We start from the raw sequence: 109,284 nt of genomic DNA, 5'->3' as shown, positions 1-109,284 counted from the left end.
GGTCGTTTCGTTGTCCTCGGTTTGGTCGGCTTGATCGGCGCCGGCGTCTTCGTCGGTTTCGTTCCCGTCTTCGGTCTCCTGGGTGTCTTCCTCGGTTTCGTCGGTCCCGTCTTCCTCGTCGCCGCCGTCGAACAGCCCGCTGATGAAGTCGCCGATCTGACTCAGGATCCCGCCGTCCTCGACCTCGAGGTCGTCGATGGTCATTCGCTCGACGTCCATCGTCTCGATGGTGAGTTCCTCGACGGTGAGTTCGTCCGCGTTCTCGTCGATTAACTGTTGGCCGCCGTCCGTTTCGTCGGTTTGACCCGTCTCCTCGTCGTCTCCGCCTTCAGGGTCATCCTCGGTCTCGTTCGTATCGGCGGCGCCGCCTTCGTCCAGTTCGAGTTCCTCGATCGAGACGTTCTGGAACTCGAGTTCTTCGATCTCGATGTTCGAGAACGTCACGTCCTGGGCGGTCTCGTTGCCATCCGTTTCGTTGCCGTCCTCGGTGGCGTTTTCGTCGTCATCGGCGGTCTCGTTCTGGGTCTCCTGATCGATCTCTTCCTGAAGATCCTCGGACTGGACCTCGAACTCCTCGACGTTGAGTTCCTCGATGGTGACGTTCTCGACCGTCACATCCTCGAGTTCGAGTGTCCCGACCTGTACGTTCTCGAGTGTCGCGCTCGTGCTCATGTCTCCGGCGTCGTCCGTCGTGTCCGTGGCCGCGCCGGCGAGGGCAGGCCCCGACAGCGCAACCGCGAGTACGACGAACAGGACGCCGAGTTTCTGTGGTCGTGAAACCATGCGCTGGGGGCTACAGCCGTCTCCCGGCTAAAACGAGCCGACCGTTTCGGGATTAGCTCACGGATTCGAAGCGACCTCTCGGAGAAACCGCAAGTTGGAATCGCGGCGCGGATTCTAATCAGCCGTTCATACTCTCCGGTCCGCCGACGGTCCCCGTTCCCGGCACGGAGCCGGAACTCGTCCGGAATCGGGGTTGTGCTTGCGTTGGCCGCCGTCTTATCGAAACAGCCGTGGAACGAGATTTTACTGCTGTTTACGGTTCTCGCCGACGCCTCGCTCGAGGGTTCGACGAGCGATAGACAGGTCCGCTGTTCGGTCTCGAGCGGTACCAGGGTCGGCACGAAAAGAAACTCGTTGTGAACCGCTCGATGCGGTCTTCGCTCGGTTCGACGTCGAACGGGCGCCGGTAGGTGTGATCAGTTCAGGGCGCCGATCGACGGCTGGTCGTCCTCTTCGTCGTCGGTATCGTCGGTGTCGTCGTCCGTCTCCTCGTCTCCGAGGTCGTCTAGGCCGTCTGCTTCGCCGATAGTGAACGACTCGGCGGTCGCGTCGCCGATGTCGATCGACGTCGCGGAGACCTCGGAGATGGTCTCCCCGTCGTCGCTCTCCTCGTCAGTTTCGTCGGATCCGTCGTCGACGCTGTCGTCCATCCCGTCGTCGGACTCGTTGTCCTCCTCGAGGGCGTCGGCTTCGTCCTCGACGACGCCGTTCTCTTCGTCCTCGGCCTCGAGTTCGTCGTCGTCCTCGGCGTCGACCGACTCGACGGTCATCGAATCGATCGTGACCTCCTCGACGTCGAACTGCTCGATGGTGAGTTCCTCGAGGCGTTCCTCTCCAGTGTCGCTCTCGTTGTCTTCGTTCTCCTCGGTCTCGTCGTCTTCGGGTGCGTCCTCGGTATCGAGTTCGTTCCCGGCTTCTTCGTCGCTCTCGTTGTCTTCGTTCTCCTCGGTTTCGTCGCTCGTCTCGTTGGTGTCTTCGGCCTCGTCGCTCCCGTCGTCTTCGACGGTCAACTCGTCGATCGTCAACTGATCGACGTCCATGGACTCGATGGTAAGGTCCTCGATGGTGACCTCATCGGCGTCCTCATCGATCAACTCGAGTTCGTCGTCGGTCCCGGATTCGTTTTCGTCGTTTTCGTCGACGCCGTTTTCGTTGTCGTCCATCCCGTTGGCGTCATCGTCTTCAGCCATCTCGTCTTCAGCCATCTCGTCGTCCGTCTCGTTCTCCTCGAGTTCGAGTTCCTCGAGGGTCACGTCCTCGAGTTCGAGGTGCTCGATCTCGATGTCGGAGAGGGAGACCTGCGTGTCGTCGGTGTCGTTGTCGCTCTCGCTGTCGTCGGACTCGCCGTCCGCAACCCCGTCACCGTCGTCGACGAGTTTCTGAAGTTCGTCCTCGTCGGCGTCGAGTTCTTCGACGTTTAGCTCCTCGATCGTCGCGTTCTCGACGGTGACGTTGTCGAGTTCCAGTGTGTCTACCTGTACGCCTTCGAGCGTCGCGCCCATGTCTCCGGAGTCGTCGGGTGTGGACGTCGCACCTGCCAGGGCCGGTCCCGACAGGGCAATCATCATCGCGATCACGACGACTCCGAGTGTCTGTGGTCGTGAAACCATGCAGGCCGACCTACCGGCAGTCCCGGAGTAAAGCGGAGCGACTGTTACGGGATTATCCCAGGGACAACTTCCGAGAGAACGGCGGCGAGAAACGGTAATACCGGCTTCACGCCGTCGGATACCGACACACTCATTGGGTTCGATAGAACGGGGGTCCCTCGAGCGGAATTTCCCTTCTGCTTGCGTTCGCTGCCGGGTATCCCCCTTACGGAGAACGGAATCCTTACCGCCATGGTCGGTAATACACGGTCGATGCGCGAGTGCTTCGAACTCAGGGACGTCGACGCCGGCGGCCGGATCGGCGAACTCACCGTCCCGCGAGCCGACGTCACGGTCGAAACCCCGGCCCTCCTGCCGGTGATCAACCCCAATCTGGACACGATCAGTCCCCGCCGACTCGCCGAGGAGTTCGGCGCGGAGATCCTCATCACCAACTCCTACATCATCCACGGCACGGAGGATGTCCGCGAGCAAGCCCTCGAGGAGGGGCTCCACGACATGCTCGATTTCCCGGGCGCGATCATGACCGACTCCGGCTCCTTCCAGCTCTCGGAGTACGGCGACATCGACGTCACGACCGAGGAGATCCTCGAGTTCCAGCGCGAGATCGGCTCCGACATCGGGACGCCCGTCGACATCCCGACGCCGCCGGACGTCTCCCGCGAACGCGCGGCGGAGGAACTCGAGACGACCCAGGAGCGGCTCGAGGTCGCCGAAGGGGTCGACACCGGCGACATGCTCGTCTCCGCGCCGGTCCAGGGGTCGACGTACCCCGACCTACGCGAGGAGGCGGGTCGCCACGCCGACGCCACGGATCTGGACGTCTTCCCCGTCGGCGCGGTCGTCCCGCTGATGAACGACTACCGGTACGACGACATGGTCGACGTCGTCGCCGCCTCGAAACGCGGGCTTGGCGCGGACGCGCCAGTCCACCTGTTCGGCGCCGGCCACCCCATGATGTTCGCGCTCGGGGTCGCGATGGGCTGTGACCTGTTCGACTCCGCGGCCTACGCCCTCTACGCGCGCGACGACCGCTATCTCACCGTCCGCGGCACCCGACAGCTCGAGGACCTCGACTATTTCCCCTGTTCCTGTCCCGTCTGTGCCGAGCACTCGCCCGACGACCTCCTCGCGCTGTCCGACCGGGAGCGCGAGGAGGAACTGGCCGCCCACAATCTCCACGTCACCTTCGAGGAGATCCGCCGGATCAAACAGGCGATCCGTGCGGGGAACCTCCTCGAGTTGGTCGAACAGCGCGCCCGCGCCCACCCGGCGATGCTCGACGGCTACCGGGCGCTGCTCGACCACGCGGCCCAGCTCGAGTCGTCCGATCCCGTCTCGAAGGGCTCGTTCTTCTACACGTCCCACGAGAGCGCACGCCGCCCCGAAGTGCTGCGCCACCACGAGCGCCTCGAGCGGCTCGCAGTACCGGACTCGCTGTTCCTCACGGAGGGCGAGCCGGCACGCGGCGACGAGTTCGAGGCGTCCTGGCGCGTCGAGCCTCCCTTCGGGCCGTTCCCCCGGGCGCTCTCGAAGAGCTACCCGCTGACGGCCGAAGTACCGGAGCGGACCGACCGCGCGGCCCTCGAGGCCGCCGCGGAAGGCGTCGCCCGCCTCGTCGCGGCAAACCCCGAGACCGAGGTGACGCTCGGCCACCGTGGCTGGCCCGCGGACGTGCTCGAGGCCGTGCCGGAGGACGTCGATCTGGTCGACCTAACCGTCGAGGGCGACTGACGCCGGGCTCGCCGAACCACAACAGCAAAGGGGCGAGCGTCCCCGGTTCGGGACATGCTCGGGGTAGCGTCGCTCGCGCTCGGCGGGGTCGTGCTGGTGTTGTTCGCCGCGTGGATCGCCGGCCGACTCCGCGGCCGAGTGTCGGGTTCGGCGGATCGCCGGGAGTCCTACGAGCGCCACCGCGAGGCCCAGGGGCGGGAGCCGCCGGTCGACCTCGGCGACGTCGAACGCGTCGCCGTCGAGGAGTTCACCGAACACCACTCCGGCGAACGACAGGCCGTCGCGAAGGTCGAGGGGTTCGTCGTCTTCGTCGAGGACCTCCCCCGGGGACTCGAGGTCGGCGACGTGATCGAGATCGAGATCCTCTCGTTCAACCGCGGACACACGTCCGCGACCGCGCGATATCGCAGCCGAGCGTAGCTTTCGTTTTCACCCCGAGATCGAGACGAACGTCGCCCCGATCACCACGAGAACTGCCGCGGCGACCACCCGCAAGCTGACCCGCTCGAGGTGACTCGGGAGCAACAGTACGGAGAGGACGACGACTAACAGTGGCGTCAGCTGGAGGAACGGCATGACGATCACGACGGGCGCGACCTCGAGGGCGGCGAAGTACGCGAGGAAGCCGACGGTCGTGGCGACGCCGGCCCCGACGTACCACCTCACTTCCGGGCCGGAGCGGCGCACGCGCCGGACCGACTCGCCGACCCCGAGATAGCCGACGAAGCCGACGGTCGCGGTCCCGGCCATGACGACGATCCCGGGCAGTACCGCGGTGCCGTCGGCCAGCCCGATCGAGACGAAGATCGGTTCGATCCCGATCGAGACGGCCGCCACGAGCGGCAGGAGAAGCGTCGCACCGACCTCCCGAAGCGACCGGTCCGGCCCCGTCGACGCGGCGGTGTCCCAGGAGACGACGGCCAGGCCGGCGACGATCAGGACGATGCCGGTGAGGTGGACGCCGGTCAGCCGCTCCCCGAGGAAGACCACGGCGAAGACCGTCGCGAAGAAGACGTTCGAGGCGACGATCGGCGAGGTCAGGTTCGCGCCGATCGCTTTAATGCTCCGGAACATCGCCACTCGAGCGACGAACATTCCTGCGACGCCGGCCGCGGCAAACGAGAGCGCGGAGACGGGGGTGTACAGGTCGACGTAGGGCGGCGGGTACAGCACCAAAAGCGGCGGGACGAGCAGCGCGACGTTACATAGCAGGACGACCAACACGGCGTCGATCACGTCGCCGTCCTCGGTCCCCAGGCGAACGCAGAGGAACTGGCCCGCGAAGCCGACGGCACCGACGGTCGCGAGCGCGATCCCCAGCGCCGATTCGGAGAGGCCGACCTCGAGGCCCGCCAACGCGGGCGTCGTCGGGATCGACGCCAGGGGACGGGGGTGTAGCATGGTCCCCGGTTTCGATGCTGGGGAAATAACCGCTCCGGAACCGGCACTGAGCCGACACCGAACCGCTCCCACACCGGGTTCACACCGGCCCGGCGACGGCCGACCGACAGCCTCTTTCGCTCGCCACCACCCATATCTGGTATGACCGAGCACTTCGAAGTACACGAGCGCGACGGGGCCGCCCGCGTCGGCGAGTTGCGACTCGCCGACTCCCGGACGACCCCCGCGCTCGTCGACGACCTCCTCGAGGATGCGGGCTCGCTCTGGTCGAGCGACCGCGACGTCCCCGAGGGTGACGAGTCGACACTCACCGTCCTCCCCCACCGGGCGTTCCCCGGCGGCACCGCCGAGGAGGTCCAGGAGTCGTTCGCGGTCGACTATCCCGACGTCGACTACCCGAGCGTCGCCGTCGTCTCGAGCGATCACGTCGAGGCGCAGGGAACGGACGCCTACGCCGTCTCGGACGTGCAGTCCGCGATCGGCCACGGCGCGGCGCTGGTCGAGGCCGTCGTGAACGTCCGCGAGTCGATTCCGGCCGACACAGCCCTCCTGTTCTCGGGCGTCGCGACGCCCCGGAACGTCGCGCTGCTGGCGTACGCGGGGGTCGACTGCTTCGACGCGACCGCGGCCGTCGTCAAGGGAACGGAGGGCCGCTATCTCACGACCGACGAAGCGTACTTCCTCGAGGACCTCGACGAGTTGCCCTGCTCCTGTCCCGCCTGCCAGCAGCCCCGCGAGGAGTTCACCCGCGAGGACTGCGCCGAGCACAACCGCCACGCCCTCGAGTCCGAACTGACGATCGTCCGCCGACGGATCCGCGACGGCCGCCTTCGGGACTACCTCGAGGGGCAGGCCCGCCACGACCAGTGGCTCACCGCCGCCATGCGCGAACTCGACGACCAGTGGGGCTACCTCGAGGAACGGACGCCGATCCTCCGGGACGCACAGATCTCGGCGGCGACCGAGGACACCATGCGGCGCGTCGAGATCCAGCGGTTCGCCGACCGCGTGACGACGCGATATCGTAACCGGTTCTCGAACCCGCTCGTGCTCGTCCCCTGTTCGGCGACGAAACCCTACAGCGAGTCCCAGAGCCACCGCCAGTTCCACGACGTCATCCAGTGGCGCGCCCACCTCGTCTCGATGACCAGCCCCATCGGCGTCGTTCCACAGGAACTCGAGACGACCTACCCGGCCCAGCACTACGACACCGTCGTCACCGGCCGCTGGTCCGAAGACGAGAAGGAGTTCGTCGGCGAGGTGCTGCGTCGCTACCTCGAGCGCAACGCCGACACCTACCCGTACGTCGTCGCACACGTCCCCGACGAGGGGTACCGCGACATCGTCGAGCGGGTCGAGGAGTCGTGGGAGGGTGACGACGACCTCGACGTCACCTACACCGTCCCCGAGGGCGGCCACCCCACCGACGACGAATCCCTCTCGAACCTGGGCGATGCGCTGTCGGGCGAGTTGAAGTACTCCAAGCGCGAGCGCGAACACAACACCGTCCGCGCCATCGCGGACTACCTGCTCGGCGACGGCGCGGGCGACGACCTCTTCGAGGAAATTCGGACGACCAGCCGCTACCCCAAGATCCAGGTTCGCGACCGCGAGGAGACGCAACTGGCGACGATGGTGCCCCAGTACGGAACGCTCTCCTTTACGCTCGAGGGGGCGAAACGCTGGGTCGACAGCGACGCGCCGGTCAAGCGGGTCGAAATCGACGGCTTCGTGCCCCACGGCAGCGTCCTCGCGCCGGGGGTCGTCGACGCCGACGAAGACATTCGGGTGGGCGACGAGGTCGTCGTCGAAGGACCGAACGCCTTCGCCGTGGGCCGTGCCGAAATGTTCGGCCGCGAGATGGCCGAGAGCACGCGCGGGGTCGCCTGCCAGGTCCGTCACGTCGAGGAGAAGTAGTCGCGTTACGGGCCCGAACACTCCTTGAGCAGGTGTTCGCGGTACGTCGCCGACGGCACCTCCTCGCCACAGATCGCACACTCACGGCGCTCGGCTCGCCGTTCTGCCGCTGGATCGTCGGTCGGTTCTCCGTCCCGCTCGATGTCGGCCTCGCCGTTCCCTTCGCGGCTCGATTCCGTTTTTCCACCGTGCTCGTCCTCGAGCACACGCCCGTTTTCGGTCTCGTCCTCGCTCACGGTCGGTGTTCGCCCTCGCGGCCCGTCGTCGTTTCGACCGACGGCCGGACGAGGAGAGCTAGACTTTTCGTCCGGCAGAACTGAGACATCGGCCACGTTGAACGAGGGCTCGGGGTCGAACCCGTCGAATCCCCGTCGCCGTCTCGAGACGCCGCCAGTCGCGGGATCCGACCGGTCCGGAACCGCGATATACCGGCGCATCGCGTATTCGTTTTATCTCCTCGCGAAGCCTATATTACTCGATGAATTCGATTACACCTGACACTGACGTCGACGCTTCGAACGGCTACTCCGTCTCGCGCGGATGGCGGACGCTCGCGATCGCGGGCGGGGTCGTCGCGCTCCTCGGTCTCGTCGCCATGGCCTTGCCGCTCGCGACCGGGATCTCGCTGGCGGTCGGACTCGGCGCGCTCCTGGTCGTCAGCGGCGTGGTTCACGGCGGCCACGCCGTCACCGCTCGAGGGTGGCGCGGTTCGCTCTGGCAGATCGCGCTCGCCGTCGTCTCGGTCGTCGCCGGGATCGTCGTACTCGCGAACCCGATCGTCGGACTCACGAGCCTAACGCTCCTGCTGGTCGCGTACCTGCTGGTCGACGGCGTCGCGGAACTGTGGATGGCGATGCGGTTGCGCGACCAACCCGGACGGCTCTCGATCGCAGCCAGCGGAGGACTCTCGCTCGTCCTCGCCGGCCTCCTCTGGGCCGGCTTCCCGGCGGACGCGGCGTGGGCGATCGGTCTCCTCGTGGGCGTCGCTCTCTTCGCGACCGGCGTCTCGATGAGTGCCGTGGCGGTTTCGGGCCGCCGTACCGACGAATCGACCCCGCCCGCGGGTGAACCGCGCGGCGCGTAGGCTGTTTTTTAGCGATTCGAGTCGTCCCTCTTTTCTCGAGCGACCGCTCCGGGTCGAACGACTGTTCCGTCGAGTCCCGACCGGCCGCCGTGGACCGCTCGAGTCGACCTCGCGCCCGTCCGCGGCTGGACCGCGATCGACGCGCCCGCTGATGGCGAAAGCCGAGGTCGGTAGCCGGTCGGAGACGGTCACTCCTCGCCGAGAACCGAATCGAAGAACTTCCGCTCGGCCGTCCGGAGGTGCTGGTTGAACGTCGCGGGCGAGATACCGAGGCGTTCGGCGATATCCTCGCCGGTACTCTCGCGCGGCCAGTCGAAGTACCCCGCGAAGTAGGCCGTCTCGAGGGCGGCCCGCTGTTTTTCCGTGAGGTCACCCTCGAGAACGGTCGTCGGATTCGATTCCGAGTGGTCGCCCCGTTCAGTGGTCCGCTGGGCGAGGTAGGTGGCATCGGGGCGCTGGTCCTTGATGAGTTCGATCAACTGGCGGGTGTCCCGGCCGCGGGGGAGTTCGACGATGAACCGGAACTCCCCGTCCTCGATGGTGGCGGACTTGATGCGTCCGCCGTAGGTCGCGATGGTGTCGAAAAGCTCGACGGCGGCCGGCGAGAGCAGTTCGAACTCGAACTCGTCGCGCCTGACCGAGAGGAATCGGACGTCCTCGATCCCGTTCGTCTCCTCGACGGCCTCCTGGAACCGCTCCTCGGAAACGCCCTCGGCCGATCCGTAGGCCAGCAGCGTATCGTCACCGTGGACGAGCTGTTCGAACTCGACCCGACACGACTCCGTCGCCGAGAGCTCGACCACCTCCTCGGCCATCCCTTTGATTCGGAACTCGAGTTCGATGACGGCGTCGCTGACGAGCGCGTCGCGGCGTTCGATGGCCGTGATCGCGTGGGCGACGACGTCCCCGATCCGCGAAAGGATCGTCGTGACCGGACTCGTGAAGGCGCGACGCGACGCCGAGTAGACCAGTAACACGCCATAGACGAGGTCCTCGTGGATGATCGGAATCCCGGCGACGGAGCGGAACCCCCGTTTGCGGGCTTCCGCTCGCCAGGGTTCGAATTCGGGGTCGGTCTCGACGTCGTTGCACACCTGTACTTCCCCGGTACGGATCGCCTGCCCCGCCGGTCCCTTGCCGACGTCCGCCCCGTCGTCGGTGCTCATCTCGACGGACTCGAGGTAGCCGTCCTCCTCGCCGGCCGCCGCCTTCGGAACGATGTTGTCGCTCCCGGGGTTGACCGCCCCCATCCACGCGAAGTGGTAGGCGTCGTCCGCGACGAGCCGGTCACAGACCTCCTGTTCGAGTTCCGCCCGGGTCTCGGTCGTGATCACCGCGTGGGTGATGTCGTGACCGATCCGATTGAGACGGTTGAGCGTCTCGAGTTGCTCGCGCTGGCGGCGGCGTTCGCGCTCCTGGAGCGCCCGTTCGATCGCGTGGTGAATCGTTCGCACCAGGAGTTCGCTCGTTACTTCGTCTTTCACGAGGAAGTCCTGGGCACCGCGCTGGATCGCCTGGACGCCGACTCCCTGATCCCGGACTCCAGTCAACACCACGATCGGCGTCGTGTCGGCCTCGTCGTCGACGGTATCGAGCGTCTCGAGACCGCTGCTGTCCGGCAGGTTGAGGTCGAGCAACACCACGTCGACCGTCTCGTTCTCGAGGGACTCGAGGCCGTCCTCGAGCCGGCTTTCGCGGGTGATGTCGGGTTTCGTTCCGGAGGTCTCGGTCGGATCGATCCGCTGTGTGAGTTCCTCCGTGTCCCGGAGCATCTCCTCGATGAGCCGCGCGTCGCCGGGGTTGTCCTCGATAAGGAGGATCTCGAGGGTATCGTCGCGTCCCTGGGGGTCCTCCCGTTCTCGAACGTGGTCGTCTTCGTCTCGGTCTCGGTCTCGGTCTTGGTCGTCCGTCGCTGTACCTCGATTGCGTTCGATCGGTGTATCGGGTTCGCTCATGATTCCTCGACCTCCGAAGGCAGATGGACGACCGTGAACCAGAACTCCTCGAAGGCACGGATCGTCTCGATGAACTCGTCAGGATCGACCGGCTTCGTCAGGTAAGCGTTGGCATGGAGTTCGTACGAGCGGACGATGTCCTCTTCCGCCCGGGAACTCGTCAACACGATCACCGGGATCGTACGAAGCTCCGGATCGTCCTTGAGCTCCGTCAGAACCTCTTCTCCGCTCGCCCGCGGCAGATTGAGATCGAGCAACACGAGATCCGGCCGCGGCGCGTCCTCGTACTCGCCGCGTTGCTCGAGGAACTCGAGGGCTTCGGCACCGTCGGAGACGACGTAGAGATCGCTCTCGATCCGGGCCGCTTCGAACGCCTCCCGGGTCAGCCGGACGTCTCCGGGGTTGTCCTCGACCAACAGGATCCGTGCCGGCTCGGGACCACTCGAGTACATCTCTGTCATCCTATCTAGTCTCGTCCGTCGTTGACTCTCGGGTCCCGGTTCCGTTACGCCTTCCGCTTTCACTCTCGCGACCGCGGCCGCGTGTTCGTCCCCGGTTTCGCTCGTGTTGGCGGCCGGCACGCCTCTCGGGTGCCACGTCACCCGCTCTCCCTGCCGACTCGGTCATCGACCGCGCCGTCTCGCCGGAGCGGGACTCCGCCGTGGCGGGCAACCGAACGGTAAACGTCGACCCCTCGCCGGGTTCGGAGTCGACCCAGATGTCGCCGTCGTGGCGTTCGACGATGCGCTGACAGAGTGCGAGTCCGATCCCGGTTCCCGAGTACTCGTCGACGGTGTGGAGCCGATCGAACACCCGGAAGATCCGCTCCGCGTCGTCGGGATCGATTCCGATCCCCTCGTCCCGAACCGAGATTTTCCACGCGTCGCCGTCCCGTTTGGATTCGGATTCTGGCTCGAGTTCGGCGAACACGGTTACCTCCGGGGGCCCGTCGTCGTCGTAGGTGAGCGCGTTGTCGATCAAGTTCTGGAACAGCTGCCGGAGCTGGTCGGGATCGCCGTAGACCGTCGGCAGCGACTCGACCGTGACGTCAGCCCCCGTCTCCGCGATTCGCACCTCGAGGTCGGCGAGTACGTCCTCGAGGACGGCGTCGACGTCGACCGGCTCGAACGGATCTCCTTGTGTGTCGACCCGGGAGTACGCGAGGAGGCCGTCGATCATCTCCTGCATCCGTTCGGCACCGTCCACGGCGAACTCGATAAACTCTCTGCCGTCCTCGTCGAGTTCGTCCGCGTACCGCCGTTCGACCAGCGTCAGGTAGCTCGAGACCATCCGCAGCGGTTCCTGAAGGTCGTGGGAGGCAGCGTAGGCGAACTGTTCGAGCCGTTCGTTCGACTCCTCGAGATCCGCGACCAGCGACTCGAGCTGGCGCTGTCTGTTCCGCCGTGCGGTGATGTCACGGCCGATCCCCGTCAGGACCTGCTCGCCGTCGGGGTTTTCGAGGGCGCTCGCGGCGAACTCGTAGGGGATTCGCTCGCCGGATTTCGTCACGAGTTCCGCTTCGACGCGCGTGTGGCCAGTCTCGAAGACCTCGTCGATCGCGGTCGTGATCGTCTCCCTGTCCTCGCCCTCGAAGAGCTCCATCGCGTTCATCGCGTCGATTTCGGCGTCCGTATAGCCGGTCACCGTCGGCAGGCTCTCGTTCCAGCGACGGAAACTTCCGTTCTCGTCGAGCACGTAGAACACGTCGTCGATCGCGTCCAGCACGTCGTCGGTGTACTGCTTGAACTGCTCGAGACGCCGTTCCCGATCCCGGAGTTTGCGCTCGGTTTCCTTGCGCTCGGTCACGTCCTGGGACATGCCCATCGCCGCGACGACCTCCCCCTTCGCGTCCCGAACCGGCGTGAAGTGGAACTGGTAGGTCCTGCCGTCTATCACCTCCTCGAAGGACGCGCGCTGCCCCTCGAGGGCGGCCTCGTAGTTGGGAACGACCACGTCCGCGATGGCCGGGGGGAGTGCCCGCTCGAGGGGCTCCTCTTCGAGTTCCCGCCCTTCGATGTCCGCGCTCCCTTCCAGCGTCCCGCCGAAGGTGACGTACCGGAGGTCGCGATCGACCAGCGCGACGGCCCCGTTCGGGAAGTTCTCGATCAACGTCCGGTACCGGCGTTCGCTCTCCTCGAGCTGGCGCTGTCTGCGCCGGCGCTCGAGTTCGTGGCTGACCCACTGCGAGGCGAGTTCGACGAACGAGCGTTCGGCGGGCGTGAACGGGTCCGATCGCGGCGCTTCGCTCTCGAAACAGAGCGTACCGAAGAGCTCGTCGTCGACGGTGATCCGACTGCCGACGTAGGAGTCGACGCCCCACGTTTCGTAGGTGTCCGCGTCGATCGGTCCTTCGGTGCCACCGGCCCCATCCGGGCCGGTCGGATCGTCCGCGAACGCGAGCAGCCCGTCGCCCTCGACCGTCCGCTGGCAGTACGTGTCCGACAGCGGCATCTCCGTCCCGGGCTGGAGGCGGTCGTCCTCGCTTACTGCGTGGGTGACCTCGAACCGGTCCCCCTCCTCGTCGGCCATCGCCAGGTAGCCGACCTCGAGGCCGAGCCGGTTCCGGCCCAGTTCGAGCAACTCCCGGAGCTTCTCGTCGAAGGAGCGCTCGCTGTCGGCGGTGATCTCGTAGAGCCGTTGCAGCGTCCGGTTGTTCTCGCGCAACTCCTGTTGGGTCTTCTTGCGCTCGGTGACGTCGCGGAAGTACACAGAGAGACCGCTCTCGGAGGGGTAGGCGTGGACCTCGAACCAGGTCGACAGCGGCGGGAAGTACTCCTCGAAGGACGTCGATTCCTGCTCGGCCATCGCGCGTCGGTACTCCCGTTCGAACGTGGAGTCGACGGCCGCCGGGAACGCCTCCCAGAGGTTCCTGCCGATCAATCCCTCTCCGTCGGGATCGATCAACTCCCGGGCGCGATCGTTGACGTACGTGAACCGCCACTCCTCGTCGAGCCCGAAGAAGGCGTCCGTGATCCGCTCGAAGGTAGTCTCGAGTTCGCTCTCGAGGCGCCGCTCGTCGGTGACGTCCTCGAAGGCAGAGACGACGGCGGTGATCCCATCGTCGTCACGTTCGGAGACCGGGACGGCGTTCTCGATGATCCAGACCCGTTCTCCGTCGGGCCGTCGGATGCCGAACTCCGCGTCGTACACCGGTTCCCCCGTCTCGAGCACCCGGCTGAACGGCAATCGTTCGCTCGACAGGGGCTGCCCGTCGGTGTCGACGGTGTCCCACCGTGGGTCACCGTGCCCCATCGTGGTGAATTCGTCCCGGTCCCGGCCGGTGATTTCTTCGGCTCGTTCGTTCACGCGCAGGATGTCCCCGTCGGGATCGGCGACGATGACGCCGACCGGGCTGGCCGTCATGAGCTGGTCGGCGAGGGCGGCCGGATCGGTCCCCTCCGCTCCGGGTTCGCTCACCTCGTCGGATTTCAGTTCCGGCTTCAGTTCCGATTCCACGTTCGGCTCGGAGCCGGCGTCGGAAGCCTCTCCGTCTTCCGCTCGTGGGCGATTCGATCCGTCGTAAGTATCGATCGCCGATCCAAGCAGGTCGGCGACGTTTCGCAGGAAGTCTCGGTCCTCCTCGTCGAGGGGCCGGGTATCGCTCGAGAACGCTCCAAGCACGCCCCAGGGGTCATGATCGTCCTCGTTCGAGCCGCCGAAGACTGGGACTGTCGTTGCGCTCGCGATTCCGTGGCGCTCGAGCAGGTTCGCCCGGGCGACCCGGTCTTCGGCGGTGATATCGTCGACGGCGACCCCATCGCCAGTCTCGGCCGTATGTCCGACGACTCCGCCGTTTCCGTCGACCGGAACCGTCGCGGAGCCGAGGGCGCCTGTCTCCCAGCCGACGCCATGACGGAGGGTCGCGACTCGGTTCGTTCGTCCCTCCTGCTTTCCCGGTTCGTGAACGACGAAGAGACCGCAGTACTCGACCGGAAGCACGTCCCGAACGGCGTCGACGGTCTCGGAGCACAGCGACTCGAGATCGGTCGACTCGAGTGCCAGTTGCCCTAACTCCGTGAGAACGTTTCGCTGACCGCCCCGACGGTCGCCGGTCGAGTCTTCGCCCGGGTCGGAGACATCCATTCTTCGACTGCTATCCACAAGTCGATTCTCGAGTATAAATGTAGTGCTCGAATCACCAGTTTTCACTTCTTTCATACGTTCCTGACAGTGTTCGCGCCGAACACGCTACCGTCGAGATCGAGCGTCCCCCGGGGTCGTTCGGAAGACGCGGCCCGGACCGGGGTCAGGGTAACTCGTCGGCGTCGACCCCGGAGTCGGATCCACCCTCCGAGTCGGTGTCGATGGTAGCGTCCTCGTCGACCACCCGGTACGTCCGGCCGCGGCGCTTCCCGACTGCCTCGATCAGGTCGTAGTGGACCATCTTCGTCAGGTAGTTGCGAAGCGTTCGCTCGGTCTTCGGGTCGTCGACCCGTCGCTCGTACTCCGCGTAGAGGTCGCCCGGCTCGATCTCGCCCTCCGCTGCGATGACGTCGTACAGCACTCGTTGATCCTCGATCAGTCCCTGAATCGTCTTGCGCCTGATCGCCGTCCTGGCATCGGGAATCGCCGTCCTGACGGTCTCGGCGTCGATCGACCCCTGGCCACGCCGTTCGGCTCTGTGGGCGGCCGAGCGGAGGATCCCGATTCCCACTCGTGCGTCCCCCGAGGCCGCGTCGGCGATCCGCCGGAGCTGGTCGGCGGTGACTGCGTCGGGCTCGAGGGCCTCGTCCGCGCGGTTCGAGAGGATCGCGGCGAGTTCGTCGGTCCCGTAGCGATCGAGCCGTACTCGGGTTCCGGCCCGGAGTCTGGATCGGACACGGTCGTCGAATCCGGCGAACAGTTCCTCCTCGCGGTTGGCGATCAGCACGACCGAGACGTGGGGCAGCCGGTGGAGGTCGTACAGCGCAGCCGTCTCCTCGAGTTGGTCGACCTCGTCGAGGACAACGACGATGGGGTTGTCGTCCGCGTCGGCGAGTTTCCCGAACAGTTCGTCCTTCGGGGTCGATCGGTGGACGTCGATCGCCCGCCCGATCTCCGAGAGGACGCCGTAGAGGACGCGAAACCTGGTGTACTCCTGCCAGCAGTTGACGTAGGCGACACGCACGTCGGGTTCCTGTTCGCGCAACTGGGCAAGCGTGTACCGGGCGATGCAGGTCTTCCCGACGCCCGTCGGGCCGAAGAGGAAGGCGGGTTCCGGCCGCCGATCGTACAACAGCGGCTCCAGGGTTTCCGAGAGGAGGTTCACCTCGTCGTGGCGATGAACCACCTCGCTGGGGACGAAGTCCTCGCGCAGGACGCGGTCGTCGACGATCACAGCGGTCCGGTTGTACGTCGACCGTAGTAAACGATGGCGTCCCGTTTCCGAAACTTCCGAAAGTTCCGAACCCCTTTACGCGCCGCGAGCCCACTCGAGGGCTGCCTCGAGATCGTCGAAGCTCTCGACTTCGGCACCGTCGATATCCATTCGGGATTTGACCGCCATCGCCGTGATCCCGTCGGACACGAACCCGACCCTCTCGACCCCCGTGTACGCTCCGTTTGCGGACCACTCTTCGCCCATGTATTCCTGCGTTTCCTTCGGCAGGCTCGTCTCGTCACCGAAGACCGCGACCGTCGCTTCGATGTCCGACTGCTTCCCCCGCTCTCGGTAGTGTTGGCTCGCCGCCTCGAGCGTTTCGTCCGCAAAGCCTTGCCAGCCGTTCATAAACCAGATCCCGACACCGTCCCGGTTCTCGAACTCCCATTCGTATCGGTCCGGGTCCGGTATCTCGTTCCTCTGTGATGTCATCGGCTACCAGTCCCGCCCGTCATCGTATAAGTACTCTTGCCAACACAGGAGGGGGTTGTGGTGGCGCAACCTCGACTCGTCGGCGGTGTATCGACTGTCATTGACGAGTTCGGTCTCCCTGGAGTCGACGCTGCCTGTAGTGAACGGTTTCTATATCGCTATATGGGATTTATGACTCTGTCTTCGTGAGTCGAGATCCGTTACCGTCGGGTCGAAACCCCCACGAAGCGGATCGCCTACGTCCGGAACACAGCGGGCGGATCCACAGAGCAGTGCCGACCAGACGTGTCAACGGCACACCCCCACGTCTCGAGTGGTCCCAGCGCTTCTCCGGAGCCGCTGCACGGTCGCCCGATTCAGGCCGGTCGGTCCCTTCGAACGAGTGTGCGCTCAGAATTGATTCCACCCGGCTTCGTGAACCGTCTCGACGTCGAACCTCGAGGGGTTCGGCTCGCTTTTTCTCTAGGATCTGCTCCGGTCGTGAGGGATCCGCTCGTCGGCCGGGTACTGTCCTCCTGGGCTGTCGAGGGGTTCCCAGGCTGGATCGGTGCGACCGTCGTCGACCGTCCGGCGGAACTGTGCTCGAGCGTCCTTCGTTCAGTCCCGCGTGGAGCCTGCTGTCGACTCCAGGTCTCGCCCCGGGGGGACACAGTCGGACTGTGTACCGGACTCGGGCCACTGACGCTCGTAGTAGTTCCTTTCGTGCGCGGGCGACAGCCGGTCCGAACCGAACCACTGCGGTTCGTACCGGTTTCCGGGAAGGAACTCGAGCGCCGCAGAATCCACGCTCCGGAGGGCAGCTACTGAAGTGTTGCTCTCGAGACGGCATGGCCTCCGTTCTGCCCGCCGGTCGTCGATCCCCGATCGGCCTGCCCGGGGTGATTCCAGCGCGTCGTCACGGACTCCTCGTTGCTGGTCACCCGATTTCACAGCGGTCGAGGGATCGGTGTGTAACTTCGGGCAGTCGATCCGTACTGGAATACTCCGGTGGCCATCCCCCCGAATCGACTCCACGTTAGCAAATAAATTCCATATCGCGATACGAAATTACGGGGGTGGTGTCGCGTCGTGCCGGACGTGACGGGGGCTCTCGATCGAGTCGACGATGACGAGAGGTGGCGTCGTCCGTCTCAACTACGATAGAATTGATTATTTATTGGTGGTGGTGGTTTCTGATTAGAATTATTATTGGTTTTTTGGGTCAGAAATACGATTCCTTCAACCAGATGGCCAGAATATTGATGCGTTCTTGCTCGAGTCTGGTTAACGGACCGTTATGAATAGTGTGGACATGCACCGATCGAGAACGACGGGTCCGGGATCGATCGAACGATGACCGACTGCTGGAATCGTCGTGGATACCTCGGTGCGGTCGGCGGAACTGCGCTCTCGGTTTCGGCCGGGTGTCTCACGACCGACGCGGACGATCGAGCGGAGAGTCGCCCACGGCTTTCGGATCGCACTCTCCGGTACGGAATCGTGTTGCCGCTGTCGGGCGAACTCGAGCAAGCTGGACAAGCGCTGTTGAACGGGGTGACGCTGCCCGCTGCGGAACTGGATGCCGCATCCGCGGACATCGACCTCGAGCACGAGGTCGCCGACTCGGAGACGTCGCCGGTGAGCGCGGTCGACGCTGCGGGGGCATTGATCGACGATGGCGTGCCCGCGATCGTTGGCGCAGCGGCCTCGGACGTAACGCTACAGATGATCCAGCGGGCAACGATCCCGTCGGACGTCGTCTCCTGTTCGCCCGCGAGTACGACGCCGACGCTGTCGATCGTGAACGATCGGGGCTACTCGTTTCGGACGGCACCGGTCGACTCGTTGCAGGCGGTGATCGCTGCTCGACTCGCCGTCGCCGAACACGGGGCGAACACCGCGGCGACGCTCTACACGTCGGGGGATTACGGCCGACAGCTCTCGGGCGCGTTTTCGGCCTCGTTCGACGGCGAGATTCAGCGTCAGGTGTCGTTCGCCTCCGGGGATGGCGGCTACGGCGATCCGCTGGAAACGGCGCTTGCCGACGATCCGGACGTACTCTTCCTGATCAGCTATCCCGAAAGCGGGGTACCGCTGCTCGAGGAGTACTACGCCGACCACGCGGGCGACGAGACGCTGTTCGTCAGCGACGGGTTACAAAACGAGGCGGTCATCGAGGGGGTCGAGGATCGGATCGATGCGTACGGAACCGCGCCGACCTCGAGCGGACCCGGACAGGCGGAGTTCCGGTCGCTGTACCGCGAGGAGTACGACGCCGATCCGGGACTGTTCGCCGCGAACTGTTATGACGCCGCGGCGGCAGTTCTGTTGGCGAACGCCGCGGCCGGCGAGAACGACGGGCCGGCGATCGCCGACCGGATGCGGGAGGTAACGGCCGGTGAGGGAACGGAGATTCTCCCCGGCGACCTCGCCGACGGGATCGAACGTGCGGCTGCCGGTGAACCGGTCCACTACCGCGGTGCGGCCGGCGAGATCGAGTTCGACGAGAACGGAGACGGTGGCTCGGTCGAGTACGAGTACTTCACCTTCGCCGACGAGGCGATCGAGGTGCTGGACGAGTTGACGCCGACGGAGGTGTCACCATGACTCCCGAGACGGACGACGGCACCGACGAGACGGTCGCCCAGCAGACGGCGAACTCGGCCGGTGGCGGGGTCGTCCGGCGGCTGGTGCCCGACTTCGTCCGACGAAGCTACCGGGCGAAGTTCGTCATCACGATTCTCGCAGTGTTGATCGTCATCTCGCTGGTTGGTGGGATCGGCTACGTTCAGGCCGAACGGACGGTCGAGACCGACGCGGAGCAGCAACTGACGGCGACGGTCGACATGCACGCGGACTCGATCGACGAGTGGATGATCTCGATGGAGTCGCATACGCGGTCGCTCTCGTCACATCCCGCGCTTGCGGGAACCGACGCCGAAACGGCAGAGGCTCACGTCGTCCAGGAACAGGCGAAGCTTCCCGTCGACGTCCGGGCGGTTCACGTCGTCGATACGAACGACGGACAGGTCCTGACGAGTACGAACGGCGAGTTACGCGGGGCGTCGGTCGACTCCCTCGACGAGCCCTGGACGGAAATCGAACCCGGGGTCGATTTGACCGCGGCGAACGACGTCTGGCACTCGCCGACGGCGTACGCCGACGAGACAGTCGAGGACCAGGTCATCTCGTTTGCCAGCCCGGTCGAGGGCGACGAGGCACGGATCGCGGTCGTCGTCGGAACGATCGAATACCGGGTCGACGGTCTTCGACAGTTACACGACGACCAGGAGACGATGATCGTCGACACTGACGGCGAGACCGTCCTCGCGAGCGACGAACTCCGCGGCGAACTCGATCCGGACGTCGTCGCGGACCTGGGTAATACCCGCGACGGGACCGCATTCGAGCGCGACGACGATTCCGACGTCGTCGCGGGCTACGCCGCGACCGCGAACAACGACTGGGTCGCGGTAACGACCGTGCCAGCCGAGCAGGCGTTCGCGGCGAGCAACGCCGTCGGCTGGACCCTGCTCTCGGTGATCGGTACGGGGCTCGTTGCCCTGCTGGCGGCCGGCTTCGTGCTCGCTCGCCAGACCGTTACCCCCCTCGAGGATCTCCGAAACCGGGCGCGACGGATGGAAGACGGCGACCGAAACGTCGATCTCGAGAGCGACCGGATCGACGAAGTCGGCAGGCTCTACCGGGCGTTCGACGAGATGCGGTCTTCGCTCGACGCCCAGATCACCGCCGCCGAGGAGGCCAAAGAAGAAGCCGAGACGTCCCAGCGGGAGGCCGAACAGGCCCAGACCGAGGCCGAAACCGCCCGTGAGGAGGCCGAAGCCGAGCGCGAGCGGATCGCTTCGGTGATGGACGAACTCCAGCGGGTGGCCGACCAGTACGGCGACACGATGCGCGCCGCCGCCGACGGTGATCTCACCGTTCGTGCGACCGTCGACACCGACAACGAGCAGATGCGCGAGATCGGCGAGGAGTTCAACGCGATGCTCGCGGAACTCGAGGACGCCGTCGGCGAGGTCAAGCGGTTCGCGACCGACGTTGCTGCCGCGAGCGAGCAGGTCACGGCCTCGAGCGAGGAAGTAAAGACGGCGAGCGAGCAGGTCTCGGAGTCGGTCCAGGAGATCTCCGACGTTGCCGAGCGCCAGAGCGAGCGCCTCGGCACGATCCAGACGGAAATGTCCGGGCTCTCGGCGAGTACCGAGGAGATCGCCTCGACCGCAAGCGAGGTCGCACGCGTCGCGGAACGGACTGTCGATTCGAGCGATCGCGGACGTGAGGCGGCCCAGGACGCGATCGACGAGATGAGCGAAGTCGAGGCCGAAGCCGAACGAGCGGTCGAGACGATCCAGTCACTCGAGACGGAGGTCGAACGGATCGACGAACTGGTCGATGCGATTTCGGACGTCGCCGACCAGACGAGTTTGCTCGCGCTCAACGCATCGATCGAAGCCGCAGGGGCGGGGACCGAAGGCGACGGCTTCGCCGTCGTCGCCGACGAGGTCAAATCGCTCTCGGCCGACGCCAAGGAGGCGGCGACGGAGATCGAAGAACGGATCGAGACGATCCGCGAGCGGACCGACGAATCCGTCGACGTCGTCGAGACGACCAGCGACAGGGTCCGACAGGGGACCGAGGCCGTCGAACCCGCCGTCGAGGCCCTCGAGGAGATCACGACCTACGCCGAGGAGACCAGCGACGGCGTCCAGGAGATTTCCGCGGCGACGGACGACCAGGCCGACTCCGCCGAGGAGGTCGTGACTGCCGTCGACGACGTCGCGGCCTCGAGCGAGGAGTCGGCGGCCGAGGCCGGGAACGTCTCCGCAGCGGCCGAAGAACAGACTGCGTCGCTAACCGAGGTGTCCGAAAGCGTCGGCGGGCTCGCAGACCAGGCTGCGGCCCTCTCGGACCGCCTCAAGCGATTCGAGACGGACCGCGAATCGACCGGGACGGAGGGGACGGCACAGGAGCGGCCGGCGGTCGATTCCTCCCGGTAGATCGAAGTCGGGAACCGATCGTCGCCGTCCCAATCCCGGTTTCGCCGTCGACTCGGTGTTCTCCGACAGTTACTGTATCGTCTTACTCTCCAGGAGCGACCGGACGACACGTTCGCCGCCGCCGACGGACTGGTGTTGGCGCCACGGCCGGAGTCGTAGCCGTAGTTTCTTCCCCCTTCGAGACGTAGGTCCGGTATGGACGAACTTTCACTCGGCGTACCCAAACCGGTACTCGATCGACTGCCGGAAGACGACGACACCGCCGCGGCCGACATGCAGGAGGCCGTCGCTGGCTGGGAACAACGTCTGAACCGCGCTATCGAGGAGGCCGAGGACGACCGCGAGGCGGCCGCACGGATTCTCGAGGCCGTCGACCGGTTCGAGGAGCGATACGAGACCTACGACGAACTGGTGCCGGAACTGCGTGCGTGGGGGCAGTCACCGATCTACGCGATCGCGTGGCGAACGCTGTACGCCGACGTGATCGCCCAGCTCTACGAACACGAGGAGTTGGCGGAGCACCTCGAACGGGAACGGAACATGCGACTCGTCGACGACGGAATCCGCCTGCAAGATCTCTGATCTCTAGTCCGCGAGCGACTCGACCAACCGCGCCAGCGTCTCGAGGTCGTACTGGCCCGGCGCGGTCGCGTTTTCGGGGTCGACGGGCGCGTAGCCGATTCTGGAGCCGTACACCGGCGCGACTGCGCGGGTGTGGCTTCCGGCCTCGCCCATCGCCATCGTCGCGACCGTCCTCCCGTCGGCGGTCAGCCGGTGGGTCGCCGACAGCACGGCGAGCGCGTCGCTTCGATCGTGTGCGGTGACGGCGAGTTTGCCGACGTCCCCGTGTTCGCAAGCCTCCGTGAGGGTCTCGACCATCGCCGCTTCGTCGGGGGTTCCGTCGAAGTCGTGGGCGGAGGCGACGACCGAAACCGCCGGTTCGCGCGCTCCGATCGTCTCGAGGAGGTCGTCGGCGTCGCCCTCTCTGATCGCCGCGAGTAGGCGGCTCGCCTCGGCCAGCGCCTCGAGACGGTCGTCCTCGGGTTCGGTCGCCTCACCGCCCTCCCAGTCGGCCCGGTTGGTCGCCAGGATCGGCAGATCGCCGTCGTAAGCCTCGAGCGCGGCCAGCGGGTCGTCCGCGAGGTCCATCCGGAACTCGATGGCGTCGGCGTGTTCGCGGGCGGCAGGCTCCTCCGTGAGGTCGGCAGTCGAGGCGGTCAGGACGAACGAGTCGAACTCCATACTGTCGACGTGACCGAGCGGGAGAAAAACGGTGTCGTTCCGGCGACCGTCGCGACCGTTAGGCCAGACCGAGGGTCTCCTCTGCCTCGAGGAGTTCGTGGTAGCGGTTCCGGATCGTGACCTCGGAGATGTCGGCGACGTCGGAGACGGCGGCCTGAGTCGTCTTCTCGTTGGTCAGCAGTGCGGCGGCGTAGACCGCGGCGGCGGCGAGTCCGACCGGCGACTTGCCGCTGTGGACGCCCTTCTCCTTGGCGTTCTGCAGGAGCGCGCGGGCGCGGTGTTCGGCCTCGTCCGAGAGGTCGAGTCCGGAGGCGAACCGGGGGACGTAGCTCTCGGGATCGGCCGGCTGGACCTCGAGACCGAGTTCGCGGACGACGTAGCGGTACGTGCGGGCGATCTCGTTTTTCTCGACGCGGGAGACGTCGGCGATCTCGTCGAGCGAGCGAGGGACGCCGGCCTGACGGGCGGCGGCGTAGACACAGGAGGTGGAGACGCCCTCGATGGAGCGGCCCGGCAGCAGATCCTCGTCGAGCGCACGGCGGTAGATGACGGAGGCGGTCTCGCGGACGTTGTTCGGGAGCCCCAGGGCGGAGGCCATGCGATCGATCTCGCCGAGTGCCTGCTTCAGGTTCCGTTCCTTGGAGTCGCGAGTACGGAACCGCTCGTTCCACTTGCGCAGGCGCTGCATCTTCTCGCGCTGGCGCGATCCCAGTGAGTTCCCGTAGGCGTCCTTGTTTCGCCAGTCGATGTTCGTCGAGAGCCCCTTGTCGTGCATCGTGTTCGTCGTGGGCGCACCCACGCGGGACTTCTCGTTCTTCTCGGCGGCGTCGAACGCGCGCCACTCGGGGCCGCGGTCGACGGAGTCTTCCTCGACGACGAGGCCACAGTCCTCACAGACGGTTTCGCCGTGTTCGTCGTCGACGACGAGGTTGCCTGCACACTCGGGACAGACCAGGTCGGTGTCTTCGCTCTCGGTCTCGCTCGTCTCTTCGGTCGTTTCGTGTTCGTTACGCCGTACTCTCGTGTTCGATTGTGCGTTGGTCATACGATGGCGAGTGCTGTCCGGACGAACGGATCGCAAAAGCCCGGACGGATTCGTTACCTACTCCGTTCAGAGACTCGAGGTATAACGGTTTCGGAATCGTGGTCCGACAACACTCGAAAGGCGGTAATTCGTCCGTTCTGGCATGATCTATCAAAACATTCAAGCAGGGGAACCGGGCGGCCGGAAAACGGTGTCTCCAAATCGCCCCCGTTCGAATCGCCGGGATACGTATGCACGTCGCAGTCGGGAGCACGAACCCGGTCAAGGTCGAGGCGGTCGAGCGCACCCTCGAGCGGTACGATCCGTCGGTCGAATCGGTCGCGGTCGACTCGGGCGTCCCGGAGCAGCCGTGGTCCATCGAGGAAACCGTCACCGGCGCGGAGAACCGCGCTCGAGCATCGCTGACGGAGACCGACGCCGATTACGGAATCGGACTCGAGGGCGGTGTCGCCCGCCTCGAGGGGGTTCCCGGCCTCTCGCTGATCATGTGGGCCGCCGTGACCGACGGCCGACGGACCGAACGCGGGGCCGGACCGACGTTGCGGCTTCCGGACGAAGTCGCGGACCGACTCGAGAACGGCGCCGAACTCGGCCCGGTGATGGACGACCTCCTCGGGACCGACGGCGTCGCCGAGTCTCAGGGGGCGGCAGGCGCCCTCACCGAGGGTCTGACGGATCGCACGCGAGCGCTGAGCGAGGCTGTGGCCTGCGCCTTCGGTCCGTTCCGGTCGGGCTACTACGACTAATCGGCCCGATACAAGCCGGCCTTGGGCCGTGAAACGGTTCGTCGTCCTGACTGTCGGCCGATCGTGTGCGTTAACCGGCCGTACCAACACGAGCTTTCGGTCGGAGTATTCCGCTATTACTCGGAGCAAAAACCGCAAGACAGCGGCCGGTTAACTGCACGTACCAAACCCCCTAAGGGCGTTCCCGGCATCCGTACGAATATGAGCAGTGCAATGGCCCCCGACCTCACGTCCAAACAACAGCGCATTCTCCAGTACCTCCGGGAGAACGCCGCGACGAAAACCTACTTCAAATCCCGACTCATCGGGCAGGAGCTCGGAATGACGGCCAAGGAGGTCGGCTCGAACATCACCGCGCTGCAGGAAGGCGACTACGACATCGAGATCGAAAAGTGGGGCTACTCCTCGAGCACCACCTGGAAAGTAAACGCCTAGAGCGACGCCGCCGCTCGTCCCCGTTTCCGTCGTCTCTGTTACTACGCTCGCCGCTCGAGTGACGCCACGAGCGGCCCCGACGTGTCCCCGGTCGAGTCTGCTGCCGTGGCTAGCCGATCGTCCGTACGCGCTCGAAAACAGCCCGTAAGCTGATCTTACGTCCGCGAGCGCTGGTCGCAAACGAGTGCTCAGTGCCCGTCGTACTCGAGGAACCGGTCCGCGTTCTCGGCGAGACGCGTCGCCCGGTCGCCGAAGGAATCGGCGTACCGGACGACCAGCAACAGGACAGTTTCGGGGCGCTCGACGGCGTAACCGTCCTCCCGGGAGAGCAGGCCTGCCTCCTCGAGTTCCCCGGCGTACTTGCTAACCGTCGGGGAGGAGACGTCGAGGGCGTCCGCGAGGGCGCCCGCCGACGCTTCGGGGTTCGAAAGGAGTTCGATCAGCATTCCCCGGGGCGTGTCCCGACGGAGGTATCCAAGCGCCCGCTTCTCGAACTCGTCGAAGCGATCGGCGGGGACGAACCGCTTGTAGTCGCCGTCGCTGTATCGCTCGACGGTGCCGTTCTCCTCGAGGCGACGCAGGTGGTGTTGGGTCTCGCCGGTTCCCAGCTGGAGGTCGTCACGGACCTTCGAGAAGTGCGCACCGGGGGTCGTCGAGAGGTAGCCGGCGATCGCGTCGCGGGCGTCGCTGTCGCCCGCGTCGTCGGCGGCCGCACGCTCGGCGAGTCCGGCGGCTCCGGCACCCGCCATCGAAGCGCTCGCTCCGAGGGCAGCGAACCGGCGGAGGGTCGCTCGCTTGTCGTCGTCGACCCCGTCGGGCGGTGTCATGTCGGTCTACCGTCCGCAAGGGGATCCGCCGTAAAACAGGTTTCGCTCCCCTTCGGTCACCGAAAGCTGAAAGTCACGGCTTTCGAGGGGACGCTGGTGCGGGCGGTCGATCAACGATCACGATCAGCATCGGCGGGTCGAAAACGAATCCGGTTCCCCGGGGATGGCACGGATCGGGCCTCTCGAGAACGAGACGGCAGTTCGAGGTTCGAGGTTCGAGGTTCGAGGTTCGAGGTTCGAAACGGCGTCTCGAAGTCCTTAGTCGTCCTGGGACTCCTCGGTGGTCGGATCGGCTCCCTGGAAGTCCTGGTCCATCTCCTCGATCACTTCCTCGGGGTCGGTGATCTTCGACGGATCTTCGCCCTGCTTGATCGCCTGGGCTTCCTGCTCCATCGCTTCGACGTCCATCTCGGCTTCCTGATCGATCTCGCCGATGATCTCGGCGATGTCGTCCAGGCCGATCAGTTCGCGGGTCTCCTCGTCGAAATCGCGACTCTCGAGTTGCTCGCCGTTCTCCTTGACGTCGCTCCCCGAGAGGTGCTTGCCGTAGCGCCCGACCATCGACGTGAGTTCCTGGGGCATGACGAAGGTCGTGGACTCGCTCTGACCGATCCCCTCGAGGGTCTCCATTCCCTTGTCGATGATCGCGCGTTCGCCCATCGATTCCGCGGAGCGAGCGCGCAGGACGGTCGAGATGGCGTCACCCTGCGCTTCCAGAATCTGGCTTTGCTTTTCACCCTGGGCGCGGATGATCTCGGACTGCTTGTCACCCTCGGCCTTCTCGACGGCACTGCGGCGTTCACCCTGTGCCTCGAGGATCATCGCGCGACGCTTACGCTCTGCGGAGGTCTGTTGCTCCATCGCGCGCTGGACGTCCTTCGAGGGGTTGACCTCGCGGACCTCGACGCTTTCCACTCGAATGCCCCACTCGTCGGTGGGTTCGTCGAGTTCCTGGCGGATCTTGGCGTTGATCTCCTGGCGCTTGTTGAGCGTGTCGTCCAGTTCCATGTCGCCCAGCACGGCACGCAGCGTGGTCTGGGCGAGGTTGGAGACGGCCTTCTTGTAGTCGTCGACCTCGAGGAACGCCTTCTTGGCGTCCATCACCTTGATGTAGACGACCGCGTCGGCCGTCACGGGCGAGTTGTCCCGCGTGATCGCTTCCTGCCGGGGGACATCGAGCGTCTGTGTCCGCATGTCGAATCGGTAGGTGTTCGACACGAACGGCGGGACGAAGTTGATACCGGGCTCGAGCAGTTTGCGGTACTCACCGAAAACGGTCAGCGCACGCTTCTCGTAGGCGTCGACGATCTCGATCGCACTCAACAGGGCGGCGATCACGACCACGAGTACGAGGGCACCGACGAACAGCAGCGCACCGCCGGTTTGCATGGGGAGTGGTACGACCATGTTCCGCTCTTACGGCGGTGAGGGGAAAAACGTTCCCTTATTTCGTCGACATATGAGGGAGAGTGACGGGCGAGGGCAACGGGGTAGCGTCGGTCCCGCGGCGCTCAACTCGAGTTCTCGGTTTCGAACTCCGAGGCGCGATCGGGGTCCCGTTCTCGCTCCCGGGTCGACTCTCGACTCCGCTCTCGTGTCTGGACGTCGCCGTCCCCCGAATCCGCGTTCTCTTCGTCGGCTCGTGCGAGCGCACGGTCGATCTCGTCTTCGCCGATCGCACCCAGGGATTCGACCGTGAGCACGTTCCCGCCGCCCGGATCCAGCACGATGATCTCTTCGCCCTCCTCGATCGTTCCGCTGGTAGTCCGTGCGCTGTAATACGGTGCGAAACCGCCCTCGTCGAGTTTCACTTCGCCGCCGCGGTTCGTGATCCGTTCGGTGGCGTAACCGGTCGCACCCGCAAGCGAGTCCGAGTCGGACGTCTGGGCGGTCCCCTTCCCGCCGTAGAAGTCGAACTCGTTGTAGACGTACGCGGCGACGGCGCCGAACCCGAGCGTCAGCGCCGCCAGGACGAACAGGCTCACCGTCCCCGGGAGCGCCATGCCGATCAGTCCGGCGCCGACAAGTGCGACCCCGATCACGATGAGATGTGCGCCGGGCGAGAGGGCCTCGAGCACCATCAGTACGAGCCCCACCGACAAGAGCAAGAGCGGCACGTTCCCCAGGAAGGCCTCGAGCATACTCCATGGTAAGGGCTCTGCCCGATTAAAGGTTTACCGAGGGATGGAGATCGAATTTAGGGCCGCTCGCGGTTACTCGCGGTCCGAGCCGTCCGAGCCGTCCGAGCCGTCAGTACCGTCGGTACCGTTCGTGATCGTCGTATGCGCGCCGATCAGCGCCCCCGCGAGATCCAGGTCCTCGATGTGGGTCCCCTCGTCGATGATCGATCGCCGGATGTCCCCGCTACGAACCGTCGCGTCCGGAAAGACCACCGCGTGATCGAGCCGGGTGTCCTCGAGGGTGACGTTCTCCATCACGTGGACGTTGTCGCCGATCGTCGCGCCCTCGACGGTCGCGGAGTCGGCGACCAGCGAGTCACCGTCTAAGTGCCAGGCGACGGCGTCGAGATAGCTCTCGGGGGTCCCGATGTCGTACCACGCGCCCTCGAACGTGTAGGCGTAGGTCGGCTCGCGGTTCTGGAGCCACTGGACGAACCAGCCGGGTTCGTCGGGGTTGTTCCCCTCCTCGAGATACGTCGGTAGCAGGGACAGCGAGTTCCGTGGGAACGCGTAGCAGGCGATCGAGACCAGCGTACTCTTCGGATCGTCGGGTTTCTCCTGGAAGTCGACGACGCGGTCGCCCTCGAGGTCGACCAGCCCGTAGGATTTGGCCTTCTCGCGGGAGCCGACGTCGTAGGCCGCGAGCGTCGGGGCCTCGTGCTCTTCGAAGTAGTCGAGGAACTCCGACACGTCGAAGCTGATCAGGTTGTCCCCGGCGATCACGAGGAGGTCGTCGTCGACCCCCTCTCGGTCGATCAACTGGGCGAGCGCGCCGACGACGCCGAACTTCTCGTCCTCGTCGGTCGTCTCCTCGACCGAGAGCCGAGGTTTCTCGAACTCGCTGTCTGCCAGGTGAGCCTCGAAGTCGGCGGCGAACCGCTCGTTCGTACTGACGTAGACCTCGTCGATCCGCTCGTCAGCCTCGAGTTCCGCGAAGATACGATCGACGACCGTCGAATCGCCGATCGGGAGGAACATCTTCGGCCGATGTTTCGTGATCGGCCACATCCGGGTCGCGTATCCGCCCGCAAGGACGACGGCCTTCATGACGTCGCGTTCGATGGGGCGATGTAAGTCACTTACCCTTTCGACGGTTTCCCTCGAATCGCCGGACGAGCGGGCGATCCGTCGGCGATCGAGCCGTCCCGCAACCGACAGTATAAGTGCTAGACTGACCTTCGCTGTCACATGCGCGAGGCCGACCGAACGACCAGGCAACGACTCGCCGACGCCTTACGCGCCGAGCCGTCGACCCCGAGCGAACTCGCGGCCCAGTTCGACCTGACGCCCCACGCGGTGATCGGGCACGTCGAACACGTCTCCCAGTCCGTCGATGGCGACGAGCAACTGCTCGTCGCGCCGCCGACCTGTCGGGACTGCGAGTTCGACGACTTCGACGACCTCGTGAACCTCCCCTCCCGGTGTCCGTCCTGCAAGAGCGAATCGGTCGCGGAGCCGACGTTCACGATCGAGTGACAGTGGCGCGGACGGCCGCCTCGAGGTGTCGCTCCCGCCCTCGCCGTCGCGACCGAGCGATCCGTCGACCCACAGGTCAACCGTCCCGACAGTCGCCGGTGGCAATAAACTCGGGTCGTTCCGACACCCATATTTACCGGGCAACCGTGAAATCGGTACGAACCCTCGAGTCGAACGGGGCGCGGTGGCCTTCTCGCGGCCGCTCTCGCCGATGTCGGCCGTCGCGTGTCCGAGGGCGAGACGGGAAAGGAAAACTACGAATGACTGCTACGTCTAACTCCGAGTTCGACTGTGCCGAATTCGCACTGGCGCTGCTCGAGTGGCTCGACGACCGTTCGGACGACGAGGTCCCCGCCGAAGCCGGGACCGTCGACGACGCCCTCGAGTTGCTCGCCAGCGAACGGCGGCGGCTGTTCCTCCAGGTTATGCGGACCTACGGTGAGGCGATCACGCTCCCCGACGCGGCCGAGGAAGTCGCGGTGCGGGAGACCGGCGACGCCGTCCGCGAGCTATCGGCCGAACGCGTCGCCGACGTCTACATCTCGCTGTACCACGATCACCTCCCGCGGCTGGTCGACGCCGGGCTACTCGACTACGACCAGGAACGGGACCTCGTTTCGCCGGCGCGGCTCTAAGATCAGAACTCGACGTTCGACCGCGACGCCAGGTCGAATTCCTCGTTCTCGTCCTCGATCGGTCCCCTGCCGACGTAGGCGTAGTCGTCGTCGGTCAGGTAGACGTCGCCCTCGGAGACGGTCACCTCGAGTTCCGCCAGCGTCGCGCCCTCGCAGGGGCCGTAGGTGCAGTAGCCGGAGTCGGCCTCGAAGTACGCGCCGTGGTTCTCGCAGACGATCTCGCCGTTTCGCATCGCCGCACCCGACCCCTTGTCGAGTTTGATGTGGGTGAAGTGCTGGCAGTAGTTGAGCCAGCAGGAGACGGACGGGTGTTCGCGCGTGCGTCGGTTCCCGTCTCCGCCGTCTCGGTCTTGCGCTGCCGTCGCATCCGTTCCGTCCCGGACGAGGATGGCCTCCTGCCGGTCGTCGCTGTCGCCGTCACCGTCGCTACCTTCGGGTTCGACCCGAAAGACCAGCGTCGACTCGGCGGGAACCTCCTCGAGCGGGGCGATCCGTGCCTCGGCTTCCATCGCCGCTCCGTTTCGGGTGGCTCGAGGTGAACGTTTCGGCTCGTGGCGCCGGCGACCTGCCGCGTCAGTCGAGCGTCTGACGGAGTTTTAACACCGCGACTGCGCAACGGAGCGTATGAACTCCCTGCTCGTCTACGGGTCGTACGGCTACACCGGGCGGCTGATCGCCTCGGCGGCCGTCTCGCGGGGGTGGTCGCCGATCGTCGCGGGGCGCGATCGGCACCGGGTTCGCGACCAGGCGGAAACCCTGGGGCTGGAGTGGCGGGCGTTTTCGCTGGACGACAGTCGTGAGCGCGTCGTCGCCGCCCTCGAGGACGTCGACGCCGTTCTCAACTGCGCGGGTCCGTTCGTCGACACCGCCGAACCGGTGGTCGAGGCCTGCCTCGAGACCGGAACGGACTACCTCGACGTTACCGGCGAGTTCTCCGTGTTCGAACGGCTCCGCCAGCGGGACCACCTCGCTCGCGAGGCCGGCGTCACGCTGCTACCCGGCGTCGGGTTCGACGTCGTCCCCTCCGACTGTCTGGCGGCCCACCTCGCCGAGCGACTGCCGACTGCCGACCGGGTCGCGCTCGGGATCAAAAGCGGGAGTTCGCTCTCGCGGGGGACCGCCCGGACGGCTCTCGAGGGCCTGGGCGAGGGCGGCGTGATCCGCCGGAACGGTCGCCTCCTGCAAGTGCCGGCGGCGTATCGAACGCGCGAGATCGATTTCGGCAACGGGCCCGAACACGCGGTCACGATTCCGTTCGGCGACGTCGTCACCGCGGCCCACGGCACGAACCTGGACTCGGTCGAGGTCTACCTCGCCGCGCCGCCCTGGACGTCGCGGGCGCTGTCGGCCCTGGATTCGATGGGCCCGCTCTGTGACACCGGCCCCGTCGAACGACTCCTCGAGCGGGCGGTCGACGCCGCGTTCGACGGGCCCGACGAGCGCGAACTCGCGACCGACCGGGGGGTCGTCTGGGGCGAGGTCGAGGACGACGCCGGACGGCGGGCCCGGGCCCGACTCGAGACACCGAACCCGTACGCGCTGACCGTCGAGACGGCGCTGGCGGCGAGCAAGCGCGTCCTCGAGTCCGCGGACTGGGGCGTCGACTCCGGCTTTCGGACCCCTGCCACGGCCTTCGGGAGCGACTTCGTCCTCGAGTTCGAGGGTACCAGCCTCGAGACCCTCGAGGACCCGGACCTCGAGCGAGGGTGTCACGAGGAGTCGGAACCGGCACCCTCCCGCGTCGCGTCCGACGGCTGAGGTCAGTCCTCGCCCGGCGTGCTCCCGCGCTCGTCCATCATCGACTGGGTGCGCTCGATCCAGCCGCCGCGGTAGAAGCCGACGACGACGTAGATCGTCGCCCACAGGTAGTAAACGACGATCGAGGCGTAGACGGCCGGGAGGCCGTAGCCGAGCCGGATCCCGAAGACGTACGAGACGCCGACCATCCCGAAGAACATGCCGGTGATCCTGCCGATAAAGGGCGTCGTCGTGTCGCTCCCGCTCGTGAGCGCGCCGGCCAGGACGACGTAGAGCACGGTCACGGGGGCAGCGACGGCGTAGGCCGCCGCGAAGGCGGCCGCGTACCCCCGCGTGGCCGGGTCGTCGGTGAAGAAGGAGACGAACCACTCGGCCCCGACGAAGAGGACCGCCCCGAGTGAGCCGACGGTCGCGACTCCAAGCGCCGCGGCCGCCCAGCCGTTGTACCGCGCCCCCGCCGGGTCGCCCTCGCCGAGGGTCTGCCCGACGACGATGCTCGTTCCCGTCCGGTAGCCCCGCGAGAGCGGGCCGGTGAGTTGCTGGTAGACGCGACGGCCGATCTGGTAGGCGGCGTTGACCTCCGTCCCGAAGAACAGCAGGATGGAGTTGAACGGGAACTCGAGGACGGTCGTCACCAGCCCCTCGACGATCCGCGGGGCGCTGATCGCGAGCAGCTGGCGGGTGATGGTCCACTCGGTCGGCCGGACGAAGCCGGCGGGGGTCCAGGCCCCGTAGATGGCGGCGGACAGCGCCACCGCGGAGAAGACGTTGCCGACGGCGGTCGCGATGCCGACGCCGACGATCTCGAGGGTCGGCGCGGGACCGAGTCCGAGCCCGAGGACGACCGTCCCGACGATGTTGAGGGCGTTCGAGACGCCGTTGACGTACATCGGCGTGCGCGTGTCGCCGGCCCCCTGGATCGACCGCGCGGCCACGAGCGCGATGTGGCGCGCGGGCGTCGTCGCGAAGATGATCGCCAGGTAGAGCCCGCCCATGCGGGCGACCTCGGATTCGGCGCCGAGGACGGCGATGGCCCACCGCCCGAGACCGTAGCCGAACAGCACGAACGGGATTCCGGCGACCGCGCCCAGCAGTATCGCCTGCGTGATCGCCTCGTCCCTGTTTGCCGTCGCATCCGCGCCGGTGTCCTGGCTCGAGAGCGCGATGACGCCGCTGCCGAGCCCGAGGCCGATCCGCAGCGGCAGGCGGGCATAGAGGTCCGCGAGCCCGACGGCCGCGACGGCTGCGGGCGAGAACAGGCCGGTGACGGCGACGTCGGTCGTCCGCATCAGCGTCCGGAGGAACTGCTCGACCATGACGGGCCAGGAGAGGTCGAGCACGCGCCGCCAGACGCCGAGCAGCCGTCGTCGTCCTCCCGATAGCACGCCGAACACTCGCGTCCTCCGCCGCTTGAACCTATTGAAGGCGGCATTCGAGAACACCCCGGGTGCGGCTCCCGAACCGAGCCGCCGTCACCGAGGCTCGAGTCCGACGCCCTCCGCCAGGAGTTCGTGAGAGCGGAGCGCGTCGTCGTGGTCGCCGACGACGTGCTGAATCATCACCTCGTCGACGCCGACGCGATCCGCGAGTTGCTCGAGCAGGCCGGCGAGCGTCTCGGGGCTTCCGGAAATCGCCCGCGGCCACTCGCCCGACTCGAGCGTGGCGGGCGTCGGTTCGGGGACGCCGCCCAGTTCGTCGATGGCTTCCTCGACCGACGGCGTCGTCCCGACGACGCCACGTTGCATTCGCTCGAACGACGCTTCGGCGACCGCACGCTGACGCGCCGCCTCCTCGTCGGTCCCGGCGCAGACGGCGTTCACCGCGACCATGCCCTCCGGTTCGTCGATACCGCCGGCAAGCTCCGACGCTCGGAATTCCTCGCGGTACGTCTCGAAGGACTGGACGGCGAGGTGCGGGCGGATGAACGCCGCGAAACAGTAGCGCAGGCCGAGTTGGCCCGCGATCGCCGCACTCGAGGGGCTCGAGCCGAGCACCCACGGAACGGGCGGTTCCGCGTCCGACCGCGGAATCTCGAGGTCGTCGTAGGCGTGTCCATCCGGAAAGTCGTCGTAGAGGTGGTTGACGACGGCTTCGATCTTCTCGGCGTGATCCTCGTCCGGGTTTTGTACGCGACGGGACGTTCCGAGGGCGCGGTCCGCGGCGGGCGAGCCGTTCGCCCGCCCGAGGCCCGCGTCGACCCGACCCGGCGCGAGCGCGTCCAGCGCGCCGAACGCCTCCGCGACCTTGAACGGACTGTAGTGGTTGAGCAACACCGCGCCCGATCCGAGCCGGATCGAGTCCGTTTCGGCGGCGAGGTGTCCGAGCAACACTTCGGGCGTCGTTCCCGCGATGGTATCCGCCATCCCGTGGTGTTCAGCGACCCAGAACCGCGTGAAGCCGAGTCGTTCGGCCTGTCGTGCGGCCTCGACGGTGTTTTCGTACGCGTCGGTCGCGGTCCCGTCGTCGGGAACCGGAGAGAGATCGACTGCAGAGAGTTTCATACGTCCACTCGGAAACTGCGAAAAATAACGGTTGGGCTAGCGGTAACAGGACTGCTCGACGTGCTCATCGTACAGTCTCGAGAGACGAGCCGTAACCGGCCCGGTCCCGACCTCACGGCCGTCTATCCGCTCGATCGGGCGCAGTTCCCAGGTCCGGTTCGTCAGGAACGCCTCGTCGGCCTCGAGAACGTCCTCGAGTTCGTAGGCTCCCGTGCGAGTCGAACTCCCGGCGTCCGCTGCGAGTTCGAGGACGATCTCTCGAGTGATACCGGGAAGGACTGGACCGTCCGTCGAGGGCGTGTGCAAAACGCCGTCCCGGACGAAAAACAGGTTGCTCGTCGCGCCCTCGGCGACGCAGTCGTCGGCGTCGAACAGGAGGGCTTCGTCGGCGTCCGCCGAGAGTTCCGTTCTCGCGAGGATACCGTTCAGGTAGTTGTGCGTCTTCGCGCTCGAGGGCAAGGCTGCGTCGGGAATTTTGCGCGTGGTGACCGTCTCGACCGTCGCCGGCCCCTCCCAGACGGACTCGCCCGCGAGTCCACCACGCGGGAGCGGCTTGACGTAGATCACGACCGTGGGATCGACCTCGAGTTGGGGCGTCAGCTTGCCGGGCTGGACGCCACGCGTGATCGAGAGTCGGACGTAGGCGTCGGCGAGATCGTTGGCCGCGAGCGTCTCGTCGATCCGGCTGCGGAGGTCGTCGGCCGAGAGGCCGTGCTCGAGAGACAGCGTCTCGCAAGTGGCCTCGAGGCGGTTGGCGTGACGCTTCCACTCGAATATCTCGCCGCCGTAGGCCCGAAGCGTCTCGAAGGCGGCGTCACCGTAGCGAAACCCCCGATCGTCGACACTGACGCTCGCCTCGCTCGCCGGGACGAGGTCGCCGTCGACGTGATAGAGTCGGTCGTCGGTCATGGACTCTCCTCGTTCGTCTCGCTCATCTCGCTCGCCTCGCTCGCCGCGAACCGGCAGAAGTTCTCGATCATTCGCTTGCCGACGCGAAGCGAGATGCCGTCCCCGCTGGCGGCGTCGTCGTGGCCGCGCGTGAGGATGCTCTCGGGATGGAACTGGACGCCGACGTGGGGCCGCTCGCGGTGGCGAACGGCCATCAGGACGCCGCGATCGTCGGTCGTCCGGGCCGTCTCCTCGAGGACGTTCGGCAGGTCGTCGCGCTCGACGGCCAGCGAGTGGTAGCGCCCGACCTGGAACGTCTCGGGCAGGCCGTCGAAGATTCCCTCGCCGTCGTGGCTGACGGTCGACGGTTTCCCGTGGACGACGTCGGGGGCGTGGACGACGGGCGATCCGTTGGCCGCACACAGCGCCTGATGACCGAGACAGACGCCGAGGATGGGGTACTCGGTCTCCTCGAACAGCGGGATCGAGATGCCCGCCTCCTGTGGCGTTCCGGGGCCGGGCGAGACGACGATACCCGTGGGATCGAGATCCCGGAGGTCCGCGAGGTCGATCGCATCGTTTCGCCGGACGACCACCTCGTCGGCGACCTCTCCGACGTACTGGACGAGGTTGTAGGCGAACGAGTCGTAGTTGTCGATCACCAGCAACCTTTTGCTGCGGTCACTCGCTGGCGCTCGTTCCCTGGCAAACCGTTGATGAAACCCTTTCCTCCCTCCCGGTGGTCGGTCGTCGGGCCGTTCGCTCGTTTCCACTCGCTCACGGGTGCTATCGGTGTCCGTCATCGTACTTCACCTCCATCGCTCTCGAGGGCCATTCGGGCCCGTTCGCCCAGTGCCTCGTCGACCGCGTTGATGAGCGCGCGGGCCTTGTCGAGCGTCTCGTCGTACTCACGGTAGGGATCGGAGTCGTGGACGATCCCCGCGCCGACCCGGAGGTGGTACTCGTCGCCGTGGCGGACGAGCGTCCGGATCGTGATGTTCAGCGTCGCCCGGCCGTCGAAGCCGAAGATCCCGACGCTGCCGGTGTATGGGCCCCGACGCGTCGCCTCGAGTTCGTCGATTATCTCCATCGTCCGGGGCTTCGGCGCGCCGGTGATCGTCCCGCCGGGGAAGACCGCGGCGACGGCCTCGGCCAGTCCCACGTCCGGCCGGAGCCGACCGGTCACGTTCGAGACCAGGTGCATCACCTCCGAGTAGCGGTCGATCCGCCGGTACTCCTCGACCGTCACGGAGCCGTACGTACAGACCTTTCCGAGGTCGTTTCGCTCTAAGTCGACCAGCATCGCGTGTTCGGCGCGTTCCTTCTCGTCGGAGCGGAGGTCTGCCTCGAGTTCGGCGTCCTCCCCTGGCGTTTCCCCGCGGGGGCGGGTGCCGGCGATGGGTTCGGTGCGGACGAACTCCCCGCCCCGCTCCCGCGGACGCCGTCCGCTCACGGCTTCGCCGCTCTCTCGTCCTCTGTGCCTCGCACCGCTCGAGTACGAACGGTCCGGGACGGGCGACACCTCGCGCTCGAGCAGGAGTTCCGGGCTCGCGCTCACCAGGTCGGCCGCGCGAAATTCGAGCAAACAGGAGTAGGGCGCGGGATTGACCCGCCGGAGGGCGTCGTAGGCCGCGACGGGGTGAACCGCCGCAGGTGCGGTCAGCCGCTGGGAGACGTTCGCCTGGAAGGTGTCGCCGTCGCGGACGTACGCCTTGACTTTCCGGACGCGGTCGGTGAATGCCTCGCGCCCGCAGTCGCTCTCGAAGGTCGCCTCGTCGGTCTCGACCGGTGGCTCGCCGACGTCCGGGTCGCCCTCCCGGACGGCTCGAGCGAGCTCGAGCGCCCGCTCGCGACCCCGTTCGTACGCCCGACGGAGTTCCTCGTCGTTGGCGGAATCCGGTTCCGGAACGCGGGGACAGGCCGTTACACGGAGCGTGACTCCTTCGTCCTGGTCCTCTCCATCACGCTCGCCCTCGCTCTCGCCCTCGTCCTCGTCCTCGCCTCCGACCGGCGCTTCCCATGCTGCCAGCCGATCGTAGACGCCGACCTCGAGTCGCGGCAGGCCGCGGTCGTCGACCGCCGAATCCGGCGAGTCGAGATCCTCGATTTCCCGGGCGACGTCGTAGGAGAGCCAGCCGACGGCCCCACAGGGGTAGGGAACGTCGCAGTCACCGCGGACGAGTCGATCGCCCGCGAGCAGCCCCTCGAGTGCGGCGAGCGTCGGCGAGTTCGCGTCCGCCGAGGTGTCCCGCCCGACTGCGTCGGGACCGACAGTCAGCCGGTCGATCGGATCGACGCCGAAGTACCCCCAGCCGGGCTGGCCGCCCGTCGTCTCGAGGAACGCGCCGCCGTCGCCGTCGGCACCGTCGCGCGCCCGCCGATAGGCGAGGAACGGGTCCTCGACGCCGACCCGGACTTCGACGGGGACCCGGACGCGGACGGGCCCGTCGGCGGTACTCTCGTCGTCACGAACCGCTGCTCGAAACTCCTCGAGGGACGTGACGACGCGCGGATCGCTCATACGGTCCGGAACGAAACGGGTGACTAATCGTCTTTCGGTCTGCGGAGTTTCCGGGCAGGATCAGGCTACTCGAGCGGTTCGGGACTGGGGACTTTCGAAGCCGGAGTCAGGAAACGGGGACGAAACGGGGACGGAAATCGAGACGAAAAACTCGGGATCAGCGCACTTCGGCCCGGTCGATCCAGCCCTGGATGCGCTTCTCGGAGATGTCGGTCTGCTCGGCGAGGGCGGCCGCGTCGGCGTCGGCGAGGTCGGGGACGGTCTCGACGCCGGCGTCGGCGAGTCGGTCGGCGTAGGCCGGGCCGATCCCCTTGATCTCGTCGACGGGTTCGCCCGTCTCGCTCTCTGGGGCTTCCTCGTCTGGGGTCTTCTCCTCCACCGGGGCGGCGTCCGCTTCGGTCGGTCCGGTGGCTTCGGCGGGTTCGGCGGCCGCCTCGGGTTCGTCGGTCGGTTCGGTCATCGAGCCGGTCGAACTCGAGGCGGTGGTACCGGCCGCGGCGGGTTCGGGCTCGTCCGTGGTTTCAGTCTCGGTTTCGGGTTCAGTTTCGGTTTCGGGTTCGGGTTCGACCTCTTCGACCGCGGCCTCGGTCTCGGTCTCGTCGGCATCGGGTTCCGCCGCGTCCTCGTCTTCGTCCTCGTCTTCCGCTTTCGCTTCTGCCTCGGCTTCGGTTGCTTCGGCCTCTTCGATGGAGACAGCAGTTTCGTCCTCGGACTCGGCCGGCTCGTCCGCGCCGTCGATTTCTTCGGGCTCGCTCGAGGTCGCGCTCGCGGGCGGCTCCGCGGGGGTCGTTCCGTTCCTGCTCGATTCCGGCCCCGACCGCTCCCGCTCGACCGTGACCCCGACGTCACGGCCGTTCTGGGGCTCCGAACTCGAGTCGTCGAGTCCCAACAACGACTTCAGCTTTTCGAGGATTGCCATTATCACGATATAGTTGGTTTCATCACTTAAATTCCTCTGATGCGTCAACCGAAACGACCTGTTGGACCGGCGACTCGAGGTCCGATAGCCGAAATGGCGTCCGGCCGTCGGAGACGGGAGCTCCGGGTCAGAGCCGGGCGCGGAGCGCCTCGTCCATCGTCGATACCGGCGCGTCCCGCCCGGTCCACAGCTCGAACGCCTCGACGCCCTGATAGAGCAACATCCGGGCCCCGTCGACGGTCGTCGCGCCGGCCGCCGCCGCGTCCGAGAGCAGCCGGGTCTCGAGTGGGCGATACACGGCGTCAAGCACCGCGAGGCCGCCGTGGAGCGCTTCGGCGGGAACCGGCGTCGCGTCCTCCTCCATCCCGACGCTGGTGGCGTTGACGAGGATCTCCGCGTCGGCGAGCAGGTCCTCGAGGGTCTCGAGCCCGTGGCCGGTCGCTCCCGGGACCTCGTCCGCGAGGTCGTGTGCCTTCGCCTCGGTACGGTTGGCGATCGAGACCGTCGCCCCGGCGTCCGCCAGGCCGAACGAGATCGCTCGGCCGGCCCCGCCTGCGCCCACGACGACGGCGCGCGCGCCGTCGACGGTCACGTCCCGCTCGCGCAGCGCGCGGAGCGCGCCCGCGGCGTCCGTGTTGTGGCCCGTCGGCCGGTCGCCCGAGAAGTCGATCGTGTTGACCGCACCGATCCGGTTCGCCAGTTCGTCGGCGGCCACCAGGTCGGACGCGAGGGCGTCTTCCTTGAACGGGATCGTCACGTTCAGTCCCGCGATCCCCAGCGCCGCCGCTCCCTCGAGTGCGGTCTCGAGGTCGTCGGGTGCCGGTTCGAACGTGACGTAGCGAGCGTCGATCTCGAGGGCGTCGTAGGCCACCTCGTGCATCGGCGGTGACAGCGAATGGCCGACGGGGTTGCCGACCAGTCCGAACACGTCCATGACTACGAGTCGAGGCCGGGGGAGTATAAATCGGTCAGGATCGGTCGTCGCGTTCGGGTTCGGGCGCGGGCTCGCCGTCCGGGCGGTCCTCGTGGTCCCCACGGTCGGGTTCGGGTTCGGGTTCGGGTTCTCGCTCCGAGTCGCCGTCTTCCTCGATCGTCTCGTCCCCTCGAGCGTTCGACCCGTCCTCCCCCTCCCGGCTTCCGGTCGGTTGGCCCTCCACGCCCACGCTCTCGTCCGTGTCGCTCGAGACGGTCACGAACTCGTAGGTGGCGATCTCGGTCGCCTCGCAGACGCGGCACCGATCGACCGGCTCGTCGAACTTCGCCCCGCAGTGTCGACACTCCCGGAGCACGCCGTCGTCCGAGTCGTCGGACCGTTGCAGGAATCTCGGGAGGAGGTCTCCGAGCGCCATATCGGTCACCCGTTCACTCCCCTGGTCGGTGCCGGTTCTGCAGTCGGTCGTCCACTGTTGCGCCTGCTATCGATGGTTCTGGCATGATCGATCACCGCCTCTCGATACCGCTCGTCCGGGAGTCGTTCTCCCCGGAACCGTCGAACCCGCGCAGGGTCGGTTCGTCGCTCTCGTTGGGCGAGAACACCGTCACGACGTCGTTCGGTTGGATCTCGGTGTCGCCGTGGGGCGTGATGACGGCGTCGTCGCGTTCGATCGCGACGACGAGCGTGTCGTCGTCGACGATGTCGTTCTCGGCGGCCTCCTCGAGGGTTCGGCCCGCGATCGGGGCGTCCTCCTGGACGGTCACCTCGACGACCTCGGCCCCGCCGGTGAGGCTGATGTAGTCGGCCAGGGGCTCCCGACGACGGCCGTCCGCGGGGCCGTACGGCGCGTACGGGAAGTCGTGTTCGTTCTGGAGGAGGAACTCGTCCTCGATCTCGACCCCCAGGCGCTCGAGTTCGCGGCCGACGCGTCGCAGGTCCGTGGTGTCGGTGCCGACGGCGAGAACGTGCAGGTTTATCTGGCCGCCCATCAGCTCGCGTACATTGATGATGCCCGGTATCGTCCCGATCTTCCGGGCGACACCTTCCACCTCTCCGAAGGGAGCGTGACACATGAACAGATTCATCAGCGAGCCGTCGGCGTGTTCGAAGTCGACGGTCGCATGGTAACCCTCGATGATGCCGTGGTCCTCGAGTTGTGCGATCCGGTTGCGGATCGTCGCCCCGGAGACGCTGACCTCCTCCGCGATCGCCGGTGCCGACGTGTTCCTGGCGTCGGCCATCAGCGCGTGGATGATCCGGCGGTCGATTTCGTCGAGCCGATAACTACTCCCGTTGCCGTCGCCCATAGGGCCCGTTGTGTGATTGCGGAATATATACCCCGTGCATTTTTCTCCCGCGTAATCATCACCGTGAATATTTTCGCATCGAAAGAATCCGGCGAAGTTATCGGTCGCCGTTAGACGTCTGCAGAACCGACCAGGGGCCGTCTCGAGCATGCTACGCACTCGAGTGTGATCGGTCAAGCGGCCGTTGACCGCGGGCTTACCCCTGGTCGGTTGCGGTCGGACCCTCGGGAACGACACGACGATGCGGGGTGGCGAGCACGGGCGAGCACGGCGGGGGATGGCTGGGACATCCGTGCACGGATTTTATGTTCGGGACCGGGGTACAGAGAGTATGTTACGGCGGGGACCGTGCTCCCGATGGTCGTCAGATGGCCGTTCTCGAGCGCGAGGGCGAACACACGAACGAACAGGGATGGGGTCGAGATCGATCCACGAGTCGCCCTTTGACCGACCGACGCGAAATCGCACGACTATTCGCTGACCCATGCATATCGTTATCATCGGAGCCGGCGAAGTCGGCCGGGAGATCGCCGCCAATCTTCAGGCGGCCCACGACGTCGTCGTGGTCGACAGCGACCCGGCCGTCATCGAGGACCTGACCTACTCGCAGGACGTGCTCGCGATCAGGGGTGACGGTACCGAAATCGGGACGCTCCGACAGGCCGACGTCGAGCGTGCGGACCTCGTCATCGCCTGTACGGACGACGACGAGGCCAACATCGTCGTCTGTGGTGCGACCAGGACACTCAGCGACGCGTTCACGATCTGTCGGGTCCGCCGACGGAGTCTGCTCGAGACCTGGGAGGGCTCGCAGGGAGCGTTCGGCGTCGATTTCATGGTGTGTACCGACCTCCTGACGGCCCAGACGATCTACCAGATATCGGGGTTGCCGGCGGCCCAGGACGTCGATATGTTCGCGGGCGGGCTCGTTCGCATGGGCGAGTTCGAGATCGGCCCGGAGAGCCCGGTCGCCGGCCGAACCGTCGAGGAGGCCGACCGGTACGACTCGCTGACCTTCGCCGTGGTCTTCCGGGGCGAAGACATGATCATCGCGACCGGCGAGACGGAGATACGGGCCGAGGACCGGGTCGTCGTCCTCGGGAGTCCCGATTCCGTTCGCTCGTTCGCCGACGACATCGTTACCCCCGACAGGGACGAAACCGAGGAGGTCGTCATCGTGGGTGGCAGCGAGGTCGGGTTCCAGGTCGCCCGCGAGTTCGAGGAGAACGGCTATCGGCCGCGACTGATCGAACAGGACCGCGACCGCGCCCGCGAGATCGCCGAGGCGCTGCCCAGAACGGTGGTTATGGAGAACGACGCGACCGACACGGAGTTTCTCGAGCGCGAACACGTCGACGAGGCCGACCTCGTGGTTGCCACGCTCGACAGCGACGAAAAGAACCTGCTCGTCTCGTTGCTGGCCGACCGCATCGGCGTCGAGCGGACGGTGGCGGTCATCGAAAACACCGAGTACGTCGACCTCTTCGAGACCGTCGGCGTCGACGTCGCGGTCAACCCTCGCGAGGAAACCGCCGAGGAGATCGTCCGCTTTACCCGCGCCGACCACACCGAGAAAGTCGCCATGCTCGAGCACGATCGGGCCGAAGTAATCGAGATCGAGATCAGCGAGGACAGCCCGCTCGCCGGCCGCGAGATCGCCGACGCGACGGCGGACTTCCCGGACGGGATCGTCATCGGAGCCATCTCCCGGCAGGGCGACCTCATCACGCCCCGCGGCGAGACGGTCGTTCGCCCGGACGATCACGTCGTCCTTTTCGTCGACGCGGTCGTCCTCGACGACGTGATCGACCTCGTTTGACGCGACGCGTCTCGTCTCGTCTCGTTTCGGATCCCTTTTGAATCGTTCTCGAATACCTCCGCTATGCTCTCCGGAGTCGGACTCTTCGTCGTTCTCCTGCTCGCCGGCGTCGTCGCCCTCTATGCGGGCGCGGAACTGCTCGTGGCCGGGGCCGGACGGCTCGCGCTCGGGATCGGCCTCCGTGCGGCGACCGTCGGAGTCACGGTGATCGCGTTCGCGACGACCGCCCCGGAACTGTTCGTCTCGGTGATCGGCGCGCTCGAGGTCTCGACCGATATCGGCCTGGGTGCGATCCTCGGGTCGAACGTCGCGAACATCGGACTCGTGCTCGGGATCTCGGCGCTCATCAAGCCACTCTCGGTCGGCGAGACCGTCATGCGCCGCCACGTGCCGTTCATGGTGCTCGCCGCCATCCTGCTTGTGGTCGTCGGCGCGAACGGGGAGATCAACCGCCTCGAGGGGGCGGTGTTCCTGCTCGTGCTGGCGGCGTTTACCGCGTACCTGCTGTACTACACGAACGCCGATCCGGCTCCGGAACTCGACGACCCGGGTGCCGGCGACGGGATCGCGGTCAAAGACGTCGCGCTCGTCCTCGCCGGGCTGGTCGCGCTCGTGCTCGGCTCGCGATGGCTCGTCTCGGGCGGGACCGGACTGCTGTCGGCGCTTGGCTTCTCGGACCTGTTCATCGGGCTGACGGTACTGGCGCTTGGGACGTCGCTGCCGGAACTGGCCGCGTCGGTCGTCGGGGCCGTTCGCGGACAGACGGAGTTCGCCATCGGCAACGTCGTCGGTTCGAACATCTACAACGTCCTCGCGGTCCTGGGAATCGTCGCAGTGATCACGCCGATCGATATCGCGCCGAGTACAATCCGCTTCGAACTACCGGTGCTCGTCGCGTTTACGATCTTGCTCGTGGGGATGATGGGATACGGCCGCCGGCTCACGCGACTCGACGGGGCCGGACTCGTGGCCGGCTACGTGGCGTTCGTCTACTTCCTCCTGCCCTGATCGGTCGGCTCACAGTGGGAGCGGCGTCGTTCCCTCGTCTCCAGTCTCCATTCCGTCGTCGCAGTGTTTCTCGGCCAGGCGATCGAGTCGCGGTCCGAGGTGTTCGCGCAACAGCGACACCAGCGGGTCGTCCCCGCCGGTCCCGGTGATCGCCATCGTCCGCGGCCCGCCGGTCGCGTCTACCCCCCGATCCGCGACCGACACCAGCATGGCGCGTTCGCGGTCGGCGAACACCAGCCGTCCGTGGCCGACCCGGTCGGTCGGGAAGTTCAACCAGTCGAGCCGTGGCTCGCAGACGATCGCCCCTGGGACCGCCGCGCGAACCGTCTCGCGGACCTGTTCCGAGCGGGAGCCGACGTAGACGTCGACCCCGCGGTCGACGGCCGCGCGCCACCGCTCGAGGTATCGCCCGCGGAGCATTCCGTCGTCGGGTACCGTCACGACGAGTTCTTCGGTCGCGTCGTCGGCGAGTTCGTAGCCGTGTTCGACGACGTTTTCGGCCCCCTGTATCGTCCAGCAGGGCGTCGAACGGTCGTCGGAGGCAACGCGCCCGCGATCCCCGCTCGCGTCTCGCCGTCGCTCGCGCTCCCCCCGTGCGTCGAGGAGCCCGAGCCGATCGGGTATCGCGCCGAGCGGGCTCTCGGCGACCCAGTCGGCGCGCCACAGCTCGGCGTCGGTCGCGATCGCGACCGTCCCGTCCGCGCGGTCGTACTCGACGAGGTCGTGTTCGCCCAGCGCGGGCAGGTCGGCATGGACGAGATCGGTCGCGATCGACGAGCACTCGTCGCTCGAGACGTCGACGAGCCGACGGTCCCCCTCCCGGGCCGCGACCATCGCCGCGAGATCCTGGACCGGAACGGCCCCGCGTCGGGTCGCAAGGACCTCACAGATCGTCCGGCGGCGCGGCGGGGCGAGCACCTTGAGTGCCCCGTCGAGCCGGTCGCTCTCGAGCGATCCGTCGCCACCGAGAAGCGTGCGGATCCAGGGTGTCTCGAACAGCGGGTGATCCGTCCGCGACAGGGTTCTCTCCCCGCTGCCGGACCCCCGGGCGACGACGCCGGCGTCGGCGAGCATGGGCGCGTGGACGTGGATGAGCGACACCCGAACGCGGGAACACTGCTCGTTGGCGACGATCTGCTGGCCCCGCTCGCGGGCCGCGATCTCCGTCGCGAGCGTCGACAGCGCGACCCCGTCGGCTTCGTGGTCGAGAAGGATCTCGAGGAGCCGCCGACGGCGGGCGTCGGCGAGGATCTCGAAGGCGGTGGTCGTCGGGCTGTCGGGTTCGGGGGGCGAACTCATTGGACGATACAGCCGACGAATGCGGGTAAGGAGTGTACCAGCGTTGTCTGGTACGAAGGGGTAATATTTGGCCGTGTTCCCACGGATCGGCCGCTTCGGGGGCTAGGGCGACGGTATTCGATTCGAAACGGCTGTCGGGCCCGGATGGGTGGTCGAGGTTAGGGTCAGGGTCAGGGACAGAATCAGGGGCTCCCCTCGAGGTACACCGTCAATAGCTTCTCGAGGGCGACCCGGAGGTGCTGGTGGAATGTCTGTCGGGCGATCCCGAGCTGGTCCGCGAGGTCGCCCGCGTCGCTACGGCGTCGCGGCCACTCGAAGTAGCCGCCGTAGTAGGCGGCCTCGAGGGCGGTCCGCTGTCGGTCAGTCAGGAGTTCCTCGACCTCGCGCCGGAAGTCGCCGCGGGTCCGGACCGGCTGGTCGACGGTGTGTTTCGAGACCAGGGTCGCGTCTGGGTAGATCGCAGTCACTGCATCGACGAGTTCGCGGACGTTCGCATCGGGGCTGACCTGAACGAGGTCGGTCGAGACGCCGTGATCGACGACTTTCGAGCGGATCCGGCCGCCGTACTCCGCGAAGAGGCCGGCGATCGGCTCTTCGGCGACGACGAACTCCCAGTGGCTCTCCGTCCCGTCGATGTCGATCCGCCGGACGTCCCGGATAGAGGGGTGGTCCGTCGCTGCCTCGCGGAGCCGCTCCGGATCGGCGTCGGCGGCGGTGACGTAGTAGACGAACACCTCGTCGGTCAGCGGGAGGACGTGATCGAGCGTGAGCCGACAGTCCGCCCGCTCGGAGAGATCGACGCAGACGTCCCCCCGGTCCGTCGACTCGAACTCGAGTTCGACGACGGCGTCCATGTAGAGGAGTCGCCGGAGCGTCATCGCGTCGATCGCGTGGCCGACGGTGGCGCCGAACTCCTCGAGCACGCCGAGTTCGCGATCGGAGAACGGCGTCGGTTCGACGGCCGCGACCAGGAGGACGCCGAGCTCGCGGTCGCTCGCGACGAGCGGGACTACCGCGACCGCGCCGTAGCCGCGTTCGCGGGCGTCGGTACGCCAGGCCTCGATCTCGCTCTCGGCGATGGACGCGTACCCGTAGCCGCGACGGTCCTCGAGCGGCGACCCGCCGGCTGCGTCGGCGGGCGGCGCGACGAACGAGGCCACGAGGTCCTCCAGGTCGATCGACGCTGTCCCCGTCGCGACGCCGGCGCTGCGGCGGCCTCGAGGCTCGGCAGTTCGCGGACCGACCCCGTCCGGCTGATCGCGGCGAACCGGACGGGGTCGGCCGCCGCAAACCGTTCGACGACGGCGGCCTCGATCTCCTCGCGGCTCTCGGCGTCGACGATCTCTTCGTCGACCGCGCGAAAGACCGCGTTCAGTTCCTCGAGCCGCTCGAGTTCCTGCTCGCGAGCCGTCCGGTCGCTGACGTCGCGGCCGACGCCGGTGAAGCCGAGCACCCTCCCCTCGTCGTCGGTGATCCGGGCGCTGTTGAACTCGTAGGGGATCCGCTCGCCGGCGTTCGTCAGCAGGTCGGCCTCCGCGGTGACGTGTTCCGCCTCCTCGAGGACGCGTTCGATCGCCGCGTCGATCCGTTCCCGGTCCTCCGGGGCGACGAACTCGAGGGGGTCCATCTCGGCCAGTTCCGCCTCGGAGTAGCCCGTCACCTCCGGAACGCGGTCGTTCCATCGGATGTAATCCCGGGTCGCGTCGAACGCGTAGACGATGTCCGGCTGGGCCGCGAAGACGCTCTCGAGGAACGCTTGCTCCTCCCGTAGCTCCCGCTCGCGAGCGTTCCGCTCGCTGACGTCCCGACCGACGCCGGTACAACCGAGTACGGTACCCTGGTCGTCGGTGATCCGGGCGCTGTTGAACTCGTAGGGGATCCGCTCGCCGTCGTCCGTCAGGAGGTGTCCCTCCGCTGTAACCCGGTCGCCCTCCTCGAGGACGCGTTCGATCGCCGCCCTGATCCGCATCCGGTCGCCGGGCGCGACGAACGTCACTGGCTCCGCTCCGGACAGTTCGTCGGCGTCGTAGCCGGTGACGTCCTCGAAGCGGTCGTTCCAGTCCCTGAGTTGCCCGTCTACGTCGCAGGCGTAGAGGATGTCTGGCTGGGCGTCGAGTACGCTCTCGGTGAAGGCCTTCTCGGCGCGCAGTTCCTGCTGGCGTTCGTGGTCGTCGGTTCGGTCGTGGACGAACCAGCCGTACCCCAGTATCCCACCGTTCTCTGGGGGATCTTCCCCTCCGTTTCCGTCGCCCTCGTCGGCCTCGTTATCGGGCTTCTCTTTCTCGTCCTCGTCTTCGTCACCTTCGTCACCCTCGTTCGCCTCGCTTCCGTCTTCGCCCTCGAGCGCGTCGACTCCGAAATCGCCGTCCCCGATCGGGACGAGCACTTCCCTGGCCCAGAACCGGCCCCCGTCGCTCCGGATGCGCCAGCCGACGTCTTCGGCTCGCCCCTCCGTCCGCGCGCGCTCGAGGAGCCGTTCCGGTTGGCGCGCCTCCCGGTCCCCGTCGGGGAACAGGACCCGATAGTGGGTGCCGACGATCTCGTCCTCGTCGTACCCCGTGATCCGTCCCGCGGCCTCGTTCCAGGTAGCGACGCGGCCGCCGGCGTCGAGCAACGCGGCCGCGTAGTCGTCGACGACTGTGGTTACGTCGCGAACGTCGATCGTTACGTCTGTTAGCGCGCCGTTCCCCTCACCAACGTGCCCCCCTTCGTCGGGCGGGTCGCCTCGGTCCGTGTCGGTCATTCGGTCTGGTTTCGTGCCCATTGTTGACTACACACACTCACGAAAAGGCGTGGGTGGCTTTCGCAACGTGAAGGGGGCGGTGTCGACGGAAGCGGGCGACTTAACGGGGCCCGGCCCCCGACGACGAGTATGAGCGAGCTGGCGATCGTCGAGAGCCGCGCCGACCGCGCGTCGGTTCACATCTGCGACCACCTGCGGGACCTCGCGGACTGGGAGGTCCGTGAGGACGAGACCCGGCCCGATGCCCAGGGCGGCGGCGACTACTACCGCGCCGAAGGGGCCGAACTGCGTTCGTTCGAGGAGTTTCACCTCGAGCTCGAACGCCCCGTCGAGGCCTTCGACTGCGACCCCGATCTGCTCGTCTTCGCCTCGCGTCACTCGGGGGACACGGGGCCGCTGTTGACCGGCCACTTCACCGGGAACTTCGGCCCGGCCGAGTTCGGCGGCGAGGACCGCGCGGTCGCCGCGGCAGCGCCGAACGCACTCGCCCGCCTGCTCGAGGCGTTCGACGAGCACGCCCCCGATGGGTACGAGGTCGGCATGGAGTGTACTCATCACGGGCCGACCGACGTGGGCTGTCCCTCGCTGTTCGCCGAACTGGGCAGCGACGACGAGCAGTGGGACGACCCAGCGGGAGCCGCGGCCGTCGCCCGCGCGATCCTCGAGTTGCGCGGCGTCTCGCCCCACCGTGCGGAAGGGGTCGTCGGCTTCGGCGGCAACCACTACGTCCCCCGGTTCGAGCGGATCGTCAGGGAGACGCCGTGGGCCGTCGGTCACGTCGCCTCCGAGTGGGCCCTCGAGACCCTGGGCCATCCGGACACGGACGCCAACCGCGACGTCCTCGCGGCCGCCTTCGAAGCCAGCGACGCCGACCTGGCGCTGATCGACGGCGAGTGGCCCGTCCTCGAGGAGACGATCGCGGACCTGGGCTACCGCATCGTCAGCGAGACCTGGCTCCGCGAGGTCGAGGACCGGCCGCTCGAGGTGGTCGACGCGGTCGAATCGCGACTGGGGCCGGTCGACGATGGGGTCCGGTTCGGGAAGCAGGTCACCGAGTCGGTCGCCGTCGTCGACCTGCCCGGCGACCTCGTCGACGCCGCGGAAGGGATCGATCCCGACCGGGTGCGGGAGGCCGTCGCCGCCCACGCCGTCGCCTTCGCGACCGAAAACGGCGGGAGTCGCGTGGGATCCCGGGTCGCCGTTCCGGCCGACGACGCGGGCGACGGCGAGAACCGCCGCGACGCGATCGTCGAGGAACTGGCCACGATCCTCGAGGCGAAGTACGACAGCGTCGAGATCACCGACGAGGCCGTCGTCGCCGAGCGGACCTCCTTCGACCCGGAACTGGCTGCCGAGGCCGGCGTCCCGGAGGGGCCGAAGTTCGGCGCGCTCGCGAACGGCGAGGCGGTCACCGTCGACGGCGAACGTATCACTCCCGAAACCGTTCGGAGCCGCCAGACCGATCGGTTCCGGATCGAATAGATAACAGGAGTAACAGTAATACCGGCTTACCGCATTACGAGCGGTTTCACCAGGATATCTAGCCGTGGACAGGTAACGAGATAGTAAATTGTCTGACGGACGTCCGACGTGTAGGGGAAAGGTAATTATGCTCCATACTTTAGAAGGTCCCAAGAATGGACTCACTCATCGACGACGCCATCGACGAGGCCGAGGAGGGGGAGGGCGGACAGGCCGATCCCCCTGCCGACGCATCGCAGGAGGGCGACTCGTCGTCGGCCGACGAGAGCCAGGGTCGGGAGACCGGAACGATGACCGACGACGAACTCCAGGACGTTCTCGAGGACCTCCAGACTGACATCACGGTCGTCGGCTGCGGCGGCGCCGGCGGGAACACGATCAACCGGATGCACGAGGAGGGCATTCACGGCGCGAAACTCGTCGCCGCCAACACCGACGTTCAGCACCTCGTGGAGATCGAGGCCGACACCAAGATCCTGATGGGCGAGGAGAAGACCGGCGGCCGCGGCGCCGGGTCCCTGCCACAGGTCGGCGAGGAGGCCGCCCTCGAGAGCCAGGGCGACATCTACGACGCCATCGACGGCTCCGACATGGTCTTCGTCACGGCCGGACTCGGCGGCGGCACCGGGACCGGGTCCGCGCCCGTCGTCGCGAAGGCTGCCCGCGAGGCCGGCGCGCTGACGATCGCGATCGTCACGACGCCTTTCACCGCCGAGGGTGAGGTCCGCCGTACCAACGCCGAAGCCGGCCTCGAGCGGCTGCGCGACGTCTCCGACACCGTGATCGTCGTGCCCAACGACCGCCTGCTGGACTCGGTCGGCAAACTGCCCGTCCGCCAGGCGTTCAAGGTCAGCGACGAGGTCCTGATGCGCTCGGTGAAGGGCATCACCGAACTCATCACGAAGCCGGGGCTCGTGAACCTCGACTTCGCCGACGTCCGCACCGTCATGGAACGGGGCGGCGTCGCCATGATCGGGCTGGGCGAGGCCGACTCCGAGGCCAAGGCCGAGGACTCCGTGAAGACCGCCCTCCGATCGCCGCTGCTCGACGTCGACATCTCCGGCGCGAACTCCGCGCTGGTCAACGTCACCGGCGGCAACGACATGTCCATCGAGGAGGCCGAAGGCGTCGTCGAGGAGATCTACGACCGGATCGACCCCGATGCGCGTATCATCTGGGGGACCTCGATCGACGAAACCCTCGAGGGCAGCATGCGCACGATGATCGTCGTCACGGGCGTCCAGTCGCCCCAGATCTACGGCCAGCCCGACGGGGAGTCGGTCCAGCCGGAGATGGGAGGCGCCGGCGCCGCGGGTGCCGGCGGCGCTGGCACCGACGACATCGACTTCGTCGACTGATTCTCCACGCGACGGCCCCGTCCTCGAGCCGTCGTTCGCGACTCGTTACCGACGATTGGCGTCATCTATCCCCCTCGAGTCCGACCGCTCAGCGACGGATTCCCGGGTCGCCGCGGGAGCGACGTCGATCTTTCCCGCGAGATAGTCGAGACTGCCGACCAACAGGACCGTACCGATCGGCAACAGCCACGGCAACGTCGCCAGGAGCGCGCCGCTCACCTGAAGGCCGAGCGCGAGGGCGATCGCGGGCGCACAACAGACCGACCCCGAGAGCAGGGCGGGGACGGCCGCTGCGAGGCCGGCGCCGGCACCTTTCTTCGCTCCGCCGGCGCTCCTGTCGATCCCGCAGGCCGCCGGCCGAACGACCGCGAGGGAGGCGAGCGCGAGGTTGAGCCCCACCAGCCCCGAAAGCGCCGCGCCGATCGCGACGTCGATCGGCGAGACCAGCACCGTCCCGTAGCCGAACTCGAGCAGCGCGACCGGCTCGAAGGAGATCGGGCCGCGACGCTCGAGCGCGCGGGCGAGCGGGTCGTCGACGAGCAGCCAGCCGGTGCCGGCGTCGGCCCGGATCGCCAGCAGGTCGGTCACCCACAGGTACGCCAGCAGGTAGCCGGCCCCGACGACGGCCGCGACGGCGCGGGCGTCCCGACGGGCCAGAGCGAACCGGCAGGCGTCGACGGTCGTCCCCGCCCGCGAGCGGAGGTCAGTCATGCGTGTGGACGCTCGTCGACGGATAGAACCCTGCCCAGGCGAACCACATCGCGTCGTAGGCGTAGACCGACTCGAGCGGGAGGTCGGCGGGATCCCGTCGTTCGCCGTTCGGATCGATAACGGCCCCGGCGTCGGCGTCGTAGCCGTACTCCGTCGCGTCTTCGACGCGGTAGAGGTGGCCGACGTCGAACGTCGGATCGTAGGTCGCGAGGTAGTCGTCGCGCCCATCGCCGCCGATCCCGTAGACGCCCTCCTCCCGGAGGGCCTCGAGCGAGATCGCCAGCGGGCCGTCGTCGGACCGACTGCAGAGGAACGGCCGTTTGGGCGGGTAGCGGTCGTCGGCGGTCAGCGGGGCGAACGTCCAGTCAGTGTCCTCGGCGTAGTAGCCGCTCGGCGGATTGTACGCGCCGTAGGGATCGTTCCCGTAATCGCGGATGTAGTCCTGGTCGCTCGCGAGCACGACCGAGTCGGGGTAGGCCTCGGTCCAGCGTTCCCACGTCGTCCAGCGGACGGGAAACTCGACGAGCGAGGCAGCCTCGAGCGGCCCTTCCATCGCCGTCGCGAGCATCTGGGGCCAGTAGCTCTCCCCGTCCCGATCGTACATGACGAGGTTGCTGTTGAGCAGGTGGCCGGAGACGCCGAACTCGACGTCGCCGCGCTCGAACCCCATCGCGGTCCCGGTCAACGGACAGTACGTGACGGCGACCGGCTCCCCGCCGATCTCGTCGTTGACGATCTCGTGGTGGACGAGGACCGACTGGGGATAGGCCTTCGCCTCGCCGTTCCTGACGACGCCGAAGACGGGGTCGTCGGGGAGCCGATCGACGCTCTCGTCGACCGGTTCGAACGCGGGGTCGTCGATCGACGGAATCCCGTCGCGGGGGACGACTTCCCTGACCGTCGCCTCGCGCAGCGCCTCGAGGGAGTACTCGACGGGTAACTGCTCGTCCGCCGTCGGAACCGAGGACGCCTCGAGCGCGGCCTCGTCCGGCGAGGCGGTCATCCCGTCAGGGGCGGCCTCGGCCCCGCCTTCGCCCTCGTCGTATGGGCCCGACCGGCCGGGGCCGGAGCCGCCGAGACAGCCGGCGAGGCCGACCGCCGCGAGCGCGAGGACGCTTCGCCGCGAACGTCGTGTCATACGTGCCCGTATGGCACCGGCGGTCAACGCGGTGTCGTGGCCGTGTACGGGCGATGCACGACCGGCGAGCGGTCGCTCGAGGGAGGTCGCGACGAACGAAAAGAACCAATCGGACGGATTGCTGTACCGATTTCCCGGCGAAACCGCCGCCCGGGTCGCGGTCGTGCCGGAACTGATGGACTGGAACCCGTCCCATACTACCGGACAGAAGTCAATACGAAGTCGGTCGCGAGTTCGCGGCCGTTCCGATGTGGAACGGCCGCACATCTGCGACCGGCTTTATACAGTTCTGTCCGGCAGTATCAGTCGTCGGCCGCGGCGTGGCCCTCCGCGCCCTCGGCGTCGATCTCGCTCTCGATGCTCGGCGGGTACTTCCCGCGGTCGAGTTTCAGGTCGGACTGGGGCCGGGCCATACAGGTCAGCGCGTACTCCTCGGCCTCCTCCTCGGTCAGACCGCGGGCCGCGGGCTGGGTCACCTCTCCCTCGACGATCTCGGCCGAACAGGCCAGACACATCCCGACTCGGCAGGAGTACTCCTGTGCGATCCCCTCCTCGAGGCACCTGCTGAGGATCGTCTCCTTGTCCGAACAGGTGATCGTCTCACCCGTCCCGACGAACTCGACGGTGTATTCGGTCATGACCGTCGGTACGGCCGACCCCACTAAAATTCTTTATTACGAATCTGTTGCTGGGTAGACGACGAAACGATGGTCAGCGAACCGGTTCGGTTGTTTACTCATGCTCACTGACCACTAGTAAACATTGAACGACGCTATACCCGTTCCACGAACTTTAATTATGAACGTTAGTAACTCGCCAGCGGATGAACATCAATCGGAAACACGTCGCGGTCGTCGCAGTCGCGCTCCTGTTGGTGTTTGGGGGGAGCGCGCTGGCGTACTGGGGACAGACGACAGGCGGCGACGTCGACGTGCAACAGGTCGACGTCGAGACAGCAGATGGTGGAACGATAGATGGCTACCTCTACGTACCCGACGGGGTCACTGCGGACGATCCGGCACCGGGCGTCCTCGCGATCCACGGCTACATCAACTCGAAGGAGACTCAATCGAGTTTCGCGATCGAGTACGCCCGTGCGGGCCACGTCGTCCTGGCGATCGATCAACCGGGCCACGGCTACTCCGACCCGCCGGCTCACGCCCACGGCTGGGGCGGTCCGCCGGCGCTCGAGTACCTCGCCAACCACGAACTGGTCGACGAGGAGAACATCGGCCTCGAGGGCCACTCGATGGGCGGCTGGGCGGCGGTGTCGGCCGCCGCGGAGCATCCGGACAGCTACGAGTCCGTCGCGCTCGTCGGCTCCGCGACGGGAACCGCCGGTGCACCCGAGGGTGACGAGACGTTCCCGCGGAACCTCGGCGTCGTGTTCACCGAGTACGACGAGTTCCACTGGCTGATGTGGGAGAGCGAGACCGCGCCGACGACGCCGGAAAGCGAGAAGCTCCAGTCGGTCTTCGGCACGGACGAAGCCGTCGAGGAAGGCCAGGTCTACGGGGCTATCGACGACGGGACGGCACGATACCTCTCGATGCCGGCCACGACCCATCCCGGCGCACATCACTCTCCGACGGCCGTCGCGGAGACCGTCGACTGGACGGTCGAGACGCTCGAAGGAAACGAGGATCCCGACGGTCAGCTCTGGTACTGGAAGGAACTCGGTACGGCGCTCGCGTTGCTCGGCGGCGTACTGTTCCTGTTCCCCGCGGTCGAGGCGCTCTCGCGAACCGGCCCGCTCGAGGGAGCGACCCGGACGCTCCCGGAACCGATCGCCGAACGGAACCGCGGCTGGTACGTCGCGGCCGTTCTCACGGCACTCGTTCCGGTCGTCCTCTACTATCCGGCGATGCTCCTGGGCAGCGAGGCGGTACCGGTGACGGCCGTGACGCCACAGAGCGAGACGAACGGGATCGTTTTGTGGGCGCTCGCGAACGTCGTCGTCATCGCCGCCCTGTTCGGACTGTGGCACCGCGGCAGCGGCCGTTCGCTGACCGACGAGCGCTACGGACTCGATGTCGGTGAGGGCCTCGGGACGATCGGTCGGTCGCTCGCGATCGCCGCCGGTGCCGTCGGCGGGCTCTACGTCCTGCTGTGGGTCGTCGACGCGGTGTTCATGACCGACTTCCGTGTCTGGGTGTTCGGCGTGAAGCTCATGTCCGATCTCCACGTGCGGATCTTCCTCACGTACCTGCCCGCCCTGTTTGCGTTCTTCGTCGCGCTCGAGGTGCTGCTCCACGGTCGCCTGCGGACCGCCGAGACGACCGACTCGCTCCCGTGGGCCATGGCGACCAACGCCCTTGCGCTCACGGGCGGGTTCGTCGTTCTGCTCGTGATCCAGTACGGCGTCCTGTTCGCGACGGGTGCGCTCGCCGTCCCGATCACCGCGTTGCAGACGATCATCGCCTTCCAGTTCGTGGCGTTGCTGCCGGTCGTCGCAGTGGTGTCGACGTACTGTTTCCACCGGACCGGACGGAGCTGGACCGGTGCGTTCCTGAACGCCCTCCTGGTCACGTGGGTGATCGTCGCCTCGCAGGCGATTCACTACCCCTTCTAGGGTCGATCACCGAATCACGTCGGAACGGTTCGTCGGATTCCGACGGGCAAGCGCGGACACATCGACCATAAAACGTTTTCTTGCCGGGATATCAAGGCTGTTGGTATGAGTACGCAGGATCAGTCGGCCGCCGATACGGCGACACGGACGCACTCCCCGGACGTCGTCGTCGTCGGCGCCGGCACAGCAGGGTGTTACGCCGCAGCGACGGTCGCACGGGAAGGGTACGACGTAGTGATCCTCGAGCGCAAAAGCGAGGAGGAGGCGGGCCACATCGCCTGCGGGGACGCCCTGAAGGGCGCGAGTGACTTCCCCGAGTCGATCCCCAAGTCGAAACTCGAGCCCGCGATCACCAACACGGAGGTCGACCACGGCCGCTTCGAGATCCCCCAGGAGGACACCGTCCTCGAGATTCCGGTTCCCGGCGAACTCGCGGTCATCGACCGCTGGGAGTACGGCAAGCGCATCATCGAGGGCGCGCGTGAAGCGGGCGCGGAACTGCATTACGACACTGTCGTCCAGACGGTCGTCCAGGAGGGCGAAACGGGTCGGGTCACCGGCGTCGAAGGGATACACGCCGGCGAACCGGTCAGCTACGAGGCCGACGTCGTCATCGACGCCGCGGGCTCGCTGTCGGTCCTGCAGGACGAGGTCGACTTCTCGGCGTCGACGTTCGACACCAACGTCGACTACACCCACTTCTGTTCGGCCTACCGCGAGATCGTCCGCGTCGACGAGCCCGTCGAGTGGTCCGACGCCCTCGTGTTCAAGCCGACCGAGCGTGCGGCCGGCTACCTCTGGTACTTCCCGCGGACCGAGACCGAGATCAACGCCGGGCTGGGCTTCCAGATGACCGAAGAGCCCATGAAACTCGTCGACGACCTCAAGCGGGACCTCGAGACTCGCGAGGAGTTCGACGGGGCCGACGTCGAGGACAAACTCGGCGCTGCCCTCCCGACGCGCCGCCCGTACGACTCGGCGGTCCACCCCGGCTACATGGCCGTCGGCGACGCCGCTGGCCACGTCAACCCCACCACCGGCGGGGGCATCGCCGGCGCGGCCTACGCCGGCAAGTACGCCGCCGAACAGGCGATCGAGGGCCTCGAGACCGGCGACTTCAGCGAGGAGACGTTCTGGGAGTACAACGAGCTCGTGATGGATCACTTCGGGGCCCGCTACGCCGCCCTGGACGTCTACAACATCCTCTCGACGGCCGTCGACGTCGACGACCTGATGGGGCTGCTCGCGGCGATGCCGGGCGACAAGCTCGCCGAGGCGCTCTATTCGGGTAGTACGGACATCGGCATGAAGCTCAAACTCGAGGCCCTGCTCAAGAGCCGCGGCCACTGGGGAACGATCTGGAACCTCTATCAAACGAAACGCCGCGCCGACGACCTGCTTGCCCACTACGAGGACTACCCCTCGAGCCCGGACGAACTCGAGGCCTGGCAGGAACGCCGCGACGAACTGATGGACGCGGTCTACGAGACGACCGGCGCGGATCCGAAGTACTGAAACCAAACTGTTGCGCTGTCTTTCGTACCTCGCAGGATCGGAGATTCCGCTTGGCTTTGCCAGAAAACTACTCCTCTCCGTTCCAGGCGGTCATAGAGCGCCTTCCACATCAGTCGTCGGCCCGCTCGCTCACCGACTCACGGCCTCCGGTCGTTCGTCTTCCCGCGGCGCTACGCACCGCGCTTTCGTTCGCTCGCGGTCGTTATCGGGCAACTACCTGCCTTTCCCCGAGTTGCGGCGACCGTCCATCCTGGCTCCGATTTTCGAATTCATGGAATACATGGAAAGTCGTGTTCAGCCATCAGGAATCCGGATGGATCAGATGCGATCCCGAAGCCGTTCGACGCGCTTCTCGGTCGGCGGATGCGTCCCGAAGATCCGACGCGCGACGAACCGCCGGGTCCGGTCGAAAAACCGGTGTTCATCCCACGGTGGTGGGACGATCGCGAACGCCGCCGTCGAGCGAGGGTGGCGAAAGTCACTCGAGGGACTCGTCTCGAGGTCGCGATCCAGCGTCTCGAGGGCGCTCGCGAGTGCCGCGGGGTCGCCAGTGATCGCGACGGCCCCACGGTCGGCGACGTACTCTCGATAGCGGCTGACGACTGCGACGGACCAGCGGACGATTCCGACGACGAACCCAGCTAGCAGTGCCACGAACGGGTGATAGTCGTAGCGTTCGAGGATCGCAGTCGCGGAGGCTGCGGGCATCGACAACGCAGTCACCACGGCCGCGTCCCGATTCGTGACGTGGGCGAGTTCGTGTGCGAGGACGGCATCCAGTTCCCGGTCGTCGACGGCCTCGAGCAGCCCCCGCGAGACGACGAGCGTCGAACTCTCCGGCCGGTAGCCGACGGTCGCCGCGGTCGGCGTCGCTGTGACTCCGAGGCGGACGGTCGGCGAGGGCAGGTCAGCCTGTCTGGCGAGTCGATCGACGCGCCCCTGGACGGCTGCCCGACGTCGTTCGACCTCCTCATCGGGCCGTTCGAGGACGCGAACGGACTCCGATACGTCGCGAAGCGCGGCAGCGTCGTCGGTCCACTCACGATGGACGAGCCAGACGAGATGCGCGAGCGCACCGAGGACGCCGACGGTGGCCGCCGCGTACAACGGATCGATCATCGACCGCCACGCGATCCGTTCTGCGAGGCCGAATCCGACGAACGTCCCGACGACCAGCCCGCCGAGCAGGGCAAGGGTTCGTGGCCAGTTCGCGAGTACCCTCGCGGACAGCAGCGATTCGCCGACGGCTTCGACGGTGTCGGCCATCCCGTCGTGTGACAGTCGATCCGACAGCGTCCGTGCAGGGTAGAGCCGCCGGACGACCACTGCGAGGAGGTACCAGCAGACGAACAGCCCGGTCAATAGCACCGAGAGGACGAACAGCAACGAGAGAAACTCCTCGAGGGACGCCAGCACGATCAACGCGAGCAATGCCACGGTGACGACTTCGAACGCAAGGACGACGAACTGCCCAAGCGCGACGAGGGTCGCGGCGACCGCCAGCCGAAGCCAGAGTCCCAGTTGAAGTCGCGTCGGACGGATCACGAGGGTGCCACCTCGAGTACGAACACCGCCAGCGAAGGGCGGGAGACCATCGACGTGGGGGAGGGAAGACGCACTCTCGAATGTTCGTTTCGACAGGATTTCCAAGAAGATTACGAGTCCCGACTCGTGTTGTCAGGGTCGCTCTTCGGCGACCCGCTCGATCGCTCCCGCGAGCGTCTCCACGCCGTGACCGATGCTCTCCTCGTCGACGTCGAACGTCGCGGTGTGGTGGCCGCCGGGGTGATCCGTCCCGACGCCGACGTAACATGCCTTCCCGCCGTTTTGCTGGACCTCACGCATCAGGAACGTGGCGTCCTCGCTGCCGCCGAGTTCGTCGCGCTCGAGGATACGCTCGACGCCCTCGACGTCGCCGGCGGCGTCCGCGACGAGCGTCGCGAGTGCCTCGTCGCTCGTGGCGCTCGGGGCCTGCGCGCCGAGTTCGACCTCGACCTCGCAGTCGTGCATCTCCGCGGCCGACCTGATCACGCGTTCGGCGTTGTCGGCCATGTACTCCATCAGTTCGGTCGTCTCGCCGCGGACCTCAGCGAGGATCCGCGCGGACTCGGGGATCACGTTGGCCGCGCTCCCGCCCTCGACCCTGCCCGCGTTGATCCGCGTCGGGCCGTCGCTGTTGCGCGGGATCGCATAGAGGTTCTGGACCGCCGTCGCCATCGCCTGAACGGCGTTGCGCCCCTGCTCGGGGTGGCCGCCCGCGTGGGCCGGCTCCCCGGAGAACTCGGCCTCGAGGTGCGAGACGGCGAGGAAGCCGTCGATGGCGGCGACGATTTCGCCGGTCGGGTGGTCGAGCCCGATGTGGGCCGCCAGCAGGTAGTCGACGTCCGCGATGTGTTCGCTCTTGGCCATCGACTTGCCGCCGCCGATGACCTCCTCGGCGGGCTGGAAGAACACCTTCAGCGTGCCCTCGAAGTCGCTGTCGACGATCTCCTCGAGGACGCCGACGCCGATCGTCGCGTGCGCGTCGTGGCCGCAGGCGTGCATCGCGCCTTCGTGTTCCGAGCGGAAGCCCTCGGCCGCGGGCGCGTGGTCGGCGTCCTCGCTCTCGGCGCGGGGGAGGCCGTCGATGTCCACCCGGAGGCCGACTGTCGGGCCGTCTCCCTTCTCGAGCACCGCGACCGCGCCCGTGTAGCCGCCCTCGAGGGACTCGAGGACGCCTTCGTCGACGCCCGTCTCCCGTGCGCGCTCGAGGGCGTGGGTGAGTTCGGCGTCGTCGGGGACGGCCAGGCGGTGATCGGTCGCGATGGCGTCGGGGCCGACGTGGAGTTCGGCGAGGTCGTCGCCGAACCGCGACTCGAGTTCCTCGACGATGCGTGCGGTCGTGTAGAACTCGCGCCAGGCGGGTTCGGGTCGACGGTGCAAGTCGCGGCGAAGTTCGACCAGGTCGTCCGCGGTCATATCCCCTACTGGGCAGCGGCGCCAAAAAGTGCTATCGAAGGCGGAACCTCGGTCGGGTCCGTCGCAGGCGTCGGAGTGCGGGACCGTCCGGCGTCGCGTTTCGCGGCAGTCCTCGAGACTGCGAACGCGGAGGGCAGCGTTTATGTCCCTGTGTGCCGGTCCGAGAATCGATGGCTCCCGAGCGTGAACGCGGCACCGGCACCGACTCCGACTCCGACTCCGACTCAGAGTACGGGTTCGAGCCCGGGTGCGGGAGCGAAAGCGAGCGACCGAACGTCCATCGAGCGTTCGATGCGCTCGCCGACGAATACGACCGCAAGGGCGACGAGAAACCCGCGAACGCTCACCTCGAGCGGCCGGCGACCCGCTCGTTGGTCCCCGACGTGGACGGCGCTCGCGTCCTCGATGCCGGCTGCGGGGCCGGACACCTCACGCGCGAACTCGTCGACCGCGGCGCGGCCGTTGTCGGCCTCGACGCCAGCGCGGAGATGCTCGCGTACGCCCGGGAGCGGGTCCCCGAAGCGGTCCTCTGTCGGGCCGACCTCGGACGTGAACTTCCGTTTGCGGAGGGCTCGTTCGACGGGGTCGTCAGCTCCCTGGCGTTCCACTACGTTCGGGACTGGGGACGCCTGTTTCGGAACCTCCGGCGCATCCTCGAGCCCGGCGGCTGGCTCGTCTTTTCGATGCAGCATCCCCACGCCGACTTCGAGGAGTACGACGACACGGAGAACTACCACGACGTGGAACGGGTGTCGGCCGTCTGGGACTCGTTCGGAACGGCGGTAGCAGTGCCCGCGTATCGTCGCCCGCTCTCGGCGGTCTTCTCGCCCGCGCTCGAGACCGGGTTTCGACTGGAGCGACTCGTCGAGCCGACGCCGACGGAAGCCTACCGTCGGAAAAGCCCTGAGCGCTACGAGTACGAACGGACACACCCGAACTTCCTCTGTCTGCGGTTCAGCCGTCCCGAATCGGAGTCCACGGACGGATGAGGAGTCGCACCCACGTCGGTTCAGTTCCCGCGGCCGGCGCCGTGGATCTGTTCGACTTCGGCCTCGATGTGGACGGAGTCCGGGAAGTCCTGTTCGGCGATGTTGCGCGCGAGGTTGTCGTGGCCGTGAATCTCGAGTTCACGGGTGAAGACCGTGTAGTTCCAGGAGGTAAAGTGCCGATCGTCGTCGGCGTGGAGCCGGCAGTGCTGTGGGACCGAGATGTCCGTCGGAGGATGGGAGTGTGGCCCTTTCAGTTCCGCACCTTTCCGTTCGGCGGTCGTTTTGATGTCGTCGACGATACCCTCGAGCGCGGCTCGGTCGCCGCTTTGCAGCGTGAGGCGGGTGACGAAGGTCATGGCTGTGGCTGAGTTACGACACAGTCGACGGCCAGCGCGTAAAAACTTGCTGAGATGGGGCGGTCGGGACTCGAGTTTCGGGACTCGAGACCAACGCCTCCGGGCGTGGAATCGAACGCACGTCACGTGCCGCCGGCGTCGGACCGACGATCCGGGACCGTCCTCGCTCGCGGGTGTTCGTTTAACGAACAGTCCGATATTCTCTTAACGTCGCGCCTAGTACTTCGGTTAATGGCAGTCGAAGCTACGAGCGCAGGCGCGATCCTCTTCCGCGACACGCGGGGCCGGCGCGAGTATCTTCTACTCAAGAGCCGCCCAGGCGACTGGGAGTTTCCCAAGGGCGGTGTCGAAGGAGATGAAGAGCTACAGCAGACGGCGATCCGCGAAGTAAAGGAAGAGGCAGGTATCGAACAGTTCCGGCTCCTCGACGGGTTTCGCGAGGATTACGACTACGTCTTCGAGGCGAACGGCAAGACGATCCACAAGACCGTTCACCTCTTCATTGCGAAGTCGTTCGAGGCCAGCGCGGAACTGTCCAACGAACATCGCGACCTGCAGTGGCGCGACTACGAACAGGCCGTAAACACCGTCACGCAGGACGGTCCACGCGAGATCCTCGAGCAGGCCCACGAGTTCCTCGACGAGCGGGAGGACGAGGAGGACGAAGAGTAGGAGCGCGAAGCGAGTCACCCCGACGATTTCTCGTTCCGTCGAGCACACGACGGCCGCTCTCGAGGCCTAGGTTCGGTTCGATGCGAGCCGAACCCCACAGTCCCGACCCCGCCGATATCGTTTCCCTCCGCTCGACCGGTATCCGGGGCCCGGCCTCGGTCGCCGGTTCGATCGGGCAGGTTTTTCCCCATCCGCGAGTACGGCCCGGCGTGGACGATTCGGACGCGTACAGCACCGAGTTCGGCTTCGAGTTGCGAACCTGCCGGTGGGCCGAGCGCGAGTGGCCGCCCGGAGCCGACGACGATACCCCGGTGATCGTCGCCCGCCAGCTGGGCACCGAGCGGCGGCGCTGGGACACCATCGTCCTCGAGTGCGACCCCGACGCCCTCCGGAAGCGCGCCAGGTTCGGCCGGAAGCGCCTCGATAGCGATCTCCTCCACGCCGTGCGGAACGCGCCGGCGGAGTGGACATACTACCGCGATGCCCTCCCCCATCCCGGCTACCCGTGGCGGTACGTCCGCGAGGCGATCCACCGTGCGGACGACCGAGGGATCCTCGAGACGCGCAAGGACGGCAACCGCATCCAGGTCCGGCGCAAGTGGCCCTATCCCGACTGGTGCGAGCGGATCGTCGCCGTCGAGAACAAACCCGACCTCGATCGGTCGGCGGCCCGGCGACTCCGCCCGCAACTCGAGTTCGACGTGGCGATGGCGCTGGCCGACGAGGTCTGGGTCGCGACCCAACGGACGGGCGAACGGGTCGAGCCGATTCTGCTCGAGGACCTGCCGGTCGAGGCGGGCGTCCTCGCGTTCGACCCGGATACGCTGTCGGCCGACGTGGCCTGGCACCCCCGAACGCTGGCGGTCGAGAAGCCCGGAACGCGGATCCTCGAGCGGCCGAACGCCGCCGGCGAGCGGGACGGTTCCGCGGCCCGGTTCGAGTACGCCGATCCCGAGTGGAAGCGCGAGCGGCGACTCGCGATCGCCGAACGGGCCTACGAACGGGGCTGGCGCTCGTTCGTCGACACGATGCGGCCGGACTGCCGACAGTTCCGGCTTCGGGAGGTCGACGGCCAGTTGCTCCCCTACTGCGACGCGAAAGACCGGCAGCCGACCGCCGCCGAGTGTTCGGGTTCCTGTTCGTCGTACGAACCGGAGCCGCCCACGTGGCGGACGAAGGGGTGGCCGATCGAGGGCGGTCCCGGAAAACGGTTCAAAGCGTTGCTCGCGGATCGCCGTCGCCGACGGCGGCCGGGACTCGAGACCGAGGAGTAGGGCCGTTCGCTATCGACCGATTTTCGATCCTGACCGCCGTCAGCTGACGATCCCGGGAACGTCCTCGAGGGGTGCGTACCGGGTCGTCCCGTCGCGGGCCTCGAGTTCGACCTCGCCGGTCTCCCGGTAGTGGTTCCCGAGGATCGCTTTTTCGGGGATTCCGAGCAGGTCGCTCTCGGCGAACCGTTCGCCGATCGTCCGGTCGGGGTCGTCGAACAGCAGCGTTTCGGCCGTCCCGCAGCGCTCGTGAAGGCGGTCGGCCGCCTCGCGCAGGTCCGCGTCGCCGTACTCGAGGGGGATCACGGCGAGGCGATAGGGAGCGATTTCGGGAGTGGCGACGTCCCCGTCCTCGAGCGCCGCGGACGAGTCGGGCCAGCGACAGCCGTTCTCGTCGGCGTACTGCTCGAGGAGGGCGTGGAGGAGCCGTTCGACGCCGATGCCGTAGCTCCCCATGAGGACGTGGCGCTGCCCGCCGCCGGCGGTGTCGATCGTCAACTCCATGGGCTCGGCGTAGCGCGTCCCGAGTTGGAAGAGGTGGCCGACCTCGATTCCTTCGCCGGCCGCGAGCCGGCCGCCACACTCGGGGCAGTCGTCGCCGGCCACGAGGTCGGCGCGGGGCGACTCGTCGGTCACGCCGAACCGACAGCCCGCCGCGGTACAGTGTCGGATCTCGACCGTCCCCGCGCCGGTCTCGGTCAGCGCGACGAACTCCTCGGAGTTCGTCCCGCCCATGACGCTGTTGTCGGCCGCCGCGACGACGAACTCGAGGCCGAGCGACTCGAAGACCCGGACGTAGGCGTCTCGGACCCGCTCGTAGCACTCCCGGAGGGAGTCCTCGGTCGCGTGGAAGCTGTAGGCGTCTTTCATCGTGAACTCCTTCGTCCGCAGGAGGCCGTTGCGGGCGTGGTCGTCGCGGTGTTTCCGCTCGATCTGGTACACCAGCAGGGGCAGGTCGTCGTAGGAACGGACGACACCGTCGACGAGGTGGACCGCACCCTCCTCGTGGGAGGGGGCCAGACAGAGGCGCTTGCCGTCGCGGTTCTCGAGCGTGAACATCTCGCCCTCGAAGCTCTCCCAGCGACCGCTTCGCTGCCAGATGCCGGCGTCGTTCAGCGAGGGGAGGCTGATCCGTCGGCCGCCCGCGGCGTCCATCTCGCGCTCGAGCAGGGCGACGAGGTTCTCCCGGACGCGCTGGCCGGTGGGCGTGAAGCCGTAGAGCCCGCTGCCGAACTGTCGGACGAGGCCGGCCCGTGCTGTGAGTGCGACGGTCTCGTTCTCGTGGCCGTTGGTCTCCCGGCTGGTGAAAAGCAGCGACTCGCTACGCCGCACTGCGATCACCTCCGTCGACGTGGCCATCGGCATCGATCCGTATGTGTCCAGTCTCCGTGCGATCGTCGCGGTCGTCGTCTACGCGGTTGCCGTCGCCGTAGCGTCGGCTACGACACGTCGCGGACAGCGTTCGGACGACGCGAAGAGAAGCAGTACGACTCTCGGTACTATCGCGGAACCCAGCCGCGAGCCACACCGGACCCGCGGTTGCCAGGTCGCGTTCGTCGGAACATGCGACTGAACCGTTGGCCACCTAATATAAATAAATTTTGAAGACTATCGGCGGAGACAAATTACTCAAAACTAAGATAAGTGAAAAAACACGTATTCGCTCGATACACTGATGGATCGATCTTGGCTCCACTTCGGACTGCTCGTGCTCGGCCTCTCGGCGCTCTTGCTTGCGATCTTCGCTGGGTTCACCGCCGTCGCACACGAGGTCACCCACGAGCGCTCGGCCGCGGACCTCGAGTCCGTCTCGGATTCGGTCGACCGGTACGGCGTCGTCGAGTACGACGAGTTGACCGCCGACGAGCGGCGGATGGTGGACGACCTGCGAGGCGAGCGCGACCGGTACGTCATCCAAGATGGCGACCAGCAGGCGACGAGGATCGGCGACGGCTACGTCGTCTCCCAGGGGGACGACTACCACGTGATCGAGCGCAACAGGACGGTCCAGTGGACGAGCACGGGCGGGCTAGCTGCGACCGCACTGGCGGTCGTCGGCGTGGCGCTGGTCGTCGAGGCGATTCGCCGCCATCACTTCCCGAACCGCGGGCCGTTCGGGTGATCGCTGTCTCCGGCCGGAGCCGCCGATCACTCGGAAACGTCGACCTCGAGGTCCTCGCGCTCGACTGCCAGCCGGAACGTGGGGACGGTGCGGTACTCGACCTCGACGACGTCCTTGCGCCGGAGGCTCTGCAGTCCGGAGCGGACGGCTTCGGCCTCGAGGTCGTCGCCGTAGTCGTAGGCGTCCCGCAAGGAATGCAGCACCGAGACGACGCTCTCGGAGCGTTCCTCCGGGCCCGCCAGCACGTCGACGATCCGGGCCTGGAGCTCCGGGACGCGGATCCGCGAGGGTGCGCCCTCGCTATCGGGGTCGGTCTCGATGCCGGGTTCGACGTCGACGAGGTCGGCGGCCTCCGCCGTCGCGCGGATCAGGCTGTTGTCGTCGCGAAAGTAGTAGTCGCCGAGTTCGTTCTCGAGGTACTGGTGGACCTCGCTGCCGCTTTCCATCCCCCACCGGTCCTGGAGTTCGGAGTTTTTCGTCGGCTGTAGTTCCACCACGTCGGCGAGCCGCTCGGTGGCCTCGTCCGAAAGCGTCATCGTCGAAGGGTATGGGGATCCGGTACTTTTGCGTTGCGTCCCGTCGGTCGCTCCAGTCCGTTCTTCCGACCGCCCGACTCGCCACCCGGAGTCGAGACCCTCAGTCGCCGCCGACGACCGGCACCGGTGCCGTCGTCTCGAGCGTCTCCTCGACCTGGGTGTAGACGAGGATCGCGCCCAGCGTCGCGAGGGCGGTCCCGAAGACGAACGGGACCGCGAAGCCGTACTGTACCAGCGCGCCCGACGAGAGCGGTCCGAGGGCGATCCCGAACCCGAACGCCATGGTGAGCACGGAGAGTTTCGAGCCGGACTCGCCCTTCCCGGCGAGGTCGCCGGCCAGCGCCAGCGACGGCGCGAACACCATCGCGCCCGCGATCCCCTGGAGGAGTCGCGCGACGAACATCGTCTCGGAGGTCGTCACGAACCCCTGGACGAGGGTCGCGGGGATCAACAGCATCATCCCGCCGACGATGAACGGCCGTCGCCCGTAGTGGTCGCAGGCGCGGCCGATCGGCGTCTGCAGGAGGATCTGGGCGACGACGAACGCCGCGAACTGCAGGCCGAACCAGGTCGCGCCCTGCTCGAGGCGGGCGTTGATCTGGGGCTGGATCGTCGCGAACAGCGCGATTGCGGTCGCCATGAACAGCGAGGCGACGCCGAGCGTGAAGATCGGATCGAGCAGGTTCGATCCCGACCGGTCGAAAACGTCGATCGAGAGGTCCGCACCGGCGTTCGCCTCCGTCGACTCCGGATCCGTGATCAGGACGGTCACCATCAGATAGCTGAGCGCGGCCGCGACGGTGGCGACGTAGAACGCGGCGTCGTAGCCGGTAATCGTCGTCCCGGCCAACGCGTAGGGGCCGAGGTTAACGACCGTCCCGGCGGCGACCGGGCCGGCCCCGAACCCGATCAGCCGAAAGGTGTTGTAGACGCCCATGTTCCCGCCGCGTTCGTCCGTCGTCGCGAGTTCGTTGACCAGCGCGACCGACGCGGGGATGATGAAGGCGACGCTGACGCCCTGCAGCCCCCGGATGACGACCAGTTCGACGTAGGACCGCGCGAAGACGTAGGTGAGGTTCGTGACGGCGAGCCCACCCAGTCCGATCAGGATGAACAGCTTCCGGCGGCCGTAGCGATCCGAGAGCCGCCCCGTCAGCGGCTGGAAGGTGCTGTTGAGAAAACCGAACAGCGAGAGGATGATCCCGATGATCATCGACTCCCCCAGGCCGAAGGTCGCGCCGCCGACGATATCGCTGCCGACGTACAGCGGGATGACGACGATCAAAAACGAGTTCCCGATTCCGTCGGCCATCCGCGCGAACGCGAGCGCGAGCACTCGCCGGTCGACGGCGAACGGCGCGAGGAGTTTCTCGAGGAGAGTCCGTACTGGCACTCGTCGTTACCCACGGTCGGCGACGCCGTTATAGTTTCGAATCGAAAGTACTTGCGAACGGACTGTCGTCCCATTCGGGACAGTCCGTCCGATCGCAAACGAGTTACAAGCCCCCCGATGCCGTAGCCGGGGGTATGGGTCGCGAAGTGAAACTCGGCCGAGTGGAATCGACGCTCGAGGAACTCGACTACCCGGCGACGAGGGCGGAGGCCGCGACGGAACTCGAGGACGTGACGGTCCTGCTGGCCGACGGGGAACGGAACCTCGGTTCGCTTATCGAGGACATCGGGAACGACCGGTTCGAGTCGGCCGAGGACCTCGAGGCGGAGTTGCACAACGTCCTTCCACGGGAGGCGGTCGGTGAGCCGTATCAGTCGGAGGGTGAGGGATAGCCGACGCCGTCGGCAGGGACTGAGAGACGACGGCGCGGGGAGTCGGTAAACGCGTCCCTTAAGTCGCTCGACCGACGTAGCCCGGACAACGATGGAATTCTGCGACGAATGCGGTTCGATGATGAAAGCCGACGACGGGCTCTGGAAGTGCGGCAGTTGCGGTTACACGGAGCCCAAAGGCGACGCCGATCAGTACGTCGTCACGGACAGCCAGGAAGCCAGCGAGATCATCGAGTCCTCCGGGGAGACCTCGCTGCCCGAAACCGACGCCCACTGCCCCGAGTGTGGCCACGACCGCGCGTACTGGTACATGAAACAGATCCGCGCGGCCGACGAGTCCGAGACCCGCTTCTTCATCTGCTCCGAGTGCGAGCACAAGTGGCGCGAGGACGACAACTAGAACCGAAATTTTGCTCTGCAGTCTGTCGCGCTGACGGCAGCATAGCTGCCGTACAGCGCGACGTCCCTCGGCAAAATTTCGATCAAAAGCACTCCTCCCTCCGTTCCGAGCGCACAGCGCTCTCCACATCGGTCGTCGGCCCGCGAGCAGCCGTCGGCTGCTCGCGGTCGGTTACGGGACGATGGCCTGCCCTTCCCCGAGTCGCGGACGCCTCGCAGTGCTCGGCGTCCGCTTCCGGCCGTATCGTCATAGATTTGCACTGGCCAGCCGCGTCGCTGTCGCTACTCTTCTCGGACATCGATAACGGAGAGGGAAGGAGAGTTACTCGTTGCGCGCTATCGTCAGATACCCCGTGTGACCCACGGGTGCCGTCGACGGCCTCGAGCCGCGGTCGTCGAACTGCATCTCGCGCTGGATCGTCTCGCGGGTGCGGACGTTCGCGAGATCGGCCTCCCGCGCAGCCTCGACGACCTCGCGTGTCGACTCGATGAACGGGCTGTAGACCGCGACGAAGCCGCCCTCGACCAGCAGGTCGGGTGCGTGGGCCACGACGTCGGCCGCGTCGCCCGTATCGAGCGTGAGGACGTCGAACGACGAGGGCTCGAGGGCCTCGAGTTCCTCGCGGAGGTCGCCGGTCCGGACGTCGACTTCCTCGGCGATGCCGCCCAGTTCCATGTTCTCACGGGCGACGTCGGCGAACTCCGGGTCCCGCTCGTAGGTGACGACCTCGGCCCCTGCACGGGCCATCGAGGCCGCGAGGACGCCCGTCCCGGTGCCGGCATCGAGCACGCAGTCACCCCGGGAGATCCCGGTCTCGCCGATCACCAGTCCGACGTCGCGGGGCACCATCGGCGCGCCCGTGCGCTCGAAGTGGTGGAACAGGTCCGGGCCGCGCAGCCGTCGGACCTGGAACTCCTCGTCGAGGTGAGTTTCGAGCGTCTGGCCGGGTTCGACGTCTTCGGGGACCTCGAGGACGCCGAGGTCGGTGCCCATCTCCTCGCCGGGCTGGACGAGGAACTCGCGGTCGCCGCGGACGAGCAGGACGGGGTTGCGGTCCTCTTCGTCGCCGTGGTCGTTGCCGCTCCCGCCATCGCTTCCGATATCCGTGTCCGTATCGGGCTCGTTTCCGGTCACGTCGGCTACTCGAGGTCCTCGACGGCTGCGGCGAGGTCGCCGTCGTTGGCGTCCAGGGCCTCGCGGGCCTCGTCCTCGCTCACGCCGGCGCGGGTGGCGACGAGGTCGACGTCCTCGTCGGGGATGGCCGAGCCGTCGTCGGTCCCGGCGTCGTCGGCGCTGCCGGCACTCCCGGCCTCGACCTCTTCGGGCGAGCCGATGATCTGGTAGGTCTCCTGGCCGCGGGCGTCCATCTTCGTGACCTCGGCGTCGTCGAAGACGAGGTCGTACTCGCCCGTGCGGATGATGACCTCCTCGGCGTCGATGTCCTCGACGTCGATCCCCATCTGTTCCATCATCTGTTCCATCTTGCGCGGATTGAGTCCGCCGCCGCCTCCTCCGAACATACCCGACACGTCGCCACCCGCGACCTTTTACTTTGTCGTTCCACCCGCAGCGAGCGGCCACCTGGACGTCGCCGTCGCTCGAGCAACAGCGTCGAACGCATCGGTCCCCAGCCCGGCCCCGTTACTCTCCAAAATGGTTCGACGCGATCGGGGGCCGTCGTCAGTCGTCGGCCGGTGCGCCCTCGCGGACGTTGACCGCCATCCCCGTCTCGAAATCCGCGATCGCGTCCGCGTCCAGTTCGGCGCGGCCGACCGCGAGCAGTTCGCCGCGCTCGTGGACGACCAGCACCTCGTCACCCGGGCGGATCTCCGACCCCGCCTCGAGGACGAACTTCGCGAAGACGTTCTTTTCCTCGCGGACGAACGGTTCGCTCTCGTCGTCGACGACGACGCGGTACGAGGGGTGCTCGAGCGCGGCCGCGAGTCGGCGACCGCCCTCGAGGCCGAGCGTGAACCGTCCGTCGGTGCCAAACGAGGCGATCCGGCCGTTTTCGGCGTGGATCTGTTGCGGTCGGCCCGAAGAGGTTCGTTTGATCGTCAGCGACTCCGACTCCGCGGGCGGGAACATCGCCTCCCCCGCACCCGCGCCGAACTGGTAGTCGGCGATCGTCCGGAGCGTCGACGGTCCCGCCGACCCGTCTGCTGGCTCGCTCATGGCCCCGAGTTCGACCCTCGACGGAGAAAACCCTTCGCTTGCCGTCGGACGCTTGCCGGACCGAAAGGGAAACGAGACGAAAAGAACCGCTTCATTTCGCCCGGACGAATCAGGAACGTTATATAGATCGACCCGCTATTCAGGCGTGAATGGATCTGACGCAGGTCGCGCTCGGCACGGGGCTGCTCGCGGTGAGCACCCTGACGTTCGTCGGGCCGGCGGCGCTCGAGTCACACGTCGTCTACGCCCTGACCGCGATCGCCCTCGTGGTGGGTGCCGGAGCGCTACTCGTGAATCTGGCGCGGGAAGCGACGGTGGCCGGCTCGAGGTAGCGGCAGGCGACCACGACAGGCGAGAGGGGCGCCGACTCGGACGTTCTCGACTGACTGTTCGTATTCGTACTCGTACTCGCACCCGTACTCGTACTTGTATTCGCGTCTCTCTCGAGGCTCGCCACCGATCACCGAGGGCCGATCAGAGCAGGAACGTCTCGTGGCGCTCGCCCAGATCGAGGAAGGCGTCGGCCTCCGCGATCAGTTCCTCGGCGGTCGAGGACTCGAAGGCCATCACTTCGACGCGGACGCCCTCGTGGCGCAGGTGCGAGCAGAGCCGCGAGAAGTCCCCGTCGCCCGTACAGAGGACGACCGTATCGACGTGGTTCGCGAGGGTCACTGCGTCGAGGCTCATCCCCACGTCCCAGTCGGCCTTCTTCGACCCGTCCGAGAACGTCTTGATGTCCTTGATCTTCGTCTCGAAGCCGATGTCGACCAGCGCGTCGAAGAAACTCTCCTCCTCGGGCGCGTCGGCGCGGATGACGTACGCGATCGCGCGGGTCAGCTGTCGGTCCTGGACGGCCTTCTCGAGCAGCGCAGAGTAATCGATGTTCCTGCTGTGAAGGCTCTGTGCGGTGTGATAGAGGTTTTGCGCGTCGACGAGCACGGCGACGCGCTGGTCCGGATGGATTTCGGTCACAGCTAGGAGTGTGACGTGGTACCGTAAAAATCGCGTCGATCGTGACGGTTTCTGTGATCGTGGCCCGGGCGTGACCACGACCGCAACGAGCGGCGAGAAGGACGACCGGAGACGGACCGGGGCCGAATCGAACCCGGTTAGCTCCGGAGCTTCTCGATGCGCTTTTCGGTCGGCGGGTGGGTCGCGAACAGGGTCTGGAACAGTCCGCGCTCGGAATTGAAGATACAGAGCGCGGCCGTGCTGTCGTCGATGGTCGATTCGCGGTTCTCGGCTCCCTTCGAGATTTTCTCGAGCGCTCGAGCGAGCGGATCGCCGCTGCCGATGTACTGTCGGGCGTCGTCGTCGGCGACGTACTCGCGGTACCGCGAGATGGCCATCACCAGCACCGTGACGAGCATCTGGGCGAACATCGAGAGGATCCAGCCGACGATGAAGCCGCCGGGGTTGTCGTCACCGGCGAACACGTAGACGAAGTACACGGCGTAGCCGACCATCATCCCGATGGAACTGCCCACCGTCATCATCAGCACGTCCCGGTTCTTGATGTGGGCCAGTTCGTGAGCGATGACGCCCTCGAGTTCGTCGCGGTCGAGCAGGCGGATGAGTTCCTCGCTGACGACGACGACGCCGTTGCCCTTGCGGCCGGTCGCGAAGGCGTTGGGGACGCCCATCCCCTGGACCATCAGTTTGGGCTTGTCGATGCCCATGTCACGGCTCAGCGACTCCGTCATCCGGTGGATATCGGCGTACTGCCCCTCTTCGGGCATCTCTTCGGCCTTTCTGGTTGCGGCCCAGGTGCCGATCTTGTACTGGATGAACGGGAAAGTGATCAGAAGCAAGAGGACGATCGGCCAGGCACCCGTACCGAGCATCGTCAGCCCGACGAGCCCGACGAACAGGTACAGCGCCGCCAGGATCGAGCCGACGACGAACATCCGTACTTTCAGTCCGAAGTCTGTCATAGGCGTTCGTAAGCAATCACGATGTATAAGCTTCGCGGGATATACCGCCCGACGGCTCGGCGTGATGTCCCGGTCGATCCGCGCCCCGTTCCGGCAGCACCTGTCATGGATCGGTCCCGTTCCGGCAGTGAACTGTCGTCCCGGGCCGACCGTCTCGAGGCCAAAACAGCAGGTAACGTAATCCATAAGTCCGTTCCGCTCGCGCTAACGCGTATGCTACGCTCCGCTCGAGTCGCCGGTCACGCTGCCGGAAGCGGAGCGTGCGCGATTGCCGTTCCTTTTGCTAAACCTGTCAAAAAACGTTCCTGAAGGGTGCTCGAGGCGAGCGTAGCGACCTCGTCTCGGGCGCAGTTCGGGTGCGGACCGGATCGAACCGATCGACTACTGACCGACAGCCACGACACACTGGATCATGACACACGACATCGACCTTTCGGGCGTCTTCCCGGCAATGTGTACGCCCTTCGACGAGAACGAGCGCATCGACTTCGAAACCCTTCGCGAGGACGCACGGCGACTCGAGGCCGCGGGCGTCGACGGGTTAGTCCCCGTCGGCTCCACGGGGGAGTCGGCGACGCTGTCCCACGACGAACACGTCGAGGTCGTCGAGGCGGTCGTCGACGCCGTCGACGACGTCCCCGTCATCGCGGGATCGGGTTCGAACAACACCCGAGAGGCACTGGAACTCTCCGAGCGATCGGCCGAGGTCGGCGCGGACGGCCTGTTGCTGATCTCGCCGTACTACAACAAGCCCGAACAGCGCGGCCTGATCGAACACTACGAGACGATTGCCGACGCCATCGACCTACCACAGATCGTCTACAACGTCCCCTCGCGGACGGGCCGCTCCATCGAACCCGACACGGCGGTCGAACTCGCCGCCCACGAGAACATCGCGGGCTACAAGGCCGCGAGCGGCGACCTCGGCCAGATCGGCGAAATCGCCGAGCGGACCCGCGACGAGGAGTTCGCGGTGCTGTCGGGCGACGACGCGCTCACGCTGCCGACGATCTCGGTCGGCGGCACCGGGACCATCAGCGTCGCGGCAAACGTCGAACCCGAACGCACCTGCGCGATGGTCGGCGCGGCGCTCGAGGGCGACTACGCCCGCGCCCGCGACCTCCACCACGAACTCGGCCCGCTGTTCCGTGCGCTGTTCGTCGAGACCAACCCGATCCCGGTCAAAGAGGCCATGGAGATCCGCGGCTACGGGCCCGCACGACTGCGCTCGCCGCTCTCGCGGCTCTCCGAGGAGTACCGTTCGGATCTCGAGGCGGTGCTCGCCGACCTCGAGGGAGGCGAAGCGGAGTCGACCGCGGTCGCGGACGGCGGCCGGGAGGCCGATCGATGACCGTCGCGGTCGGGGTCACCGGCGCGACCGGCCGGATGGGCCGGGAGGTCGTCGCTGCCGTCCGAGAGCGCGAGGACTGTGAGGTCGCGTTCGCGGTCAACCGCGAACCCGACGGGACGACCGTCGAGGGGGTCGCGGTCGAACCGGCCGTGGAGTTCGACGCCCTGCTCGGCGAGCACGAGCCCGACGCTGTCGTCGACTTTACGGGGCCGGACTCCGCGCTCGAGTACACCCACGCCTGTATCGAGGCCGACGCGGAGGTCGCCTTCGTGACGGGAACGACGGGGTTCGACGACGCGGCGCTCGCCGACCTCGAGGCCGCGAGCGAGTCGATCCCGCTCCTGCACGCGCCGAACTTCGCCCGCGGGGTCCAGGCGCTGGTCAACGTCGTCGGGCAGGCGGTACGGAACCTGCCCGGCTACGACGTGGAACTCGTCGAGACCCACCACAACGGCAAGCGCGACGCCCCCAGCGGCACGGCGAACCGGCTCCTCGAGGAAATCGAGGCGCACGGCGACTTTACGGGGAGGAACCACGGCCGCGAGGGCGAGGAGCCACGCGAGGAAGGCGAGATCGGCGTCCACGCCCTGCGTGCGGGCGACGTCACGGGCGAACACGAGGTGATCCTCGCGGGCAACGACGAGGAGGTACGGCTGACCCACCGCGCCGAGGATCGCGGCGTCTTCGCCGCGGGCGCGGTCGACGCGGCAGTCTGGATCGCAGGACGAAAGGCGGGACGGTACGACTTTGCGGACGTGATCGACGAATGAGTGCACTCGAGAACGAAATCGCAGACCTGTGGACACGGTACAACAACGGAGACGTCACGGCGGAAACGGCCGACGAGGACGTCTCCGCTACCCTCGAGGCGTTCCTCGAGGCCCTCGAGGCCGGCGAGGTCCGCGCCGCCGAGAAACGCGACAGCGCCGAGCAGAGGTCTGCTGGCTCCCGGACATCGTCCGGGAACGGCGAGTGGGAGGTAAACGAGTGGGTCAAGCAGGGCATCCTGCTGAACTTCGGCCTGCGGGAGAACCGGGCCTACGAGTACGGCGGCGTCGACCACTACGACGTCCTGCCGCTGCGCGAGACGGGCGACCTCGGCGACCGCGGCACCCGGAACACGCCCGACGGGACGACGATCCGCCGGGGCGCGTACCTCGGCTCGGACTGTATCATGATGAGTCCGAGTTTCGTCAACATCGGCGCGTACGTCGGCGACGGAACGCTCGTCGACTCCTGCGATACCGTCGGATCGTGCGCCCAGATCGGCGAGAACGTCAAACTCGGCGCGAACACACTCATCGGTGGAGTACTGGAGCCGGTCGAGAGTGCCCCCGTGATCGTCGAGGACGGCGTCTCCCTGGGCGCGGGCTGTCGCGTCACCAGCGGGTTCGTCGTCGGGGAGAACAGCGTCGTCGGCGAGAATACCCTCCTCACGCCCCGCATTCCGGTGTACGACCTCGTCGAGGAGGAGGTGCTGTACGGGGAACTGCCGCCGGAACGGCGCGCGTTCACCCGGTTCGTCGAGTCCTCGGTCAGCGACCACGACCTCTTCGACGGCGGCGCGTACAAGCCCGCAGTGGTGGCGACGGACCTCGAGACCGAGACGCTCGAGGCGACCGAACGGGAGGACGCGCTTCGGGAGTAACGCGCTCGGTACTCTTCACGGCTCGCGATCGAACTCCTGCCGCTGCCCCCCCCGATCAGGTAGGCGAGTGAGAGAGCGACGACGGCCCTGGCTCCGGCCGGAAGGGGTGAGTCCGCGCCCGCTCGAGTCCCAGCGCGCTCGGACGTCTGCCAGTGCCGTACGGAAACCGGCTCGAGCCGATGCTGATGCCCTAGTACCCGCTGCCCACGTCGAAACACCGGCCGCAGTACGTGTCGTCGTCCGTCGCCGAGTCGGGAACCCTTCGGGTGGTTTCCCGGATCCGAGCCGGAGAAACGTGTCTGAGCGCGCCGCAGGCCGTGGACTGCCTGTTCGATCGAGCAGGTTTGTGGATCGTTTGCGTCGATTCGTTGAGAACGACTCGCATACTACTGGCACCCGGGCGATCGGTATAATAGTCGTCCGTGATAGTGCTACGACGCCGTCGGAGACAGTCTCTCGCGGCGGTACGACGGACGCCACGAACGCCGATCGGTGGCGATCGGCACAGTCTCGATCGTCGAGACGAGTCGACGACGGTCATCTTTGCAATAGCAGCCGGACGAAGTGTGGATACGAGCCCTCTTCCGTCCAACACGCCAATGTCGCGTATGCAGCTCCCATCGATCGGGCTCGGGACCATGGGAATCGAAGACCCCGAGACGATCGCGACCGCCCTCGAGGTCGGCTACAGACACCTCGATACCGCACAGATCTACGGGAACGAAGCCGTCGTCGGCGACGGCCTCGCCCGGAGCGACGTTTCGCGCCGGAAGGTCCAGGTCGCGACGAAGGTCTGGGCCGACAGCCTCGAGCCGGACGCCGTCCGTCGAACGACCGAGGAGAGCCTCGAGCGACTGGGCCTCGAGTCGGTCGATCTGCTGTACGTCCACCGGCCGATCGAGACCTACGACCCGGAGCGGACGCTGCCCGCGTTCGACGCCCTCTCCGAGGCAGGGGTCGTCGACGGAATCGGACTGAGTAACTTCTCCCGCGAGGAACTCGAGACCGCCCGTGCGGTTCTCGACGCGCCGATCGCGGCTCACCAGGTCGAGTACCACCCGCTCTTTCAGCCGGAGAACCTCCTCGAGCACGCCCGCGAGCACGGCTATCCGCTCGTCGCATACTCGCCGCTGGCGAACGGCCGCGCCGGGGAGATCGAGGAGATCGTTGCCGTCGCCGAGAAACACGACGTCACGCCCGAGGCCGTCTGTCTCGCCTGGCTCGCCGCGAAGGACGGGGTCGTCCCGGTCCCGAAAGCCAGCAGCCGCGGACACCTGACGGCGAACCTCGAGGCCCGGGAAATCGACCTCGAGCCGACGGACCTCGAGCGGATCGATCGGATCGAGCGGACGGAAGAGCTGTTTCCCGAGTAGCCGGTTTCGGCGGGTTTCGACCCGACCCAAACCCTTGAATCCTCGCGGTCGTTTGAAGACAGTAATGACCGACCTCGCGGATTCGCCGGCCGTGCGCCGGCTGTCGGACTGGAACCTGGAGCGACTCGAGTCGTTTTCCGACGACCACGAGACGCCGCTGTACGTGGTGGATCTCGACCGAGTGAAGGAAAACTACGCGCGGTTCTCGGCCGCGTTCCCCGACGCCCACGTCATGTACGCCGCCAAGGCCCACACGGGCAAGGCCGTCCTCGAAGCCGTCCTCGAGGTCGGCGGCACCATCGAGTGTGCGGCCTGGGGCGAACTACAGCGGGCGATCGACGCGAGCGCGGACCCGAACGAACTCCAGTACACCGCCGTAAATCCGCCGGATCGCGACCTCGACTACGCCGCGGACCTCGGGGCGGACAACCCCGGCCTGACGGTCACTATCGGCGCGACCGACACTCTCGAGCGCCTCGAAGCGCGGGGGTACGACGGCCGGATCGCGATCCGGATCAACCCCGGGATCGGGACGGGCCACCACGAGAAGGTCGCAACCGGGGCCGACGCGAAGTTCGGGATCCCCTACGAGCGCGTTCCCGAGGTCGCCGACCGCGTTCGCGAGGAGTTCGACGGCGACCTCGTCGGGCTCCACGCCCACGCCGGCAGCGGCGTCCTCACCGACGACCTCGAGGACCACTGCCGCGCACTCTCCCGCGTCGGCGAGATGGCTCGCCGGATCGGCGACGACGAGTTGGAGTTCGTCGACGTCGGCGGCGGTTACGGCGTCCCCTACCACGAGGACGAGGCGCCGCTCGACCTCGAGCGGACCGCGGAGATGGTCCGCGACGCGGTCGGCGACCTCGAGGCGCAACTGAAACTCGAGCCCGGGCGCTACGTCGTCGCCGATGCGGGGCTGATCCTCACCGAGGTCAACACGATCAAGGAAGCCCCCGACACGACCGTCGTCGGCGTCGACGCCAGCCTCTCGACGCTGATCCGGCCTGCGATGTTCGGCTCCTACCACCCGATGCTGAACGTCTCCGCGCCGGACCGCGAACCGATCGAGGCGACCGTCGGCGGCCCGGTCTGTACCAGCGCGGACGTCTTCGCCCACGACCGGCCGATCGCCCGCCCCGAGCGCGGCGACGTCCTCGCCATCGGCAACGCCGGCTCCTACGGCTACGAACTGGCAAACCAGTTCCACTCCCAGCCCCGGCCGGCCGAGATCGCCCTCGAGGACGGCGAGGCCCGCGTCGCGCGGCGGCGCGAGACGCTCGCGGACGTGACCCGGCTGGAGCAGTGATGATCGACCTCGAGTCGTTCCACGCCGACGCGGTCGCGACCCCTTCCCACGAGGACGTCGCGGCGATGCGCGACCTGCTGTGCGAGACGCTCGAGGACGCCGGTCTCGAGCCCGAGGTCGACGAACTGGGCAACGTGCTCGCGACTCGGGGCGGAGGCGAGGACGGTCCGCACCTCGTCCTGAACACCCACATCGACACCGTCGCGCCCCACGTCCCCTACGAGCGCGACGGCGACGTCGTCCGCGGGCGCGGGGCCTGCGACGCGAAGGGGCCGCTCGCGGCTCTGCTCGCCGCGTTCCTGCGGGTCGATCCCGGCGCTGGGAAACTGACGCTCGCGATCACGCCCGACGAGGAGACGCTGATGACCGGCGCCGCCGGGTTGCAGGAGCGGCTCTCGGCGGACGGCTATATCGTCGGCGAACCGACCGATCTCGACGTCTGCATCGCCGCACGCGGGCAATGCGAAGGGACGATCACGATCGAGGGCGAGAGCGGCCACGCGGCGAAGGTCCCCGCCGACCGGAACCCGGTCTTCGGCCTCGAGCGCGTCCTCGAGGCGCTTCGCGAGTACGACGAGGTGGCGGGATCCGGCGAGGACGACGTGCTCGGCGAGCCGAAACTGACCCCCTCGGTCCTCGAGGGCGGCGAGGCCCCGAACCGCGTTCCCGGCTCCTGCCGGGTGACGTTCGACCGGCGGAGCGTGCCCCCGGAGACGGCCGACTCGTTCGCCGCGGACCTCAGGGCGTTCCTCGAGGAGCGGATCGCCGAGGACGGGGGGCTCGAGGTCGCGGTCGACCTGATCCGTCCCGACACGCCGTTCCCGCGGGCGTTCGTCACGGACGCCGACGAGCGGCTGGTGCGGACGCTGCGGGACGCGAGCGGCGGCGAGGTGCGGCCGTTCGGCGCGGCGACCGAGGCTGGCTTCTTCGCCGCCGACGCGCCGACGGTCGTCTTCGGCCCCGGCGTGCTGACCGACGACGAGGGCGGCGTCGCCCACGCCGGGCGGGAGTACGTTCGGCTTTCGGACGTGGAAGCGGCGGCCGACGCGCTCGAGGAGGCGCTCACGGCGTTGCTCGAGTGAGGGGACTCGCGGATCGATCGACGAGGGCTACTCCAGATCGCCGACCAGTTCGTCGCCGACCCCCGTGTAGCCCGCGGGCGTCAGCTCCCGCAGTTCCTCGCGGACCGACTCCTCGACCTCGAGGTCGTCGAACAGGTCGCGGAAGTCCTCGAGCGTGACCTCTTTTCCGCGGGTCAGGTCCTTGACCTGCTCGTAGGCGTCCTCCTGGCCCTCGCGTCGGAGGATCGTCTGGACGGCTTCGCCGATGATCTCGGGGGTGCTCTCTAAGTCCTCGCGCATGACGTTCTCGTTGGGGACGACCTTCTCGAGGCCCGCGGCGGTCTTCGTGTAGCCGATGAGACAGTGGGCGAAGGCCCCGCCGATGTTGCGCTTGACCGTCGAGTCGGAGAGATCCCGTTGGAGCCGCGAGGTGGTGACGTAGTCGGCGAGGAACTCGAGGTCGGAGTTGGCCTTCGAGAGGTTGCCCTCGCTGTTCTCGAAGTCGATCGGGTTGACCTTGTGGGGCATCGTCGACGATCCGGTTTCTCCCTCGACGGCCTCCTGGCCGAGGTAACGGTCGGAGACGTAGAGCCACATGTCCAGGTCGAGGTCGAGCAGAACGTTGTTCGCCCCGCGGAACGCGTCGAACAGCGCGGCGAGGTCGTCACAGGGGTTGACCTGCGTCGTGAGCGGTTCGAACTCGAGGCCGAGACCGGTGACGAACTCCTCGGCGAACGACCGCCAGTCGACGTCGGGATAGGCCGCGTGGTGGGCGGCGTACGTGCCGGACGCACCGCCGAGCTTGCCCCGGAGGTCGTCGGCCGCGGCGTGGATCCGGCCCGTCGCGCGGCCGAGTCGGGCGGCGTAGACGGCCATTTCCTTGCCGAAGGTGGTCGGCGTCGCGGGCTGGCCGTGCGTGCGGGCGAGCATCGGGAGGTCGCGGTAGTCGCGGGCCATTCCCGCGAGCGCGTCCCGGACCTCGTACAGTTCCGGCAGCAGGACCTCGGAGACGGCATCGCGCACGAGCAACCGGTGGGAGAGGTTGTTGACGTCCTCGCTGGTCAGGCCGAAGTGGATCCAGGCGGAGGCGTCGCTGTCCTCGGGGAGGCGATGACGGACGAAGTACTCGACCGCCTTGACGTCGTGGTTCGTCGCCTCGAAGCCGGCGTGCCCTTCGGTCTCGAGGGTCTTGATCAGTCGCGCGTCCTCCTCGGCGAAGTGCTTGTAGAGCCCGCGGAGGTGTTCGCGCTCCTCGAGGTCGAGTTCCAGCGGCGTCGCCTCGAGGTCGGCCAGCGCGATCAGGTACTCGACCTCGACGCGGACCCGGGCGCGCATGAGCGCGGCCTCGCTCGCGTACGGCGACAGCGGTGCGGTCCGGCCACTGTACCGGCCGTCGAGCGGCGAGACGGCGTACAGTGCGTCTGTGTCGGTCATTGTCCGCATCTTTCCAGCGCGGTGCAAAAGGGTATCGAAACGGAGACCCGAGTAAACCACGGGCGTGTATATTTCGGGTGATCAGTGGTTCGATACCGGATTATTTATGCACATATGTGAATATTGGCGGGCAAGAGACCGCAACGGCTTTGCCCCTCGCGGGCGGGAGTCCGAACATGACGCGAATCGCCGGGATGGCCGGCAACCGAGGGCGCAACCTGTTGAACATCGCCGACAGACAGCCTGGTGGTGCCGAACTCGCCGTCGTACTCACGAACGACCCGGCTGCGCCGGTCCTCGAGGCCGCGGCCGAGCGCGACATTCCGACCGAGGTCGTGCCGCTCGAGGACGGGATGGACCGCCGCGAGCACGAGCGGGCCGTCAACGAGGCGCTCGCGGAGTACGAGTTCGATCTGGTCTGTCTCGACGGCTACATGCGGATTCTCTCGGATACGTTCCTCGAGGCCCAGCCGACGACGCTGAACGTCCATCCGTCCCTGCTGCCCGCGTTCCCCGGAACCGACGCCTGGGGCGACGCCCTCGAGGCGGACGTGTCCGTGACGGGCTGTACGGTCCACGTAGTAACCGACGCGACCGACGAGGGCGGCGAGGTCCTCGAGAGCGAGGTCGACGCCGGCCCGATCGTTACCCAGGAACCGATCCCGGTCTATGAGGGCGACGACACCGAGTCGCTCAAGGAACGAGTCCTCTACGAGGGCGAGTTCCGGGCCTACCCGCGTGCGGTGAAGTGGTTCGCCGAGGGGGCAGTCGACGTGGACGAAGACGCCGGCGAGGTGACCGTCGACGCGGACCGCCCGGGCGAGGACGGCGGACTCCCGTCGCGGCGGGTCGTCTCGAGCGACCGCGTCGACACGCTCCGGTACGGCGAGAACCCCCACCAGGACGCCGCCGTCTACGCCGACTACACCTGCGACGAGGCCTCGGTGGTCCACGCCGACCAGCTCAACGAGGGTGCGAAAGCCCTCTCGTACAACAACTACAACGACGCCGACGGCGCGCTGAACCTCATCAAGGAGTTCGACGAGCCCGCCGCGGCCGTCATCAAACACACCAATCCGGCGGGCTGTGCGACCGCGGACACGCTCGCCGAGGCCTACGAGAAGGCCCTCTCGACGGACCCGATGAGCGCCTTCGGCGGCATCGTCTCGTTGAACCGGGAGTGTGACGCCGCAACCGCCGAACTGATCGTCGACTCGTTCAAGGAGGTCGTCGTCGCGCCCGGTTACACCGACGACGCGCTTGAGGTCCTCCGTGAGAAGGAGAATCTCCGTGTTCTCGACGTCGGCGAACTGGGCGACGAGCGGACCGAGCGGTTCACCGAGAAACCACTGGTCGCCGGCCGCCTCGTCCAGGAGCGGGACCGCCAGTCGATCTCGGTCGACGACCTCGAGATCGTCACGGAACGGGAACCGACGGACGAGGAACTCGAGACGATGGTGTTCGCCTGGCAGACGCTGAAACACGTCAAGTCGAACGGCATCCTCTTTGCGGACGGTACCGAGACGGTCGGCGTCGGGATGGGGCAGGTGTCCCGCGTCGACGCGGTCCGCCTCGCGGCGATGAAGGCCGACGAGCACGCCGAGGGCAAGGACGCCGAGGGGGCCGTGATGGCCTCGGACGCCTTCTTCCCGTTCCCGGACGGCATCGAGCAGGCCGCCGAAGCGGGTATCGAGGCCGTGATCCAGCCCGGCGGTTCCGTCAACGACGAGGACGTGATCGAGGCTGCGGACGAACACGGGATGGCGATGGCGTTTACGGGGCAGCGGTCGTTCCGGCACGACTGATTGCTACCGTTCCGCCGATCGTTCGCCCGCGTCCTCGTTCGGGACAGGGGGACGTGACGATCGACACGGATCCGCGGCCGCCTATCGGCCTTCGAGTCCGGGTTCCGACAATTGCTCCATCAGCACCCGTCCGAGGCGGACGAGCAGGTGACTGACGACGTAGTAGAACCCCAGCAGCGTCGCCACGACGGCGGCCTGCTCGAGCCCGGGAACGGCAAAGAGGATGCCGAGTCCGATCGGTTCGAGCAACACGGTCCTGAGGAACACGACCGGCGCGTAGACGAGCAGCCGGAACAGGAACTCGAACGCAGGGAGGACTCCGTTCGGGAGCGCGACCGGCTGTCGGAAGGAAACGACCACGAGCACCGTCGGGAGAGCCGCGAGGACGCCGAAGACGGCGAGGACGGGCCGGGATCGAATTCGTTCGGCGATTGGCTCGAGTCGTTCCATACATCTGTTTGGATATTTGACGATAAATCGGTTCCGACTCGCGTCCCCGAGGACAGTGGTTCCCTCCAGTCGGATACCGGAAGAAAGTTGATATACGCACGGACGGTAGCAAACGCGTATGAGTCGCCCATCCTCGAGTTCTTCCTCCCCCACTCCTTCCCCCTCCCTCTCATCCCGTTCGCTCTCCAGACGGCAACTCCTGGCGGGCACGGGAGTGAGCCTCTCCGCCCTCACGGCGTGGGGGCTGTCGCCGCTGATTACCGGCGGATCGGTCGCGACCGATCGCCCGGCGATCGTCGGCCACCGCGGCGCGGAGGGACTCGCGCCGCCCAACACGGCGGCCGCGATCCGCCGGGCGCTCGAGGTCGGCGTCGACGGGATCGAACTGGACGTCCGACGGACCGCCGACGGTGAACTGCTCCTGTTTCACGATCCCGTCCTCGACTGGGACTCGACCGGCCAGGGATGGGTCCGCAACACCGACTGGGACGAGATCCGCGGCGCGACGATCGACGGCGAGCCGCTGATCAGGCTCCCCCACGCGCTCGAGACGATCGCGGACGCGAACGACGACGTCGCCCTCTACCTCGAACCCAAGGAGACGGGGTACACCGACGCGATCCTCGAGAAGGTCGCTGCCTACGGCCTACTCGACCGCCTGACGATCATCGCCTTCGACGAGGAAGCCCTCGAGACGGCCCGGGAGGCGGGCGTTCCGATCGGCCTGATCGGCTCGGTGCCGGGCCCCTGGCTCGCGGACGCTGCCGCCTCCTGCGGCGCGGACGCGGCGTTCACTCACTACGCGCCCCACGGCGTATCGAACTACGTCTCGGCGGCCAGAGAGGCCGGACTCACCGCGGGCGTCTGGAAACTCGTCGACACGAAGGCGACGATCCGGGACGTTCTCGAGATCGACCACGACGTGCTGGTGACCAACCGTCCGGACTACGCGTTCGAGGTCGTCAACGAGGGGTGAACCGCCCGTCCAGTTCGACGGTCGATGCTGCATCACGAGGTAAAAGAGCCGTTTCAGCTAGCCGAGTGGGTTTTTAGGTGGGGTGTGACGGTCTAGATACGATGACGGAGACGAATTCGACCCAGAACTCGGACTCGGGCACGGAACCGAACCGACGCCGCTTCCTCGCGGCTGCCGGCGTCGGCGCAGCGGCGTCGATGGCCGGTTGCCTCGGCGACGCTCTCGGGTCGACGACGAACGCGAGTACCGGCGAATCCAACGGCACGGCGGAAGACGACCGGACGATCACAGTCGGCGCGACCGGCGAAGTCGAGGCCGATCCCGACGAGGCAACCGTCGACGTCGGCGTCGAGGCGCGCGGCGAGTCCGCGGAGGCCGTCGCCGCGGAACTGGCGTCGGGGGCCGACGAACTGCGGGCGACGTTCGACGAACTCGGCATCCCCGACGACAACGTCGAGGAGCGCCGGTACCGGATTTCGCCGGTGCGCAGACGGGAGGACGACACGACGGAGATCCGCGGCGTCCACTCCTTCGAGGTGACGATCGACGACGTCGATCGGGTCGGCGACGTCATCGACGCCGTCGCCGAGGGCGGAGCCGACGACATCGGCCGCGTGAACTTCACGCTGGGGGACGACACCCGCGCCGAACTCCGGAAGGACGCGCTCGACGAGGCGCTTGCCAACGCCGACGAGGAGGCCGCCCACGTCGCCGACAACCGGGGCGTCGAACTCGAGGGGACGATGTCCGTTGCGACCGACGACGTTCGCGTCAGGACGACCAGTTACGCCACCGGCTACGAGTCGGCCGCCGACGATGCGGGCGGCGCGCCGCGAACGGATATCGACGCCGATCCGGTCACCGTGACCGCCAGCGTCACCGTCGAGTACGCGTTCTCGGAGCGTTAGTCCAGGTGTTGGCGCCCGTACGGGTACGTTCCCGTAGTCGTGTCCTCTCGAGCGGAGGGGAGTGGCGGAGAAGGGACGACCGCCTCCTCCCCCGATATTTTCGGCCGGCCTAAATCGATCGGTTTTTAAATTATTAGGCGGGCCTAAATCGTATGGCAGTACATCGAGCGATCGATTCGAGTCGACGGCGGTTCGTCACCGCGGGGGTAACGGTCGGGAGCGCGGCCCTGGCAGGCTGTCTCGAGGGTTCGTCCGACGGAACTGACGACGAAGCGAACGGGGAGACGGGGAGCGACGGGTCCCACGGGGCGACGCTCGCTCCGGTCGGCGACGTGGAGTTCGATTCCGTCCCGGAAGACGCCTTCGTCGCTTTCCCGCAGTACGCCGACATGGCCGTCGCGCTTGGCCACGGCGATGCAGTGAACGCGCTGTTCTCGACGGAAATGGCCGGCACGACGATGGACAAGTACTACCACCATCTCGAAGGCGTCTCGTTCGACTGGGAGGGGCTTCCCGACCCGCTCGAGGGCGGACTCACCAGGGAGTTGCTCTACGACCTCGACAGCGACATCCACTTCCTCGATCCGTCGTACCCGGTCAAACACAACGACGACTGGACCACGGACGACGTCGACGAGATCGCGTCGACGCTGGGGCCCTGGCTCGGCAACTTCCACAGCGGCGTCCACAGCGAGCCCGCACCGGCCTACGCCGACGGGTACGAGTATTACACCCTCTGGGAGATCTTCGAGGGGGTCGCGGCGGTGTTCCGCGAACGCGAGCGGTTCGAGGCGCTCGAGACGGTCCACGCCGACCTCCGGGACCGAATCGGGTCGGACCTGCCGCCGAAAAGCGAGCGCCCGACGGCGGCGCGGGTCACCCTCGGCGACGGCCAGTTCTTCACCTATCACCTCAACGCGCCCGGCTACTGGCAGGCCGATACCCGACCCCTCGCCGCCCGCGACGCGCTCGCGGACTACGACTGGTCGGGCGACTGGGGGACGGTCGACTACGAGACGATGCTCGAGGCCGACCCGGACGTCGTGCTTCACCTCTGGGGGATCACCTCCCGGTACTCGATCGAGGACGTCCGCGAGCGGCTCGCCGATCATCCCGTCGGGAGTGACCTCGAGGCGGTGCGAAACGATCGAGTCGTCGCCGGGGGGATGCGCTACCAGGGGCCGATCATGAACCTCTTCCAGACCGAGATGACGGCCAAACAGCTCTATCCGGACCGGTTCGGGGAGTGGCCGGGCTACGAACCTGGCGAGCCGTATCCGACGATCCCCGAGGAGGAACGACTGTTCGACCGGGAACGGGTCGCAGCGATCGTCCGCGGGGAGGACTAGGATGGGCGAGAGCGACTGGAGTGAATTCCGCGAGGGCGGCGCTGCCGGGACTGACGCCGCAACCGACGTCGACGTCGACGTCGCCATCGTCGGCGGCGGCCCCGCCGGCTGCTCGGCGGGCGTCTTTACCGCCCGGTACGGACTCGAGACGACGATCTTCGATCGGGGTCCCTCGTCGCTGCGCCGCTGTGCCTCGCTCGAGAACTATCTCGGGTTCCCCTGCGGGATCGACGTCGAGACGTTCCTCGAACTCGCACAGGATCACGCCGAGCGGGCAGGCTGTCGGCTCCGAGAGGATCACGTCGAATCCGTCGTCGCACTCGAGGGGGGCGAAGACACCGGCTTCCGACTCGAACTCCAGGATGGGGAGCCCGTCACGGCCCGGTTCGTCGTCGCCGCGACGAAGTACGACGGCGAGTACGTCCGCGGCCTCGACGACGAGACGGCGATGTTCGTCACGGAGGCGGACGGCGACGACGAACGCTTCGACCGCGACTACCCCGACGACGACGGTACTACCCCCGTCGACGGCCTCTACGTCGCCGGTCCGCTGGCCGGCTGTGGCGACCAGGCGATCGTCGCGGCCGGACACGGCGCGACAGTCGCCCGCACCCTGATCCGCGAACTTCGGGAAGAGGCCGGGCTCTGGGGCAAGTACGCCGGTCGATACGACTGGCGTCGTCGGATGCAGAACCGCCGCGAGGAGTGGGCCGACCCCGACCGGTGGGTCGAGGTCTTCGAGGAGCGCGCGCCCGAGGACCGCGATCCGGCGACCGTCCGCCGGCTCGCGGAGACGTACGCCGACGAGTACGACGGCACCTATCTCGAGGAAGCGGTCGCCACGCGACGCGCCGAACGCGGGCAGCGTCGACTCGCCGCGGCGCTCGAGGACGAGATCGTTCTCGACGCGGTCGACGACGACGCGATCCTCGAGCGAGCGGCTGCGCTCGCCGAGGACGGATCGTCGGGCGGCTAGCGCCGGGCCGCGGAAACGAGAGGAAGAGCGTCTCAATCGTCGGCGGGAACGGCCCGCTGCGCTCGCTCGTCGGCCATCGCGAGCACGTCGTCGAAGAAGTCGAGGGTGTCCTCCGGGCCGGGGTTGGCCTCGGGGTGGTACTGGCGGGTGATGATGTCGTGGTCGATCCCGTCCAGTCCCTCCGGCGTGTCGTCGTTGACGTTGATCTGGGTGACCTCGAGGTGGTCGCCCGGCTCGTCGACGGTGTAGCCGTGGTTCTGAGTGGTCATCACGACCTGGCCGGACTCGAGGTCGAGGACGGGCTGGTTGACGCCGCGGTGGCCGAAGTCCATCTTCTCGGTGGTCCCGCCCAGGGCCTCGGCGACGATCTGCTGGCCGAGACAGATGCCGGCGACGGGCGTCTCGCCGACGAACTCCTGGACGAGATCGATCGCCGCCCCGTAGTTGGCCGGGTCGCCCGGCCCGTTCGAGATAAACAGGACGTCCGGATCGACGGACGCGACGTCTTCGGGGGTCGCGTCGTAGGGGAGGACGTGTACCTCGGCGTCGCGGGCCAGAAGCGAGTCGACGATCGACCCCTTCGCGCCGCAGTCAACGAGGGCGACGGTCTCGCCGTCGTTGCCCTCGCCGCGGACGACCGGCTCGTCGACGCTGACCTGCGAGCCGATGTCGGTGTGTTCGCTCATCCCCTTGCACTGCTCGAGTTGCTCGAGGGCGTCGGCCTCGGTGACGTCGTCGCCGACGGCGATACCGCATTTCATCGCTCCCTCGTCGCGGATGTCGGTGACGACGTCGCGGGTGTCGAGGTGGTCGACCGCCGGAACGCCCTCCTCGGCGAGCCAGTCGGCGACGTCCTCGGTGAGTTCCTTCGCGAGCACCGCACGCGGATGGACGCGGTCGTCCTCGAACCGCTCTTCTCGGACGCCGTAGTTGCCGATCAGCGGGTACGAGAAGGTAAGCACCTGCTCCTCGTAGGAGGGGTCGGTCAGGCTCTCCTCGTATCCCGTATACGCCGTCGTGAAGACCAGTTCGCCGCGAGCGGTTCCCGGAGCGCGACCACGTCCCTCGATTACGTGGCCACCCTCCAGCGCAACGTAGGCTTCCGTCATTACGAACTACGTATCGAACCTACCATAATAAGTGTTGTCTTCGAAGCTCAGTTACGAAATTCGTAATCGGTAAGTATCCGGTCCGCATACGTACGGATCTCCATGGACGATCTGGACCGACAGATCCTCGACATTCTCCGGCGAGACGCCCGCACACCCTACACAGAGATCGCAGACGAGATCGGCACCAGCGAGGGGACCGTCCGCAACCGCGTCGAACGGATGATGGACGATGGGGTCATCGAACGATTCACCATCTCGACTCGCACCGGCAACGTCCAGGCGATGCTCGAGATCAGCGTGGCCGTCGACGTCGACACGAACGCCGTCTCCGAACGCATGGCCCAGTGGGAGGAGGTCGACCTCGTCTGGATGGTCTCCGGCGAACAGGATATCGTCCTGGTCGTCGACGCCGCGGACACTCGCGGTGTCAACGACCTCATCACCAAGGCTCGCGACCAGGAGGAGGTCGTCAGCACGAAGACGCGGCTGATCCTCGAGGAGCAACTCGGGTAGCAGGCAGCCGGGTCACTGCTCGGCTTCCTCTCCCGGCGGCGTCCCGACGCCCGGAGTCGGCCCCTCCATCGCCTCGAGCACCCCCTTCCGCCGGTGGATCGCCCGGTACCCGCGACGTAGAAGGCGGTCGAGCGCCGAGCGCGAGATGCGCGCGCTGACCTGCCCGTCACGGATCGCGTCGACGAGCGCGGACGGCGTGAGCCGGTCGGCATCGGTATCGACCAGCGTGTACGCCCGGCCCACCTCGAACGGGTAATGTGCGTCGCTCCCGCCGACGAGCGGCAGCCCCCGTTCGGCCGCCAGCTCCTCGACGAGCGGCCGTGACCGGGGGTGTTTCCCGTTGACCTCGATCGCGTCGAAGGGGACCTCCTCGAGTTCGCGAACGGTACTGTTCCGGTACGGGTGGGCGACGATGGCCGCACAGTCCCGTTCGTGGGCCAGGTCGACCGCCTCGCCCGGCGTGAGCACTCCGGGTTCGGTCTCCGCAGGCGGGTCGGGACCGACGACGAGGACGTGTCCGCGATCGGTCGTGATCTCGATCCCGGGGAGGACGGCGACGTCAACGTTCGGCTCGAGCGGCGTGTAGTAGTCGTGGTTCGTCGTCGCGACCCCGGAGAGGCCGCGACGCTTGGTCGCCTCGGCGAGGAGTCGAGCACCGAACGGGTCGAATCGGTCCCCGAGCCGGCGACGGCCGTGAAAGAAGCGCGTGTGTGCGTGCAGATCGACGGCGTACATGTACGGAGCATACGCCGGGGTACCCCTTTTGTCCACGCCCGGCACGTACTACGGTATGGAGTCGGACGGTCACACGGACGACCGGGTTCTCGTGCTCAACCCGATCAGCGGGAACGGCGACCACGTCGATCGGGTCACCGATCTGGCGGCCGACCACGGGCTCGAGATCAGGCGAACCGAGGAAGCCGGCGACGCGAAACGATTCGCCCGCGAGGCAGCCGAAGAGGCCTCTCTCGTCGCCGCGGCCGGCGGCGACGGCACCATCAACGAGGTCGTCAACGGGGTCGCGTCGGCCGGCGAACTCGAGACGACGACGGTCGCGGCCGTTCCGGCGGGCACCGGGAACAACTTCGCGTCGAACGTCGGCATCGAGGGGATCGAACACGCCTTCGGGGTTGTAGAGGACGGACGACGTCGGAAGATCGATCTGGGCTTCGCGAACGAGCGGGCGTTCGTCAACTCCTGTGTCGGGGGCGTCACCGCCGAAGCCAGCAGCGAGACGTCCGCCGAGAACAAGGCGGAACTCGGCGTCCTTGCCTACGTCAAGGAGACGCTCGACGCCGTCGGCTCGTTCGACTCGCTCCCGCTTCGGGTGAAGACAGCCGACGGACCCAGCGCCGAGCCGTCGCGAACGTGGGAGGGGGAAGCCCTGTTCGTGCTCGTGGGGAACTGCCGGCGGTTCACCGGTGCGCGAACCGCCCAGGCCGACGTCGAGGACGGCCGCTTCGAGGTGACGATCGTCGAGGACGCGTCGACGGTCGACCTGCTCGGTGACGCGGCACTCGAGGGACTGTTCGACCGCGACGGCGATCGCATCGTTCGGCGACGGACGCCGTCGCTGGTGATCGAGAGCCGCGAGGAGTCGGTCGAGTACAGCCTCGATGGGGAGATGTTAGAGACCGACCGGCTGCGACTCGAGACGGAACCGGACACGCTCGAGATCGCGGTCGGGGACGAGTACGAGCCGACCCCAGATCCGAATCCGGATTCGGACCCGGACTCGAACCCGGACGAGGGTGAGGAGACAGAGGGCGGGCTGTGGCCGCTCGAGGGCTGACCCCGCTCCCCTCCACGGGCGAGCTACGGAGTGAGGCGATACTGGTTTCAGGGCCCTCCGCAATTGTGCCCGTATGAGCACGCGGCAGGACGACCTGGATCTGGAGCACGAAAACGCCGAGCAAGACGTAATCGCGGTCGACGCCGACGACAACGCGCTCGAGCCCGTCAACCGGCTCGAGGCCCACACCGGCGACGGGGTCCGCCACCGCGCGTTCACGTCGCTCGTCTTCGACGGCGACGGGAACATCCTGCTCGCCCAGCGAGCGCCGGAGAAACGACTCTGGGGAACCTACTGGGACGGAACCGTCGCCTCCCACCCGGTCCAGGGACAGAGCCAGGAGGAGGCCACCCGGGAGCGTCTCGAGGAGGAACTCGGGATCACGCCCGACCAGTACGACGACCTGCGCCTGACCGACCGGTTCGAGTACAAACGCTACTTCGAGAACGCGGGGGTCGAACACGAGGTCTGTGCCGTCCTGCAGCTAACGCTGTCGGATCGGAGCCTCGATCCCAACGAGGAGGAGGTCGCGGGTCTGATGTGGGTCCCCTACGACCGTCTGCACGAAAACCCCGAGTGGTACCGACAGCTCCGGCTCTGTCCCTGGTTCGAGATCGCGATGCGCCGGGACGTGGACTGACCGAGCGCGGTTCCCCGTCACCGACCGCGAACCGTAGCCCGTTCTCGACCCTCGAGGGCCGATAGCCTCGAGTCCGTTCTCTCGATGTCCCGTCTGCCACGAGAGACACACACGCCGCGGAACACGGATAACGGGCTCGAAACGGGGTCGTTGATTCCTGCAGGCTGTTTGATTTTCAGCCTCGAGCCCCTCGGTGCCATTTATGGCCGGACTGATCCAGCGAACGGCACGGGCGATCGACGATATGTGGCACTCGATCTGGCACGAGTCGGGGCGCGCCGAGAAGATCGTGATCGCCGTCCTCCTTCTGATCACCGGACTGGCTATCCCGGTGATCCCGATCGTCTGGATCGCCCGGATTATCGCCGACTGATCAGCCCGATTTCTCTCAGAGCGGAGTCCGGAGTCGCATCCGGCTATCCCAGAGTCGAACGATTCCCGGTAGTCGCAGTACCCATCGATCACCGCCCGAGTACGGATGGGCCCGCGCCATACCTGACAGCACTTCGAAGAATGGTAACTAGTGACAAGCCTTATAATCCCCTCGTTCGTATCGGTGAGCGAGGACCGATAGATACGGTCCGATTGACGAAATGAGCTCCCCTCCACAGGAAACCGAGACGCACGAAGTGACGCTCTCCAGAGAAGAACGCTGGGTCGTCCACTCCCTCCTCGCCGACCGCATCGACGAGGCCGTGGCGGACGACTCCGAGAGCCCGCCCGAGTGGGCACTCGAGGCGATCGAAGCCGTCGAGGCTGACGGCTCGGATGCCTTTACGGACCGTCAACTCCGGCGGCTCCGGGACGACGTCGACGCCTATCTCGAGGACTCGGAGACGCCCCAGCGGGACGTCGAACACGGAGCAGCAGTACTCGAGCGCGTCGAGTCGGCGCTCGCTTCCTGACCGGCTCGTTCGAATCGATCGGGTTCGGTTCGGTTCGATTCGATTTGATTCGGGTCACCCCTTCGTTTTCGCATTGCCGATCGGGATCGGTTTCCGAACCGTCGACCGGTTTCACCCCGGCATCGACTCGGGCCCCAGTGGGGCAGTCAGGGCCGGGTCGTCGCCCAGACTGCCGTCACCGCCAGGACGAGCGCCGGAGCCAGCGGCAGTATCAGCAGGGCGAACCGGTAGCCCTCGCTGCCCGGCGGGAACAGAACGATCGCCGCGGGCGCGACGATGAACGCGAACACTATCACGCCGACCAGGGTCCAGCCGCGCCAGTCGAACTCCCGGTCGACCGCCGCGGGGTGAACGGTCTCGACGCCGTCGCCTCCCGCGTCGTCGGCCTCGTCGCGGTGCTCGCCGTCCTCGTCGAACGCCGAAGGATCGTGGACGTAGCCGCCGTCGTCGCTCGAGGTCACGTCCGGACCTATCGAGCGCGACGGCAAAGCCCTCACGGTTCCGGTAGGTGGGCGCGTATCGATTCGTGTCGGGCTACAGTTCGCTGTCGGGCCGAACGACGACCTTCCCGAAGCCTTCGCGACCCTCGATGATCTCGTGGGCGCGTGCGACCTCACTCATCGGGAGGACCTCGCGGACAGCGGGCTGGAAGGTGCCGTCCCAGACCAGTTCCATCACGTCGTCGACCTGGCCGGGGGTGCCCATCGTCGAACCGATGATCTGTAGCTGGTTCCAGAAGATGCGGGGGAGATCGGTCTCCGGATTCGGCCCCGCGGTGCCGCCACAGGTGACGAGCCGGCCGTTCTTGGCGAGGCTCTTGATCGAGTCGCGCCACGTCCCCGCGCCGATGTAGTCGACGACGACGTCGACGCCGCGGCCGCCGGTCTCCGACCGGATCCACTCCGCGAAGTTGTGTTCCTCGTAATTGACGACGTGGTCCGCGCCGTGGTCGCGGGCGTACTGGAGCTTCTCGGTCGTGCTGCCGGTCGCGTACACCTCCGCGCCCGCGTAGTCGGCGATCTGGAGCGCCGCGTGGCCGACGCCGCCGCTGGCTCCGAGCACGAGGATCTTCTCGCCGGGCTCGAGTTCCGCGCGGTCGATGAGCATCCGCCAGGCGGTCTGGAAGACGAGCGAGGAAGCGCCGGCGGTGATCCAGTCGACGCCCTCGGGGACCGGGATCAGGTTGTCCTCGGGCACGGCGGCGTACTCGGAGTGGACGCCCGTGACGTGTTCACCGAGCAGGTGGAAGTTGACACACAGCGTCGGATCGCCGTCGCGACAGAACTCGCAGTCGCCGCAGTTGACGCCCGCGGTGACGGCGACGCGGTCGCCCTCTTCGAACCGGGCGACGTCGGGGCCGGTTTCGACGACGACGCCCGCGGCATCGCTGCCCGGCACGTGGGGCATCTCGAGGGAAAGCGTCGGCAGTCCGCGGCGGACCCACACGTCGAGGTGGTTGAGCGCGCCGGCTTTCACGTCGACGAGCACCTCGTCGCGGCCGACCTCCGGATCGGGGTACTCGCCGTACTCGATGACGTCAGTGCCGCCGTGCTCCGTGATCTTGACTGCCTGCATGTACACGGGTAGACGGAGAGGTTCGGTTTAACGGTTGGGCAATATTCTCGGCTACCCTTCGAGTTTAGTCGGTTCGAACGGGCCGGGGTGGCCGGTTCGAGAACCTGGGCACGGATATGGTGGACGTGTACATGCAACAAGGTATGGGGCGGCGTACGGTCGAGTCGACGGTCGGCCGGAAGCCACGTTTTACACCCGGGCCCTTGAAGACGCGGTATGGACGTCGACGACACGGACAGCGACGGAGGGTCGGAACGCGAACCGGGGACCGCCTCGGACGAAGGCGGTGAGGGAACCGAAGGAGCCGATCGCGACGCGACCGCACTCGACGACGGGCCGGATCGGCCGCTCGGAACCGCCGTCGTCACGATCGCCTCGAGTCGCTCCCTGGACTCGGACGAAGCCGGCGAGGCGATCGTCACGGCGCTCGAGGAGGCCGGTCACGAACTCGCCACGCGCGAGCACGTCTCGCCGGACCACGATCGGGTGCAGTCGATCGTGCTCCGGCTCATCGAGCGCGACGACGTCGACGTGGTGATCACTGCCGGCGCGACGAGCGTCGAACCGGACGACGTCGTCATCGAGGCGGTCGAGCCCCTGCTCGACAAGGAGCTGACGGCCTTCCAGGACCTGTTCACGTCGATGGCTTACGAGGAGGTCGGCACCCGAGTCCTCGCGTCGCGAACGCTCGCGGGCGTCTCGGAGGGGAAGCCGGTGTTCTGCCTGCCGGGCCACGCCGACGCCGCACGGCTCGGGACGGAGTCGATCATCCTGCCGGAAGCGCGGAACCTCGTCGCGGTCGCGGCTCCGGTCCCCGAGGAAGGGGAGGAAGAGGAGGAAGACGATGAGGAAACCGACGGGACGGCCGAGACCGACGACTCGAGTCGCTAACCGTGGTCCCGAAACGCGGGGATAATCCCGCGGGAACGTGTATTGGCTCGCATGGACAAGGAAACGCTCCGCGAGCGCGTCTGGGACGACCTCGAGGAGGCCGGCGTCGCGCGGTTCCCGTTCCCGCCACACGGCCGGATTCCGAACTTCGTCGGGGCCGAAGAAGCGGCACAGCGGTTGGCCGACCAGCCCGAGTGGGAAGCAGCGTCGACGATCAAGGCAAACCCCGACGCCCCTCAGCTTCCGGTCCGGCGGGCGGCTCTGCGGGACGGCAAAACCGTCTACATGGCGGTGCCGCGGCTGGCCGACGAGCAGTGTTTCCTGGAACTCGATCCCGACGAACTCGAGGACTACGACGCGGCGACGACCGTCTCGGGGTCGTCGGAACACGGCACCCAGGTCGGGCCCGAGGCCGTCGAACCGATCGACCTGATCGTCTCCGGGAGCGTCGCCGTTACCGAGGCCGGCGGCCGGATCGGCAAGGGCGAGGGGTACAGCGACCTCGAGTACGCGATCCTGCGGGAACTGGACCTGGACCTGGACCTGGACCTGGTCGACGACGACACGACGGTTGCGACGACGGTTCACGAACGGCAGCTATTCGAGGACGCCGACGTCGACGTCGAGTTCGACGAACACGACGTCCCGATGGATCTGGTGGTCACGCCGGAGCGGGTTCTCCGTCCGGACGCCGGATCGACCCCCGTTGGGATCGACTGGAGTGTTCTCGAGAACGAACGGCTCGAGGAGATCCCCGTTCTGGAGCGGCTAGCGGAGGCCGAGTGAAGCTCGTTCCGGCGGCAGGACTCGGCGCTCTCGAGTGGACGTCGCTGGGGGAAGTGGGTCCGTTCCGAGGCGCAAACTGCGCCTCGGATGCCAGACCGCAAAGAGACGCAGGCCGGTGCAGTAGCCCGCGTCGAGACGGTGTGGCAATGGTGGGGGGAAGGGTGCTGTGGTGGGATTGCTGGAAGCCACGGGAACAGGCGTGGGTGCCTCGGTGGAGTTACCCGTCGACCTCCACTCGCTCTTAGGGCCGGGGACTACTTTAACGGAGGCGACGGTATAAGACCCTTACACCGATTCTATCGGATTTAACTCGGATTTAATTCGGGATTTTCCGGCCCGAGAGGGCCGTTATCCGGAAAATGGGTAACCTAAATAGTTTTAACTGTAAAACCGCGTTCGCCGGATCTCGGGTTCGATTACCCGCGGTCAGGCGAGCAATTCTTCGGCGAGCACGGACGGATCGATCAGCGCGGGATCGACCGCCAGATCGAGTTGGGCCGTGACGAATTCCGGGACCGTCCGGTCGGCGTAGACGACCGTTCGGAGATCGTCGTTGAGATCGCAGACGATCGGGATCGTCGTCGCCTGATCGACGTCGGTCAGGACGTAGAGGTCGGCGTCGACGATGCCCGCCTCCTCGAGTTGGGGTCGCGAGACGACCCCCTCGAGCCGCGTCACCTCGACGCCCTCGTCCTCGAGCGCGGGGCCGATCGCGTCGTCGTCGGGGCCGGCGACGATCGCACGCGTTCCGTTTGCGTCCGTCATTCGTACTCGATGGTCGCCGGCGGCTTGTGGGTCACGTCGTAGACGACCCGTGCCACGTTCTCGTTCTGTCCGGTGATGCGCGACTGGATGCGCTGGAGCGTATCCCAGTCGATCTCCTGGGCGCGGGCGGTCATCCCGTCCCGGGACTCGACCGAGCGCACGGAGACGACCCAGCCGTGGACGCGGTTGTCGCCCTTGACGCCCGTCGCCTTGCCGATCACGGCCGCGAGGGCCTGCCACGGATCGTACTCCTCGAGTTCCTCCTCGACCACGTGACAGGCGTGGCGGGCGACCTCGAGTTTCTCCTCGGTGACCTCGCCGATCACCCGGACCGCGAGGCCGGGACCGGGGAAGGGCATCCGCTCGGCGACGATTTCGTCCAGGCCGAGGTGGCGTGCGACCTCGCGGACCTCGTCCTTGTAGAGGTCGCGAACGGGTTCGACGATTCCCTCGAAGTCGACGACATCGGGGAGGCCGCCGACGTTGTGGTGGGACTTGATCCCGCCCTCGCTCTCGATGCGATCAGGGTAGATCGTCCCCTGGACGAGGTAGTCGGCGTCCGCGTCCGTCGCCTCGCGCTCGAACTCGCGGATGAACTGCTCGCCGATGACCTCGCGTTTCTCCTCGGGGTCGGTGACGCCAGAGAGCGCCTCGAGGAAGCGGTCCTTGGCGTCGACGATCCGCAGCGACTCCATGTAGTCGAACGTCTCGCGGATCTGGTCAGTCTCTCCTTTCCGCATCAGCCCGGTGTCGACGTAGACTGGCGTCAGTCGGTCGCCGATGGCCTCGTAGGCCAGCGCGGCGGCGACCGAGGAGTCGACGCCGCCCGAGAGGGCGATGACGGCGTTTGCGTCGCCGATTTCCGATTCGATCTCGTCGATTGCGTCGGGGACGAACGTCTCAGTGTCTACCATCAGTGGGTTACCTCCGTTTCGGCGTCGGTGTCCGTGTCGCTGTCGGTCTCGGCCGGGGTTGCCCCGTCATCGGTCCGCTCGAGGACGGCCTCGACGAGGCCGAGGAACGGCGGGCTCGGCTCGCCCGGCCGTGACGTGTACTCGGGGTGGAACTGCGTCCCGAGGAAGTACGGGTGGGTCTCGAGTTCGAGGATCTCCATGCGGTTGCCGGCGGTGCCGGAGAAGACCAGCGGCTCGTCCTCGAACCGATCGAAGTACTCGGGGTTGACCTCGTAGCGGTGGCGGTGGCGCTCGCTACAGGAGGTGTCGCCGTAGAGGTCGTAGGCGAGCGTCTCCGGTTCGATCACGGTCGTGTGCTCGCCGAGCCGCATCGTTCCGCCCATGTCCTCGACCTCGTACTGTTCGGGCAGGATGTCGATGACCGGGTGGGGCGTGTCCTCGTCCATCTCCGCGGAGTGAGCGCCCTCGAGGCCAAGCACGTTGCGGGCGTACTCGACGACGGCCATCTGGAAGCCGAGACAGAGCCCGAGGAAGGGAACGTCGTTCTCGCGGGCGTAGCGGACGGCCTCGATCTTCCCCTCGGAGCCGCGCATCCCGAAGCCGCCGGGGACGATGATCCCGTCGACCGCCTCGAGTTGGTCGTCGTACTCGTCGGCCATCTCGTCGGCCGGTACCCAGTGGACGTCGACGTCGACCCCGACCTCGAAGCCGGCGTGTTTCAGCGACTCGTGGATCGACATGTACGCGTCCTCGAGGTCGTACTTGCCGACCAGCGCGACGTCGACGGTACCGGACTTCTCGGAGGTGACGATCTCGCGCCACTCGTTCGATCGCTCGCCTGCCGGGAGCGCCTCGTCGTCGAGCCCGAAGTGCTCGAGGACGTACTGGTCCAGTCCCTCCTCTTCGACCATCAGCGGGACGTGGTAGACGTCCTCGACGTCGGGGTTCGAGAACACTGCCTCCGTGGGAATGTCACAGAACAGGGCGATCTTCTCTTTCGTCTTCTGCTCGAGGCGGTCCTCGCAGCGGCCGACGATCACGTCGGGCTGGAGGCCGATCGACCGGACCTCCTTGACCGAGTGCTGGGTCGGCTTGGTCTTTTGCTCGCCGTTCTTCGAGTAGGGGACGAGCGTGACGTGGGCGAAGAGGACGTTCTCCTCGGGTTCCTCGTGGGCGAACTGGCGCAGCGCCTCGAGGTAGGGCATCCCCTCGATGTCGCCGACCGTGCCGCCGACCTCGACGATACAGACGTCGGTCCCCTCGGCGGCCTCCCGGATCCGCCGTTTGATGTCGTTCGTGATGTGAGGGATGATCTGGACCGTCTTCCCGAGGTAGTCGCCCGCCCGTTCCTTCTCGATGACGTGCTGGTAGGTCTTCCCGGTCGTGATGTTGTGGTCGGAGGTCATGTCGACGTCGAGGAACCGCTCGTAGTTCCCCAGGTCGAGGTCGACCTCGCCGCCGTCCTCCAGGACGTACACCTCCCCGTGCTGGTAGGGGTTCATCGTCCCGGCGTCGACGTTCAGGTACGGATCGATCTTCACCGCGGTGACGTCGAACCCGGCGTTTTTCAGGAGACGGCCGGTGCTCGCGGCCGTGATCCCTTTGCCGAGCCCCGACATGACGCCGCCGGTGACGAAGATGAACTTGTTCCCCAGCGAGGGGTCGTAATGAGTGTCCGATTCCGTCGGCATACCGAGTGTGCGAGTGAGCAGTTGAAAACGATTTCGGGACCGTCGCGTCTCCGGTAGCGGCTGTCATTCCGGTTCGTGACACGTCCACATGCCGAGTCGATCGCCGCCGCTTACGGTTCGTCGTCCATCGTCACCTTCCCCTGGGGGTCGTCCTCCTTCGAGACCTTCCCTTCGGCCTCCGGTTCCGCCGGGTTCCGATCCTGGGCCTCGACGAGTTCGACGTTCGCGAGGAACTCGATGCCGCCGCCCAGCCGGAGCTGGAGGGTTCGACCGGGCAGGTCCGGATCGTCCTCCTCGGTCGGCTCCTGGGGCATCGAGAGCGCGGTGACGCCGTCGATCGTCACCTCGCGTCGCTGGATCGGGTCGCCCTCGTGATCGATCGTCTCCCACGTCTCGAGGTCGAAGTCGTCGATGCTCTTGCCGAAGTACTCCTCGGGCGCTTTGTCGACCGAATCCTCCGTCTGGGATTCGCCCGTGGTCCGGTTGTCGTCGAACTGGACCTCCTCGTGTTTGTACTGCTGGAGATGGACGAGCATACACGATCCACCAGCAACCCGAGGGTAAGTATTTCAACGGCAGGCGCAAGCAGTCCAGTCCGGAAAACGTCACGCGCGTCACACGCTTTTTTGCACTCGGGAACCGTACCCTTCGGTATGTCCCTCGAGCACGGCCGCCCCCTCGCGGACCCCGAGCCGCCGGATATCGGGTTCCAAGCCGGGTTCGGCTTCTACCTCGGACTCGTCGCGGGCGGGTTCGCCGCCGTCGTCGGCGCGTTCGCGGACGTCGCCGCAGTCACGCTCCTCGGTGTGCTCCCGACGACGGTGACCGCCGTCACGATCGTCGGCCACGTCCTCGGGAAGCGGGCCGTCGGCCTTCCCGAGCGGATCGGGCGGTCCTGGCGGACCCGGGCGGCCCCCTACCTGCCGGCGATCGTCTTCGGGGCCGTCGCGTTCGTACCCGGCGTGACGGCCCTCACGGTGCCGACCCGTCACCTCGTCGTGACGGCGATCTTCGCCCTCGTCGTGGGGGTCGCCGGCTTCGGCCTGGAACGCCTCTGTCGGAACCAGTACGTCGAGGCAGTGACCGCGGACGACCCGGTCGTCTCCTGGAACTACGAACCGGCGGGTTTTCTCCAGGGTGGGGCCTGGGCCCTGCTCGTCGCCCTCGTGATCGTTGCGGGCGTTACGTCTCTCGTCGCCGGAAACGCGTTCGGGCTGTTCTGGATCGCGTACGGCGTCCTCGTGATCGCCTGGGATCGGTTCGACTTCGGAGGCAACGGAGCGAAACGCGGCGGGAAACGCTTCTCGCTGGACGCCGGCGACACGGATCGGACCGTGGGCGAACTCCGGGCCCACCGACGCGGAATCCGACTCGATCGAGGGCGGGCGAGCAAACTCGTCCCATGGGAGCGCATCGCCGACGTCGAACTCACCGACGACGAACTGGTCCTCGAGCGCAGTCGCCGGTTTGACCTTCGCTGCGATCGGGACGCGATCGACGATCCCGAAGCCGTTCTCGAGGGCATCGAGCGTGCCCGCCAAAGGGAGACCGGGACGGTCGACGGATCGAAGTAGTTGTCGCCGACGGCACAGCCATGCCGGATCTCTCCGTCACCGTCTCCGATCGCGCACTCCGGTTTTTCCGTGTTGGGCGTGCCAGTACTTCCACTACTACTACTACTACTTCCACTTCCACTTCCACTTTCATCGCGGCCATGGTCAGGATTATTGTTCGCTCCGACTCCAACGTGGGATAGATCGTGCAAGAAGTGGAAATCCGCCGGGCGACCGTCGCCGATTCGGAGCGGCTCGCGGAAGTGTATCGAAGCGCCTACCAGGAGAACCGTCGACTCGGGTTTCCCGCGAAAGCCGGATCAGTTACGTCGGATACGGTCTCGAACTGGATTCGAAACGACCGACTCTACGTCGCCAGCGTCCGGACCGAAATCGTCGGCGGCGTCCGACTCGAGGAGACGGACCCGGATCGAGTGAAACTGAGCCGTCTCGGCGTTCACGCGGACTGGAAGGGGAGCGGCGTCGGAAGCAGGTTACTGGATCACGTGGAGACGCTGGCTCGAGATCAGGGGTTCGCTACTGTCTGGCTTACTACTCCCGGGGAGCATCCGTATCTCCCCGAATTGTATCGGCGGCGCGGGTACGAAAAGACCGGAGAGTATCCGCTGGACTACCGCGATTACGACGAAATCGTCATGGAAAAGCGAGTCGGGAGCGAGGATCGCCGAACGTAGTAACCGACACCGCGTCGATACCGACTCTTTCGCGCTATTTGCCCCAGAACGGGTCCCGATTGCGCTGCTTCTCGAGGTACATGTTCAGCGCCTCGAGTTCGTCGCCGGGGATCTCGTCCGTCAGCTCCTGTTCCAGGATCTTGGCGTGCTTCTCGGGGATTTCGGTCCAGAGCCGGTCGCCTTCCTCGATGTCACGGCCGACCGTGGGGCCGTCGATCGCGACCGAGACGCGGTCGCCGTTGCGGGCCTCGTCGACGTCCTCTCCCTGTTCCTGGATCCCCTTGATCTGGCCGACGCGCTCGGGCTCGCCACCGTCGAACGTCACCACGTTCGAGTTGTTGCGGAGGGTCCCGGCGTCGACTTCGACGCCGACGACCGCGGGATCGTTCTGGCGGAACGTGTGATCCGGGAGGATCCGGAACCGGGCGGGTCGCGTGATGTTCTCGAGGATGGTGTCCTGCTGGGCTTGCTCGATCTCCTCGACGTACTCGTCGTACTCCTCGACGAGCTGGTAGATGACCTCGTCGGTGAAGATATCCACGTCGTCGGTCTCGGCCCGCCGCTGGGCCTCCGAGAGCGTATCGACGTTGAACCCGAGGATCACCTGCTGTTTCGGATCGTCTGCGGTCGACGCGACCGAGACGTCCCGCGGCGCGACGTCGCCGACCTCCGCGCGGACGATCGGCACCTCCGCGTCCTCCAGGGCGTCGGCCATCGCCTCGAGGCTGCCCAGGGTGTCGGCCTTGACGACGACACCCTCCTCGGCGGTGTCGACGGCGATATCCGCGAGTTCTGCCTCGACCTCGCGGACGACGTCCTCGAGGTCCCGGTCGCGGACGACCCGGACTGGCGCGCCGGCCATCGCGTCGCCGAGTTCGGGCGCGGCGACCTTGATCCCGGCCGCGGCGCTGACTTCGTCGACTTTCTCGAACCGGCTCTCGGTGCGGATCTCCGCGAGCGGCCGGGGTTGTAGCAGGGCGCGGACGTCGGTGACGATGGGATCGTTCTGTCCGCCGACGACGATCTTGTCGTCGGCCTTGATCGTGCCGTCGTAGAGGACGATGTCGACCGTCTTTCCGAACCCTTTCTCCTCTTTGACCTCGAGGACGGTGCCGACGCCGGGGCCGGTGACGTCGATCTCCATCTCCTCTTTCATGTACCGCTGGGAGAGGCCCATCATGACGGCGAGCAGGTCCGGCACGCCCTCGCCGGTCATCGCGGAGACGGGAACGACGCCGACGTTGCGCTGGAAGTTCTGGACGCGCCAGTAGAGGTCGGCGGAGAAGCCTTCGTCCGAGAGGTTCCCGATGATCTCGTAGAGCTGTTCGTCGAGTCGACCCTGGACGCGGTCGGTCTGGGATTCGTAGGTCGCGTTGATCGGCGAGTCCTCCGTCTCGTCCCACCCCGGCACCGTGTCGATCTTGTTGGCCGCAACGATGAACGGCGTCTCCGACCGACGGAGGATGTCAAGCGCCTCGAGCGTCTGGGGCTGGAAGCCGTCGTTGACGTCGACGACGAGGATAGCGATGTCGGCGAGCGCGCCCCCGCGGGATCGAAGCGTCGTGAACGAGTGGTGCCCGGGCGTATCGATGAAGAGGAGACCGGGCAGGTCGAAGTCGTCCGGATCGACCAGATCGCCCGCGATCGAGGAGACGATGTCTAACGGCACCGCGGTCGCCCCGATGTGCTGGGTGATCGCCCCGGCTTCGCCCTCGATGACCGCCGAGCCGCGGATCTTGTCTAGCAGGCTGGTCTTCCCGTGATCGACGTGGCCGAGGACGGCGACGATCGGCGTTCTGAGAGATGTAGGGTCTCGCGAGTCCGAGTCCGAGTTCGTATCCGTCTCCGCATCTGTATCCGTGTCCGACATGATGAACCACCCGAGAAGGTCTTGCCTAGAGCGTCCGCAGGGCGGTAGTTAAACCCATCGTCACGCCGCGCCGTCGTGCTGGTGCTCGAACAGCGGGAATCACGTGGCGTCGGCCGCTGATCGTGGCGAACGCCGCGACGCGGGGTGGCCGTAGTTTCCCGTCGTTTCGCGGGCCGTCGCTCGAGGGGGTCGTAGCGGTTCACAGGCGTGGGTTTCCGGATCGGTTACGTCGCTGCGGACCGGATTACGCCTTCACGGCCTCGTACGGCCCGAAAACGGATGCTGAGTATCTCGATCGCCGGACGGAACCGGGACGACCGCGGACCCCATGGATTTTAATACCGATTAGTAAATACGGGTATGCATGAGCGATATACTCGCCGAAAATCTCTCGGGGAAGGCCGTCATGGGATCCGACGGCACCGAACTGGGATTGCTTTACAACATCACGATGGACCTCAAGTCCGGGAAACTTCACGACCTGGTTATCGATCCTGACGAAGAACTTCCGACCCGCTCCGTCGATTTCGACGTCGACGAAGACGGCCGGTTTCTCGTCCCCGTCAACCGCGTTCAGGCGGTAAAAGACTACATCGTCGTCAAGCGCTAACGGAAACGGTATGTACGTTCTCGACTCCTCGGCTTTTATTCACGACTTCCACACGTCAGAACAGACTGCAACCATCCCGCTCGTCCGCGAAGAACTCGAGGACGAGAGCGCCTATCGCTACGACGCGATGGAGGGCTCGGGGATGCACATCCACATCCCCAACGAGGACACGACGGAGAAGGTCCGGCGTGCGGCCCGCGAGTCGGGCGACCTCGAGGTGCTCTCGGACACGGACGTTCGGCTCGTCGCGGCCAGTTTCGAACTCGACGGGGTCCTCGTCACCGACGACTACGCGATGCAAAACGTCGCGGAGAAACTCAACGTCGACGTCGAGGTCATCGCCCGCGAGGGGATCGACGAACAGCGCCACTGGCACTACCAGTGTCAGGGCTGTGGCCGCGAGTTCGACGAGGAGAAGGACCGCTGTCCGATCTGTGGGTCAGAACTCGCGCGGAAGAACCCGTCGTAACCCCCTCTACCCCACTCGGGCCCGGTAGTTTCGCCTTCGGCATCCGGAGCGGACGCAACAGTCGCTTCCCTCCGCTCGAGTCCCTTCGCCAAGCACCCACCGAGAGCGCCCCGTTTACGCGATAAGGAACACCGCCGCGTTGTAGCAGCCGTGGACGAGCGCCGGCACGAGCAGGTTCTCGGTTCGCTCGTAGAGCGCGCCCAGGATCAGCGAGAGGACGAACAACAGCGCCAGACTCACGAGGATTCGGTTCGCCCCTGCGGTCGAGTACGCAGAGATGTGGACCGACGTGAACACGACGCTCGCGACGACGATCGCACCGTAGCGCGAGAACGTGTCGTACAGCGATTTCTGGATGATGTTGCGGTAGAGCAGTTCCTCGAACGGGCCGACGATGAACACCATCGCGGGGATGATGACCACCAACAGGTTCGGGTTCTCCGCGACCTGCTGGACGGTCGTGTGCTCGGCTCCCTCCGCACCGGCCGCGCTCAACAGCGACCCGAGGGCCGTGTTCGTCCCCACGAGCAGGATCACTCCCCCGACGAGCCAGCCGACCGTCCGGAGCGTTGGCATCTCGAGGTCGATAAACGAGCGGTCGCGGCCGCGAAGCCGGAGGTAGCCGATCGTGACCCCGCCCAGCGCGACCACGGTCGAGGCGTACTCGACGAGCGTCTCCTGTAGCGGTGTGGGTTCGCCGACGACGAGGGCAAGCGGCACCGACAGGAAGAGGAAGGCAAACGCAATGCCGAAGAGACTGACGAACGCGAGGACGAACATCTCGGCCGTGTGGCTCGCCCGCCGGGTCAGCCCACGACTGGAGAGTCCGACGTAGTCCGCGACGCCGACGCCGACCGAACCCGCGGCGACGAAAAACGCCGTAAACAGCAGCGATATCGACCATCCGAGGCCGGGCAGGACGGTCGAGCCGAGCACCCCCTGGGTGATCACGTACCCGGAGAGAACGACGACGAGAAGGCTCGCGCCGGCCGCGATCGGGCCGGCCCGTCGTCGCTCGAGGAGGGCGTGACGTCGCGCGAGGAACGCGCCAGTGGCGACTGCCGCCAGGGCCCCCGCGATCTGGAGAGTCGGTTCGTCGACGCCGCGGCGAACGGGGACCAGGAGCGCGGCAGCGGTGACCGCCGAGAGGACGGTTCCGACGGCGGGAACGAGCGCGGAGGTGGGCGGGTCGCCACGCTCGGTTCGGCGAGCGTCGGAGCCGGGGCCGGGGCCGGGGTCGGGGTCGGGGTCGGCGGCCCGTTCGGTATCGCTCATACCACGTTTTTCGTCTACGTGCCTATAGGATCACCGCAATCCGATGCGGGCAGGGGGTCGGCGCCGATTCCGATTACCGTTCGACCCGCAGTTCGGTCTTCTCGGCGACCGCCTCGGCTTCCTCGAACTCGCCGCCGCCCAGCAGTCCCCGCGTTGCCTTCTTCGCCCACTCGACGGCCGGCTGCTCGAACGTGTTGACGCGGTAGAGTTCGCCGGCGAGCACGCAGGCAGCCTCCATCCCGTACAGCAGGCCGCCGAGTTCGTACTCGTCGACGGCCTCGAGTTCGACGCGGACGTTCGGCCGGTCGGCGGCCGCGAGGCTGGCTTCGGTCGCCTCGAACTCGGCCGCGAGCAGTTCGCCGAGCGTCGAGTCGCCGAGGTAGGCGAGGTCGTCGACGTCCGTCTCCGGGATCGAGCGATCCGGGCCGCCGTCGACGGTGAGGAAGGTGACGAGTTTGTCCCGCGGTCCGGCCCGGTACAGTTGCAGTTGTGAATGCTGGTCGGTCGCCCCAAGCGCCCGCACGGGCGTCTGCCCGAGTTCGTCTTTCCCGAGGCTCTCGGCCCACAGCTGGGCGAACCACTCGGCGAAAGTCTCCAGGGACTCGGCGTAGGGCATCACGGCGTTGGTCCCCGCGCCCCGCCCGTCGAGGGCGTAGGTCGTCGCGCCGTACGCGTAGGCCGGACACTCGAACAGCGATCCCGCAAGCGTCTCCCGTTCGGCCGCGGCACCCTCGAGCAGCGCCTCGAGGTCGTGGCCACAGACCGCGGCGGCGACCATTCCCACGGCGGACAGCGCGGAGAAGCGTCCGGGAACGCCGTCGGGAACCTTCAGCGAGGGGAGGTCGTGGCGATCGGCGAGATCACGCAACGGCCCGGAATCGCCGGTCGTAACGATCGTTCGCTCGGTCCAGTCGACGCCGGCCGATTCGAAGGCGTCGCGGACGACCAGGAAGTTCGCCAGCGTCTCCGCCGTGGTTCCGGAGCGCGAGACGACGTTGATCGCCGTCTCCTCGAGCGGGAGCGAGGCGAGTTTCCGCGAGACCCACGCGGGGTCGACGTTGTCGAGGAAGACGGTCTCGGTGTCCGATTCGAATGCGTTCGCGATCGTCGCCGCGCCGAGCGAACTCCCGCCGATGCCGACGGTGAGCAGTGCCTCGGCGTCCGCGACCGGATCGACGGCCGCCCTGATCTCGTCTGGATCGGTTCGCTCCGGGAGGTTGAGGGCTTCGTAGCCGTGCTCCCGGTTTGTCATCCCGCGCTCGATACGCTCGTGGGCGTCCGCGACTCGCTCGTCCAGTCGCTCGAGGCTCGCCCGGGAGACGCCCGGGGAGGCGACTGACGCGAGCGCGTTGCCGATATCGACGTCCATACCCGAGTGGGCAACCGCCGGGGGCAAAGGCGTTCCGTCACGCGTTCGCCGGACTGTCACCCGGGCCGAACCGTCGCTTCAGTCCGACGATTCGTCGCCGACCTCGACGGTAACGGGTCCGTCGTCGGTCTCCTCCGCCGTTTCCTCGGTCCCGGCGGCACGCTGCTCGAGGGCCAGTCCGGCGAGTCCCGCAGCGAGCATCCCGACGCCGACCGCCCGGGTGTTTCGGACGTACCACTCGCGGGGCTCGAGTTCCGAGACGTTCTCGAGGCCAGGCGTCCAGGCACGCAGCGACAGCGCGAGCGCGCGCCGGGGCGTCGCGGCCGCGAGCAGTCCGTACAGTGCGCTTCCGGCGTAACAGAGTTTCATGAGTTTCGAAACGACCATACGAGCTGATAGTCACGCGAGCGTAAGAAGATCCCGTCTCGTCCCCGCGGGCCGGGAATCCCACCCGCCGTCGCCGCCGTCACCGTCGATATCGTCTGAACCCGAAACCCGGAAAACGACCCCGGCCCTACGACCGCCCATGACCGAAAAGACGGGAACGTTCGTCGTCACGCACGCCGAAGCGGAGTCGGCCGTCGTCCGCGACGTCGAGACCGCACAGGTACACACGCTCGCCTCGAACCCCGGCCTCGAGGTCCACGACGTCCTCGAGGCGACCGTCGCCCCCGAACCGCCGCTCGAGGTCGCCTGGCAGGTAGTCGACGTCGAGGACCGCCGGTCGATCGACCTCGTCGACAGCGATCTCGAGCCGACCCAGCACGCGAAGGAACTCGCCGCCGCCGCCGAAGTCGGCGACCTCGTCACCGAGGAACGCGCCGGCACCGGCGAGATCCACGTCTTTTGTCTCCCGGCCGAGGAGACGGAGGACGCCGCCCGGGACGTCCTCGAGGACGAGGAGACGCTCTCGCGGGCGGCGCGGCTCGAAGCGGTTCGCGTAGAGGTGCGCCGATCGGTCCCCGAGAGCCCGGACGGGGGCAACGGTGTGTTGAGCGTCCGCTATCTGCCCGACTGACGTCAGGCGTTTTCCGGGCTCGCCTCGCTCTGGACCTCCCAGCCGCCCTCGAGGTCGCAGGCCTCCCGGACCTCGTACTCGATTTCGGTTTCTTCGTCGATTCGTGGCCCGCCGGCGACGTGCTCGACCCGCAGCGGGACGTCGAGCGTGTTGCCACAGCAGCCGACACCGACGAACTCCTCCCACCGGTCGCCCTCGCGAGCCTCGTCGCGGGTCTTCCGCAGGAACGCGCGGAACGAGGGTTTCTCGACCTGGAACCGGCCCCAGTCGGAGAGGTCCGCCGGGTACGACACCGTCACCCGGTCGGCTGCCGTCTCGCGTTCGTCGCCGCGCTCGTCGGCCGCCGCGTCGATTTCGGCGTCGTCGTTCATACCCGAGGAACGGCCTCGAGCGGCTTCAGTCTGCCGTACGGCACGGTACTGTTCGGCAATCGACACCCTGGAGAAATTGAGAAGGCTTACTTCGGGGGCCCTCCAGGGTCGCGTACATGGGGACTCTCGAGGTACCGGAGGTAGAAAGAGATTACACCCGGTACAGTAACCGCCAACTCGCGGCGGTTCCGCTTGCGGTTCTCGCGGTCGCATTGCTCGTTCTCAGCGGTTCCTTCCTCGCCTACGGCGCGCCGGTTCCGCTGGGAATGGACTTCGCGGGCGGGGCGCAACTGACGGTCGAGACGACCTCGTCCGAGGCACAGATCCAGGACGCGTTCTCGGTCGAGCCAGACTCGATCCAGTCAGTCGTGGGCGAAAACCAGTACACCGTTCAGTTCGCCGGCGTCGAGGACGACGACGTGATTCAGGACCTCTCGAACCAGGCCGAGTCGAACCTCGAGCCCGCGGGCGACGGGTCGGTCGTCCAGTCCGAGTCGACGGCATCGGCGAGCTTCGCCGCACAGACCCAGCAGACGGCGCTGCTCGGGATTGCCGTCGCGTTCGTCGGGATGAGCGTCATCGCGTTCCTCCTCTTTCGGACGTTCGTCCCGGCCGTCGCGATCGTCCTTTCGGCGTTCTCCGACCTGATCATTCCGCTGGCGTTCATGTCGATCGCCGGCATCCCGCTCTCGCTGGGCACCGTCGCCGCGTTGCTCATGCTGATCGGGTACTCGGTCGACTCGGACATCCTGTTGAACAACCACATCCTGCGACGACAGGGTGACTTCTACGAGAGCACCCACCGCGCGATGCGGACGGGTATCACGATGACCGTTACGTCGATGATGGCGATGCTCGTGATGGGGATCGCCGCGTCGCTGTTCGGCGTCGATCTACTGGCGTCGATCGGCATCGTCCTCTTCGTTGGCCTCGCAGCCGACCTGATGAACACGTATATGCTGAACGTAAGCCTGCTTCGCTGGTACAAGTTCCACGGGGTGAGATCGTAATGGGACCGATCGCCTTCGTCAAGGAGAACTGGCGCGTCCTCCTGCTGGTCGTGTTCGTGGCCTTCTCGCTGGTCGCGCTGTTCATCCCCGGCGGGATCATGGCCGAGGACGACAGAATCGTCGAGGAGGACGGGAACGGCTCCGTCGAACGGACGGACAATCCCACCAACCTCGAGTACGGCCTCGGGCTCGAGGGCGGGGCCCGCGTCAGTGCGCCGCCGGTCGGGATCATGGTCGACGACCTCGAGACCGAACCCGACGCGACGGTGATCGCACAGGAACTCGAGCTCGACTCGATCGACGTCGTCGTCCGGGTCCACGACGACGGCCGGACCACGGCCGAGGTGTTCTCCGAGGACGTTACCCACGCGGAGTTCGCCGAGGCGCTGCAGGCCGCCGGCGCGGACGTCTCCGAGGACGACGTCGAGGACGGCGTCACGGCCCAGACACGCGAGGAGATCATCCAGACGATCGAACTCCGGATCAACGAGGCTGGCCTCTCCGGCGGGACGGCCTACGAGGAGTCCCGACTCGGCGGCGACCACTACATCGTCACCGAGGTGCCGGGGATGACGACCGGAGAACTCCGCGAACTGCTGTCGGATCGCGGTGATGTCCGGATCGTCGCCTACTACCCTGGCGAGAACGGCACCCAGGAGAACGAGACGGTGCTCACCTACGAGGACTTCAGTTCGATCGGGTCGGCCTCCTACGAGAACCCGCCGAACAGACCGGGCCAACACTACGTCCCGGTCACGGTCGACGACGTGAGCGGGGATGACGGTCCCAGTCCCGCGGAGTCGTTCCAGTCGGACATGAACGAGTACGGGTTCACCGGCGAAGGTGTCGGGCAGTGTTCCCCCGAGCGGTTCGACCGCGATACCGGCGTCTTCGATCCGAGCCACGAGGAGCCCGAGTGGTGTCTCCTTACCGAAGTCGACGGCGAAGTCGTCGACGCCCACCCGATGGGGTCGGACCTCGCCCAGAGCATGGCCGCCGAGGAGTGGTCGACCAACCCCACGTTCCGGATGATCGTCCCGACTCAGCAGGACGCCCATACGCTCGCCGTCAACCTGCAGTCCGGGGCCTTGACCGCGCCGCTCGAGTTCGACGACGCCGAGCAGTACTCGATCAACCCCGCGCTCGCGGACCAGTTCAAGCAGTACTCGCTGCTGATCGGCGTACTCTCCGTGTTGACCGTCAGCGGCGTCGTCTTCGTCCGGTACCGCGACCGGCGGGTCGCGCTGCCGATGATCGTCACGGCCTTGACGGAGGTGGTCGTCCTGCTCGGCTTCGC

105 protein-coding genes and 1 pseudogene (2 of these 106 cut by a window edge) are annotated in these 109,284 nt (G+C 66.9%); 50 read left to right on the top strand and 56 right to left on the bottom strand.

What is annotated here, in order from left to right:
- On the bottom strand, nucleotides 1–783 hold the 5' portion of the coding sequence (locus CHINAEXTREME_RS01485; protein WP_007142281.1) for a midas domain-containing protein. It extends 492 nt beyond the left edge of the window; only the first 783 of its 1,275 coding nucleotides appear in the window; its start codon is at nucleotides 781–783; the stop codon falls past the left edge of the window.
- Nucleotides 784–1,199: 416 nt separating this feature from the next.
- Nucleotides 1,200–2,393, bottom strand: a complete 1,194-nt coding sequence (locus CHINAEXTREME_RS01480; RefSeq protein ID WP_010546478.1) for a hypothetical protein — start codon at nucleotides 2,391–2,393, stop codon at nucleotides 1,200–1,202.
- A 252-nt stretch (nucleotides 2,394–2,645) separates the two neighbouring features.
- On the opposite strand from CHINAEXTREME_RS01480, the gene tgtA reads away from it, so the two are divergent.
- Complete coding sequence (gene tgtA, locus CHINAEXTREME_RS01475) at nucleotides 2,646–4,127, top strand: tRNA guanosine(15) transglycosylase TgtA (protein ID WP_007142283.1); 1,482 nt, start codon at nucleotides 2,646–2,648, stop codon at nucleotides 4,125–4,127.
- Between the two features lie 54 nt (nucleotides 4,128–4,181).
- Nucleotides 4,182–4,547 (top strand): TRAM domain-containing protein, encoded by a 366-nt coding sequence (locus CHINAEXTREME_RS01470; RefSeq protein WP_007142284.1) that lies wholly within the window; start codon nucleotides 4,182–4,184, stop codon nucleotides 4,545–4,547.
- 9 nt (nucleotides 4,548–4,556) lie between these two features.
- Here the strand turns inward: CHINAEXTREME_RS01470 and CHINAEXTREME_RS01465 are convergent, their stop codons facing one another.
- The gene (locus CHINAEXTREME_RS01465; RefSeq protein ID WP_007142285.1) at nucleotides 4,557–5,528 is read right to left on the bottom strand and encodes a DMT family transporter; all 972 of its coding nucleotides are present in this window, start codon (nucleotides 5,526–5,528) and stop codon (nucleotides 4,557–4,559) included.
- A 141-nt stretch (nucleotides 5,529–5,669) separates the two neighbouring features.
- On the opposite strand from CHINAEXTREME_RS01465, the gene arcS reads away from it, so the two are divergent.
- Nucleotides 5,670–7,445, top strand: coding sequence for an archaeosine synthase subunit alpha (gene arcS, locus CHINAEXTREME_RS01460; RefSeq protein WP_007142286.1), 1,776 nt, complete (start codon nucleotides 5,670–5,672; stop codon nucleotides 7,443–7,445).
- A 5-nt stretch (nucleotides 7,446–7,450) separates the two neighbouring features.
- Here the strand turns inward: arcS and CHINAEXTREME_RS22110 are convergent, their stop codons facing one another.
- The gene (locus CHINAEXTREME_RS22110) at nucleotides 7,451–7,681 is read right to left on the bottom strand and encodes a hypothetical protein (protein ID WP_238593332.1); all 231 of its coding nucleotides are present in this window, start codon (nucleotides 7,679–7,681) and stop codon (nucleotides 7,451–7,453) included.
- A 242-nt stretch (nucleotides 7,682–7,923) separates the two neighbouring features.
- Here CHINAEXTREME_RS22110 and CHINAEXTREME_RS01450 point away from each other — a divergent pair, with 242 nt between their 5' ends.
- Nucleotides 7,924–8,529 carry an HdeD family acid-resistance protein gene (locus CHINAEXTREME_RS01450; RefSeq protein WP_007142288.1) on the top strand — a complete coding sequence of 202 codons (606 nt, stop codon included), beginning with the start codon at nucleotides 7,924–7,926 and terminating at the stop codon, nucleotides 8,527–8,529.
- 188 nt (nucleotides 8,530–8,717) lie between these two features.
- Here the strand turns inward: CHINAEXTREME_RS01450 and CHINAEXTREME_RS01445 are convergent, their stop codons facing one another.
- From CHINAEXTREME_RS01445 to CHINAEXTREME_RS01425, 5 genes are all read right to left on the bottom strand, one after another.
- On the bottom strand, nucleotides 8,718–10,484 hold the full coding sequence (locus CHINAEXTREME_RS01445) for a bacterio-opsin activator domain-containing protein (protein WP_007142289.1): 1,767 nt from the start codon (nucleotides 10,482–10,484) through the stop codon (nucleotides 8,718–8,720).
- On the bottom strand, nucleotides 10,481–10,945 hold the full coding sequence (locus tag CHINAEXTREME_RS01440; protein WP_007142290.1) for a response regulator: 465 nt from the start codon (nucleotides 10,943–10,945) through the stop codon (nucleotides 10,481–10,483). Before CHINAEXTREME_RS01440 ends, CHINAEXTREME_RS01445 begins: the two co-directional genes overlap by 4 nt.
- Before the next feature lies 1 nt (nucleotide 10,946).
- Nucleotides 10,947–14,567, bottom strand: a complete 3,621-nt coding sequence (locus CHINAEXTREME_RS01435) for a PAS domain-containing protein (RefSeq protein WP_007142291.1) — start codon at nucleotides 14,565–14,567, stop codon at nucleotides 10,947–10,949.
- A gap of 163 nt (nucleotides 14,568–14,730) precedes the next feature.
- Nucleotides 14,731–15,801 (bottom strand): Cdc6/Cdc18 family protein, encoded by a 1,071-nt coding sequence (locus CHINAEXTREME_RS01430; protein WP_007142292.1) that lies wholly within the window; start codon nucleotides 15,799–15,801, stop codon nucleotides 14,731–14,733.
- Nucleotides 15,802–15,876: 75 nt separating this feature from the next.
- Nucleotides 15,877–16,275 (bottom strand): hypothetical protein, encoded by a 399-nt coding sequence (locus tag CHINAEXTREME_RS01425; protein WP_007142293.1) that lies wholly within the window; start codon nucleotides 16,273–16,275, stop codon nucleotides 15,877–15,879.
- A gap of 1,332 nt (nucleotides 16,276–17,607) precedes the next feature.
- Between CHINAEXTREME_RS01425 and CHINAEXTREME_RS01420 the strand changes: the two genes are divergently transcribed.
- The 3 genes from CHINAEXTREME_RS01420 (at nucleotide 17,608) to CHINAEXTREME_RS01410 (ending at nucleotide 21,851) form a co-directional block, all read left to right on the top strand.
- The gene (locus tag CHINAEXTREME_RS01420) at nucleotides 17,608–18,861 is read left to right on the top strand and encodes an ABC transporter substrate-binding protein (protein ID WP_007142294.1); all 1,254 of its coding nucleotides are present in this window, start codon (nucleotides 17,608–17,610) and stop codon (nucleotides 18,859–18,861) included.
- Complete coding sequence (locus CHINAEXTREME_RS01415) at nucleotides 18,858–21,269, top strand: methyl-accepting chemotaxis protein (RefSeq protein ID WP_007142295.1); 2,412 nt, start codon at nucleotides 18,858–18,860, stop codon at nucleotides 21,267–21,269. The genes CHINAEXTREME_RS01420 and CHINAEXTREME_RS01415 overlap by 4 nt, the downstream gene beginning before the upstream one ends.
- Nucleotides 21,270–21,464: 195 nt before the next feature.
- A complete protein-coding gene (locus CHINAEXTREME_RS01410) occupies nucleotides 21,465–21,851 on the top strand; it encodes a hypothetical protein (protein ID WP_007142296.1) in 387 nt (128 codons plus the stop codon).
- A gap of 3 nt (nucleotides 21,852–21,854) precedes the next feature.
- Here the strand turns inward: CHINAEXTREME_RS01410 and CHINAEXTREME_RS01405 are convergent, their stop codons facing one another.
- Nucleotides 21,855–22,511, bottom strand: coding sequence for a type I 3-dehydroquinate dehydratase (locus CHINAEXTREME_RS01405; RefSeq protein ID WP_076738686.1), 657 nt, complete (start codon nucleotides 22,509–22,511; stop codon nucleotides 21,855–21,857).
- 58 nt (nucleotides 22,512–22,569) lie between these two features.
- Nucleotides 22,570–23,556 carry a transcription initiation factor IIB gene (locus tag CHINAEXTREME_RS01400; protein ID WP_007142299.1) on the bottom strand — a complete coding sequence of 329 codons (987 nt, stop codon included), beginning with the start codon at nucleotides 23,554–23,556 and terminating at the stop codon, nucleotides 22,570–22,572.
- 230 nt (nucleotides 23,557–23,786) lie between these two features.
- On the opposite strand from CHINAEXTREME_RS01400, the gene yjjX reads away from it, so the two are divergent.
- Together yjjX and CHINAEXTREME_RS01390 are read left to right on the top strand one after the other, a co-directional pair.
- A complete protein-coding gene (yjjX, locus tag CHINAEXTREME_RS01395) occupies nucleotides 23,787–24,302 on the top strand; it encodes an inosine/xanthosine triphosphatase (RefSeq protein ID WP_007142300.1) in 516 nt (171 codons plus the stop codon).
- Nucleotides 24,303–24,515: 213 nt separating this feature from the next.
- Nucleotides 24,516–24,737 carry a DUF7123 family protein gene (locus tag CHINAEXTREME_RS01390; RefSeq protein ID WP_007142301.1) on the top strand — a complete coding sequence of 74 codons (222 nt, stop codon included), beginning with the start codon at nucleotides 24,516–24,518 and terminating at the stop codon, nucleotides 24,735–24,737.
- Nucleotides 24,738–24,925: 188 nt separating this feature from the next.
- Here the strand turns inward: CHINAEXTREME_RS01390 and CHINAEXTREME_RS01385 are convergent, their stop codons facing one another.
- The 4 genes from CHINAEXTREME_RS01385 to CHINAEXTREME_RS01370 form a co-directional block, all read right to left on the bottom strand.
- Nucleotides 24,926–25,564 carry a winged helix-turn-helix transcriptional regulator gene (locus CHINAEXTREME_RS01385; protein ID WP_007142302.1) on the bottom strand — a complete coding sequence of 213 codons (639 nt, stop codon included), beginning with the start codon at nucleotides 25,562–25,564 and terminating at the stop codon, nucleotides 24,926–24,928.
- Between the two features lie 258 nt (nucleotides 25,565–25,822).
- Entirely contained in the window at nucleotides 25,823–26,971 is a 1,149-nt protein-coding gene (locus tag CHINAEXTREME_RS01380; RefSeq protein ID WP_029601474.1) for an SPFH domain-containing protein, read from the bottom strand.
- A 104-nt stretch (nucleotides 26,972–27,075) separates the two neighbouring features.
- Entirely contained in the window at nucleotides 27,076–27,705 is a 630-nt protein-coding gene (locus CHINAEXTREME_RS01375) for an NfeD family protein (RefSeq protein WP_007142304.1), read from the bottom strand.
- Nucleotides 27,706–27,777: 72 nt separating this feature from the next.
- Nucleotides 27,778–28,791, bottom strand: a complete 1,014-nt coding sequence (locus CHINAEXTREME_RS01370; protein ID WP_007142305.1) for a sugar phosphate nucleotidyltransferase — start codon at nucleotides 28,789–28,791, stop codon at nucleotides 27,778–27,780.
- Nucleotides 28,792–28,932: 141 nt separating this feature from the next.
- On the opposite strand from CHINAEXTREME_RS01370, the gene CHINAEXTREME_RS01365 reads away from it, so the two are divergent.
- On the top strand, nucleotides 28,933–29,220 hold the full coding sequence (locus tag CHINAEXTREME_RS01365) for a transcriptional regulator (RefSeq protein WP_007142306.1): 288 nt from the start codon (nucleotides 28,933–28,935) through the stop codon (nucleotides 29,218–29,220).
- 260 nt (nucleotides 29,221–29,480) lie between these two features.
- The gene (locus CHINAEXTREME_RS01360; RefSeq protein WP_007142307.1) at nucleotides 29,481–29,855 is read left to right on the top strand and encodes a DUF7344 domain-containing protein; all 375 of its coding nucleotides are present in this window, start codon (nucleotides 29,481–29,483) and stop codon (nucleotides 29,853–29,855) included.
- A gap of 2 nt (nucleotides 29,856–29,857) precedes the next feature.
- On the opposite strand, the gene CHINAEXTREME_RS01355 is transcribed toward CHINAEXTREME_RS01360, so the two are convergent.
- Nucleotides 29,858–30,364 (bottom strand): Rieske (2Fe-2S) protein, encoded by a 507-nt coding sequence (locus tag CHINAEXTREME_RS01355; protein ID WP_007142308.1) that lies wholly within the window; start codon nucleotides 30,362–30,364, stop codon nucleotides 29,858–29,860.
- Between the two features lie 115 nt (nucleotides 30,365–30,479).
- Between CHINAEXTREME_RS01355 and CHINAEXTREME_RS01350 the strand changes: the two genes are divergently transcribed.
- A complete protein-coding gene (locus tag CHINAEXTREME_RS01350; RefSeq protein WP_007142309.1) occupies nucleotides 30,480–31,613 on the top strand; it encodes a saccharopine dehydrogenase family protein in 1,134 nt (377 codons plus the stop codon).
- Between the two features lie 2 nt (nucleotides 31,614–31,615).
- Here CHINAEXTREME_RS01350 and CHINAEXTREME_RS01345 read toward each other — a convergent pair whose 3' ends face one another.
- The 9 genes from CHINAEXTREME_RS01345 to CHINAEXTREME_RS01305 form a co-directional block, all read right to left on the bottom strand.
- Nucleotides 31,616–32,929: an MATE family efflux transporter gene (locus tag CHINAEXTREME_RS01345; RefSeq protein ID WP_007142310.1), complete on the bottom strand. Its 1,314-nt coding sequence runs from the start codon at nucleotides 32,927–32,929 to the stop codon at nucleotides 31,616–31,618.
- A 156-nt stretch (nucleotides 32,930–33,085) separates the two neighbouring features.
- Nucleotides 33,086–34,114: an LLM class flavin-dependent oxidoreductase gene (locus tag CHINAEXTREME_RS01340; RefSeq protein WP_007142311.1), complete on the bottom strand. Its 1,029-nt coding sequence runs from the start codon at nucleotides 34,112–34,114 to the stop codon at nucleotides 33,086–33,088.
- A gap of 36 nt (nucleotides 34,115–34,150) precedes the next feature.
- Nucleotides 34,151–35,023 (bottom strand): aminotransferase class IV, encoded by an 873-nt coding sequence (locus tag CHINAEXTREME_RS01335; RefSeq protein ID WP_007142312.1) that lies wholly within the window; start codon nucleotides 35,021–35,023, stop codon nucleotides 34,151–34,153.
- Nucleotides 35,020–35,664: an anthranilate synthase component II gene (locus CHINAEXTREME_RS01330; protein WP_007142313.1), complete on the bottom strand. Its 645-nt coding sequence runs from the start codon at nucleotides 35,662–35,664 to the stop codon at nucleotides 35,020–35,022. Before CHINAEXTREME_RS01330 ends, CHINAEXTREME_RS01335 begins: the two co-directional genes overlap by 4 nt.
- Nucleotides 35,665–35,801: 137 nt before the next feature.
- Nucleotides 35,802–37,523, bottom strand: a complete 1,722-nt coding sequence (locus CHINAEXTREME_RS01325; protein WP_007142314.1) for an anthranilate synthase component I family protein — start codon at nucleotides 37,521–37,523, stop codon at nucleotides 35,802–35,804.
- Nucleotides 37,524–37,680: 157 nt separating this feature from the next.
- Nucleotides 37,681–38,442, bottom strand: a complete 762-nt coding sequence (locus CHINAEXTREME_RS01320) for a helix-hairpin-helix domain-containing protein (protein ID WP_007142315.1) — start codon at nucleotides 38,440–38,442, stop codon at nucleotides 37,681–37,683.
- A 127-nt stretch (nucleotides 38,443–38,569) separates the two neighbouring features.
- The gene (locus CHINAEXTREME_RS01315; protein ID WP_007142316.1) at nucleotides 38,570–39,376 is read right to left on the bottom strand and encodes a shikimate dehydrogenase; all 807 of its coding nucleotides are present in this window, start codon (nucleotides 39,374–39,376) and stop codon (nucleotides 38,570–38,572) included.
- A gap of 34 nt (nucleotides 39,377–39,410) precedes the next feature.
- Nucleotides 39,411–39,791, bottom strand: coding sequence for a hypothetical protein (locus CHINAEXTREME_RS01310; protein WP_010546483.1), 381 nt, complete (start codon nucleotides 39,789–39,791; stop codon nucleotides 39,411–39,413).
- 91 nt (nucleotides 39,792–39,882) lie between these two features.
- Nucleotides 39,883–40,683, bottom strand: coding sequence for an Lrp/AsnC family transcriptional regulator (locus tag CHINAEXTREME_RS01305; protein ID WP_007142318.1), 801 nt, complete (start codon nucleotides 40,681–40,683; stop codon nucleotides 39,883–39,885).
- Nucleotides 40,684–41,167: 484 nt separating this feature from the next.
- On the opposite strand from CHINAEXTREME_RS01305, the gene trkA reads away from it, so the two are divergent.
- Nucleotides 41,168–42,502, top strand: a complete 1,335-nt coding sequence (gene trkA, locus CHINAEXTREME_RS01300; RefSeq protein WP_007142319.1) for a Trk system potassium transporter TrkA — start codon at nucleotides 41,168–41,170, stop codon at nucleotides 42,500–42,502.
- 63 nt (nucleotides 42,503–42,565) lie between these two features.
- The gene (locus tag CHINAEXTREME_RS01295; protein WP_007142320.1) at nucleotides 42,566–43,510 is read left to right on the top strand and encodes a calcium/sodium antiporter; all 945 of its coding nucleotides are present in this window, start codon (nucleotides 42,566–42,568) and stop codon (nucleotides 43,508–43,510) included.
- Nucleotides 43,511–43,519: 9 nt separating this feature from the next.
- Here CHINAEXTREME_RS01295 and CHINAEXTREME_RS01290 read toward each other — a convergent pair whose 3' ends face one another.
- Both CHINAEXTREME_RS01290 and CHINAEXTREME_RS01285 read right to left on the bottom strand, forming a co-directional pair.
- Nucleotides 43,520–44,809, bottom strand: coding sequence for a DUF7344 domain-containing protein (locus CHINAEXTREME_RS01290; RefSeq protein ID WP_007142321.1), 1,290 nt, complete (start codon nucleotides 44,807–44,809; stop codon nucleotides 43,520–43,522).
- Between the two features lie 182 nt (nucleotides 44,810–44,991).
- A pseudogene (locus tag CHINAEXTREME_RS01285) lies at nucleotides 44,992–47,552 on the bottom strand (PAS domain S-box protein).
- Between the two features lie 129 nt (nucleotides 47,553–47,681).
- Between CHINAEXTREME_RS01285 and CHINAEXTREME_RS01280 the strand changes: the two are divergent.
- Together CHINAEXTREME_RS01280 and ftsZ are read left to right on the top strand one after the other, a co-directional pair.
- Complete coding sequence (locus CHINAEXTREME_RS01280; protein WP_007142323.1) at nucleotides 47,682–49,034, top strand: D-aminoacyl-tRNA deacylase; 1,353 nt, start codon at nucleotides 47,682–47,684, stop codon at nucleotides 49,032–49,034.
- Nucleotides 49,035–49,189: 155 nt separating this feature from the next.
- Nucleotides 49,190–50,392 carry a cell division protein FtsZ gene (gene ftsZ / locus CHINAEXTREME_RS01275; RefSeq protein WP_007142324.1) on the top strand — a complete coding sequence of 401 codons (1,203 nt, stop codon included), beginning with the start codon at nucleotides 49,190–49,192 and terminating at the stop codon, nucleotides 50,390–50,392.
- Between the two features lie 45 nt (nucleotides 50,393–50,437).
- Here ftsZ and CHINAEXTREME_RS01270 read toward each other — a convergent pair whose 3' ends face one another.
- The 3 genes from CHINAEXTREME_RS01270 to CHINAEXTREME_RS01260 all read right to left on the bottom strand — a co-directional run bounded on the left by CHINAEXTREME_RS01270 (nucleotide 50,438) and on the right by CHINAEXTREME_RS01260 (nucleotide 52,879).
- Nucleotides 50,438–51,103 carry a hypothetical protein gene (locus CHINAEXTREME_RS01270; protein WP_007142325.1) on the bottom strand — a complete coding sequence of 222 codons (666 nt, stop codon included), beginning with the start codon at nucleotides 51,101–51,103 and terminating at the stop codon, nucleotides 50,438–50,440.
- A complete protein-coding gene (locus CHINAEXTREME_RS01265; protein WP_010546487.1) occupies nucleotides 51,096–52,241 on the bottom strand; it encodes a DUF3179 domain-containing protein in 1,146 nt (381 codons plus the stop codon). The genes CHINAEXTREME_RS01270 and CHINAEXTREME_RS01265 overlap by 8 nt, the downstream gene beginning before the upstream one ends.
- A 302-nt stretch (nucleotides 52,242–52,543) precedes the next feature.
- The gene (locus CHINAEXTREME_RS01260) at nucleotides 52,544–52,879 is read right to left on the bottom strand and encodes a 2Fe-2S iron-sulfur cluster-binding protein (RefSeq protein WP_007142327.1); all 336 of its coding nucleotides are present in this window, start codon (nucleotides 52,877–52,879) and stop codon (nucleotides 52,544–52,546) included.
- A 185-nt stretch (nucleotides 52,880–53,064) separates the two neighbouring features.
- Here CHINAEXTREME_RS01260 and CHINAEXTREME_RS01255 point away from each other — a divergent pair, with 185 nt between their 5' ends.
- Both CHINAEXTREME_RS01255 and CHINAEXTREME_RS01250 read left to right on the top strand, forming a co-directional pair.
- Nucleotides 53,065–54,813 (top strand): alpha/beta hydrolase family protein, encoded by a 1,749-nt coding sequence (locus tag CHINAEXTREME_RS01255; RefSeq protein WP_007142328.1) that lies wholly within the window; start codon nucleotides 53,065–53,067, stop codon nucleotides 54,811–54,813.
- Nucleotides 54,814–54,918: 105 nt separating this feature from the next.
- On the top strand, nucleotides 54,919–56,328 hold the full coding sequence (locus CHINAEXTREME_RS01250) for a geranylgeranyl reductase family protein (RefSeq protein WP_007142329.1): 1,410 nt from the start codon (nucleotides 54,919–54,921) through the stop codon (nucleotides 56,326–56,328).
- A 318-nt stretch (nucleotides 56,329–56,646) separates the two neighbouring features.
- Here the strand turns inward: CHINAEXTREME_RS01250 and CHINAEXTREME_RS01245 are convergent, their stop codons facing one another.
- Nucleotides 56,647–57,873 (bottom strand): M48 family metallopeptidase, encoded by a 1,227-nt coding sequence (locus CHINAEXTREME_RS01245; protein ID WP_007142330.1) that lies wholly within the window; start codon nucleotides 57,871–57,873, stop codon nucleotides 56,647–56,649.
- 132 nt (nucleotides 57,874–58,005) lie between these two features.
- Nucleotides 58,006–59,286, bottom strand: coding sequence for an amidohydrolase (locus tag CHINAEXTREME_RS01240; protein WP_007142331.1), 1,281 nt, complete (start codon nucleotides 59,284–59,286; stop codon nucleotides 58,006–58,008).
- 170 nt (nucleotides 59,287–59,456) lie between these two features.
- On the opposite strand from CHINAEXTREME_RS01240, the gene CHINAEXTREME_RS01235 reads away from it, so the two are divergent.
- Nucleotides 59,457–60,275, top strand: coding sequence for a class I SAM-dependent methyltransferase (locus CHINAEXTREME_RS01235; RefSeq protein WP_007142332.1), 819 nt, complete (start codon nucleotides 59,457–59,459; stop codon nucleotides 60,273–60,275).
- Nucleotides 60,276–60,295: 20 nt separating this feature from the next.
- Here the strand turns inward: CHINAEXTREME_RS01235 and CHINAEXTREME_RS01230 are convergent, their stop codons facing one another.
- Nucleotides 60,296–60,631, bottom strand: coding sequence for an uS10/mL48 family ribosomal protein (locus CHINAEXTREME_RS01230; protein WP_007142333.1), 336 nt, complete (start codon nucleotides 60,629–60,631; stop codon nucleotides 60,296–60,298).
- Between the two features lie 231 nt (nucleotides 60,632–60,862).
- Between CHINAEXTREME_RS01230 and CHINAEXTREME_RS01225 the strand changes: the two genes are divergently transcribed.
- Both CHINAEXTREME_RS01225 and CHINAEXTREME_RS01220 read left to right on the top strand, forming a co-directional pair.
- Nucleotides 60,863–61,303 (top strand): bis(5'-nucleosyl)-tetraphosphatase, encoded by a 441-nt coding sequence (locus tag CHINAEXTREME_RS01225; RefSeq protein ID WP_007142334.1) that lies wholly within the window; start codon nucleotides 60,863–60,865, stop codon nucleotides 61,301–61,303.
- Between the two features lie 80 nt (nucleotides 61,304–61,383).
- A complete protein-coding gene (locus tag CHINAEXTREME_RS01220; protein WP_007142335.1) occupies nucleotides 61,384–62,577 on the top strand; it encodes a DUF5787 family protein in 1,194 nt (397 codons plus the stop codon).
- Between the two features lie 39 nt (nucleotides 62,578–62,616).
- Here CHINAEXTREME_RS01220 and CHINAEXTREME_RS01215 read toward each other — a convergent pair whose 3' ends face one another.
- The gene (locus CHINAEXTREME_RS01215) at nucleotides 62,617–63,933 is read right to left on the bottom strand and encodes an aminoacyl--tRNA ligase-related protein (RefSeq protein ID WP_007142336.1); all 1,317 of its coding nucleotides are present in this window, start codon (nucleotides 63,931–63,933) and stop codon (nucleotides 62,617–62,619) included.
- Between the two features lie 316 nt (nucleotides 63,934–64,249).
- On the opposite strand from CHINAEXTREME_RS01215, the gene CHINAEXTREME_RS01210 reads away from it, so the two are divergent.
- Complete coding sequence (locus CHINAEXTREME_RS01210; RefSeq protein ID WP_007142338.1) at nucleotides 64,250–64,696, top strand: hypothetical protein; 447 nt, start codon at nucleotides 64,250–64,252, stop codon at nucleotides 64,694–64,696.
- A 26-nt stretch (nucleotides 64,697–64,722) separates the two neighbouring features.
- Here the strand turns inward: CHINAEXTREME_RS01210 and CHINAEXTREME_RS01205 are convergent, their stop codons facing one another.
- Together CHINAEXTREME_RS01205 and CHINAEXTREME_RS01200 are read right to left on the bottom strand one after the other, a co-directional pair.
- Nucleotides 64,723–65,232 (bottom strand): DUF5797 family protein, encoded by a 510-nt coding sequence (locus tag CHINAEXTREME_RS01205; RefSeq protein ID WP_007142339.1) that lies wholly within the window; start codon nucleotides 65,230–65,232, stop codon nucleotides 64,723–64,725.
- 100 nt (nucleotides 65,233–65,332) lie between these two features.
- The gene (locus CHINAEXTREME_RS01200) at nucleotides 65,333–66,625 is read right to left on the bottom strand and encodes an MFS transporter (protein WP_007142340.1); all 1,293 of its coding nucleotides are present in this window, start codon (nucleotides 66,623–66,625) and stop codon (nucleotides 65,333–65,335) included.
- Nucleotides 66,626–66,759: 134 nt separating this feature from the next.
- Between CHINAEXTREME_RS01200 and CHINAEXTREME_RS01195 the strand changes: the two genes are divergently transcribed.
- Entirely contained in the window at nucleotides 66,760–67,017 is a 258-nt protein-coding gene (locus CHINAEXTREME_RS01195; RefSeq protein WP_007142341.1) for a DUF5789 family protein, read from the top strand.
- 91 nt (nucleotides 67,018–67,108) lie between these two features.
- Complete coding sequence (locus CHINAEXTREME_RS01190; RefSeq protein WP_007142342.1) at nucleotides 67,109–67,417, top strand: transcription factor S; 309 nt, start codon at nucleotides 67,109–67,111, stop codon at nucleotides 67,415–67,417.
- Between the two features lie 321 nt (nucleotides 67,418–67,738).
- Here the strand turns inward: CHINAEXTREME_RS01190 and CHINAEXTREME_RS01185 are convergent, their stop codons facing one another.
- The 3 genes from CHINAEXTREME_RS01185 to CHINAEXTREME_RS01175 all read right to left on the bottom strand — a co-directional run bounded on the left by CHINAEXTREME_RS01185 (nucleotide 67,739) and on the right by CHINAEXTREME_RS01175 (nucleotide 69,592).
- Nucleotides 67,739–68,518, bottom strand: a complete 780-nt coding sequence (locus CHINAEXTREME_RS01185; protein ID WP_085946399.1) for a methyltransferase domain-containing protein — start codon at nucleotides 68,516–68,518, stop codon at nucleotides 67,739–67,741.
- 38 nt (nucleotides 68,519–68,556) lie between these two features.
- Nucleotides 68,557–68,937, bottom strand: a complete 381-nt coding sequence (locus CHINAEXTREME_RS01180) for a nascent polypeptide-associated complex protein (RefSeq protein WP_007142344.1) — start codon at nucleotides 68,935–68,937, stop codon at nucleotides 68,557–68,559.
- Nucleotides 68,938–69,097: 160 nt separating this feature from the next.
- The gene (locus tag CHINAEXTREME_RS01175) at nucleotides 69,098–69,592 is read right to left on the bottom strand and encodes a PUA domain-containing protein (protein ID WP_007142345.1); all 495 of its coding nucleotides are present in this window, start codon (nucleotides 69,590–69,592) and stop codon (nucleotides 69,098–69,100) included.
- A 149-nt stretch (nucleotides 69,593–69,741) separates the two neighbouring features.
- Between CHINAEXTREME_RS01175 and CHINAEXTREME_RS01170 the strand changes: the two genes are divergently transcribed.
- Complete coding sequence (locus tag CHINAEXTREME_RS01170) at nucleotides 69,742–69,924, top strand: hypothetical protein (RefSeq protein ID WP_007142346.1); 183 nt, start codon at nucleotides 69,742–69,744, stop codon at nucleotides 69,922–69,924.
- A 142-nt stretch (nucleotides 69,925–70,066) separates the two neighbouring features.
- Here the strand turns inward: CHINAEXTREME_RS01170 and CHINAEXTREME_RS01165 are convergent, their stop codons facing one another.
- Nucleotides 70,067–70,564: a LabA-like NYN domain-containing protein gene (locus tag CHINAEXTREME_RS01165; protein ID WP_007142347.1), complete on the bottom strand. Its 498-nt coding sequence runs from the start codon at nucleotides 70,562–70,564 to the stop codon at nucleotides 70,067–70,069.
- 137 nt (nucleotides 70,565–70,701) lie between these two features.
- Complete coding sequence (locus CHINAEXTREME_RS01160; RefSeq protein WP_007142348.1) at nucleotides 70,702–71,526, bottom strand: M48 family metallopeptidase; 825 nt, start codon at nucleotides 71,524–71,526, stop codon at nucleotides 70,702–70,704.
- 412 nt (nucleotides 71,527–71,938) lie between these two features.
- Here CHINAEXTREME_RS01160 and dapA point away from each other — a divergent pair, with 412 nt between their 5' ends.
- From dapA to CHINAEXTREME_RS01125, 6 genes are all read left to right on the top strand, one after another.
- Complete coding sequence (gene dapA, locus CHINAEXTREME_RS01155; RefSeq protein WP_007142349.1) at nucleotides 71,939–72,877, top strand: 4-hydroxy-tetrahydrodipicolinate synthase; 939 nt, start codon at nucleotides 71,939–71,941, stop codon at nucleotides 72,875–72,877.
- Nucleotides 72,874–73,647, top strand: a complete 774-nt coding sequence (dapB, locus tag CHINAEXTREME_RS01150; protein ID WP_007142350.1) for a 4-hydroxy-tetrahydrodipicolinate reductase — start codon at nucleotides 72,874–72,876, stop codon at nucleotides 73,645–73,647. Before dapA ends, dapB begins: the two co-directional genes overlap by 4 nt.
- Nucleotides 73,644–74,525, top strand: a complete 882-nt coding sequence (locus CHINAEXTREME_RS01145) for a 2,3,4,5-tetrahydropyridine-2,6-dicarboxylate N-succinyltransferase (protein WP_007142351.1) — start codon at nucleotides 73,644–73,646, stop codon at nucleotides 74,523–74,525. The genes dapB and CHINAEXTREME_RS01145 overlap by 4 nt, the downstream gene beginning before the upstream one ends.
- Nucleotides 74,526–75,133: 608 nt before the next feature.
- Entirely contained in the window at nucleotides 75,134–75,898 is a 765-nt protein-coding gene (locus CHINAEXTREME_RS01135) for an aldo/keto reductase (protein WP_029601476.1), read from the top strand.
- A gap of 64 nt (nucleotides 75,899–75,962) precedes the next feature.
- Entirely contained in the window at nucleotides 75,963–77,204 is a 1,242-nt protein-coding gene (lysA, locus tag CHINAEXTREME_RS01130; protein WP_007142353.1) for a diaminopimelate decarboxylase, read from the top strand.
- Complete coding sequence (locus CHINAEXTREME_RS01125) at nucleotides 77,204–78,286, top strand: M20 family metallopeptidase (protein ID WP_007142354.1); 1,083 nt, start codon at nucleotides 77,204–77,206, stop codon at nucleotides 78,284–78,286. The genes lysA and CHINAEXTREME_RS01125 overlap by 1 nt, the downstream gene beginning before the upstream one ends.
- Before the next feature lie 27 nt (nucleotides 78,287–78,313).
- On the opposite strand, the gene purB is transcribed toward CHINAEXTREME_RS01125, so the two are convergent.
- Entirely contained in the window at nucleotides 78,314–79,699 is a 1,386-nt protein-coding gene (purB, locus tag CHINAEXTREME_RS01120; RefSeq protein WP_007142355.1) for an adenylosuccinate lyase, read from the bottom strand.
- A gap of 176 nt (nucleotides 79,700–79,875) precedes the next feature.
- Here purB and purH point away from each other — a divergent pair, with 176 nt between their 5' ends.
- Nucleotides 79,876–81,504 (top strand): bifunctional phosphoribosylaminoimidazolecarboxamide formyltransferase/IMP cyclohydrolase, encoded by a 1,629-nt coding sequence (gene purH / locus CHINAEXTREME_RS01115; protein WP_007142356.1) that lies wholly within the window; start codon nucleotides 79,876–79,878, stop codon nucleotides 81,502–81,504.
- A gap of 81 nt (nucleotides 81,505–81,585) precedes the next feature.
- Here the strand turns inward: purH and CHINAEXTREME_RS01110 are convergent, their stop codons facing one another.
- Complete coding sequence (locus tag CHINAEXTREME_RS01110; protein ID WP_007142357.1) at nucleotides 81,586–81,954, bottom strand: hypothetical protein; 369 nt, start codon at nucleotides 81,952–81,954, stop codon at nucleotides 81,586–81,588.
- 214 nt (nucleotides 81,955–82,168) lie between these two features.
- Here CHINAEXTREME_RS01110 and CHINAEXTREME_RS01105 point away from each other — a divergent pair, with 214 nt between their 5' ends.
- The 4 genes from CHINAEXTREME_RS01105 (at nucleotide 82,169) to CHINAEXTREME_RS01090 (ending at nucleotide 86,163) form a co-directional block, all read left to right on the top strand.
- Nucleotides 82,169–82,930, top strand: coding sequence for a glycerophosphodiester phosphodiesterase (locus CHINAEXTREME_RS01105; RefSeq protein ID WP_007142358.1), 762 nt, complete (start codon nucleotides 82,169–82,171; stop codon nucleotides 82,928–82,930).
- Nucleotides 82,931–83,031: 101 nt separating this feature from the next.
- The gene (locus tag CHINAEXTREME_RS01100) at nucleotides 83,032–83,838 is read left to right on the top strand and encodes an SIMPL domain-containing protein (protein WP_007142359.1); all 807 of its coding nucleotides are present in this window, start codon (nucleotides 83,032–83,034) and stop codon (nucleotides 83,836–83,838) included.
- 152 nt (nucleotides 83,839–83,990) lie between these two features.
- Nucleotides 83,991–85,187 carry an ABC transporter substrate-binding protein gene (locus CHINAEXTREME_RS01095; protein ID WP_007142360.1) on the top strand — a complete coding sequence of 399 codons (1,197 nt, stop codon included), beginning with the start codon at nucleotides 83,991–83,993 and terminating at the stop codon, nucleotides 85,185–85,187.
- Between the two features lies 1 nt (nucleotide 85,188).
- Nucleotides 85,189–86,163: an NAD(P)/FAD-dependent oxidoreductase gene (locus CHINAEXTREME_RS01090; RefSeq protein ID WP_007142361.1), complete on the top strand. Its 975-nt coding sequence runs from the start codon at nucleotides 85,189–85,191 to the stop codon at nucleotides 86,161–86,163.
- Nucleotides 86,164–86,195: 32 nt separating this feature from the next.
- On the opposite strand, the gene carA is transcribed toward CHINAEXTREME_RS01090, so the two are convergent.
- Nucleotides 86,196–87,272, bottom strand: a complete 1,077-nt coding sequence (carA, locus tag CHINAEXTREME_RS01085) for a glutamine-hydrolyzing carbamoyl-phosphate synthase small subunit (protein WP_007142362.1) — start codon at nucleotides 87,270–87,272, stop codon at nucleotides 86,196–86,198.
- A 102-nt stretch (nucleotides 87,273–87,374) separates the two neighbouring features.
- Here carA and CHINAEXTREME_RS01080 point away from each other — a divergent pair, with 102 nt between their 5' ends.
- On the top strand, nucleotides 87,375–87,788 hold the full coding sequence (locus CHINAEXTREME_RS01080; protein WP_007142363.1) for an Lrp/AsnC family transcriptional regulator: 414 nt from the start codon (nucleotides 87,375–87,377) through the stop codon (nucleotides 87,786–87,788).
- A gap of 12 nt (nucleotides 87,789–87,800) precedes the next feature.
- Here CHINAEXTREME_RS01080 and CHINAEXTREME_RS01075 read toward each other — a convergent pair whose 3' ends face one another.
- On the bottom strand, nucleotides 87,801–88,523 hold the full coding sequence (locus CHINAEXTREME_RS01075; RefSeq protein WP_007142364.1) for a PHP domain-containing protein: 723 nt from the start codon (nucleotides 88,521–88,523) through the stop codon (nucleotides 87,801–87,803).
- 55 nt (nucleotides 88,524–88,578) lie between these two features.
- On the opposite strand from CHINAEXTREME_RS01075, the gene CHINAEXTREME_RS01070 reads away from it, so the two are divergent.
- The 4 genes from CHINAEXTREME_RS01070 to CHINAEXTREME_RS01060 all read left to right on the top strand — a co-directional run bounded on the left by CHINAEXTREME_RS01070 (nucleotide 88,579) and on the right by CHINAEXTREME_RS01060 (nucleotide 91,125).
- Entirely contained in the window at nucleotides 88,579–89,580 is a 1,002-nt protein-coding gene (locus tag CHINAEXTREME_RS01070) for a diacylglycerol/lipid kinase family protein (protein WP_007142365.1), read from the top strand.
- 73 nt (nucleotides 89,581–89,653) lie between these two features.
- Nucleotides 89,654–90,220 carry an NUDIX hydrolase gene (locus CHINAEXTREME_RS01065; protein ID WP_007142366.1) on the top strand — a complete coding sequence of 189 codons (567 nt, stop codon included), beginning with the start codon at nucleotides 89,654–89,656 and terminating at the stop codon, nucleotides 90,218–90,220.
- A gap of 202 nt (nucleotides 90,221–90,422) precedes the next feature.
- Entirely contained in the window at nucleotides 90,423–90,593 is a 171-nt protein-coding gene (locus tag CHINAEXTREME_RS21730) for a hypothetical protein (RefSeq protein WP_007142367.1), read from the top strand.
- Nucleotides 90,594–90,813: 220 nt separating this feature from the next.
- Nucleotides 90,814–91,125 (top strand): DUF7853 family protein, encoded by a 312-nt coding sequence (locus CHINAEXTREME_RS01060; protein ID WP_007142368.1) that lies wholly within the window; start codon nucleotides 90,814–90,816, stop codon nucleotides 91,123–91,125.
- A gap of 146 nt (nucleotides 91,126–91,271) precedes the next feature.
- On the opposite strand, the gene CHINAEXTREME_RS01055 is transcribed toward CHINAEXTREME_RS01060, so the two are convergent.
- Both CHINAEXTREME_RS01055 and CHINAEXTREME_RS01050 read right to left on the bottom strand, forming a co-directional pair.
- Complete coding sequence (locus CHINAEXTREME_RS01055) at nucleotides 91,272–91,586, bottom strand: hypothetical protein (RefSeq protein ID WP_007142369.1); 315 nt, start codon at nucleotides 91,584–91,586, stop codon at nucleotides 91,272–91,274.
- Nucleotides 91,587–91,659: 73 nt separating this feature from the next.
- Nucleotides 91,660–92,700, bottom strand: coding sequence for a zinc-binding dehydrogenase (locus CHINAEXTREME_RS01050; RefSeq protein ID WP_007142370.1), 1,041 nt, complete (start codon nucleotides 92,698–92,700; stop codon nucleotides 91,660–91,662).
- Nucleotides 92,701–92,916: 216 nt separating this feature from the next.
- Here CHINAEXTREME_RS01050 and CHINAEXTREME_RS01045 point away from each other — a divergent pair, with 216 nt between their 5' ends.
- Both CHINAEXTREME_RS01045 and CHINAEXTREME_RS01040 read left to right on the top strand, forming a co-directional pair.
- The gene (locus tag CHINAEXTREME_RS01045) at nucleotides 92,917–93,591 is read left to right on the top strand and encodes a MogA/MoaB family molybdenum cofactor biosynthesis protein (RefSeq protein WP_007142371.1); all 675 of its coding nucleotides are present in this window, start codon (nucleotides 92,917–92,919) and stop codon (nucleotides 93,589–93,591) included.
- Between the two features lie 51 nt (nucleotides 93,592–93,642).
- Nucleotides 93,643–94,377 (top strand): 5-formyltetrahydrofolate cyclo-ligase, encoded by a 735-nt coding sequence (locus CHINAEXTREME_RS01040; RefSeq protein WP_007142372.1) that lies wholly within the window; start codon nucleotides 93,643–93,645, stop codon nucleotides 94,375–94,377.
- A gap of 426 nt (nucleotides 94,378–94,803) precedes the next feature.
- Here CHINAEXTREME_RS01040 and CHINAEXTREME_RS01035 read toward each other — a convergent pair whose 3' ends face one another.
- From CHINAEXTREME_RS01035 to CHINAEXTREME_RS01020, 4 genes are all read right to left on the bottom strand, one after another.
- Nucleotides 94,804–95,142 carry a DUF7126 family protein gene (locus tag CHINAEXTREME_RS01035; RefSeq protein ID WP_007142373.1) on the bottom strand — a complete coding sequence of 113 codons (339 nt, stop codon included), beginning with the start codon at nucleotides 95,140–95,142 and terminating at the stop codon, nucleotides 94,804–94,806.
- The gene (guaA, locus tag CHINAEXTREME_RS01030) at nucleotides 95,139–96,056 is read right to left on the bottom strand and encodes a glutamine-hydrolyzing GMP synthase (RefSeq protein ID WP_007142374.1); all 918 of its coding nucleotides are present in this window, start codon (nucleotides 96,054–96,056) and stop codon (nucleotides 95,139–95,141) included. The genes CHINAEXTREME_RS01035 and guaA overlap by 4 nt, the downstream gene beginning before the upstream one ends.
- Entirely contained in the window at nucleotides 96,056–97,747 is a 1,692-nt protein-coding gene (gene pyrG / locus CHINAEXTREME_RS01025) for a glutamine hydrolyzing CTP synthase (RefSeq protein ID WP_007142375.1), read from the bottom strand. The genes guaA and pyrG overlap by 1 nt, the downstream gene beginning before the upstream one ends.
- 110 nt (nucleotides 97,748–97,857) lie before the next feature.
- Nucleotides 97,858–98,283, bottom strand: a complete 426-nt coding sequence (locus tag CHINAEXTREME_RS01020) for a hypothetical protein (protein ID WP_007142376.1) — start codon at nucleotides 98,281–98,283, stop codon at nucleotides 97,858–97,860.
- 117 nt (nucleotides 98,284–98,400) lie between these two features.
- On the opposite strand from CHINAEXTREME_RS01020, the gene CHINAEXTREME_RS01015 reads away from it, so the two are divergent.
- On the top strand, nucleotides 98,401–99,321 hold the full coding sequence (locus tag CHINAEXTREME_RS01015; RefSeq protein ID WP_007142377.1) for a hypothetical protein: 921 nt from the start codon (nucleotides 98,401–98,403) through the stop codon (nucleotides 99,319–99,321).
- 185 nt (nucleotides 99,322–99,506) lie between these two features.
- On the top strand, nucleotides 99,507–99,995 hold the full coding sequence (locus CHINAEXTREME_RS01010; RefSeq protein WP_238593329.1) for a GNAT family N-acetyltransferase: 489 nt from the start codon (nucleotides 99,507–99,509) through the stop codon (nucleotides 99,993–99,995).
- A gap of 34 nt (nucleotides 99,996–100,029) precedes the next feature.
- Here the strand turns inward: CHINAEXTREME_RS01010 and infB are convergent, their stop codons facing one another.
- Nucleotides 100,030–101,865 (bottom strand): translation initiation factor IF-2, encoded by a 1,836-nt coding sequence (gene infB / locus CHINAEXTREME_RS01005; RefSeq protein ID WP_007142379.1) that lies wholly within the window; start codon nucleotides 101,863–101,865, stop codon nucleotides 100,030–100,032.
- 364 nt (nucleotides 101,866–102,229) lie between these two features.
- Between infB and CHINAEXTREME_RS01000 the strand changes: the two genes are divergently transcribed.
- Both CHINAEXTREME_RS01000 and CHINAEXTREME_RS00995 read left to right on the top strand, forming a co-directional pair.
- Nucleotides 102,230–102,475 (top strand): PRC-barrel domain-containing protein, encoded by a 246-nt coding sequence (locus CHINAEXTREME_RS01000; RefSeq protein WP_007142380.1) that lies wholly within the window; start codon nucleotides 102,230–102,232, stop codon nucleotides 102,473–102,475.
- 10 nt (nucleotides 102,476–102,485) lie between these two features.
- Nucleotides 102,486–102,944, top strand: coding sequence for an NOB1 family endonuclease (locus CHINAEXTREME_RS00995; protein ID WP_007142381.1), 459 nt, complete (start codon nucleotides 102,486–102,488; stop codon nucleotides 102,942–102,944).
- Nucleotides 102,945–103,058: 114 nt separating this feature from the next.
- On the opposite strand, the gene CHINAEXTREME_RS00990 is transcribed toward CHINAEXTREME_RS00995, so the two are convergent.
- The 3 genes from CHINAEXTREME_RS00990 to CHINAEXTREME_RS00980 form a co-directional block, all read right to left on the bottom strand.
- Nucleotides 103,059–104,219, bottom strand: coding sequence for a CPBP family intramembrane glutamic endopeptidase (locus tag CHINAEXTREME_RS00990; RefSeq protein ID WP_007142382.1), 1,161 nt, complete (start codon nucleotides 104,217–104,219; stop codon nucleotides 103,059–103,061).
- 73 nt (nucleotides 104,220–104,292) lie between these two features.
- Nucleotides 104,293–105,588: a hypothetical protein gene (locus CHINAEXTREME_RS00985; RefSeq protein WP_007142383.1), complete on the bottom strand. Its 1,296-nt coding sequence runs from the start codon at nucleotides 105,586–105,588 to the stop codon at nucleotides 104,293–104,295.
- Nucleotides 105,589–105,666: 78 nt separating this feature from the next.
- On the bottom strand, nucleotides 105,667–105,975 hold the full coding sequence (locus CHINAEXTREME_RS00980) for a hypothetical protein (protein ID WP_007142384.1): 309 nt from the start codon (nucleotides 105,973–105,975) through the stop codon (nucleotides 105,667–105,669).
- Nucleotides 105,976–106,114: 139 nt separating this feature from the next.
- On the opposite strand from CHINAEXTREME_RS00980, the gene CHINAEXTREME_RS00975 reads away from it, so the two are divergent.
- Nucleotides 106,115–106,606 carry a DUF5812 family protein gene (locus CHINAEXTREME_RS00975; RefSeq protein ID WP_007142385.1) on the top strand — a complete coding sequence of 164 codons (492 nt, stop codon included), beginning with the start codon at nucleotides 106,115–106,117 and terminating at the stop codon, nucleotides 106,604–106,606.
- Nucleotides 106,607–106,608: 2 nt separating this feature from the next.
- Here CHINAEXTREME_RS00975 and CHINAEXTREME_RS00970 read toward each other — a convergent pair whose 3' ends face one another.
- Complete coding sequence (locus CHINAEXTREME_RS00970) at nucleotides 106,609–106,977, bottom strand: hypothetical protein (protein WP_007142386.1); 369 nt, start codon at nucleotides 106,975–106,977, stop codon at nucleotides 106,609–106,611.
- 116 nt (nucleotides 106,978–107,093) lie between these two features.
- Between CHINAEXTREME_RS00970 and secF the strand changes: the two genes are divergently transcribed.
- Complete coding sequence (secF, locus tag CHINAEXTREME_RS00965; protein ID WP_007142387.1) at nucleotides 107,094–107,987, top strand: protein translocase subunit SecF; 894 nt, start codon at nucleotides 107,094–107,096, stop codon at nucleotides 107,985–107,987.
- On the top strand, nucleotides 107,987–109,284 hold the 5' portion of the coding sequence (locus CHINAEXTREME_RS00960) for a preprotein translocase subunit SecD (protein WP_007142388.1). It continues 337 nt past the right edge of the window; the window shows 1,298 of its 1,635 coding nt (coding positions 1–1,298); the start codon lies at nucleotides 107,987–107,989; the stop codon falls past the right edge of the window. Before secF ends, CHINAEXTREME_RS00960 begins: the two co-directional genes overlap by 1 nt.

The sequence above is a fragment of the Halobiforma lacisalsi AJ5 genome, from assembly GCF_000226975.2.
GTDB classification, from domain to species: Archaea; Halobacteriota; Halobacteria; order Halobacteriales; family Natrialbaceae; genus Natronobacterium; species Natronobacterium lacisalsi.
Note: the sequence above shows the minus strand (reverse complement) of the source record. Positions and strands in the feature narration are given on the sequence as shown.

What these genes read in the sequence shown, in the direction of transcription:
- CHINAEXTREME_RS01255 (WP_007142328.1), top strand. Translation starts at nt 53,065, where the DNA reads ATGAACATCAATCGGAAACACGTCGCGGTCGTCGCAGTCGCGCTCCTG.
- CHINAEXTREME_RS01305 (WP_007142318.1), bottom strand. Translation starts at nt 40,683, where the DNA reads ATGGGCGACGGCAACGGGAGTAGTTATCGGCTCGACGAAATCGACCGC.
- guaA (WP_007142374.1), bottom strand. Translation starts at nt 96,056, where the DNA reads ATGGTAGACACTGAGACGTTCGTCCCCGACGCAATCGACGAGATCGAA.
- dapB (WP_007142350.1), top strand. Translation starts at nt 72,874, where the DNA reads ATGACCGTCGCGGTCGGGGTCACCGGCGCGACCGGCCGGATGGGCCGG.
- CHINAEXTREME_RS01065 (WP_007142366.1), top strand. Translation starts at nt 89,654, where the DNA reads ATGAGCACGCGGCAGGACGACCTGGATCTGGAGCACGAAAACGCCGAG.
- CHINAEXTREME_RS01180 (WP_007142344.1), bottom strand. Translation starts at nt 68,937, where the DNA reads ATGTTCGGAGGAGGCGGCGGCGGACTCAATCCGCGCAAGATGGAACAG.
- CHINAEXTREME_RS00985 (WP_007142383.1), bottom strand. Translation starts at nt 105,588, where the DNA reads ATGGACGTCGATATCGGCAACGCGCTCGCGTCAGTCGCCTCCCCGGGC.
- purB (WP_007142355.1), bottom strand. Translation starts at nt 79,699, where the DNA reads ATGACCGACACAGACGCACTGTACGCCGTCTCGCCGCTCGACGGCCGG.
- yjjX (WP_007142300.1), top strand. Translation starts at nt 23,787, where the DNA reads ATGCACGTCGCAGTCGGGAGCACGAACCCGGTCAAGGTCGAGGCGGTC.
- CHINAEXTREME_RS01435 (WP_007142291.1), bottom strand. Translation starts at nt 14,567, where the DNA reads ATGGATGTCTCCGACCCGGGCGAAGACTCGACCGGCGACCGTCGGGGC.
- CHINAEXTREME_RS01450 (WP_007142288.1), top strand. Translation starts at nt 7,924, where the DNA reads ATGAATTCGATTACACCTGACACTGACGTCGACGCTTCGAACGGCTAC.
- CHINAEXTREME_RS01445 (WP_007142289.1), bottom strand. Translation starts at nt 10,484, where the DNA reads ATGAGCGAACCCGATACACCGATCGAACGCAATCGAGGTACAGCGACG.
- CHINAEXTREME_RS01035 (WP_007142373.1), bottom strand. Translation starts at nt 95,142, where the DNA reads ATGACGGACGCAAACGGAACGCGTGCGATCGTCGCCGGCCCCGACGAC.
- CHINAEXTREME_RS01480 (WP_010546478.1), bottom strand. Translation starts at nt 2,393, where the DNA reads ATGGTTTCACGACCACAGACACTCGGAGTCGTCGTGATCGCGATGATG.
- CHINAEXTREME_RS01280 (WP_007142323.1), top strand. Translation starts at nt 47,682, where the DNA reads ATGAGCGAGCTGGCGATCGTCGAGAGCCGCGCCGACCGCGCGTCGGTT.
- CHINAEXTREME_RS01095 (WP_007142360.1), top strand. Translation starts at nt 83,991, where the DNA reads ATGGCAGTACATCGAGCGATCGATTCGAGTCGACGGCGGTTCGTCACC.
- pyrG (WP_007142375.1), bottom strand. Translation starts at nt 97,747, where the DNA reads ATGCCGACGGAATCGGACACTCATTACGACCCCTCGCTGGGGAACAAG.
- CHINAEXTREME_RS00990 (WP_007142382.1), bottom strand. Translation starts at nt 104,219, where the DNA reads ATGAGCGATACCGAACGGGCCGCCGACCCCGACCCCGACCCCGGCCCC.
- CHINAEXTREME_RS01265 (WP_010546487.1), bottom strand. Translation starts at nt 52,241, where the DNA reads ATGACACGACGTTCGCGGCGAAGCGTCCTCGCGCTCGCGGCGGTCGGC.
- CHINAEXTREME_RS01100 (WP_007142359.1), top strand. Translation starts at nt 83,032, where the DNA reads ATGACGGAGACGAATTCGACCCAGAACTCGGACTCGGGCACGGAACCG.
- CHINAEXTREME_RS01020 (WP_007142376.1), bottom strand. Translation starts at nt 98,283, where the DNA reads ATGCTCGTCCATCTCCAGCAGTACAAACACGAGGAGGTCCAGTTCGAC.
- CHINAEXTREME_RS01390 (WP_007142301.1), top strand. Translation starts at nt 24,516, where the DNA reads ATGGCCCCCGACCTCACGTCCAAACAACAGCGCATTCTCCAGTACCTC.
- CHINAEXTREME_RS01425 (WP_007142293.1), bottom strand. Translation starts at nt 16,275, where the DNA reads ATGACATCACAGAGGAACGAGATACCGGACCCGGACCGATACGAATGG.
- CHINAEXTREME_RS01335 (WP_007142312.1), bottom strand. Translation starts at nt 35,023, where the DNA reads ATGACCGACGACCGACTCTATCACGTCGACGGCGACCTCGTCCCGGCG.
- CHINAEXTREME_RS01240 (WP_007142331.1), bottom strand. Translation starts at nt 59,286, where the DNA reads ATGACCGCGGACGACCTGGTCGAACTTCGCCGCGACTTGCACCGTCGA.
- CHINAEXTREME_RS01420 (WP_007142294.1), top strand. Translation starts at nt 17,608, where the DNA reads ATGACCGACTGCTGGAATCGTCGTGGATACCTCGGTGCGGTCGGCGGA.
- trkA (WP_007142319.1), top strand. Translation starts at nt 41,168, where the DNA reads ATGCATATCGTTATCATCGGAGCCGGCGAAGTCGGCCGGGAGATCGCC.
- CHINAEXTREME_RS01210 (WP_007142338.1), top strand. Translation starts at nt 64,250, where the DNA reads ATGGATCGATCTTGGCTCCACTTCGGACTGCTCGTGCTCGGCCTCTCG.
- CHINAEXTREME_RS01345 (WP_007142310.1), bottom strand. Translation starts at nt 32,929, where the DNA reads ATGGTCGAGCAGTTCCTCCGGACGCTGATGCGGACGACCGACGTCGCC.
- CHINAEXTREME_RS00995 (WP_007142381.1), top strand. Translation starts at nt 102,486, where the DNA reads ATGTACGTTCTCGACTCCTCGGCTTTTATTCACGACTTCCACACGTCA.
- CHINAEXTREME_RS01045 (WP_007142371.1), top strand. Translation starts at nt 92,917, where the DNA reads ATGGACGTCGACGACACGGACAGCGACGGAGGGTCGGAACGCGAACCG.
- CHINAEXTREME_RS01220 (WP_007142335.1), top strand. Translation starts at nt 61,384, where the DNA reads ATGCGAGCCGAACCCCACAGTCCCGACCCCGCCGATATCGTTTCCCTC.
- CHINAEXTREME_RS01410 (WP_007142296.1), top strand. Translation starts at nt 21,465, where the DNA reads ATGGACGAACTTTCACTCGGCGTACCCAAACCGGTACTCGATCGACTG.
- CHINAEXTREME_RS01110 (WP_007142357.1), bottom strand. Translation starts at nt 81,954, where the DNA reads ATGGAACGACTCGAGCCAATCGCCGAACGAATTCGATCCCGGCCCGTC.
- carA (WP_007142362.1), bottom strand. Translation starts at nt 87,272, where the DNA reads ATGACGGAAGCCTACGTTGCGCTGGAGGGTGGCCACGTAATCGAGGGA.
- CHINAEXTREME_RS01385 (WP_007142302.1), bottom strand. Translation starts at nt 25,564, where the DNA reads ATGACACCGCCCGACGGGGTCGACGACGACAAGCGAGCGACCCTCCGC.
- arcS (WP_007142286.1), top strand. Translation starts at nt 5,670, where the DNA reads ATGACCGAGCACTTCGAAGTACACGAGCGCGACGGGGCCGCCCGCGTC.
- CHINAEXTREME_RS01075 (WP_007142364.1), bottom strand. Translation starts at nt 88,523, where the DNA reads ATGTACGCCGTCGATCTGCACGCACACACGCGCTTCTTTCACGGCCGT.
- CHINAEXTREME_RS01175 (WP_007142345.1), bottom strand. Translation starts at nt 69,592, where the DNA reads ATGAGCGAGCCAGCAGACGGGTCGGCGGGACCGTCGACGCTCCGGACG.
- CHINAEXTREME_RS00970 (WP_007142386.1), bottom strand. Translation starts at nt 106,977, where the DNA reads ATGAACGACGACGCCGAAATCGACGCGGCGGCCGACGAGCGCGGCGAC.
- CHINAEXTREME_RS01350 (WP_007142309.1), top strand. Translation starts at nt 30,480, where the DNA reads ATGAACTCCCTGCTCGTCTACGGGTCGTACGGCTACACCGGGCGGCTG.
- CHINAEXTREME_RS01260 (WP_007142327.1), bottom strand. Translation starts at nt 52,879, where the DNA reads ATGACCGAATACACCGTCGAGTTCGTCGGGACGGGTGAGACGATCACC.
- purH (WP_007142356.1), top strand. Translation starts at nt 79,876, where the DNA reads ATGACGCGAATCGCCGGGATGGCCGGCAACCGAGGGCGCAACCTGTTG.
- CHINAEXTREME_RS01090 (WP_007142361.1), top strand. Translation starts at nt 85,189, where the DNA reads ATGGGCGAGAGCGACTGGAGTGAATTCCGCGAGGGCGGCGCTGCCGGG.
- CHINAEXTREME_RS01145 (WP_007142351.1), top strand. Translation starts at nt 73,644, where the DNA reads ATGAGTGCACTCGAGAACGAAATCGCAGACCTGTGGACACGGTACAAC.
- CHINAEXTREME_RS01015 (WP_007142377.1), top strand. Translation starts at nt 98,401, where the DNA reads ATGTCCCTCGAGCACGGCCGCCCCCTCGCGGACCCCGAGCCGCCGGAT.
- CHINAEXTREME_RS01465 (WP_007142285.1), bottom strand. Translation starts at nt 5,528, where the DNA reads ATGCTACACCCCCGTCCCCTGGCGTCGATCCCGACGACGCCCGCGTTG.
- infB (WP_007142379.1), bottom strand. Translation starts at nt 101,865, where the DNA reads ATGTCGGACACGGATACAGATGCGGAGACGGATACGAACTCGGACTCG.
- CHINAEXTREME_RS01310 (WP_010546483.1), bottom strand. Translation starts at nt 39,791, where the DNA reads ATGGCGCTCGGAGACCTCCTCCCGAGATTCCTGCAACGGTCCGACGAC.
- CHINAEXTREME_RS01215 (WP_007142336.1), bottom strand. Translation starts at nt 63,933, where the DNA reads ATGGCCACGTCGACGGAGGTGATCGCAGTGCGGCGTAGCGAGTCGCTG.
- CHINAEXTREME_RS01040 (WP_007142372.1), top strand. Translation starts at nt 93,643, where the DNA reads ATGGACAAGGAAACGCTCCGCGAGCGCGTCTGGGACGACCTCGAGGAG.
- CHINAEXTREME_RS01380 (WP_029601474.1), bottom strand. Translation starts at nt 26,971, where the DNA reads ATGGTCGTACCACTCCCCATGCAAACCGGCGGTGCGCTGCTGTTCGTC.
- CHINAEXTREME_RS01235 (WP_007142332.1), top strand. Translation starts at nt 59,457, where the DNA reads ATGGCTCCCGAGCGTGAACGCGGCACCGGCACCGACTCCGACTCCGAC.
- CHINAEXTREME_RS01320 (WP_007142315.1), bottom strand. Translation starts at nt 38,442, where the DNA reads ATGGCAATCCTCGAAAAGCTGAAGTCGTTGTTGGGACTCGACGACTCG.
- CHINAEXTREME_RS01290 (WP_007142321.1), bottom strand. Translation starts at nt 44,809, where the DNA reads ATGAGTTCGCCCCCCGAACCCGACAGCCCGACGACCACCGCCTTCGAG.
- CHINAEXTREME_RS01415 (WP_007142295.1), top strand. Translation starts at nt 18,858, where the DNA reads ATGACTCCCGAGACGGACGACGGCACCGACGAGACGGTCGCCCAGCAG.
- CHINAEXTREME_RS01405 (WP_076738686.1), bottom strand. Translation starts at nt 22,511, where the DNA reads ATGGAGTTCGACTCGTTCGTCCTGACCGCCTCGACTGCCGACCTCACG.
- CHINAEXTREME_RS21730 (WP_007142367.1), top strand. Translation starts at nt 90,423, where the DNA reads ATGGCCGGACTGATCCAGCGAACGGCACGGGCGATCGACGATATGTGG.
- CHINAEXTREME_RS01135 (WP_029601476.1), top strand. Translation starts at nt 75,134, where the DNA reads ATGCAGCTCCCATCGATCGGGCTCGGGACCATGGGAATCGAAGACCCC.
- CHINAEXTREME_RS01400 (WP_007142299.1), bottom strand. Translation starts at nt 23,556, where the DNA reads ATGACCAACGCACAATCGAACACGAGAGTACGGCGTAACGAACACGAA.
- CHINAEXTREME_RS01325 (WP_007142314.1), bottom strand. Translation starts at nt 37,523, where the DNA reads ATGAGCGATCCGCGCGTCGTCACGTCCCTCGAGGAGTTTCGAGCAGCG.
- CHINAEXTREME_RS01205 (WP_007142339.1), bottom strand. Translation starts at nt 65,232, where the DNA reads ATGACGCTTTCGGACGAGGCCACCGAGCGGCTCGCCGACGTGGTGGAA.
- CHINAEXTREME_RS01315 (WP_007142316.1), bottom strand. Translation starts at nt 39,376, where the DNA reads ATGGACGTGTTCGGACTGGTCGGCAACCCCGTCGGCCATTCGCTGTCA.
- CHINAEXTREME_RS00975 (WP_007142385.1), top strand. Translation starts at nt 106,115, where the DNA reads ATGACCGAAAAGACGGGAACGTTCGTCGTCACGCACGCCGAAGCGGAG.
- CHINAEXTREME_RS01070 (WP_007142365.1), top strand. Translation starts at nt 88,579, where the DNA reads ATGGAGTCGGACGGTCACACGGACGACCGGGTTCTCGTGCTCAACCCG.
- CHINAEXTREME_RS01370 (WP_007142305.1), bottom strand. Translation starts at nt 28,791, where the DNA reads ATGAAGGCCGTCGTCCTTGCGGGCGGATACGCGACCCGGATGTGGCCG.
- secF (WP_007142387.1), top strand. Translation starts at nt 107,094, where the DNA reads ATGGGGACTCTCGAGGTACCGGAGGTAGAAAGAGATTACACCCGGTAC.
- CHINAEXTREME_RS01125 (WP_007142354.1), top strand. Translation starts at nt 77,204, where the DNA reads ATGATCGACCTCGAGTCGTTCCACGCCGACGCGGTCGCGACCCCTTCC.
- CHINAEXTREME_RS01230 (WP_007142333.1), bottom strand. Translation starts at nt 60,631, where the DNA reads ATGACCTTCGTCACCCGCCTCACGCTGCAAAGCGGCGACCGAGCCGCG.
- CHINAEXTREME_RS01440 (WP_007142290.1), bottom strand. Translation starts at nt 10,945, where the DNA reads ATGACAGAGATGTACTCGAGTGGTCCCGAGCCGGCACGGATCCTGTTG.
- lysA (WP_007142353.1), top strand. Translation starts at nt 75,963, where the DNA reads ATGACCGACCTCGCGGATTCGCCGGCCGTGCGCCGGCTGTCGGACTGG.
- CHINAEXTREME_RS01360 (WP_007142307.1), top strand. Translation starts at nt 29,481, where the DNA reads ATGACTGCTACGTCTAACTCCGAGTTCGACTGTGCCGAATTCGCACTG.
- CHINAEXTREME_RS01000 (WP_007142380.1), top strand. Translation starts at nt 102,230, where the DNA reads ATGAGCGATATACTCGCCGAAAATCTCTCGGGGAAGGCCGTCATGGGA.
- CHINAEXTREME_RS01190 (WP_007142342.1), top strand. Translation starts at nt 67,109, where the DNA reads ATGGAATTCTGCGACGAATGCGGTTCGATGATGAAAGCCGACGACGGG.
- CHINAEXTREME_RS01375 (WP_007142304.1), bottom strand. Translation starts at nt 27,705, where the DNA reads ATGCTCGAGGCCTTCCTGGGGAACGTGCCGCTCTTGCTCTTGTCGGTG.
- CHINAEXTREME_RS01470 (WP_007142284.1), top strand. Translation starts at nt 4,182, where the DNA reads ATGCTCGGGGTAGCGTCGCTCGCGCTCGGCGGGGTCGTGCTGGTGTTG.
- CHINAEXTREME_RS01060 (WP_007142368.1), top strand. Translation starts at nt 90,814, where the DNA reads ATGAGCTCCCCTCCACAGGAAACCGAGACGCACGAAGTGACGCTCTCC.
- CHINAEXTREME_RS00980 (WP_007142384.1), bottom strand. Translation starts at nt 105,975, where the DNA reads ATGGTCGTTTCGAAACTCATGAAACTCTGTTACGCCGGAAGCGCACTG.
- dapA (WP_007142349.1), top strand. Translation starts at nt 71,939, where the DNA reads ATGACACACGACATCGACCTTTCGGGCGTCTTCCCGGCAATGTGTACG.
- CHINAEXTREME_RS01160 (WP_007142348.1), bottom strand. Translation starts at nt 71,526, where the DNA reads ATGACAGACTTCGGACTGAAAGTACGGATGTTCGTCGTCGGCTCGATC.
- CHINAEXTREME_RS01355 (WP_007142308.1), bottom strand. Translation starts at nt 30,364, where the DNA reads ATGGAAGCCGAGGCACGGATCGCCCCGCTCGAGGAGGTTCCCGCCGAG.
- CHINAEXTREME_RS01340 (WP_007142311.1), bottom strand. Translation starts at nt 34,114, where the DNA reads ATGAAACTCTCTGCAGTCGATCTCTCTCCGGTTCCCGACGACGGGACC.
- ftsZ (WP_007142324.1), top strand. Translation starts at nt 49,190, where the DNA reads ATGGACTCACTCATCGACGACGCCATCGACGAGGCCGAGGAGGGGGAG.
- CHINAEXTREME_RS01170 (WP_007142346.1), top strand. Translation starts at nt 69,742, where the DNA reads ATGGATCTGACGCAGGTCGCGCTCGGCACGGGGCTGCTCGCGGTGAGC.
- CHINAEXTREME_RS01225 (WP_007142334.1), top strand. Translation starts at nt 60,863, where the DNA reads ATGGCAGTCGAAGCTACGAGCGCAGGCGCGATCCTCTTCCGCGACACG.
- CHINAEXTREME_RS01295 (WP_007142320.1), top strand. Translation starts at nt 42,566, where the DNA reads ATGCTCTCCGGAGTCGGACTCTTCGTCGTTCTCCTGCTCGCCGGCGTC.
- CHINAEXTREME_RS01195 (WP_007142341.1), top strand. Translation starts at nt 66,760, where the DNA reads ATGGGTCGCGAAGTGAAACTCGGCCGAGTGGAATCGACGCTCGAGGAA.
- CHINAEXTREME_RS01270 (WP_007142325.1), bottom strand. Translation starts at nt 51,103, where the DNA reads ATGACTGACCTCCGCTCGCGGGCGGGGACGACCGTCGACGCCTGCCGG.
- CHINAEXTREME_RS01050 (WP_007142370.1), bottom strand. Translation starts at nt 92,700, where the DNA reads ATGCAGGCAGTCAAGATCACGGAGCACGGCGGCACTGACGTCATCGAG.
- CHINAEXTREME_RS01250 (WP_007142329.1), top strand. Translation starts at nt 54,919, where the DNA reads ATGAGTACGCAGGATCAGTCGGCCGCCGATACGGCGACACGGACGCAC.
- CHINAEXTREME_RS01365 (WP_007142306.1), top strand. Translation starts at nt 28,933, where the DNA reads ATGCGCGAGGCCGACCGAACGACCAGGCAACGACTCGCCGACGCCTTA.
- CHINAEXTREME_RS01080 (WP_007142363.1), top strand. Translation starts at nt 87,375, where the DNA reads ATGGACGATCTGGACCGACAGATCCTCGACATTCTCCGGCGAGACGCC.
- tgtA (WP_007142283.1), top strand. Translation starts at nt 2,646, where the DNA reads ATGCGCGAGTGCTTCGAACTCAGGGACGTCGACGCCGGCGGCCGGATC.